At 60.6% G+C, this 111,458-nt stretch carries 116 protein-coding genes, 4 tRNA genes and 1 pseudogene (2 of these 121 only partly in view); 46 read left to right on the forward strand and 75 right to left on the reverse strand.

Going from position 1 to position 111,458, the window contains the following annotated elements; all coding sequences use genetic code 11:
- From moaA to BRA49_RS10980, 3 genes are all read left to right on the forward strand, one after another.
- A protein-coding gene (moaA, locus tag BRA49_RS10970; protein ID WP_292386072.1) for a GTP 3',8-cyclase MoaA crosses the window boundary here: on the forward strand, window positions 1–71 show its end. It extends 808 nt beyond the left edge of the window; 71 of the gene's 879 nt are visible here — the last part of the coding sequence; the start codon falls outside the window, past its left edge; the stop codon is at window positions 69–71.
- Between the two features lie 527 nt (window positions 72–598).
- Window positions 599–1,108: a hypothetical protein gene (locus BRA49_RS10975; protein WP_292386073.1), complete on the forward strand. Its 510-nt coding sequence runs from the start codon at window positions 599–601 to the stop codon at window positions 1,106–1,108.
- An 11-nt stretch (window positions 1,109–1,119) separates the two neighbouring features.
- Entirely contained in the window at window positions 1,120–2,289 is a 1,170-nt protein-coding gene (locus BRA49_RS10980; protein ID WP_292386074.1) for a M20 family metallopeptidase, read from the forward strand.
- 55 nt (window positions 2,290–2,344) lie between these two features.
- On the opposite strand, the gene BRA49_RS10985 is transcribed toward BRA49_RS10980, so the two are convergent.
- Window positions 2,345–3,691, reverse strand: coding sequence for a hypothetical protein (locus tag BRA49_RS10985; RefSeq protein WP_292386076.1), 1,347 nt, complete (start codon window positions 3,689–3,691; stop codon window positions 2,345–2,347).
- 360 nt (window positions 3,692–4,051) lie between these two features.
- Between BRA49_RS10985 and BRA49_RS10990 the strand changes: the two genes are divergently transcribed.
- On the forward strand, window positions 4,052–5,053 hold the full coding sequence (locus BRA49_RS10990; RefSeq protein WP_292386079.1) for a lysylphosphatidylglycerol synthase transmembrane domain-containing protein: 1,002 nt from the start codon (window positions 4,052–4,054) through the stop codon (window positions 5,051–5,053).
- Between the two features lie 37 nt (window positions 5,054–5,090).
- On the opposite strand, the gene BRA49_RS10995 is transcribed toward BRA49_RS10990, so the two are convergent.
- Window positions 5,091–5,798 (reverse strand): class I SAM-dependent methyltransferase, encoded by a 708-nt coding sequence (locus BRA49_RS10995; RefSeq protein WP_292386081.1) that lies wholly within the window; start codon window positions 5,796–5,798, stop codon window positions 5,091–5,093.
- Between the two features lie 13 nt (window positions 5,799–5,811).
- On the reverse strand, window positions 5,812–6,546 hold the full coding sequence (locus BRA49_RS11000) for a glycosyltransferase (protein WP_292386082.1): 735 nt from the start codon (window positions 6,544–6,546) through the stop codon (window positions 5,812–5,814).
- 141 nt (window positions 6,547–6,687) lie between these two features.
- Here BRA49_RS11000 and BRA49_RS11005 point away from each other — a divergent pair.
- Window positions 6,688–7,455, forward strand: a pseudogene (locus tag BRA49_RS11005) (UDP-N-acetyl glucosamine 2-epimerase).
- Here the strand turns inward: BRA49_RS11005 and BRA49_RS11010 are convergent.
- Both BRA49_RS11010 and BRA49_RS11015 read right to left on the reverse strand, forming a co-directional pair.
- The gene (locus tag BRA49_RS11010) at window positions 7,434–8,549 is read right to left on the reverse strand and encodes a glycosyltransferase (protein ID WP_292386084.1); all 1,116 of its coding nucleotides are present in this window, start codon (window positions 8,547–8,549) and stop codon (window positions 7,434–7,436) included. The pseudogene BRA49_RS11005 and the gene BRA49_RS11010 sit on opposite strands and share 22 nt — an antisense overlap.
- 31 nt (window positions 8,550–8,580) lie before the next feature.
- Window positions 8,581–10,104 (reverse strand): glycosyltransferase family 39 protein, encoded by a 1,524-nt coding sequence (locus tag BRA49_RS11015; protein ID WP_292386086.1) that lies wholly within the window; start codon window positions 10,102–10,104, stop codon window positions 8,581–8,583.
- A 278-nt stretch (window positions 10,105–10,382) separates the two neighbouring features.
- On the opposite strand from BRA49_RS11015, the gene BRA49_RS11020 reads away from it, so the two are divergent.
- Window positions 10,383–11,027 (forward strand): hypothetical protein, encoded by a 645-nt coding sequence (locus BRA49_RS11020; protein ID WP_292386088.1) that lies wholly within the window; start codon window positions 10,383–10,385, stop codon window positions 11,025–11,027.
- 183 nt (window positions 11,028–11,210) lie between these two features.
- Window positions 11,211–11,282: transfer RNA gene (locus BRA49_RS11025), tRNA-Arg, on the forward strand.
- 174 nt (window positions 11,283–11,456) lie between these two features.
- Here the strand turns inward: BRA49_RS11025 and BRA49_RS11030 are convergent.
- Window positions 11,457–12,593, reverse strand: a complete 1,137-nt coding sequence (locus BRA49_RS11030) for a PAS domain-containing protein (RefSeq protein ID WP_292386090.1) — start codon at window positions 12,591–12,593, stop codon at window positions 11,457–11,459.
- Complete coding sequence (gene ercA, locus BRA49_RS11035; RefSeq protein WP_292386091.1) at window positions 12,583–13,731, reverse strand: alcohol dehydrogenase-like regulatory protein ErcA; 1,149 nt, start codon at window positions 13,729–13,731, stop codon at window positions 12,583–12,585. Before ercA ends, BRA49_RS11030 begins: the two co-directional genes overlap by 11 nt.
- 294 nt (window positions 13,732–14,025) lie before the next feature.
- Here ercA and BRA49_RS11040 point away from each other — a divergent pair, with 294 nt between their 5' ends.
- A complete protein-coding gene (locus tag BRA49_RS11040) occupies window positions 14,026–14,499 on the forward strand; it encodes a nuclear transport factor 2 family protein (RefSeq protein ID WP_292386093.1) in 474 nt (157 codons plus the stop codon).
- 144 nt (window positions 14,500–14,643) lie between these two features.
- Here the strand turns inward: BRA49_RS11040 and BRA49_RS11045 are convergent, their stop codons facing one another.
- Window positions 14,644–15,927 (reverse strand): STAS domain-containing protein, encoded by a 1,284-nt coding sequence (locus BRA49_RS11045; protein WP_292386095.1) that lies wholly within the window; start codon window positions 15,925–15,927, stop codon window positions 14,644–14,646.
- Window positions 15,928–16,083: 156 nt separating this feature from the next.
- Window positions 16,084–16,168, reverse strand: a tRNA-Leu gene (locus tag BRA49_RS11050).
- Between the two features lie 180 nt (window positions 16,169–16,348).
- On the opposite strand from BRA49_RS11050, the gene BRA49_RS11055 reads away from it, so the two are divergent.
- The gene (locus BRA49_RS11055) at window positions 16,349–16,852 is read left to right on the forward strand and encodes a regulator of amino acid metabolism, contains ACT domain protein (RefSeq protein WP_292386098.1); all 504 of its coding nucleotides are present in this window, start codon (window positions 16,349–16,351) and stop codon (window positions 16,850–16,852) included.
- Here BRA49_RS11055 and BRA49_RS11060 read toward each other — a convergent pair.
- From BRA49_RS11060 to BRA49_RS11080, 5 genes are all read right to left on the reverse strand, one after another.
- The gene (locus tag BRA49_RS11060) at window positions 16,845–17,330 is read right to left on the reverse strand and encodes an HD domain-containing protein (RefSeq protein ID WP_292386099.1); all 486 of its coding nucleotides are present in this window, start codon (window positions 17,328–17,330) and stop codon (window positions 16,845–16,847) included. The genes BRA49_RS11055 and BRA49_RS11060 overlap by 8 nt on opposite strands.
- The gene (locus BRA49_RS11065; RefSeq protein WP_292386101.1) at window positions 17,323–17,844 is read right to left on the reverse strand and encodes a transcription factor; all 522 of its coding nucleotides are present in this window, start codon (window positions 17,842–17,844) and stop codon (window positions 17,323–17,325) included. Before BRA49_RS11065 ends, BRA49_RS11060 begins: the two co-directional genes overlap by 8 nt.
- A 125-nt stretch (window positions 17,845–17,969) precedes the next feature.
- Entirely contained in the window at window positions 17,970–19,046 is a 1,077-nt protein-coding gene (locus tag BRA49_RS11070; protein ID WP_292386102.1) for an ATP-grasp domain-containing protein, read from the reverse strand.
- Entirely contained in the window at window positions 19,043–19,567 is a 525-nt protein-coding gene (locus BRA49_RS11075; RefSeq protein ID WP_292386103.1) for a tRNA (cytidine(56)-2'-O)-methyltransferase, read from the reverse strand. Before BRA49_RS11075 ends, BRA49_RS11070 begins: the two co-directional genes overlap by 4 nt.
- 1 nt (window position 19,568) lies before the next feature.
- Window positions 19,569–19,850 carry a MarR family transcriptional regulator gene (locus BRA49_RS11080; RefSeq protein WP_292386104.1) on the reverse strand — a complete coding sequence of 94 codons (282 nt, stop codon included), beginning with the start codon at window positions 19,848–19,850 and terminating at the stop codon, window positions 19,569–19,571.
- A 133-nt stretch (window positions 19,851–19,983) separates the two neighbouring features.
- On the opposite strand from BRA49_RS11080, the gene BRA49_RS11085 reads away from it, so the two are divergent.
- On the forward strand, window positions 19,984–20,376 hold the full coding sequence (locus tag BRA49_RS11085) for a hypothetical protein (protein WP_292386105.1): 393 nt from the start codon (window positions 19,984–19,986) through the stop codon (window positions 20,374–20,376).
- Here the strand turns inward: BRA49_RS11085 and BRA49_RS11090 are convergent.
- The 4 genes from BRA49_RS11090 to BRA49_RS11105 all read right to left on the reverse strand — a co-directional run bounded on the left by BRA49_RS11090 (window position 20,373) and on the right by BRA49_RS11105 (window position 24,426).
- On the reverse strand, window positions 20,373–21,089 hold the full coding sequence (locus BRA49_RS11090; RefSeq protein WP_292558939.1) for a UPF0280 family protein: 717 nt from the start codon (window positions 21,087–21,089) through the stop codon (window positions 20,373–20,375). The genes BRA49_RS11085 and BRA49_RS11090 overlap by 4 nt on opposite strands.
- Window positions 21,086–21,484, reverse strand: a complete 399-nt coding sequence (locus BRA49_RS11095; RefSeq protein WP_292386108.1) for a 4Fe-4S binding protein — start codon at window positions 21,482–21,484, stop codon at window positions 21,086–21,088. Before BRA49_RS11095 ends, BRA49_RS11090 begins: the two co-directional genes overlap by 4 nt.
- Window positions 21,481–22,989: a homocysteine biosynthesis protein gene (locus BRA49_RS11100; protein ID WP_292386109.1), complete on the reverse strand. Its 1,509-nt coding sequence runs from the start codon at window positions 22,987–22,989 to the stop codon at window positions 21,481–21,483. Before BRA49_RS11100 ends, BRA49_RS11095 begins: the two co-directional genes overlap by 4 nt.
- Window positions 22,990–23,124: 135 nt before the next feature.
- Window positions 23,125–24,426, reverse strand: coding sequence for a PEGA domain-containing protein (locus tag BRA49_RS11105; RefSeq protein ID WP_292386110.1), 1,302 nt, complete (start codon window positions 24,424–24,426; stop codon window positions 23,125–23,127).
- A 250-nt stretch (window positions 24,427–24,676) separates the two neighbouring features.
- On the opposite strand from BRA49_RS11105, the gene BRA49_RS11110 reads away from it, so the two are divergent.
- From BRA49_RS11110 to BRA49_RS11130, 5 genes are all read left to right on the forward strand, one after another.
- Complete coding sequence (locus tag BRA49_RS11110) at window positions 24,677–25,399, forward strand: Nif3-like dinuclear metal center hexameric protein (protein ID WP_292386111.1); 723 nt, start codon at window positions 24,677–24,679, stop codon at window positions 25,397–25,399.
- Entirely contained in the window at window positions 25,396–25,713 is a 318-nt protein-coding gene (locus BRA49_RS11115) for an SWIM zinc finger family protein (protein ID WP_292386112.1), read from the forward strand. The genes BRA49_RS11110 and BRA49_RS11115 overlap by 4 nt, the downstream gene beginning before the upstream one ends.
- A gap of 62 nt (window positions 25,714–25,775) precedes the next feature.
- Window positions 25,776–28,520, forward strand: coding sequence for an alanine--tRNA ligase (gene alaS / locus BRA49_RS11120; protein ID WP_292386113.1), 2,745 nt, complete (start codon window positions 25,776–25,778; stop codon window positions 28,518–28,520).
- Window positions 28,513–29,130 carry an ArsR/SmtB family transcription factor gene (locus BRA49_RS11125; protein ID WP_292386114.1) on the forward strand — a complete coding sequence of 206 codons (618 nt, stop codon included), beginning with the start codon at window positions 28,513–28,515 and terminating at the stop codon, window positions 29,128–29,130. The genes alaS and BRA49_RS11125 overlap by 8 nt, the downstream gene beginning before the upstream one ends.
- A 706-nt stretch (window positions 29,131–29,836) precedes the next feature.
- Window positions 29,837–30,796: a nucleoside recognition protein gene (locus tag BRA49_RS11130; protein WP_292386115.1), complete on the forward strand. Its 960-nt coding sequence runs from the start codon at window positions 29,837–29,839 to the stop codon at window positions 30,794–30,796.
- Between the two features lie 14 nt (window positions 30,797–30,810).
- Here the strand turns inward: BRA49_RS11130 and BRA49_RS11135 are convergent, their stop codons facing one another.
- Window positions 30,811–31,308, reverse strand: coding sequence for a DUF5946 family protein (locus BRA49_RS11135; RefSeq protein ID WP_292386116.1), 498 nt, complete (start codon window positions 31,306–31,308; stop codon window positions 30,811–30,813).
- Between the two features lie 112 nt (window positions 31,309–31,420).
- On the opposite strand from BRA49_RS11135, the gene BRA49_RS11140 reads away from it, so the two are divergent.
- From BRA49_RS11140 to BRA49_RS11170, 7 genes are all read left to right on the forward strand, one after another.
- Window positions 31,421–31,912, forward strand: coding sequence for an SRPBCC family protein (locus BRA49_RS11140; RefSeq protein WP_292386117.1), 492 nt, complete (start codon window positions 31,421–31,423; stop codon window positions 31,910–31,912).
- Window positions 31,913–31,997: 85 nt separating this feature from the next.
- On the forward strand, window positions 31,998–32,978 hold the full coding sequence (locus BRA49_RS11145; RefSeq protein WP_292386118.1) for an alpha/beta fold hydrolase: 981 nt from the start codon (window positions 31,998–32,000) through the stop codon (window positions 32,976–32,978).
- 2 nt (window positions 32,979–32,980) lie between these two features.
- On the forward strand, window positions 32,981–33,802 hold the full coding sequence (locus BRA49_RS11150) for an alpha/beta fold hydrolase (RefSeq protein ID WP_292386119.1): 822 nt from the start codon (window positions 32,981–32,983) through the stop codon (window positions 33,800–33,802).
- Window positions 33,799–34,599 carry a CPBP family intramembrane glutamic endopeptidase gene (locus BRA49_RS11155; protein WP_292386121.1) on the forward strand — a complete coding sequence of 267 codons (801 nt, stop codon included), beginning with the start codon at window positions 33,799–33,801 and terminating at the stop codon, window positions 34,597–34,599. The genes BRA49_RS11150 and BRA49_RS11155 overlap by 4 nt, the downstream gene beginning before the upstream one ends.
- Before the next feature lie 46 nt (window positions 34,600–34,645).
- The gene (locus BRA49_RS11160; protein WP_292386122.1) at window positions 34,646–35,065 is read left to right on the forward strand and encodes a MarR family winged helix-turn-helix transcriptional regulator; all 420 of its coding nucleotides are present in this window, start codon (window positions 34,646–34,648) and stop codon (window positions 35,063–35,065) included.
- A gap of 87 nt (window positions 35,066–35,152) precedes the next feature.
- Entirely contained in the window at window positions 35,153–37,504 is a 2,352-nt protein-coding gene (lon, locus tag BRA49_RS11165; protein ID WP_348531963.1) for an endopeptidase La, read from the forward strand.
- Window positions 37,505–37,624: 120 nt separating this feature from the next.
- On the forward strand, window positions 37,625–38,077 hold the full coding sequence (locus BRA49_RS11170) for a DUF1579 family protein (RefSeq protein WP_292386126.1): 453 nt from the start codon (window positions 37,625–37,627) through the stop codon (window positions 38,075–38,077).
- Between the two features lie 59 nt (window positions 38,078–38,136).
- On the opposite strand, the gene BRA49_RS11175 is transcribed toward BRA49_RS11170, so the two are convergent.
- Window positions 38,137–38,973 (reverse strand): SDR family oxidoreductase, encoded by an 837-nt coding sequence (locus BRA49_RS11175; RefSeq protein WP_292386128.1) that lies wholly within the window; start codon window positions 38,971–38,973, stop codon window positions 38,137–38,139.
- An 11-nt stretch (window positions 38,974–38,984) separates the two neighbouring features.
- Window positions 38,985–39,779, reverse strand: coding sequence for an acetoacetate decarboxylase family protein (locus BRA49_RS11180; RefSeq protein ID WP_292386131.1), 795 nt, complete (start codon window positions 39,777–39,779; stop codon window positions 38,985–38,987).
- Between the two features lie 523 nt (window positions 39,780–40,302).
- On the opposite strand from BRA49_RS11180, the gene BRA49_RS11185 reads away from it, so the two are divergent.
- From BRA49_RS11185 to BRA49_RS11195, 3 genes are all read left to right on the forward strand, one after another.
- A complete protein-coding gene (locus tag BRA49_RS11185) occupies window positions 40,303–40,953 on the forward strand; it encodes a hypothetical protein (RefSeq protein ID WP_292386132.1) in 651 nt (216 codons plus the stop codon).
- Complete coding sequence (locus tag BRA49_RS11190; RefSeq protein WP_292386134.1) at window positions 40,950–41,567, forward strand: hypothetical protein; 618 nt, start codon at window positions 40,950–40,952, stop codon at window positions 41,565–41,567. Before BRA49_RS11185 ends, BRA49_RS11190 begins: the two co-directional genes overlap by 4 nt.
- A 190-nt stretch (window positions 41,568–41,757) precedes the next feature.
- Window positions 41,758–42,045 carry a VOC family protein gene (locus tag BRA49_RS11195; RefSeq protein WP_292386136.1) on the forward strand — a complete coding sequence of 96 codons (288 nt, stop codon included), beginning with the start codon at window positions 41,758–41,760 and terminating at the stop codon, window positions 42,043–42,045.
- A gap of 23 nt (window positions 42,046–42,068) precedes the next feature.
- Here BRA49_RS11195 and BRA49_RS11200 read toward each other — a convergent pair whose 3' ends face one another.
- The 4 genes from BRA49_RS11200 to BRA49_RS11215 form a co-directional block, all read right to left on the reverse strand.
- A complete protein-coding gene (locus BRA49_RS11200) occupies window positions 42,069–43,304 on the reverse strand; it encodes a PQQ-dependent sugar dehydrogenase (protein ID WP_292386138.1) in 1,236 nt (411 codons plus the stop codon).
- 104 nt (window positions 43,305–43,408) lie between these two features.
- On the reverse strand, window positions 43,409–43,651 hold the full coding sequence (locus tag BRA49_RS11205; RefSeq protein ID WP_292386140.1) for a hypothetical protein: 243 nt from the start codon (window positions 43,649–43,651) through the stop codon (window positions 43,409–43,411).
- A 243-nt stretch (window positions 43,652–43,894) separates the two neighbouring features.
- Complete coding sequence (locus BRA49_RS11210) at window positions 43,895–45,268, reverse strand: hypothetical protein (RefSeq protein ID WP_292386142.1); 1,374 nt, start codon at window positions 45,266–45,268, stop codon at window positions 43,895–43,897.
- A gap of 248 nt (window positions 45,269–45,516) precedes the next feature.
- On the reverse strand, window positions 45,517–46,107 hold the full coding sequence (locus BRA49_RS11215; protein WP_292386144.1) for a class I SAM-dependent methyltransferase: 591 nt from the start codon (window positions 46,105–46,107) through the stop codon (window positions 45,517–45,519).
- Window positions 46,108–46,683: 576 nt separating this feature from the next.
- On the opposite strand from BRA49_RS11215, the gene BRA49_RS11220 reads away from it, so the two are divergent.
- The gene (locus tag BRA49_RS11220) at window positions 46,684–46,977 is read left to right on the forward strand and encodes a hypothetical protein (RefSeq protein WP_292386147.1); all 294 of its coding nucleotides are present in this window, start codon (window positions 46,684–46,686) and stop codon (window positions 46,975–46,977) included.
- Between the two features lie 277 nt (window positions 46,978–47,254).
- On the opposite strand, the gene BRA49_RS11225 is transcribed toward BRA49_RS11220, so the two are convergent.
- A complete protein-coding gene (locus tag BRA49_RS11225) occupies window positions 47,255–48,160 on the reverse strand; it encodes a 4Fe-4S binding protein (protein WP_292386149.1) in 906 nt (301 codons plus the stop codon).
- A gap of 242 nt (window positions 48,161–48,402) precedes the next feature.
- Entirely contained in the window at window positions 48,403–48,795 is a 393-nt protein-coding gene (locus BRA49_RS11230) for a VOC family protein (protein WP_292386151.1), read from the reverse strand.
- Between the two features lie 201 nt (window positions 48,796–48,996).
- Here BRA49_RS11230 and BRA49_RS11235 point away from each other — a divergent pair, with 201 nt between their 5' ends.
- A complete protein-coding gene (locus BRA49_RS11235; RefSeq protein WP_292386153.1) occupies window positions 48,997–49,158 on the forward strand; it encodes a hypothetical protein in 162 nt (53 codons plus the stop codon).
- A gap of 37 nt (window positions 49,159–49,195) precedes the next feature.
- On the opposite strand, the gene BRA49_RS11240 is transcribed toward BRA49_RS11235, so the two are convergent.
- Genes BRA49_RS11240 through nudC form a run of 4 tightly spaced genes read right to left on the reverse strand, consistent with a single transcriptional unit; the run spans window position 49,196 to window position 52,237 of the window.
- Window positions 49,196–49,921, reverse strand: a complete 726-nt coding sequence (locus BRA49_RS11240; RefSeq protein ID WP_292386155.1) for a TetR/AcrR family transcriptional regulator — start codon at window positions 49,919–49,921, stop codon at window positions 49,196–49,198.
- A 59-nt stretch (window positions 49,922–49,980) separates the two neighbouring features.
- Window positions 49,981–50,781 carry an EFR1 family ferrodoxin gene (locus BRA49_RS11245; protein WP_292386158.1) on the reverse strand — a complete coding sequence of 267 codons (801 nt, stop codon included), beginning with the start codon at window positions 50,779–50,781 and terminating at the stop codon, window positions 49,981–49,983.
- Window positions 50,778–51,380, reverse strand: coding sequence for a flavodoxin family protein (locus BRA49_RS11250; protein WP_292386161.1), 603 nt, complete (start codon window positions 51,378–51,380; stop codon window positions 50,778–50,780). Before BRA49_RS11250 ends, BRA49_RS11245 begins: the two co-directional genes overlap by 4 nt.
- Before the next feature lie 14 nt (window positions 51,381–51,394).
- Complete coding sequence (nudC, locus tag BRA49_RS11255; protein WP_292386165.1) at window positions 51,395–52,237, reverse strand: NAD(+) diphosphatase; 843 nt, start codon at window positions 52,235–52,237, stop codon at window positions 51,395–51,397.
- A 700-nt stretch (window positions 52,238–52,937) separates the two neighbouring features.
- Between nudC and BRA49_RS11260 the strand changes: the two genes are divergently transcribed.
- On the forward strand, window positions 52,938–53,336 hold the full coding sequence (locus tag BRA49_RS11260) for a DUF3795 domain-containing protein (RefSeq protein ID WP_292386167.1): 399 nt from the start codon (window positions 52,938–52,940) through the stop codon (window positions 53,334–53,336).
- Between the two features lie 93 nt (window positions 53,337–53,429).
- Here BRA49_RS11260 and BRA49_RS11265 read toward each other — a convergent pair whose 3' ends face one another.
- Genes BRA49_RS11265 through BRA49_RS11285 form a run of 5 tightly spaced genes read right to left on the reverse strand, consistent with a single transcriptional unit; the run spans window position 53,430 to window position 55,299 of the window.
- Window positions 53,430–54,080: a B3/B4 domain-containing protein gene (locus BRA49_RS11265; RefSeq protein WP_292386170.1), complete on the reverse strand. Its 651-nt coding sequence runs from the start codon at window positions 54,078–54,080 to the stop codon at window positions 53,430–53,432.
- A 21-nt stretch (window positions 54,081–54,101) separates the two neighbouring features.
- Window positions 54,102–54,320, reverse strand: a complete 219-nt coding sequence (locus BRA49_RS11270) for a type II toxin-antitoxin system PemK/MazF family toxin (RefSeq protein WP_292386172.1) — start codon at window positions 54,318–54,320, stop codon at window positions 54,102–54,104.
- A gap of 5 nt (window positions 54,321–54,325) precedes the next feature.
- The gene (locus BRA49_RS11275; protein WP_292386174.1) at window positions 54,326–54,436 is read right to left on the reverse strand and encodes a type II toxin-antitoxin system PemK/MazF family toxin; all 111 of its coding nucleotides are present in this window, start codon (window positions 54,434–54,436) and stop codon (window positions 54,326–54,328) included.
- Window position 54,437: 1 nt separating this feature from the next.
- Window positions 54,438–54,968, reverse strand: a complete 531-nt coding sequence (locus BRA49_RS11280; RefSeq protein WP_292386175.1) for a hypothetical protein — start codon at window positions 54,966–54,968, stop codon at window positions 54,438–54,440.
- The gene (locus BRA49_RS11285) at window positions 54,958–55,299 is read right to left on the reverse strand and encodes a transcriptional regulator (protein ID WP_292386176.1); all 342 of its coding nucleotides are present in this window, start codon (window positions 55,297–55,299) and stop codon (window positions 54,958–54,960) included. The genes BRA49_RS11280 and BRA49_RS11285 overlap by 11 nt, the downstream gene beginning before the upstream one ends.
- Window positions 55,300–55,407: 108 nt before the next feature.
- Between BRA49_RS11285 and BRA49_RS11290 the strand changes: the two genes are divergently transcribed.
- The 4 genes from BRA49_RS11290 (at window position 55,408) to BRA49_RS11305 (ending at window position 57,088) form a co-directional block, all read left to right on the forward strand.
- Window positions 55,408–55,644, forward strand: coding sequence for a type II toxin-antitoxin system HicB family antitoxin (locus BRA49_RS11290; protein WP_292386177.1), 237 nt, complete (start codon window positions 55,408–55,410; stop codon window positions 55,642–55,644).
- Window positions 55,645–55,722: 78 nt separating this feature from the next.
- Window positions 55,723–56,040 (forward strand): nucleotidyltransferase family protein, encoded by a 318-nt coding sequence (locus BRA49_RS11295; protein ID WP_292386179.1) that lies wholly within the window; start codon window positions 55,723–55,725, stop codon window positions 56,038–56,040.
- Window positions 56,037–56,408 (forward strand): DUF86 domain-containing protein, encoded by a 372-nt coding sequence (locus tag BRA49_RS11300; RefSeq protein WP_292386181.1) that lies wholly within the window; start codon window positions 56,037–56,039, stop codon window positions 56,406–56,408. The genes BRA49_RS11295 and BRA49_RS11300 overlap by 4 nt, the downstream gene beginning before the upstream one ends.
- A 542-nt stretch (window positions 56,409–56,950) precedes the next feature.
- A complete protein-coding gene (locus BRA49_RS11305; RefSeq protein ID WP_292386276.1) occupies window positions 56,951–57,088 on the forward strand; it encodes a type II toxin-antitoxin system HicB family antitoxin in 138 nt (45 codons plus the stop codon).
- Between the two features lie 54 nt (window positions 57,089–57,142).
- On the opposite strand, the gene BRA49_RS11310 is transcribed toward BRA49_RS11305, so the two are convergent.
- Both BRA49_RS11310 and BRA49_RS11315 read right to left on the reverse strand, forming a co-directional pair.
- Complete coding sequence (locus BRA49_RS11310; protein ID WP_292386183.1) at window positions 57,143–57,367, reverse strand: type II toxin-antitoxin system HicA family toxin; 225 nt, start codon at window positions 57,365–57,367, stop codon at window positions 57,143–57,145.
- Window positions 57,364–57,597, reverse strand: coding sequence for a type II toxin-antitoxin system HicB family antitoxin (locus BRA49_RS11315; protein WP_292386185.1), 234 nt, complete (start codon window positions 57,595–57,597; stop codon window positions 57,364–57,366). Before BRA49_RS11315 ends, BRA49_RS11310 begins: the two co-directional genes overlap by 4 nt.
- Window positions 57,598–57,771: 174 nt before the next feature.
- On the opposite strand from BRA49_RS11315, the gene BRA49_RS11320 reads away from it, so the two are divergent.
- The 4 genes from BRA49_RS11320 to BRA49_RS11335 all read left to right on the forward strand — a co-directional run bounded on the left by BRA49_RS11320 (window position 57,772) and on the right by BRA49_RS11335 (window position 61,833).
- Window positions 57,772–57,969 (forward strand): hypothetical protein, encoded by a 198-nt coding sequence (locus BRA49_RS11320; protein WP_292386187.1) that lies wholly within the window; start codon window positions 57,772–57,774, stop codon window positions 57,967–57,969.
- Window positions 57,954–58,289, forward strand: a complete 336-nt coding sequence (locus tag BRA49_RS11325) for a type II toxin-antitoxin system PemK/MazF family toxin (protein ID WP_292386189.1) — start codon at window positions 57,954–57,956, stop codon at window positions 58,287–58,289. Before BRA49_RS11320 ends, BRA49_RS11325 begins: the two co-directional genes overlap by 16 nt.
- 113 nt (window positions 58,290–58,402) lie before the next feature.
- The gene (locus tag BRA49_RS11330; RefSeq protein WP_292386192.1) at window positions 58,403–58,873 is read left to right on the forward strand and encodes an AAA family ATPase; all 471 of its coding nucleotides are present in this window, start codon (window positions 58,403–58,405) and stop codon (window positions 58,871–58,873) included.
- Between the two features lie 2,198 nt (window positions 58,874–61,071).
- Complete coding sequence (locus BRA49_RS11335) at window positions 61,072–61,833, forward strand: transglutaminase-like domain-containing protein (RefSeq protein WP_292386194.1); 762 nt, start codon at window positions 61,072–61,074, stop codon at window positions 61,831–61,833.
- 250 nt (window positions 61,834–62,083) lie between these two features.
- Here the strand turns inward: BRA49_RS11335 and BRA49_RS11340 are convergent, their stop codons facing one another.
- From BRA49_RS11340 to BRA49_RS11380, 9 genes are all read right to left on the reverse strand, one after another.
- Window positions 62,084–62,431 (reverse strand): hypothetical protein, encoded by a 348-nt coding sequence (locus BRA49_RS11340; RefSeq protein WP_292386196.1) that lies wholly within the window; start codon window positions 62,429–62,431, stop codon window positions 62,084–62,086.
- A gap of 920 nt (window positions 62,432–63,351) precedes the next feature.
- Entirely contained in the window at window positions 63,352–63,606 is a 255-nt protein-coding gene (locus BRA49_RS11345; RefSeq protein WP_292386197.1) for a hypothetical protein, read from the reverse strand.
- Between the two features lie 305 nt (window positions 63,607–63,911).
- Window positions 63,912–64,124, reverse strand: a complete 213-nt coding sequence (locus tag BRA49_RS11350; RefSeq protein WP_349680910.1) for a hypothetical protein — start codon at window positions 64,122–64,124, stop codon at window positions 63,912–63,914.
- Between the two features lie 55 nt (window positions 64,125–64,179).
- Complete coding sequence (locus BRA49_RS11355; protein ID WP_292386199.1) at window positions 64,180–64,407, reverse strand: hypothetical protein; 228 nt, start codon at window positions 64,405–64,407, stop codon at window positions 64,180–64,182.
- A 194-nt stretch (window positions 64,408–64,601) separates the two neighbouring features.
- Window positions 64,602–64,730, reverse strand: coding sequence for a hypothetical protein (locus BRA49_RS11360; RefSeq protein WP_292386200.1), 129 nt, complete (start codon window positions 64,728–64,730; stop codon window positions 64,602–64,604).
- A 301-nt stretch (window positions 64,731–65,031) separates the two neighbouring features.
- The gene (locus BRA49_RS11365; protein ID WP_292386202.1) at window positions 65,032–66,033 is read right to left on the reverse strand and encodes a hypothetical protein; all 1,002 of its coding nucleotides are present in this window, start codon (window positions 66,031–66,033) and stop codon (window positions 65,032–65,034) included.
- A 175-nt stretch (window positions 66,034–66,208) separates the two neighbouring features.
- Window positions 66,209–67,318: a hypothetical protein gene (locus BRA49_RS11370; RefSeq protein WP_292386203.1), complete on the reverse strand. Its 1,110-nt coding sequence runs from the start codon at window positions 67,316–67,318 to the stop codon at window positions 66,209–66,211.
- A gap of 105 nt (window positions 67,319–67,423) precedes the next feature.
- Window positions 67,424–67,495, reverse strand: a tRNA-Ala gene (locus BRA49_RS11375).
- A gap of 58 nt (window positions 67,496–67,553) precedes the next feature.
- Window positions 67,554–68,678: a nicotinate phosphoribosyltransferase gene (locus BRA49_RS11380; RefSeq protein ID WP_292386204.1), complete on the reverse strand. Its 1,125-nt coding sequence runs from the start codon at window positions 68,676–68,678 to the stop codon at window positions 67,554–67,556.
- Between the two features lie 134 nt (window positions 68,679–68,812).
- On the opposite strand from BRA49_RS11380, the gene BRA49_RS11385 reads away from it, so the two are divergent.
- Both BRA49_RS11385 and BRA49_RS11390 read left to right on the forward strand, forming a co-directional pair.
- Complete coding sequence (locus BRA49_RS11385) at window positions 68,813–69,484, forward strand: MTAP family purine nucleoside phosphorylase (protein WP_292386205.1); 672 nt, start codon at window positions 68,813–68,815, stop codon at window positions 69,482–69,484.
- Complete coding sequence (locus BRA49_RS11390; RefSeq protein WP_292386206.1) at window positions 69,481–70,797, forward strand: amidohydrolase; 1,317 nt, start codon at window positions 69,481–69,483, stop codon at window positions 70,795–70,797. The genes BRA49_RS11385 and BRA49_RS11390 overlap by 4 nt, the downstream gene beginning before the upstream one ends.
- Before the next feature lie 8 nt (window positions 70,798–70,805).
- Here BRA49_RS11390 and BRA49_RS11395 read toward each other — a convergent pair whose 3' ends face one another.
- From BRA49_RS11395 to BRA49_RS11405, 3 genes are all read right to left on the reverse strand, one after another.
- Window positions 70,806–72,065 (reverse strand): protease inhibitor I42 family protein, encoded by a 1,260-nt coding sequence (locus BRA49_RS11395; RefSeq protein WP_292386207.1) that lies wholly within the window; start codon window positions 72,063–72,065, stop codon window positions 70,806–70,808.
- Between the two features lie 147 nt (window positions 72,066–72,212).
- Window positions 72,213–73,064: a 4Fe-4S ferredoxin gene (locus BRA49_RS11400; RefSeq protein ID WP_292386208.1), complete on the reverse strand. Its 852-nt coding sequence runs from the start codon at window positions 73,062–73,064 to the stop codon at window positions 72,213–72,215.
- A 42-nt stretch (window positions 73,065–73,106) separates the two neighbouring features.
- Window positions 73,107–74,807, reverse strand: coding sequence for an AMP-binding protein (locus BRA49_RS11405; protein ID WP_292386209.1), 1,701 nt, complete (start codon window positions 74,805–74,807; stop codon window positions 73,107–73,109).
- A 92-nt stretch (window positions 74,808–74,899) separates the two neighbouring features.
- Between BRA49_RS11405 and BRA49_RS11410 the strand changes: the two genes are divergently transcribed.
- Window positions 74,900–75,052 (forward strand) — tRNA-Trp (locus BRA49_RS11410).
- An 89-nt stretch (window positions 75,053–75,141) separates the two neighbouring features.
- Here the strand turns inward: BRA49_RS11410 and BRA49_RS11415 are convergent.
- Window positions 75,142–75,666, reverse strand: coding sequence for a DUF421 domain-containing protein (locus BRA49_RS11415; protein WP_292386211.1), 525 nt, complete (start codon window positions 75,664–75,666; stop codon window positions 75,142–75,144).
- Window positions 75,667–75,885: 219 nt separating this feature from the next.
- On the opposite strand from BRA49_RS11415, the gene BRA49_RS11420 reads away from it, so the two are divergent.
- Complete coding sequence (locus BRA49_RS11420) at window positions 75,886–77,067, forward strand: bifunctional 5,6,7,8-tetrahydromethanopterin hydro-lyase/3-hexulose-6-phosphate synthase (protein ID WP_292386277.1); 1,182 nt, start codon at window positions 75,886–75,888, stop codon at window positions 77,065–77,067.
- 327 nt (window positions 77,068–77,394) lie between these two features.
- Here BRA49_RS11420 and BRA49_RS11425 read toward each other — a convergent pair whose 3' ends face one another.
- Window positions 77,395–77,799 carry a hypothetical protein gene (locus tag BRA49_RS11425; protein WP_292386212.1) on the reverse strand — a complete coding sequence of 135 codons (405 nt, stop codon included), beginning with the start codon at window positions 77,797–77,799 and terminating at the stop codon, window positions 77,395–77,397.
- A gap of 433 nt (window positions 77,800–78,232) precedes the next feature.
- Between BRA49_RS11425 and BRA49_RS11430 the strand changes: the two genes are divergently transcribed.
- Together BRA49_RS11430 and BRA49_RS11435 are read left to right on the forward strand one after the other, a co-directional pair.
- Window positions 78,233–78,772: a PH domain-containing protein gene (locus tag BRA49_RS11430; RefSeq protein ID WP_292386213.1), complete on the forward strand. Its 540-nt coding sequence runs from the start codon at window positions 78,233–78,235 to the stop codon at window positions 78,770–78,772.
- Window positions 78,772–80,262, forward strand: a complete 1,491-nt coding sequence (locus BRA49_RS11435) for a PH domain-containing protein (protein WP_292386214.1) — start codon at window positions 78,772–78,774, stop codon at window positions 80,260–80,262. The genes BRA49_RS11430 and BRA49_RS11435 overlap by 1 nt, the downstream gene beginning before the upstream one ends.
- Window positions 80,263–80,420: 158 nt before the next feature.
- Here BRA49_RS11435 and BRA49_RS11440 read toward each other — a convergent pair whose 3' ends face one another.
- Entirely contained in the window at window positions 80,421–82,742 is a 2,322-nt protein-coding gene (locus BRA49_RS11440) for a dockerin type I repeat-containing protein (RefSeq protein ID WP_292386215.1), read from the reverse strand.
- 294 nt (window positions 82,743–83,036) lie between these two features.
- Window positions 83,037–83,549 carry a hypothetical protein gene (locus BRA49_RS11445; RefSeq protein WP_292386216.1) on the reverse strand — a complete coding sequence of 171 codons (513 nt, stop codon included), beginning with the start codon at window positions 83,547–83,549 and terminating at the stop codon, window positions 83,037–83,039.
- Between the two features lie 59 nt (window positions 83,550–83,608).
- Here BRA49_RS11445 and yaaA point away from each other — a divergent pair, with 59 nt between their 5' ends.
- The 3 genes from yaaA to BRA49_RS11460 all read left to right on the forward strand — a co-directional run bounded on the left by yaaA (window position 83,609) and on the right by BRA49_RS11460 (window position 86,931).
- Window positions 83,609–84,928, forward strand: a complete 1,320-nt coding sequence (yaaA, locus tag BRA49_RS11450; RefSeq protein WP_292386217.1) for a peroxide stress protein YaaA — start codon at window positions 83,609–83,611, stop codon at window positions 84,926–84,928.
- A 487-nt stretch (window positions 84,929–85,415) separates the two neighbouring features.
- Window positions 85,416–85,727, forward strand: coding sequence for a nucleotidyltransferase family protein (locus tag BRA49_RS11455; protein WP_292386218.1), 312 nt, complete (start codon window positions 85,416–85,418; stop codon window positions 85,725–85,727).
- A 217-nt stretch (window positions 85,728–85,944) separates the two neighbouring features.
- Window positions 85,945–86,931: an HNH endonuclease gene (locus BRA49_RS11460; protein WP_292386219.1), complete on the forward strand. Its 987-nt coding sequence runs from the start codon at window positions 85,945–85,947 to the stop codon at window positions 86,929–86,931.
- A 391-nt stretch (window positions 86,932–87,322) separates the two neighbouring features.
- Here the strand turns inward: BRA49_RS11460 and BRA49_RS11465 are convergent, their stop codons facing one another.
- Window positions 87,323–88,405, reverse strand: a complete 1,083-nt coding sequence (locus tag BRA49_RS11465) for a GHMP kinase (protein ID WP_292386220.1) — start codon at window positions 88,403–88,405, stop codon at window positions 87,323–87,325.
- A 14-nt stretch (window positions 88,406–88,419) separates the two neighbouring features.
- Window positions 88,420–88,971: a ferredoxin domain-containing protein gene (locus tag BRA49_RS11470; RefSeq protein ID WP_292386221.1), complete on the reverse strand. Its 552-nt coding sequence runs from the start codon at window positions 88,969–88,971 to the stop codon at window positions 88,420–88,422.
- 92 nt (window positions 88,972–89,063) lie between these two features.
- On the opposite strand from BRA49_RS11470, the gene msrA reads away from it, so the two are divergent.
- Window positions 89,064–89,558 (forward strand): peptide-methionine (S)-S-oxide reductase MsrA, encoded by a 495-nt coding sequence (gene msrA, locus BRA49_RS11475; RefSeq protein ID WP_292386222.1) that lies wholly within the window; start codon window positions 89,064–89,066, stop codon window positions 89,556–89,558.
- Between the two features lie 611 nt (window positions 89,559–90,169).
- Here the strand turns inward: msrA and BRA49_RS11480 are convergent.
- From BRA49_RS11480 to BRA49_RS11570, 19 genes are all read right to left on the reverse strand, one after another.
- On the reverse strand, window positions 90,170–90,595 hold the full coding sequence (locus tag BRA49_RS11480; protein ID WP_292386223.1) for a PaaI family thioesterase: 426 nt from the start codon (window positions 90,593–90,595) through the stop codon (window positions 90,170–90,172).
- A 4-nt stretch (window positions 90,596–90,599) separates the two neighbouring features.
- Window positions 90,600–91,298 (reverse strand): glycosyltransferase, encoded by a 699-nt coding sequence (locus BRA49_RS11485; RefSeq protein ID WP_292386224.1) that lies wholly within the window; start codon window positions 91,296–91,298, stop codon window positions 90,600–90,602.
- Window positions 91,295–92,272 carry a glycosyltransferase family 4 protein gene (locus BRA49_RS11490; RefSeq protein WP_292386225.1) on the reverse strand — a complete coding sequence of 326 codons (978 nt, stop codon included), beginning with the start codon at window positions 92,270–92,272 and terminating at the stop codon, window positions 91,295–91,297. Before BRA49_RS11490 ends, BRA49_RS11485 begins: the two co-directional genes overlap by 4 nt.
- On the reverse strand, window positions 92,269–93,588 hold the full coding sequence (locus BRA49_RS11495) for a protoporphyrinogen/coproporphyrinogen oxidase (RefSeq protein ID WP_292386226.1): 1,320 nt from the start codon (window positions 93,586–93,588) through the stop codon (window positions 92,269–92,271). The genes BRA49_RS11490 and BRA49_RS11495 overlap by 4 nt, the downstream gene beginning before the upstream one ends.
- Window positions 93,589–93,715: 127 nt before the next feature.
- Window positions 93,716–94,804: an epoxide hydrolase family protein gene (locus BRA49_RS11500; RefSeq protein ID WP_292386227.1), complete on the reverse strand. Its 1,089-nt coding sequence runs from the start codon at window positions 94,802–94,804 to the stop codon at window positions 93,716–93,718.
- Window positions 94,805–94,883: 79 nt separating this feature from the next.
- Window positions 94,884–96,281: an NAD(P)H-dependent oxidoreductase gene (locus BRA49_RS11505; RefSeq protein WP_292386228.1), complete on the reverse strand. Its 1,398-nt coding sequence runs from the start codon at window positions 96,279–96,281 to the stop codon at window positions 94,884–94,886.
- A gap of 164 nt (window positions 96,282–96,445) precedes the next feature.
- Complete coding sequence (locus BRA49_RS11510; RefSeq protein WP_292386229.1) at window positions 96,446–97,204, reverse strand: 4Fe-4S binding protein; 759 nt, start codon at window positions 97,202–97,204, stop codon at window positions 96,446–96,448.
- 317 nt (window positions 97,205–97,521) lie between these two features.
- Complete coding sequence (locus BRA49_RS11515) at window positions 97,522–98,181, reverse strand: DUF4332 domain-containing protein (protein ID WP_292386231.1); 660 nt, start codon at window positions 98,179–98,181, stop codon at window positions 97,522–97,524.
- A 9-nt stretch (window positions 98,182–98,190) separates the two neighbouring features.
- Window positions 98,191–99,411 (reverse strand): radical SAM/SPASM domain-containing protein, encoded by a 1,221-nt coding sequence (locus tag BRA49_RS11520; RefSeq protein WP_292386232.1) that lies wholly within the window; start codon window positions 99,409–99,411, stop codon window positions 98,191–98,193.
- Window positions 99,408–100,232, reverse strand: a complete 825-nt coding sequence (locus BRA49_RS11525) for an EFR1 family ferrodoxin (RefSeq protein ID WP_292386233.1) — start codon at window positions 100,230–100,232, stop codon at window positions 99,408–99,410. The genes BRA49_RS11520 and BRA49_RS11525 overlap by 4 nt, the downstream gene beginning before the upstream one ends.
- Window positions 100,229–101,107 carry a metalloregulator ArsR/SmtB family transcription factor gene (locus BRA49_RS11530; RefSeq protein ID WP_292386234.1) on the reverse strand — a complete coding sequence of 293 codons (879 nt, stop codon included), beginning with the start codon at window positions 101,105–101,107 and terminating at the stop codon, window positions 100,229–100,231. Before BRA49_RS11530 ends, BRA49_RS11525 begins: the two co-directional genes overlap by 4 nt.
- 119 nt (window positions 101,108–101,226) lie before the next feature.
- A complete protein-coding gene (locus tag BRA49_RS11535; RefSeq protein WP_292386236.1) occupies window positions 101,227–102,813 on the reverse strand; it encodes a sodium:solute symporter family protein in 1,587 nt (528 codons plus the stop codon).
- 331 nt (window positions 102,814–103,144) lie between these two features.
- Entirely contained in the window at window positions 103,145–104,731 is a 1,587-nt protein-coding gene (locus tag BRA49_RS11540; protein WP_292386238.1) for a sodium:solute symporter family protein, read from the reverse strand.
- A 206-nt stretch (window positions 104,732–104,937) separates the two neighbouring features.
- Entirely contained in the window at window positions 104,938–105,441 is a 504-nt protein-coding gene (gene ilvN / locus BRA49_RS11545) for an acetolactate synthase small subunit (protein WP_292386239.1), read from the reverse strand.
- Window positions 105,438–107,108: a biosynthetic-type acetolactate synthase large subunit gene (gene ilvB, locus BRA49_RS11550; RefSeq protein ID WP_292386240.1), complete on the reverse strand. Its 1,671-nt coding sequence runs from the start codon at window positions 107,106–107,108 to the stop codon at window positions 105,438–105,440. Before ilvB ends, ilvN begins: the two co-directional genes overlap by 4 nt.
- Window positions 107,080–108,591 carry a 2-isopropylmalate synthase gene (locus BRA49_RS11555; protein ID WP_292386241.1) on the reverse strand — a complete coding sequence of 504 codons (1,512 nt, stop codon included), beginning with the start codon at window positions 108,589–108,591 and terminating at the stop codon, window positions 107,080–107,082. Before BRA49_RS11555 ends, ilvB begins: the two co-directional genes overlap by 29 nt.
- Window positions 108,592–108,686: 95 nt before the next feature.
- Window positions 108,687–109,397: a DUF4013 domain-containing protein gene (locus tag BRA49_RS11560; RefSeq protein ID WP_292386242.1), complete on the reverse strand. Its 711-nt coding sequence runs from the start codon at window positions 109,395–109,397 to the stop codon at window positions 108,687–108,689.
- A 307-nt stretch (window positions 109,398–109,704) separates the two neighbouring features.
- Window positions 109,705–110,397 (reverse strand): DUF4013 domain-containing protein, encoded by a 693-nt coding sequence (locus BRA49_RS11565; protein WP_292386243.1) that lies wholly within the window; start codon window positions 110,395–110,397, stop codon window positions 109,705–109,707.
- Window positions 110,398–110,773: 376 nt separating this feature from the next.
- Window positions 110,774–111,458: the 3' portion of an IS256 family transposase gene (locus tag BRA49_RS11570; RefSeq protein ID WP_292386244.1), read on the reverse strand. Its footprint extends 443 nt past the window's final position; the window shows 685 of its 1,128 coding nt (coding positions 444–1,128); its start codon lies beyond the right edge, outside the window — the gene reads right to left on this strand; its stop codon occupies window positions 110,774–110,776.

A 111,458-nucleotide genomic window follows, 5' to 3' on the forward strand; every position in this document is an offset into this window, starting at 1 on the left:
GCAAGCATGGCAAGGAACTCGAAGACGCGTTTCGCGAGGCAGTCAGCAGGCGCAAGCCGTTCTTTACGTAACGACGATTGGCCTTGCAGGCCAATCGGAGTTTGAGAAAACGCGGAGCGTTTTCGAGGACGATGTTCGGCCGTGGCCCACAATCCCCGGCCCACCCTCCTCTCCTCCTGCCACCGGCCATCACCCCGGGAAGGCACCCATCTTTTCGCACCTGCGGTGCTCGTGCTGTTCCGGCCAATCGCCGCTTACACCTGGCGGTGTTCGAACTCCTGCCGTTCCGCCCATCGCAACTCGAAAATTGCTCCGCAATTTTCTCGTGCTCCGGACGTTCCGCCCGTCGCAACTTACACCTGACGGTGTTCGAACTCCTGCCGTTCCGCCCGTCGCAACTCGAAAATTGCTCCGCAATTTTCTCGTGCTCCGGACGTTCCGCCCGTCGCAACTTACACCTGGCGGTGTTCGAACTCTTGCCGTTCCGCCCATCGCAACTCGAAAATTGCTCCGCAATTTTCTCGTGCTCCGGACGTTCCGCCCGTCGCATCCTGCACTGAAGGAACATTTTTTGTACCACTCTCCCCAATAGGAGAGTATGCTGGAAATGAACGAATATGGCCGCGTCATGCAGAAACTGTATGGCAAATCGCTGATCCTGGAGAGCCCGAACGATTTCCATCCGGTCCTGTACTTCTACTTCACCGATGCCATCGCCCACATCGATTTTACCCTCGGCATCCTGACCTACAATATCATGTCGCCCCGGAATATCATGAGCATGGAGTACATGCGGTGGCGCGTGGACCAGGAGAAGATCGGGGAGCGGGTATACTTCCCCGACTTCGTCAACTGGCTCAAAGAGGAGCACCCGGAGAAGTTCGGCGAACTCCCGATGCTCTGGTCCGGGGTCTACGACCGCGACGATCCCGCCCAGTACCGGGCCTTCCGGATCGTGCTCAACCCCGACGACACGCAGGCGATGCCGGCCGAATACTTTTCGATGTTCATCGATGAGTTCTTCGACCCGAAGTTCATCAAACAGCTTTACAAGACCTCATCGCTTGCCCGCCTCTTCGACGAGTATGCGGCGAAGAAGGCTGCATAAGGAGATCACGCATGGATGTTGCCCGACTGACTTCATCACTCATCCGGATCCGGAGCGAGAACCCGCCGGGGAATACCGCTGACGTCGTCGCGTTCATAACGGAGTTCCTCAACTCAATCGGGGTCAAGAGCCGCGTCGTTGCGCATCCCGGCGGCCGGGAGAACCTCATCACGACCGGACCGGACCCCCGGCTCCTCCTCTGCGGCCACATCGACGTTGTCCCCTCCATTCCCGACGACTGGACGCACGACCCCCATAGCGGGGAGATTGCCGGCGGCTACGTCTGGGGGAGGGGCGCCACCGACATGAAAGGGGGTTGCGCCGCCCTTCTTGCCGCCTACCGGGATCTCGTCGAGAGCGGCGTGGAGCCGAAGGCGCAGTTCGCCTTTGTCTGCGACGAGGAGACCGGCGGGGAGCATGGTATCCGGTCGCTTCTTGCGCAGGATCTCCTCAAACCCTGCGATTGCCTGATAGCCGAGCCGACGCCGGCGATGAGCCCGGCAGTCGGCCAGAAAGGCCTCTACCGGGTCAACCTCTCCTTCCGCGGCAGGCCCGGCCACAGCTCCCTCTACCCTCTTGTCGGGAAGAGCGCCGTCATGGCGGCCTTCGACCTCATCGGTTACCTGCGGGAGGTCCACGCGCACCCGTTCCCGCCCGGCGAAGACCTGCAACCGCTTGTCGCGCAGTCCGCCCGGCTCTTTTCCGAGACATTCGGGATCGAAGGCGGGGACAACATCCTCACGCGGGTGATGTTCAATCCAGGAAGGATCGAGGGTGGCGAGAAGGCGAACATCGTGGCGGAGCAGTGCCGGATGGAACTCGACGTCCGGGTGCCGTGGGGCTGCTCCCTTGATGCCCTCCGCAGAGGCATCGCCGAACATGCCCCGGATGCCGTGATACAGGAGACAGACGTCGCCGAACCGAGCCTGACACCCCCGGACGCCCGGATCGTCCGGACGCTCTGCGCCGAGGTGGAGCGGGTCTACGGTGCCCCGGCGGTCCCGTTCCTCCAGTGGGCCGCAAGCGACGCGAAGTACCTCCGCGATAAGGGGTTCGATGTCGTGGAGTACGGGCCGGGAGAGATTCCGACGCTGCACGCGGTGGATGAGCGGGTCTCGATAGAGCAGCTCAAGAGAGCGGTGGACGTGTACCGGGGGGTCATCCGGGCGTACTCCGGGTGAAAAACAGGTTGTTCCAGTACAGGCTGCCCTGCCGGCCCCTGTGCACCTATGCTCTCTATTCTTTGTAATTGACGACCGACTGGCCATCCTGCCGGACTGCTGATATAACCTGACCGACTACCGATCTGATATCACTGCAAAGGGTGGCGTCCGACTTCACGATGAGGACGATCGACGCCAGATAAACGGCGGCATGGACAATGAAGAACGCGAGGGTGCCGTACCAGCCGGCAGTCCCGATCTCATTGATATATCCCCTGTTTACGTAAAGAATTCCCCAGGAGAGAGGAAACTCGATGTAGACCACAACCTGAAGGAGATAGAATACGATCATGTTCCTGAGCGAGCCGACCAGCAGCAGGGCGTAAAACGGGGTGAGCCAGACCAGATACTGTGGGCTGTGGAACTTGGTGCAGAAGATGACCGAGAACAGGGTGACGGCAATGAGAACAAGAAGCCTGCGTGGGCTCTCGACGCCTCTGACCCAGGAGACAAGGACCAGTGAGCCGACGATACCGATCATGAGGGGATACATGGCAAGGGAGATGATATCCTCGGTAATTGGTATGTGGAGCAGCCCATTGAGGATGCTGTACAGTGTGTACGTCACGGTATTGGCATAGACCCCGACGCCTGTGCCGGTGGCAAAAAGAAACGGTCTGTACCAGTCCTGCACCAGAAAGATCATCGGGACCAGGAGGATCACGCTGCACCCGGCGGCTACTTTCAAGAACGAGACGATCTCTGTTTTTCGCGATGTTTTAGACGCATTGAACGGGATGAGGAAAGGAGCGGCGATGATGGGGAAGACTTTCGTGAAGAAGCCCAGGATGACTGCAAGGTAACCCCTGACCGGCATGCCGTAGATCGCGGCGAATACGCCGAGAACAAAGAGGAACGTGGGGAACGAGTCGTACTTCGTCAGGATGAAATATGACGCTGCAAACGCCGTGGCATACAGGAACGCTGCCCTGAAAGCCTGTTTATCGTCGAACAGGCGCAACCCGATGAGGTACACGAGGAACAGCGTGAGGATATCGAAGAAGGCCATAAGCACCTGAAATCCGGTGACGTATGCGTTAGGATCGTTCGCGATCACAGTGGGAATAAGCGGTATCAGAACCGGGATCATGAACAAGAACGGGTACTCGACGGAAAAGTCGACGTAGGGAATCTGCCCGTTCAGCACGTTCGCCGCGTACCCGAAATATACCGAGATGTCAAAGAGATCGACGAACGAGTTAAAGAGCGAGACCGTAAGGAAGAGCACCATCAACTTTGTGACGATCGAGGTAATTCCGAGGAGGGAGAGATTGCGGGCCAGGGTCTGGCGATCGATGTTCGGTATTGTCAGTCCGCAGACGGAGCACGATGAAGCAGAACTTCTCTTCCCTTTCCTCATATGTCAATGTTTGTTCATACAGTATATGAGGGTGTCTCTTCGCAACAGGCCGGAAATAGACAATCTCCCGATAAACCCGAGGGAATCCTTACCAGAGGGAACCCTTGGTTTTTCCAGTCTCGGGAATGCGTTGCACCCTTTAATCCGGCCTATCTCCGGCAGTTGCCCCGGTCGTCGTGGAACTGGTTGAGGTGTTTCGATCTCTTGCCGCCGGGTCACTCCCGCATGAGCGCGGTGTTCGTCGGGCGGCACTCCAGCGCCCCTGTATTTGTTTTTCGAAGCCTGGATTCATCACGTTCTGGAACGCAATTACGATGGATCGACAGTCTTTAATCATTATCAAAAAAACACTTCCCTCAAATGTCTTCAAGACGACCCATACGACTTATAAGTGCCATCGGTATTGCCGTTTTTCTGGTGATCCTCATAAACCTCGATACTCCTGCGATCCTCGCCGCCCTGCTCTCTGTGAATATACACTACCTGATCGCAGCTCTCCTGGTCAACGGACTGATCGTCGTCATCAAAGCAAAAAAGTGGAACATCATCGTGGACTCGATCCGCCCTGGTTTCTCCCTGTGGCAGAGTGTCATCGGGTTTTTGATCGGTTTTTCCCTCTCCACCCTGACGCCGGGGAAGGTGGGCGATGCCGTCCGGTGCCTGTATGTCAAGAACGATTCATGTACGACCGGGATGGCACTTTCGACCGTTGCAATCGATCGGATAATCGATCTGGCTCTTTTATTTGCGTTCGGAATAGTCGCCCTGATCGCCTTCTCGGTCATCGTCGGCGTGGAGATCCTCTCGGGCGGGCTGCTGCTCATCCTCGTGTGCGCTATCGCCTTTGGCATCTATGCGGTCTCTCGCAAGACATACATGGAGAAGATCCTCCGGCCGTTCTTTGCCGCCCTTGTCCCGCCCCGATACCGCGACCAGTTATCAGGGTATTTCAATGACTTCTATACCGGGCTCGATACGTTTCTTGCTTCGCGCCGGCAGCTGCTGGAATGCACCGGGGTCGGGATTGCGTCATGGATACTGGCGGTGATATATGCCTCTCTTCTCGGGAGGTCCATCGGCATCGACGTGGGCTACTACATGTTCCTCGTGATCCCGATCATCAGCATGCTGGATCTCCTTCCGATCAGCATATCGGGTGTCGGAACCCGGGACGCCACGCTGCTCTACCTCTTTGGCATCGTCGGGATCGCTCCCGAGACGGCTATTGCCTTCTCGATCCTCTATCTGGTCTTTAGTTACTGGTTTGTCGCGCTCGTGGGACTGCTCTTCTGGCTCCTGTATCCCGTTCCGCTCACCGGGCTCAGTGACACCGGAGTGCCTGCGCAGCAGAGCGAGGCCTGATCTCTTCATCACGGTGCGTCGGGGTCCAGCGCCCCCATCACTCTTTGCGGCCGACAATGCCCACGGCGTAACTGTAGTACTCCCTGAGCGGGAAGTATTTCTCGAGTCTTGCGAGTTTCCGTCGAGCAGGGAACGGAAGGATCTCTCTGTCGTTCGTCGCGAGAACCGGTGTTGCCTGGAGCCCGAAGCACTGCCCGACCTCGATGCCAGCATCCTCAAGCGTGGCCCTCAGCCGTATCGGGGAGTAGTCCTCCTCGTACCCGAACTCGAACCGTTTCATCCGGTAAGCAACCTCTTTCCCGATTTTATACCAGAGGCAGAAGGTGTTCGGGACGATCACGATCACCTCTCCGCCCCTCCGGGTAACTCTCGCCATCTCGGCGACCGCTGCAACGTTTGCAGGGTGTGGAAAGTGTTCGATCACGCCCGAGTTGTAGACGAGATCACAGCTCCCGTTGCGGAGAGGTATCCGGAAGATGTCGCCCTGAAGAGGTGCGTCGCAGCTCCTTTTTGCAATCCTGAGAGCGTTTGCCGAGATATCGAGCCCGATCGTCCTGTGCCGCGGGGAGAAGATACGGAGGGTCTGTCCTGTACCGCAGCCCGCCTCGCAGACGGTTGAACCTGCCGGGAGCGCGCGCTCGATCTCTGTCATGAAGTCGAGGTATCTGATGCTGTAATCGCTCGTGATCTGTTCTTTACCCCAGATTCTGTCCCAGAGTTCTGCGTCGTGGTGCGGCTCCTGCATATCTCCATCCCTCTTACGAGCGCCACGGCTGGTGGAAATATTTCGTCCGGACAATCTTCTTCATCATGTTCAGGTTGTTGAAGATCTCCCTGCGGATGTTGATCTTCGACTCGCCGTACCGCCGCTTATGCAGTTCGACCGGGACCTCGACCACCCTGTAGCCGGAGATGAGATACTTAGAGATGATCTCGGCGTTGATCTCGAAGTTCTCACTCTCCAGGTCCAGTTTCTTCAGCGTATCAGCCTTATACAGTCTGAAGATCGGGCTTACGCAGGTGATGGGCTGGCGCAGCAGGATCCGGTACATCAAATTGACGGATTTGCTGAAGAAAAGGCGCATCGGAGTAACCTCTTCCATGAGCCCGGCCTCGAGGTAGGGAGAGCCCGAGACACATTCGGGGCGGTCGCGAGCGTATGCCGTCAGAAGCACCGGAATGTCTTCAGGCCTGAAAGTGAGGTCGGAGTCCATGGTGATGATGAGGTCGGCATCGGTCCGCGCGAATCCCGTCTTGAGCGCGGCACCCATCCCCCGGTTTTTCTCATGATTGAGTATCCGGACATCTCTGCGTCTCGCTGCAATCGCGCTGATCTTCTCAAGGGTCCGGTCTTTACTTCCGTCGTTCACAAAGATAAAGTCGAAGGTCGTATTGTACTCCTTTGCAATCATATCGACAACCGGAAAAAGGTCGAGTTCATAGCTGTCGATGTTATCCTCTTCGTTATAGAGGGGAATTATGATCGAGATCATTACAACCTTCACTCTCAGTAATCAGTGGTAATCATATTTGCATCGGCGAGTATATCATCGATCTGTTTTAATCCATCCTCATTCTACCAGGCAACCACGAAGATTACAGTCGTTCTCGGCACACGTCCGGAGATCGTCAAGATGTCTCCGGTGATCCGTTCGTGTACCGATCGGTCCATCGGCTTCTCTATCATCCATACCGGTCAGCATTACTCGTACGAGATGGACAGGGTCTTCTTCCGCGACCTCGAACTGCCCGATGCAACGTATAATCTTGAGGTCGGTTCCGGGACGCACGGGATCCAAGTGCCCGCATGCTGACCGGGCTCGATAAGCTACTCATGGAGGACCCCACGACGTCGTGCTGGGCAGGGCGATACGAACACCGTGGTTGCCGGGGCTCTTGCAGCCTCGAAACTCGATGTCCTGCCGGGTCATGTCGAGGCCGGCCTCCGGAGTTACGATCGATCGATGCCCGAGGAGATCAACCGGGTCGTCGCCGACCACCTGAGCGAACTCCTCTTTGCACCGACGGAAACTGCCGCCGCCAACCTGAGAAAGGAAGGGCGGTCCGATTCAGGGATACTGGTTACCGGCAACACCGTCGTCGATGCTGTCGTCCAAAACCTCTCGATTGCCGAGAGGGATACATCGAGCTACACTCAACTCGGCGTTGAAGCAGGTGAATACGTTCTGGTTACCGCACACCGGCAGGAGAACGTCGACAGGCGGGAGAACCTCTCGGGTATCCTGAAAGGCATCGAACTCGTGGCAGATGAGTTTGCCGTCACGGTTCTCTACCCGATCCATCCCAGAACAAAGAAGAGGATCGAGCAGTTCAGGCTCGGGGTGGTCCGTCGGGAAAGAAGATGTTCTGGGAGGTTCCCTCACAGGTTTTTCCACGTATAGTGCCGGTTCACCGCGTAGTTCCAGGCGAACGCGACGAAGATCCCGATCAGGTTCGCGACGAGGTAGTAGACCCCGGCGACATCCGCAAGGACATAGAGGACCGCCATATTGATGACGAGCCCGCCCACCGAGACCGCCTGGAACGATGCGAGCCGCTGGACCCTCCGCCCGAACCTGAGGTCTCTTGCGGATTTGAATGTCCAGACGTCGTTCCAGACGAAGTTGTTCACGATCGAGAGTTCGATCGCGATCGCGGCAGAGATGAGGTAATAGAGGCCAGCAATCTCGGTCAGGGCGTAGAGGAGCCCCATGTTGACGAAGATGCCGGAGAGCCCGACGAGCCCGAACCGGACGATCTTCGTCCACTCGTTATAGACCGGTCCGGCCCGGCGTGTGGCGGCAAAAAGGATGATCCCGGCGCACTGCCGGAGGTAGTCCACTATCGTGTCGGCCCGGAGTTTGCTCTCTCCCTCCTCGCGGTCCTTGAAGACGAACGGGATCTCGACGAACGAGCGCCACCGGCCCCTGCCGAGGACCTCCATCAGGATCTTGTAGCCCCGGGGCGCGAGCGGTGCGCCGGCGACGACCTCGCGCCGCACGGCAAAGAACCCGCTCACGGGATCGGTGACTTCAGGAAAGAGCATCCGCCCGAACGCCGTGGCACCGAGCGATATGACCCTCCGCTTGAGCGGCCACTGCTCGATATCCCCGCCCTTCATGTACCTGCTTCCGATGGCGATATCCGCACCGTCCCGCACCGCCTCATAGAACCGGGGGATGAGCTCCGGCGGGTGCGAGAAGTCGGCGTCAATGACCTGCAGGATCTCCGAGCGTGCCTCCCCGAACCCCTCGACGACCGACTGGGAGAGGCCGTGGTCTTCCTTCCGGACGATCAGCCGCACGTTCTCGCGCCGGCCGGCGATCCCCTGCACGGTCGAGATTGTGCGGTCTTTTGAGGAGTCGTCCACCACGAGAACTTCTCCGTTGATGCCGTTCTCCGAGAAGACTCCGTTCACCGCCTCGATGATCGCGGCAATATTCTCTTCCTCGTTGAATGTCGGTATGATCACTGTCAGGTCGTAACGTTCAGTCATGCTGCTCTCATGTCAGGATTGTGTATTCATATCAGGCCGACGAAAAGAGGTAGATCCCCGTATGCTGCCTCTCAAGCCCTGCGTTCTCTTCAAGCCAGTTCACCGCGTCCCCGGTGGGGTCTACGGCAAGGATGTCAACGGTCACGACGTAGAACGCACGCCGGCCGGGGTAACTGTCACGGAGTGCCTGGAGTTCCTCGCCTGTCGTCGCCCCGAGTTCCAGGGTCCGGTCGGTCGCGTTGCTGTAATAGTAGTCAAGGGGCTGTGCCATATAGGGCGGCAGGACGACGACGAGGTCTCCCTCCCCCGTCATACCGGCCAGCTCCGCAGAGAAGCCACGCCAATCGTTCTTCTGGGGGGTCGTGTAGTAGGTCGCAAGGAACGGGAGGCTGATGACCGCCGCCGCTATCACGACGAGGTAGACCGTTCTCCTGTCCCTGACGAGGGCATATAATGCAGGATACGCCGACGCAATGCCGACGAAATAGACGGGGAGGAGATAGATGAGGTAGCGCGGGACCATCGGCATCGACGACGAGAGGATAAGGCTTGCCGCCAGTGGGAGAACCATCATGAATACGAGGAGGACCGCTCCGTTCCGGTCCTCGCGCCAGGTGACGGCGACGCCGAGCAGGAAGAGGATGAGGAAGAGCACCATGACGAGGTCGCTGAACCCCGAGATCTGCTGGAGAGTCTGGTGCACGACACTGATCCCCTGCAGGCCGAAGCTCGGAGCAGACGAGGTCCGGATAAAGAAGAGGCCGACCGTTACGATGAGCAGGGGGAGGGCGACAATGATGAAGGTGACGAGCCCGAGGGCCGGGTTTTTCGCGCTCCGCAGGTCACGCCGTATCTCGCCCGCGCGGGTGACGAGGGCGTGGAGGATGAGGACGGCGACCGGCACGATGGCGTAGAAGTGCATCCAGAAGGCGACCGCGGAGAAGACCCCGAAGAGGACCCATGAGCGGACCTCGTTCGACCGGCTTGCTCGCATGTAGAAGAGCAGCGCGAGCGAGAAGAAGAAGAGCATCGGGGCGTATGCCCGGGCCTCCTGCGAGTAGAAGATGTGGAAGGGCGAGAAGGCGAGGAGGGCGGCGGCGATGAGCCCGACGTTCCTGTCCCGGAACTCCTTGCCGATGAAGTAGACGACGGGGATCGTCAGGGCGCCAAGGAGCGCGGGGAGGAGGCGGAGCACGAACTCGCTCTCCCCGAAGAGGAGCATGCCGTGTTCCAGCCAGTAGAAGAGCGGTGGGTTGAACTCGCCGCCGGCGGTGCTCTCCCATATGCCGATGAGCGACTGCCGGGCAAACGTGAGGGTCGAGGCCTCGTCGAGCCAGAGCGAGTTCCCGCCGAGGTTGTAGAACCGGAGAAGAAACCCGGCGAGTGTCAGCCCGATGAGGACCTGCAGGTACCTGCTGGTCTTAACGGATGTTACAAGCGTATCGAGGGTGAGCGTCTCCGAACGTGCCGGTGCGGGGGTCCCGGCGTCGAGATCCCCGCCGTCATCATGCGTATGCGCCCCGCGTTTTGCCTGTCTTCCCTGCTTTTTACCCATCGTTATCATCAATCATTGACCATAAGCGCTGATATACGTTACTGGATCTGTCGGAATGACACCGGAGACGTGTCAATTCCTTTTGCCGAACGGCCCCCGCAGACGACCGCCTTGTTCTTCCTCCGGGTGATTGCGCCGGGTGCCCGGAAGACAGAATTTTTGCATCCACCGGGGATCCGGGCCATAAACGCGGTTCGCATATATATTCAGGGTATAGAATATTTCTCTGAGAATCCGGGGGTAAAAGCATAAATACCCCTTTGCATAATCCCACTACGGTGACCAGGGTGTATAAACCGTTCTTTATAATTGCAGTGATGGTCCTGATCCTCGCATCCGCCGGGTGCGCAGAGTTGCCGCCCGGCGACGAATCCGGCTGGTCAGGCATCTTTTCACCGTCGAAACCGCAGGAAACGCCGGAAAGCTCGGATCCCGGCCCGGAGTACGTGACGCCGGCAACCCCGTACCCTACCGCAACGAGGAGTCTGGCCGGTCCCACGCTCAGCGGGCCGCCGGTGGTCACGCCGACGCCGGACCCCTATGTAACCATCTACAACCGGACGACGCAGTTCAACCTCACTCATACCACGGAGGCCTTCGCCTTCGACCTGACCGCGCCTCCGCTCATCATCGACTTCCGGGTCGAGCCCAAGATGATCACGCGGAAGATGCACACGACAACTGATTACGGCAAGAAAAAGGATGTGATCGTCACACAGACCTACCCGAGCGAAACGTCGTGGTTTACGGTGACCGTGAGGGATCGTGAGTCCGGCAAGATCGTGGCCGAGAACGGTTTCGGGAAACGTTTCAGTGTGGATACCCGTAAGAGGGTCTTCGTGGGCGGGCTCGGGGACTACCTGATCGAGCTCTCCGGAAACGACGTGAAGGCGCACGTGCTGATGCGCGCAGGGGGTGTGTGAACCCAACCGGTGCCGCCACATCCCCGGACAGGCCCGAATACACCGGAGATAGGTCCTTGTCCCGGCAAAATCCGGGCATCTTTCGGGTCCATCCCATCTCCCGGGGGGGCTCCGCCCTTCCGGTGAGCAATCCTTTTTTAAGGAGGACAACGTAGTAATTAGGGGAAAGACACTCATTCTCGTGTCCCGGTAGGGTAGTGGATATCCTAGAAGCCTGCGGAGCTTTTGACCCGGGTTCAAATCCCGGCCGGGGCGTCTTTTCGGGGTTACACCCCCATCCGCTTTATGATACGCGAGCCCGTCGCGCTTTGCGGGCGCCGACCGCCGGGAAGGTACTACTCTCATCAATGACGGGGCTCAATTCGCCCCGCACGAGTCGGCCCGCGAACCTGACGCTCCCGAAAAATCCGATCCGAAAAAAAACGTGTATCAGGAGTCTTCTTCCTTCGCGGCCGATGAGCGGGCGAGCGTCTCTGCAGGAGGATCCGCATCACCGCCGCGCCTCCGCAGGAAACGCCGGACGTTCGTCGACTCCATCCATCCCTGGTCGAGTTGCGTAACGATCTCGTCGATCCGGCCTGATTGATCGAGGATCTTTCTGATGAGAGGGTCATCGATCATCTCAGCATACCCCACGATCACCTGCAGCGAGTTCCGGATATGATCCCCAAGAATAGCAAACTGCTCGATATTCTTTTCAAGCTGCGCGTATGCCTCCCGTTTCATCTGGTCGGCGAGTATCCGCTCGGTAATATCCATGACGATCAGCATGATGCAGAGCGGCTGTCCGGCATCGTTCTGGACGACACTGCCTGAGACCTGAATGTGAAATGGAGACCGGTCGTTTCGCAACCCGATCGTCTCTTTCATAATCGCGTTGCTATCAAGGATATGGACCGTAATCTCTCCGCCAAAGGTGGGATCCACAAAGAATGCATCCATGTTTCTCCCTGTGATTGCTTCCCCTCGTTCGTATCCGAAGATTGAAGCAAATCCCGGGTTGGCATACATGATGGTCCCGGTGAGATCAGCTATGAGAATGCCGTTAATCGAGGACTCAAGGGCGCTCTCTTTTATTTTGAGTTCTTTCTCGGCAAAGATCCGGTTCGTGATGTCCCTCGCAATCGCTACGATGTACGGTTCGCCGTCGAAGGTGACGGACCGGACGGTGATCTCCACCGGGATCTCCACTCCCCCACGCGACAGCAGCGATGCGATGCAGGTCTGCCGGGATCCGGAGGGGTGATCGCTCTTCTTCCGGACGAGATCGACAAACCGGGCGCTCTGTTGCGGGGAGAGCAGGTCGGCAAACGGGATCGCAACCAGTTCCTCCTTTGAGTAGCCAAGATATGCCCCCGCAGATGCGTTAACGTCCGCAAGTTTTCCGGTCTCCGTACGGATCAGGAATATTGCGTCATGTGTCTGGTCGAGCAGGGCCCTGAACCGTTCGAGTTCCGCAAGCCGGCTCTGGAGTTCCGGGTAGTAACTCTTGTGCAGGGATGCCTCTCCAAGGCCGATGATCTTCTCCCGGAGCAGATCCCGGTCATCAGGAGGTTTAGAGCGCATATTCATAGATCCGTTCGATCTCTTCACAGGTGAGCCTGCGGGGGTTCGTCACCATACAGGGGTCGGTATACGCCTGCCAGGCAAGTGTGGGGATCATCTCCTTCCGGAGGCCGAATCCGGCAAGGGTCCCCGTGATCCCGAGCGACCTCCTGAACGCCGCTACCCCCTCTGCAAGAGAGGCTCGTTCGTCATCTATCGGGCCGATGATCTCTCCTATCCGGTCGTATCGATCCGGTGCCGCCTCGTAGTTGGCCGCGATCACGTGCTCGAGGAGGAGCGTGTTGCACCGCCCGTGCACAAGATCGCAGGCCCCTCCGAGGCTGTGCGCCATCGCATGCACGGCCCCCAGGCTGGCGTTCGAGAACGCGAGGCCGGCATGAAGGCTGGCAAGGAGGGTCGAGAAGCGCAGGTCCAGGTCACCGGGCTCCCGTATGGCCGCAGGCAGTGCGCTCCGGATGAGCCGTAGCGCCTCAAGGGCATGCATGTCGGTCATCGGGGAACTGGCATTGGATACATACGCCTCGACCGCATGGCAGAGGGTGTCCATCCCGGAATCCACGGTCAGTTCCACCGACATCGTCGTCAGGGGTTCGGGATCGAGCAGGGAGATGTCGGGAACGAGTATTTTAGAGATGATGGCGATCTTGCGCTTCTTCACCTCGTCCGTGATGATGGCGAACTGGGAGACGTCGGCGGAACTCCCGGCGGTCGTCGGGATGCAGATGAGCGGCGGCGCGGGAACCGGCACCCGGTCGACGCCCTCAAACGTGAGGATATCCCGCATGTTGGAACTTGCGATCCCGATTCCCTTGGCGCAGTCCATCGGGCTCCCTCCGCCGACGGCGACGATGCCGTTGCACTCTTCGGCCCGGTAGACCTCCATGCCCGACATCACCTCCCCGGCGCGGGGATTGACGGAGACGGCATCAAAGATGGTGAACGATACCCCTGCTTCGGTCAGGCTCTCGCCGACGGCATCCGCCCAGCCTGCGGCCCGGACACCCGGGTCGGTGACGAGAAGCACCTGTTTCATTCTAAAATTGCGTGCATACCGGCCCGCAAGGTGCAGCGCTCCGTATCCGCAGATAAACTCCGGAGCGACAAATTTTCTCAGGTCAAGCTGGCTTCTCGGTATCATTGTATGATGCAGACCATTCCGGGACAGAAAGCAAGACTGCTACCCACCTGTACGAAGTCGGAACCATATATACTTTGGCGATGTGTTCTGAAGGGTAGATAGATATTATGGTGTTGCCGTCGTAGAATACACGCAGATTGTCAGATTCGGTATACGCATCGGGCGCTATTTATATGGATAACAGCGAGTCCACAGGAGAGAAAACCTCTGCCGATCGGATTCTGTCCGCACATAGACCCTGCAGTCATGCAGAGTGACCGCACCTATATCAACCTGTACGGGCTGAGAGGGCGTATGGCCGAGAAGAGTCGTCCGCCACTGCCGCCGTTCACGTATGAAACAGCGGTGCAGAAGGTCCGTATGGCCGAAGATGCCTGGAACTCCCGCGATCCCGATAGGGTTTCGCTTGCCTACAGTATCGACAGCGCCTGGCGCAACAGAACGGAGTTTATCAACGGCCGTGAGGAGATCGTCGCGTTTCTGAAGCGAAAATGGGCAAAAGAGCTCGATTACAGGCTGATAAAAGAGGTCTGGGCGGTTCATGAAGCACGTATCGCCGTGCGGTTCGCATATGAATGGCACGATGATTCGGGTACCTGGTTCCGCTCCTACGGAAACGAGAACTGGGAGTTCGACGAGTCCGGCCTGATGCGCCGCCGCTACGCGAGCATCAACGATCTGCCGATCCAGGAGGGGGAGCGGAAGTATCGCTGGCCGCCGGGACGGCGTCCCGACGATCACCCGGGACTCTCCGATCTGGGGCTATAACCTTCCCGGAGTTTGGGGCAAAGATCGATTCCGGAGCCGCCGCCGGACCGCAACTCTACAGAAAGGGGTGTCGGAGCAGGTTCCGGTCATCCTTCTGTTCAGGCAACCGGTGACTCCCGCCGACCATCCCTGATGGAACCTGCCTCACTCCTCGACCGCGATCTCCGAGATATAGGCCACCGCGAGTTTCGCCCGCCGGATCCGGGTGTTATCCTTGAGGTGCCGCATATCGACGAACTCAGCCTCGTTCACGATCCGCTCGACCTGCCGGGAGAGATCGACCGAGGCATCCCACGGCACTCCCCGGAAGATGACGCCATGGTTGTGAAGCTGCAGCTGCTGCGTTTTCGGACGGTTCTGGTCGGTGAGGGCGGAGAGGCGCTCATCGTTACAGGCGGAGTAGTCTATCCCGAACCCGAAGCTGACCATCGTGTCGCCGTGATACCTCGGCTCATCGTTCTCTTCGAGCCAATCCTCTGCGTTCTCCTCAGCGTTGATGGGGAGGCCGTTCGCTGGCGATGACGCAGCGATAGGTGATCTCTTCACTCCCAGGCTGCAGACCCCATCGACAACGGCCCACATGGCAAGTGCGGCGATACCGGAGAAATCGCGCCTCTGCTCCCGGGCAAACTCGAAGATCGTGCGGTATACGTCAGAGAGCATGATGCTGCCCTCGTCTCCTGCGTCGATGGTGACGATCTCGTGAAACGGCCCGTCGAGCGCTACGTTATACCCGGAGTAGATGGAGAGTTCTCCGGTGTCCTTCACCGGTGTGAAGAAGTCGGGTGTGGCGTTTCCGTCGGTCGGCAGCCATACGACCGAGCCGTGCAGGGTGATCATCTCCCCAAGGAGCGGGAGCGTCTCCGCCACGCCCTCTCCGAGCGCGCCGATCCCGAGCGAGTAGTGGAGAGCTGAAAACGGTATTGCGCGGATGTCTCTTTCGGTCAGGCGGGCGTATAACATCTTCTCCAGGCTGCCGGTGACCCGGAGCGACGCACTCCGTGCAGAGGTCGGCTCGATGGTATAGGCCACGCCGCCCCTCGTGAACGGGGTCCGGGCCAGTTCGTTGATGACCGAGAGGCTGTCCTGCGGTTTTCTGCAGGCGAGGACGGCCTCCCCGACCGTGGGGTAGAGGGAGAATACCGGCGTCACGCCGGCCATATCGAGAACGCTTTTCGGGTACTCCTGCACCCCGGCAAGGGCCAGGACGCCGCTCCGCTCTTTCAATCGTTTCTTTACGGCAAGAAGAACCCGGATGCCCGCACTGCTCAGGTAACTTACTCCTGCAAGGTCGAAGACGACCGACCGGTCGTCGTCCTGCAGCGACGCCTGCACGGCATCGGAGAGCTCTCCCGCACCGTAGCCGTCAAGCCTTCCGCGCATCACGAACGTCAGGATGCCATCTCTTCTCTCGGTCGCTAGGTCCATATGTATCCCGGTACAGGTATCGGAACGCTCCCGGTTATTTTTACCGAACCGTCTCCGGCCTCTTCCACCGACAGAGATGCAACCGCACGTGACCGGACCCTGCTTACTCACCGTAAGCCGCAAAAACACCTACAGAGAACAGATGAAAAGATAGAATGCGAGGGAGGCGATTCGAACGCCCGAACACCTTCGTGACAAGGCCCTCAACCTTGCGCCTTTGACCTGGCTCGGCAACCCTCGCCCTGTTCTTCTCTATACAACGCACTGCAACCATAAAACATCTTGCTCTCCGGGCCCGTGCCCTTGCTGTCCCGGAGGCCGGGAGCCGCCGCCGGACCGCGATCCCGGGTACAGACCTGGACCATGGCGCACCGTGACCCGCGTCGGTGTATATTTATTTGCTCCGCTCCAATAGTTCCGTATGTGGGCCGACATCTCACGGGAGTTCGCTGATTCGCCGTCCCAGGGCCGGGTAGTCCATTTCCTGCTGGAGAACGGGTTCGGCATCAACGAAGAGGGGCGCGTCGTCTGCAACGGCATCGAGATCCCCGCAACGCATATCGGCAGGGCGATCGAGACCGACCGCAGGGTCGTCGATGCCACTGCCCGCCGCATCCTCGATAACCCCGGCCTGGCGAAGATCTTCCTCCGGATGCGCGCCGCGCCCGACCTCTCCCGGGTCGCCGAGGCCCTCGGCCTCTCGGTGATCACGCTCTACCCGAAGGACGCGCACCAGAAGGGGATCGTCGGTGCGGCGGTCGAAGTCCTCGTCGATCACGACCTCCCCATCCGCCAGATCTTCGTCACCGACCCTTACCTCGCAGAAGAGCCGAAACTCGTGATGATCGTGGACGCACCAAGGGTCCCGGCGTCGGTCTACGAACGCCTGCGTGCGCTCCCCCAGGTGCAGCGGCTGGTCATCTGAAGAGTTCCACTTCGAACGCTAGATGACAGATCCGCTCCCTCTGCCTCCTCGGGAGCGCGATTGCGTGCTGCAGCCGCTCTTCGAGCGTGATGGCGCGGGTCCCCTTCACCAGATTGTCTGCGTGGGCAACGATCTTCTCCTCAACCGTCTGGGGCATGCAGTCGCGCGGCACGAGATTGAGGAGCGAGCACTCGTCGGCCGTCAGCCCCCCACCGATGTGCCGCTCGACGATGGCGGCGATTGCCTCATCCAGATCGAACGAGCGGCACAACGCGCCGCCCACCTCCGCGTGGCGGATATCGTGCGTCACGCCCCGGCCGATGTCATGGAGGAGAGCGCCGGCCGCGACCAGGTCGCGGTCGACGGCGCTGTCGGAGGCATAGGTGAGCGCAAGGTCGCGCACCGCCCGGCAGTGGGCGACGACCCCCCCGGAGCACCCCGCGCGCCGGAGGAGGGCGATGCAATCCTCTTCACGCACTCCCGAGGCTCTCCTTGATCTTGTCGACCCTTCTTCTGAGGGCGGTGGCGATGAGTTCGTTGTCGAAGTGTTCGAGCATCGCCTCACAGTTCGGGCATTCGAAGTTCCAGTTTGCCGCATCGGTGAAGGTGTAGACGATGCTGCAGTTCCTGCACATATAAAAGTCGTTCTTCTCCTCGTAGGTGAGCCGGGTATCGAGGTGCTCGAGCACGTCCCGGATCTCTTCCTCGAGCACGTCATGGACGCGGTCCAGCCGGAGGTGCCAGAGGTAGGTGAGCCAGCCGGTCTCGGTGTTCTTCAAACGCCGGTACTCAGCGAGACGCTTCTCGTAGAGCGTGTAGAGCGTGTGACGGACGGTATTAAGGTTGACCCCGGTCATCTCGGCGAGTTCCTCGTCGCTGTGCTCCCCACCCTCGGGGAACCGCCTGATGAGTTCGATACCGTCCTCCCCGATCATGCGCAGGACATAGGCGTTGATTGCCGGATCGTTTAACAGTTCAGTGACGGATACCATGCTCAAATCTCCCCATAGCAGGATAGTCTATAATAGTTATGGTTCAGCATCGATGCGCACCATATTCTGCTCTCAATCTTTAACATCCTTTCCCGTTGAAGGGGCTGCTCGTGCGCGGCCGGCGGTCACTCCCCGAGCAGCCGCCGGACGGCCGCGGTGCTCTCCTCCAGATCCGCGGCAGCCTTCGCCTCGGTTTGCCCAACCCCATAAACGCTCACGACGGCATGCCCTTCCTCGAACTCGGTGCCGGGCCAGGGGATATCGGCGATCCGGGGCGCAAGCGGTGCGAGATCCGCATCAACCTGCATATCCCGCTCCGCAAAGAGGATTCGCCGGACTGCGACCTGCCGGGCCGCAGGCATCGCCGCCGGGATGATCCCGCGGCAGGCGTCCATGTGCATGGCAAAGACGTTCTGCCCCGTCGCCATCTCAACCGTATCCACGGTCGCCTGGAACCGGGGGTTGATCTCGATCGTCCAGGGTCTCTCCCCCGCCATGAAGTCGATCCCGACCGAGCCCACGCATCCGCTCGCGGCAGCGATCCGCTCGGCCGCTGCGATCATCTCCCCGGCAAGCGGGTGGGCGAATGGGGTGACGGAGCCGGCAAACCCGTGCGCGCTCTCGCCCTCCCCCCGCAAGATCTGCCGGTTGACCGCGACGGCCCGCGCGCGCCGGCCGTCGGCGACACAGGAGACGCTCGAGGGGATCCCGTCGACGAGTTGCTGTGCGACATACGGAACGTCCGGCCAGGCCTCCTCCCACCGGCGGAGTTCTTCGGCGGTCTTCACGACTGCGTTCCGCCACCCTCCCGCTCCCCGGCGCGGCTTGACCATCATCGGGTAGTGGTCGGCCCCGGCAAGCGGCGGGACCGGGACGTCCAGCCTCTCGAAGAACCGCTGGATCTCTAGTTTATCCAGGAATCGCTCCACTTTCGCGGGCGGCGTGCCGCAGAGCGGGATCGTCGTCCCGATCGTCTCGGCGCCCGAAGCGACGACCAGCGCGTCGACCGGGTGACGGGCGGCGAGTTCGGCGATCTTCTCCGGGAGTTCGGCGAGGTCGTCGAACCCGAGGCACTCCTCCGTGCACCAGGCAAGATCCTGGTCGCAGAAGTGGTCGACGGCGTAGACCGTGTAGCCGGCCCGGCGGGCCGACTGTGCCACGTGCCGCGTGGCGAACCCCGCAACCAGCACCCGGCCCGTCACCGCTCCACCGTCTTCTTCCCGACCTTCGTCGGCTCGATCCGGATCTTCGCGTCCGGGTACTCCCGGTTGAGTTCCTTCCCCTCGAAGAGGTGGTCGAGGAAGAGGGCGAGGCTCGATATCTCCGAGTGGGGCTGGGTGGTCACCGAGACGTTGTAGTCGGCAAGGCCGTAGATATCGCCCGGCACCTTCTCCGCCCCGACCACGACGAGCACCCGCTCCTCTCCCCGGATCTCGTCGATAACGTCGGTCATCCGGAGCCCGTACATCGTGAGGTGGGCGACCTTGCCGCCGCCGGCCTTCCAGTCCTGGATGCACCGCCGCCACTTGACGTCGTTCTCGACGAAGAACTCCCCTCCCCACCGGTCAGCCACATCCTCGATGCTCGTGATCACGCCGTGGTCGTTCGCGGCGAGGTACATCCCCTGCGCCCCGAGCGCCCGCGCCGCGAGGCCGACATGGGTCGTCACCCGCTGGTCGCGTTCGGGCCGGTGGCCTATCCTGAGTACTGCTACTTCGGGCATATCACTCGTCCCTCTTCTTCGCCCTGATGACACCGTTCTCGATGACGAACGGGAGATCTTCCGTGGTATGCCGGCACTGGCACTCGATCAGCGACTCCTGAATGGAGAGGAGACGCACCTCATCGTCGGAGCGCCGGACCAGGAGGTAGCGCTCGAGACGATCAAGCGATGCCGTGACCGCGCTCTGTTCAAAACCGGTGGCCGCTGCCAGGTCTTCGACCGTAACGCAGCCGGTTGCAGGAATCCGATGATATATGGCCCAATCCAGATCTTCCTCACGCACACCTATTCTTTTTTCCGGATAGACCGATATAGTTATTCATGCGCCGTCTGCACCGATCCGGCTCTACCCGCCGCTATCCGGGCGGATCTCAAGAAGGTGCAGGACGACAGACAGGAAGGGTGGGAACCGAACGATGGTAACTTATGCAGAACTTGCGGACCTTGCCGACGGGCTCTTCGAGGCGAGCGGCGATGACGACGAACTTCTCGCGGAGAGGCTGGATACGCTTGACGGAGAGACCCGGGCAGCCCTGCTCTCCTCCGACTTCCTCAACGCCTACCAGGTCTTCTACTACTTCTTCCGGGAGACGCCCGACGAACTCGCGATGGAGCGGCTGCAGCTCCATGCGGCATCGGACCTCGCCCGGGGGATCGTCGTCGACGAGATCGATATCTACGACCTGATCTTCACGCTCGCCGATGGAGAGCCCGTGCTCCTCCTCACCGACGGTGATACGGTGCTTGCCCGGTTCCGTGGCCCGGAAGCATACGCGGCTATGGTCAGGTACCTGGACGAGTCTCTCTAGAGCGGCGACCGACCGGCGGTGATTAACCGTTCGTCCACCTTCGCCCGCACGACCGCCGGAAGGTCCCCCCAGCGGATGACCGCGTCGTTGATGATGGCGAGGACGCCCGTAACCCCGGTCCCGGGGAGGGTGTCGAGGACGGAGGTGTCGTCTGCCCCGATCCGGTTGCAGATCGCCGTCGCCCAGGCATCCGCGACGGCGACGTCGGGGGAGAAGACCGTCACGGCGTCGGCGATGCCGAGACTGATCGACGGACCCACCGTCGCCGATGAGGTGCAGATCCCGAGGATCTCGTTCTGTGGCGGGAGCAGGAACGCGATACGCCCGCTCAAGGGTGATGCGCCTGCGTAAACGCCTATCTTCACCTCGCGGTCGCTCACCAGAGCGATATCCCCCCCGTTGTCGACGAGACCGAACGCTGCCCCGGCCTCGACCATCGCCTCAACCCCCGCCCAGGCGATGGCCCCCGCCACCGCCGCCATCGGCCCCACCCCGGCCCCTGCTGCGGCCCGGGCCATGCGCCCGACGGTCCGCCCGGGGGACGCCGGCGTATACGGTTCAAAAGTTGCCGAAAAATAGGGGTCGAGGGCGATCTGCCGCTCGACCTCCTGCCGGGCGGCCAGCATCCCGGACGTTGCCGCCGCGACCTCCTCAGGGGTCCCGGCAAGGATGGTCGCGATCGTCTGCCGGAACTCGAAGTGCTCCCGGATCATCCCTGCTGCGAGAGGGCGCCGTGCGGGCATGCCCGGATGCACTTGCCGCAGAGGACGCACCGCTCGGCGATCACCCGGAGGCGCCACTCCTCGTCGAAGGAGAAGACCTCCTGGGGGCAGACGCTGATGCAGGCCCCGCAATCAACGCACTCCGCCTCGTCGAGAGTGATGGCATTCTCCATCACGTGGACCGCGACCCCCATCTCCTCGAGGCGGCGGCGGACCAGGTCCGCGTCCCTATCGGGGACATCGATCAGCACCTCCCCTGCCATCGAGTCTATGTTCGCCTTCTCCACGTTGATGAGGACGCCGGTCTCCTTCACCACCCGGGCGATCACCGGCTCCCGTCCCGGGTCGGCTTTCCCTTTTCGGGAGAAGGAGAGCAGGAGCTTCATCGCCGCCGCCTCCCGCCGAAGAGCTTCCCGAGATCGATCGCCGAGAGAATGCCGACTACCCGGTTCGTCGCGTCAACCACCGGAAGCGCGCTGATGTTGTTCTGCTCCAGTTTCCGGGCGGCGACGTCCACCGGCTCGTCCGGGGTCGTCTTGATCACCTTCCGGGTCATGATGTCTTTGACCTGTCGCAGTTTACCGTCGTTCACCACCGCCTTCGAGACATCGTAGGTGGTGATGATCCCGACCAGCGTGCCGTTCCCGTCGAGAACCGGGAGGTGGTTCGTCTCGTCCTTGAGGAGCCGTTTTGCCGCCACCCGGATCTCCTCGTCCTCCGTGATGCTGATCACCTGCCGGTTCATGATCTCGCGGACGCGGGGGCTGACGGCCGTCTCCCGCATGGGTCTCGCACGTTTTGTCGGGTCGATCCGCCGGGTGGGAAGCGCAAGTTCCATCTTCCCCCTCTCTATCCAGTCCTTGAGTTCCGTCGCAACCGCCCGTGCCCGCCGGTAACTGGAGAGCGATGACGTCCTGACCGTCTCACCGCCGATCTCGACCGAGCCGCTCCTCAAGTCGGCGTAACTGACCTTCGCGAGCGACGGCCGGTCGCGCCGGGGCGTGCCGTAATCGATGATGTCGGTCAGGATATCCTCGTCGCGCACCGCAGTGCTCCGGACGATCCCGGTATCGAGCACCGGGATCGGGATGCCGACGCCGACATACATCGTCACGCCGTAGCCGTTCATCACTGCCGCACGCAGGAACTCCTGGCGCATCTGCTTCATGTCCCCGGTCACCATCAGCGTCCCAAAGCCGCCCCCAGCAGAGTGCTGGGTCCCCTCGCCGACGATCATTCCTTCGGCACCGGCAAGGAAGATCGAGACGCCGCTCCCGATGACCCGGAATTCGGGGTCGTTTGCGAGCGGTGAGAGGGTCCCTGCGCCGGAGTAGGAGACGTTGCCGCACCGCGGGAGGAGGGTGCCCATGTAGGTCTGGAGCGTCCGGTCGGTGGCGTTCGTCGCCGCGTTGTAGCGCTGGTAGGAGTTCCGCGGGTTGACCATGATCGCCTGGTTCATGTCCTCGAGGAGCAGCTCCGTGGTGATGCTCCGGCGCGGGTAGCAGTCGGTCCCGTGAGAGGTTGCCCGCAGCTCGACGGTGCCTCCGGCGACGAGTTCTTCGAGGACGTGGGCGCCGCCGTAGACCTGGTCCTTGGACTCGGCCTCCTGGGTTGCGCCAAGGTAGGCGTCGACCGCCGCTATTCCCGCGTATGCCTCCACGTCGTTGAGCCAGACGCGCTCCATCCGTATGGGGGGGTCGGCGTGCCCGAAGTTGAAGAAGGCACCGGAGGAGCACATTGCTCCGAACGTCCCGGTCGTGACGACGTCGACCTCCGCCAGTGCCCCTTCCTCTCCTAACTCGTCGACAATCCCCGGCATCTCGTCGGCGGTAACCACTCGTGCACTACCGTCGCGTATCCGGGCATTGATGAGGTCAAGGGACTTTTCCATGAACGTATATTCATTTGGGAATATTTATAGGTGTTGATTATTACTTTTAGTAATATTGACCTGGGATATGCAGGCATTCCGGCAGCGATCGAATCGTGCATGGCTATGCTAAAAAGAAGGGGGGGTTCTAACTCTTCAGTCCCGCCTGTGCAGGGCAACAAGAAGCCCGAGGATGCCGAGCGCCCCGACTACCGCAAAGGGCGCCATGCCTGCGCTGGGTGCCTGGGTCGGGACGGCAGAAAGCGAGGCCGAGGCGGAAGCGGTGCTTCCGGCGCCGACCTGAACGGTGGTCGCCCAGTCGCCGTAGCCGCTGAGCGCCACCCTGACGGCATGGGTGCCGGCGGCAACACCGTCGACGGTCACCGGGGTGATGCCCTTATACGCGTTGTCGATGTAGACCTCGGCGCCGGAGGGGGATGAGGTGACCGCGATGGAGCCGGTCGTCGTGGTTGACTGGCCGGGCTGGAGGGCCGCGCTGACATGGCTCGTGGTTGCACTGCTGACACCGACCGGCGTCGTGTAGTCCTGGTAGCCCGAGAGAGCGACCCTGACGGTGTGGGAACCGACCGCGACGTTCGAGATCGTGTATACTCCTGCCGAGGGGGTCTTGCCCTGGTACTTCTCGTCGAGGAAGACGTCCGCACCTGCCGGGTAGGAGACGACATCGATTGCCCCGGTGGTATCGGAGGGGACGGCCGTCAGCCGGGCGTCGACGTAGCGGGTGACGCCGGAGGTCACGGCCACGGTCGACCTCCAGTCATAGTAGCCGGCAAGATCGAGTTCGATGTTGTGGTTCTTTGCCGAGACGCTGGAGAGCGTCAGGGGCGTCCGGCCTTTGTAGACCCCGTCCATGTAGACATAGGCGCCCGAGGGGGAGGACGTGACCTTGACCGACCCGTACTGCTCGATCGCTGTCAGGGTGAACTGGACGTTCGACTGCTGGCCCGCCCTGACCGTGACGGTCGTGTGATCGGACTGGTAGCCGGACCGTTCAGCGTCAAGGGAGTAGGTGCCGGGGACGAGGTTCTGGATCGTGAGCGGCGCCACTCCGCGGTAGTTCCCGTTTAAGTAGATGGCCGAGCCTGAAGGACTTGACGTGACCCGAATCGAACCGGCGGTCTCGACCGGTTGCAGCGTCGCGTAGACGTTCACGGTATCGCCCATAGCGGGTCCGGAGGGCAGGCCGGCGGAGTACGTGCGGTAACCGCTCTTCTCAACCCGGACGGTGCTGTAGGGCGACCCGGTGGTGTAGACCGGGATATCGATCCATCCTCCGTATGTAGTACCTTGGTACTCTCCGTCGAAATATACGTCGGCACCGTCGATGTTGCAGTGGACGCGGTACCATCCTTCATCTCCTCCGATGCCTGCAGAGACGGCAGGGATGCCGGCACAGAGGAAGAGGAGCGTCATTCCGATGATAAGGGTTCTTAACATGCTCTGTCTCCGATAGATAACAGTCGAATGTCGGCTTTTTGATGGATAATTATTTCTATTTTTGTATCTCCGATTTCTGATACCATTTGATAATACCGGTCGTTTTTCTCAAGGAAAGATGCCCGATGTTACCGGAGATGAACGATCCACCCGACCCGGGTATTTTCATGCCCAGAGGTGATCTGTACTGAGGGAGGCGACCCTCGTTCTCCGGGCAACCCCGTCCACCTTTTTATCCCGCGAGATCAACATGGGGTACTGCATGGATATCCAGAGGTTCATCACCGCGATGGAGCAGGTTGCTCCCCCCGAACTGGCTGAAGACTACGATGCCGGGAAGATCGGTCTCGTCGTCGAGGGGAAGGACGAGATCGGGACCGTCTGCTGTGCGCTTGACGCCACAGAGCGCGTGGTGGAGGCCGCAGTCCGTGCCGGCGCGGATATGCTGGTCGTCCACCATACACCCCTCTGGAGCCCGATCACGGCGGTCCGGGGGCCGATGTCGCACCTGCTCCGGACCATCCTTGCCGCCCGGATGAACCTCTATGTGATGCACACAAACTTCGACCGTGCCGAGGGCGGCGTCAATGACGTCCTGGCATCAAAACTCGGTCTTTTTGCGACCGAGCGGATGACCGTCGGCCTCGTCGGCGACTGCTCCCTCGACGTGACCGAGATCGTCCGCCGCCTCCCCGGCGGGGGGATACGGGTCTACGGCGAGATCGAGACGATCCGCCGCCTGGCGCTCGTGGGCGGCGGCGGGTTTGACCCGGACCTGATCCGGGAGGCCGCCGCCCTCGGGGCGGAAGCCTTCCTCTCGGCGGAACTAAAGCACAGCGTCGCCCGTGCGTCGCCCATCCCCTGCCTCGAGGCCACCCATTACGCCCTCGAGGCCCCGGCCATGGAGGCGCTCTCCTCCCGCATGGGATGGCATTATATCCCTGACCCACCGCACGTAGTGGTAGTTCTATGAGCAGCATCTGGCAGAAGATGGAGCGGGACGGAAAGCTGACACCGGAATTTCGCGCCTGTATCGAGCATGCCTACGGGGAGCGGGGGAGAAAGGCGCTCAGAGCCGTCGATGAGAGGCGGGTGAAGCGCTATCTGGACTTCTTCATCGTGGTGGGCCACAGTGACGAGTATATCGTGGAGGAAGACTTCTGCACCTGCAACGACTTCCTCTTCCGGGGCTGCGAGTGCTGGCACATTCTTGCGGTACGCATCGCCGAGCGGACGGGATTCTACGAATCCTACGACCTCTGGTACCAGGACGTATGGAAACGTTAACGGTGTAGCGCAAACAACTATATCAGTTCCAGTCATACGTTGATCATACTGCGTGATTTTCAATGCTCGAAGAAGAATATACGCTCGATTATTTCCGATCCCAGGGATTTGTGCGGAAGATCTGCAAGAGTTGCGGGGCTGCTTTCTGGACCCGGGACCCTGAACAGGAACTCTGCGGCGACGCTCCGTGTGTGACGTATAACTTCATCGGCAACCCGGTCTTCAAACCCCATACCGTTGACGAGATGCGGGAGGCGTTCCTCTCGTTCTTTGAGCGGCACGGTCACACGCGCCTCCAGCGCTACCCCGTAGCCGCACGGTGGAGAGACGATATCTACCTCACCATAGCATCCATCGCCGACTTCCAGCCGTTCGTCACGAGCGGGGTCGTTCCCCCGCCGGCAAACCCGCTGACCATCTCCCAGCCCTGCATCCGCTTAAACGACCTTGACTCGGTAGGGAGATCCGGGCGCCACCTGACACTCTTTGAGATGATGGCCCACCACGCCTTCAACACCCCCGAGGAACAGGTCTACTGGAAGGAGGAGACGGTTGCCCTCTGCGACGAGTTCATTGCGTCGATCGGCGGCGACCTTAACCGTGTCAGTTACAAGGAGCACCCCTGGTACGGCGGCGGGAACGCCGGGGCCTCCGTCGAGGTGCTCATCGGCGGCCTTGAGGTCGCGACGCTGGTCTTCATGAACCTCGGGCGGCAGAAGACCGATCAGCCGCCCGTCGATGTGAACGGGGAGCCGTACTATCCGATGCGGCTGAAGATTGTGGATACCGGCTACGGCCTCGAGCGGTTTGTCTGGGCCTCGAAGGGTTCGCCGACGATCTACGACGCGGTCTTCCCGGAGATGGTGAGCCGCCTGATGCGCTCGTCTCACCTCGAGCACCTCCTTGACAACCCGGAGTTCACGAAGATCATGGGGCTCAGCGCCCGGTTCGCCGGGGTGATGGACATCTCCGGGACGAACCTCTACAACCTGCGGCGGAAGGTCGCCGAGGCGATCGACGTGCCTGTCGAGCGGCTCGAGCGGATCGTCGTCCCGATCGAGAAGGTCTACTCCGTCGCCGACCACACCCGCTGCCTCGCCTACATGCTCGGCGACTGCATCGTCCCCTCGAACGTCCGCGAGGGGTACCTCGCCCGGCTGGTGCTTCGCCGGACGCTCCGGATGATGAACGACCTTTCGATGGACGAAGACCTGGGGGACCTGATCGAGGCGCAGATGCAGGTCGTCGGGACCGGGAACTTCGGGCAGAGCGTCGATGTGGTCAGGGAGATCGTGGAGAGCGAGGAGGAGCGGTACGCCGCGACCCTCGAACGCGGGACCCGGATCGTCCAGAAGATTGCCCGGAACTACAAGGCGAAGAGCACCCGCGTCCCTCTCGCAGAGGTGATCACTCTCTACGACTCGCACGGCATCCCGCCTGAGATGGTGAAGGATGTCGCTGCCGCCGAGGGGGCTGTCGTGGAGGTTCCCGACAACTTCTACTCGCTGATCGCCGACATCCACTCGGAGGCGCAGAAGGCAGCGGAAGGAGAGGACCCGCTTGCTCCGTACCGCGAGCGGGCGAAGACACTCCCTCCGACGAAGAAACTCTTCTACGACCTGCCGAACGAGGTTGAGTTCGAGGCGATGGTGCTCGACTACTTCGACGGGATGGTGGTGCTGGACCAGACGCTCTTCTACCCCGAGGGAGGCGGTCAGCCGTCCGACACCGGCACCCTGGTGACGTCCGAGAGCATGGTCCGGGTGGAGGAGGCGACGAAAGTCGGGGAGGTGATCCTCCACCGGGTCACGGGAGGTCCCCTGAAGCGCGGCGAGCGGGTGAAGGGAATGGTGGACGAGGAACGCCGGCGATCGCTGATGCGCCACCACACGGCGACCCACGTCCTCCTGCACGCCGCAAAGAAGGTGCTCGGCGTCCACGTGCACCAGGCGGGCGCCCAGAAGGGGAGCGAGACCTCGCGCCTTGATGTCCGGCACTACACGCATATCACGCCCGACGAACTCAAGCGGATCGAGATCGAGGCGAACCGCCTGGTCATGGCCGATACACCGGTCTATATCCATATCGAGGAGCGGACGAAGGCCGAGCAGAAGTACGGGTTCGACCTCTACCAGGGAGGGGTGCCGCCGGGCCGGGAGATCAGGACGGTGCGGGTGGCGAGCGACGTGCAGGCGTGTGCGGGTACGCACGTCCGGACGACCGGCGAGATCGGTTTCATCCGGGTCATCGGCGTCGAGCACATCCAGGACGGCGTCGAGCGGCTGGTCTTTGCGGCCGGCATCGCCGCCGTGCATGCCGTGCAGCATATGACGGATCTCCTCCAGGCATCCTCCGATGTGCTGAGCGTCCAGCCCGAGAACCTGCCGGCGGCGGTAGCGCGCTTCTTCTCGGAATGGAAGGAGCAGAAGAAGGAGATCGAGCGGCTCCAGAAGAGCGTGGTGGACCTCCAGGCGCAGCACCTCGAGGGCGAGATGGTCGACGGGGTCCGGGTCGTCGTCAGGCAGGTGGATGCGGCCCAGAAGGAACTCGTCGATCTCGCGAGCAGCGTCTCGGCAGAGGGCGGCGTGGCGCTCTTCGTGTCGGGAAACGGAAACGTGAAGGTGGTAGCAGCCTCCGGCGTACCGATGGTGAACGCCGCCGATATCGTGAGGAAGGTATGCGGCATCCTCGGCGGGAAGGGCGGCGGTAAACCGACGCTTGCGCAGGGTGCCGGAACAGACGCCTCCCGGCTTGATGAGGCGCTGGAGCACGGACGCAGAGAGATCCTTGAAGCACTCCATGGTTGACGATGTTGTAGTTATCCAGCCGGGCGATGAGCGGGCTCAGAAGATCGCCCGGGCAATGGCGAGCCAGACGGCGAACGCGGTTATTCAGGCTTTCGGCAGCGGGCCGCTGACGTCCTCAGAGGTTGCCAGGGCGATGGCGATCCCGATCACCACCGCCTCCTACCACATCGAGAACCTCCTCGACGCCGGGATTCTTGAGGTTATGGAGACCCGCTGGAGCGAGAAAGGGCGCGAGGTGAAGGTCTACGGTCTTGCGAACCAGGTGTTCATCATCGCGCCGCCGGTGAGCGATCTGCGGTCGGTGCTCCAGAAGTACGCGACGCTCTTTGCGGTCGCCATCTTCGCGAGCCTCAGCCTTGCGACGTTTCTTCCGGTGGTCATGCCGGGGATCCAGGCCATGCCGCCCGGCCCGATGGCCTCCGGTGGAAACGGCGAAGAGGTCGTGACGCTCCGGACACCTGCCTTCGATGCCGCCGGGGGACTGCCGGTCCACGACCTGGTGATGGGGTTCTTCTTCGGGGCCTGCGCGGTGCTGCTCGCGCTCCTGGTCTACGAGGTCTACTACTGGTGGCGGACCTCCCCGCGGGCGGAAAAAGGGAGAAACGGATAAAAGAGGTCTGGTGAGGGGGTATCAGGGGATCTTTATCGTCGCCCCCTGACAGATCCGGCTCCCTGGGGTTGCCCGCTTCCTGCTTCAACCTTTGCCCCGCATTTGGGGCATCTTGTCTTCTTTGGATTGATCTCTGCACCGCAACTGTAGCACTTTGGCATGGTCTATCACCACAATATGCCTGATCGGAGTATGACACCATAAGGCTATCCCATCGGGATCCTGCCGTAAATTCCGGCGGCAGCCGGAAACCACGGAATATTGGCTTATCTACGTCGAACGCCGTTTCTCTTTCGTGAGATCCGTTTGTCTTGCATTTAAGGCAGGCCGGATGCCGGCCCTGTGACCGGGGATGGAAGGCAGGTCCTGTCCGGGGAAGAAGAGCTGAAGCACACGGCAGTTAAAAACCCGAAACACTCCTGAATTCGCCGCAGGATGCCACCACGGCATATGAATAACCTTTTTGCGATCGCGGGGGGGCGATGACGGCCGCCATCACCCTCTTCATCGGGACGTCGACGTTCTTCTGGATCATGAGGCGCCCGGGCCCGAGATCGGCAGCACAGGCCTATGGGGATTGCAGAGCCGGCCGCGCACCATTGCCGGCATCCAGAACCGTGATATGTACAGAGGGCGTATGAAACAGTGTTTCGGGACGAGCTCGCATGCCGCGCCGTGCAGGCAAAACCCCGGCGAGCCGTAGATCATGAGCAGCGCAATGGAGATCCTTTCAGCGACTCTGGTCCTCTCATCCGAGCTCCTGCTCCGGACGGTCCCGATCGTCATTATCGGCGTGCTGATCGCCGAGATCTTGATTGCTCTCCGGATCACCGAGAGGATCGCGAGCGTTGCCTACCCGGTCACGACCTTCTCCCACCTCCCCCGCGAGTGCGGAGCGAGTTTTCTCCTGGCATTCGTCTCGCCGCAGGCGGCGGACGCGATGCTTGTCGACTACTACCATAAAGGGATGATCGGGCGGGGCGAGCTCGTCGTCGCGGCGCTCATCAACTCCTTCCCGTCCGTCGTCATGCACTGGCGCTACCTGATCCCGGTTTATGTCCCGCTGCTCGGGGTCTTTGGCGTGATCTACTTTGCCATCCTGATGGCGATTGGGTTTCTCAAGACCGGGATCGTCATGATTGCCGGGCGGATGCTTCTCTCGGCGGTTCCGGCGACCCGGACGCCGGAGGAGCATTCCGGGCGGACGTTACCCCCGAAAACGGCCCTGAGAACCTCCCTCCGACCGGCCGCGAGAACCCTCCGCCGGATCCTCGGGATTATGATCCCGACGCTCGTCGTTGTGGCGTTTCTCATCGAGGCCGGGGTATTCGACGCCGTTGCGGCGCATCTGGAGGGCGCGAGCAGGCTCTTTCCCATACCGCCCGAAGGCCTCGCGATCATCGCGGCAAAGTTCGGGTCGTACATCGCCGCAGCAAGCCTTGCGTCTGGACTGCTCGCTGCCGGTGATATGGTCGGCAGGGATATTGTCGTCACGCTGCTCGTGGCGAACCTGCTGACCAGCGTCGTCACCTACCTGCGCTGGCTCGGGTCCTTTTATGTCGCGATCTTCGGGCCGAAGCAAGGCACCGAGATCATGCTCCTCTCGGTCGCGCTCCAGGACGGCCTCCTGCTGGTGACGATCTTCCTGCTGGCCTGGTTCTGGTGAATGACGACCCTGCGTCATTGGACCTTCTCCGTCGTCTCCCGCACCCACCGGTGCCGGTCCTCCCAGGCTTCCCAGACCGCCGCAGTCCAGCGCATCAGCGCCTCTTCCTTCTCCGCATCCGTCGCGGCCAGAAGGATGTCCATCACGGTCAGGTCTCCCCTGCCTTCCGGGGGTTCGAGCCGCGGCCAGTCTCTCCGCCTCCTCGCGATCTTCATATGCGCAAGCTGCACCTCGCGGCCCGTATACCCTCTTTCCACAGCGAGATAGAGCCCGATGAGCGCGAACACCGCCGTTATCGGGCGCATTCGCTCTCCAACGTGTTGCGCCGCGTAGGCGTCGACTGCGTGCTGGTGGACGAACCCGGCGTCCTGCTGCACGAGGGTCCAGCAGGTCAGGTCATAGTACGCCTCCAGGCACTCGCCCGCGGCGTTGTAACGCTCCGCAGGACCGAGGTTCCGGTCGGGGAGCTTCACCCCGCATCCGGGGCAGACAGTGAAAGCGCTACTGTTCATGAACTATGCCAGTTCTGGCGTCATCGCACTTCTTCGCATCGGTGCGTATGCAGGCGAGGAAGTTTTTTATGCAGGGGGTCCCGATCACGGAAAAATTGGAGGGAACGGCAACATGGCAGAAGCAACACTGACGGAAGAGAGAGGAAGGTTATTCATCCAGCGCATCTTCGCGGCATCGCGCGAACAGGTCTGGAGGGCGTGGACGGACCCGGAGGTGATAGCGCAGTGGTGGGGGCCGGCGGAGTTTACAGCGCCGGTCGTCAAAGTCGACCTCCGCGAGGGGGGCAGGTACCTCTTTGCCATGCGCTCGCCCGAAGGCCAGGAGGTCTGGAGCACCGGTGAGTACCGCGAGATCGTCGCGGGTGAACGGCTCGTCTTCACCGATTCGTTTGCGAACGCCCAAGGCAACGTGGTCCCGGCCTCGACCTACGGGATGAGCGGGGACTGGCCGCTGGAACTCCTGGTGACGGTGACGTTCGAGGAGCACAGCGGCGGGACGAAGATGACCCTGCGGCATGAAGGCATCCCGGCGGGCGAGCCAATCGAGCAGGTCGAGGCCGGGTGGAACGAGTCGTTCGACAGACTCGCAACCGTCCTCGGGTAGCCGGGACCTGATGCCCCGGTTCTCCCGGCCTGCAGGACCCGGCGGGAACGGGTAGCCTTATGGCTGGAGTGGAGCGTGCATCCCTATGGTTAGTCTCCTGGTCCCCCTCATCCTGCTCGGCGTCGCCGTCGTGGGGGCGGCGGTCACGATGCGCTACCGGCGCGAGATGCGTGCCGTCCGGGAGCAGATCAAAGGCCCGGGAAGCCGGGTGGTCCGGACCGGGTGCGGGCCGATCGGGTATGCCCGGTCCGGGGACGGCTACCCGGTGCTCGTCGTCCACGGCAACGCGGGCGGGTTCGACCAGGGTTTGCTGCTCGCCGGGTGGACCATCGACCAGGCGCTCCAGGTCATCGCGCCGTCAAGGTTCGGCTACCCCGGCACGCCCATGCCTTCGCGTGCGAGCGTCACCATGCAGGCGGACGCCTTCGCCTGCCTGCTTGATGCCCTCGCGATCGAGCGGGCCGCCGTCGTCGGCTACTCGGCAGGCTCCGCCTCGTCGATCCAGCTCGCCCTGCGCCACCCGGAGCGCGTCTCGGCGCTTATCCTCGTCGAACCCGTTGCGCCGGGGAAGGGGCCGGTCATGCCGAGACCCATCTTTACCGTCTTCTTCAGGAATGATTTCGTGTACTGGGCGACGGTCACCTTCTTTCGGCCGATCGTAGAAGGAGCGTGGGCCGGCGTGCCCCGAGGAAAAAGGCTCACCCCGAACGATAAGGCCGAAGTCAGGACGCTGCTTTCAAGCCTCCTCCCGGTCAGCGCCCGGGTCGACGGAAGCTCTTTTGACACTTACGTCTCAACCCCCGGCCTGCTCAACGCCTCCGGCAATGACTACCCGTTTGAGAAGATCCGGGCCCCCACGCTGGTGGTCAGCGCCGTGGACGATCCGCTGGCGCTCCACGAGAATGCACGCGCCCTTGCACGGAGGATTCCCGGCGCCCGCCTCCTCGCCGTGCCGGGGGGCGGCCACATGCTTCTTGGGCATCACGAAGAAGTCCGGCAGGGGATTACGGAGTTCCTGCACGAGAACGGCATTCCCGGCCTCTCTCCAAACGAGAAGGTGAAATGATCATGGCAACGAAGATGGAAATGCGGCCGGGCCGCTACGCGCCCGTGAACGGGCTTTCGATGTATTACGAGATCCACGGCGCCGGCAGGCCGCTGGTGCTCCTTCACGGCGCCTTCATGACGATCGAGGGGTCGTTTCAGCGGATGCTCCCCACCCTTGCAGAGACCCGGCAGGTCCTCGCCGTCGAGCAGCAGGCTCACGGCCGTACCGCCGACATCGACCGCCCGCTGACCTACGGGGGGATGGCGGCGGACACCGTCGCCCTCCTCCGGCACCTGGGGGTCAGCGAAGCCGACATCTTCGGCTACAGCATGGGGGCCGCCATCGCCCTCGAGATCGCCGTCCGGCATCCCGACGTCGTGCACAAACTCGTCCTTGCCTCGCCGAGTTACACGAGAGAAGGGTCCTACCCCGAGATGTACGAGGGGGAAGAGAACCTGAAGCCCGAAGACCTGGCCGGCACCCCGTTCGCGGAGGAGTATGCCCGGACGGCGCCGAACCCGGATGCCTGGCCCCGGCTCATCGAGAAGGTGAAGCAGCTGGACCGAGAGTTCCGGGGCTGGACGGCTGAGGAGATCCGGTCGATCCGGGCGCCGACGCTCGTCATCATAGGCGACTCCGACGTCAACCGCCCCGAACACGCGGTCGAGATCTTCCGGCTGCTCGGCGGCGGCGTGCCGGGGGATATCGTCGGGCTCCCGGCGTCCCGGCTCGCGGTCCTCCCCGGCACGACCCATATCACGCTCATCGACCGCACCGACTGGCTGCTTGCGATGATCGGGGAGTTCCTCGATGCACCCGCGCCGGAGGCGGGGGGGGCATGAACCCCGGGCGGTCGCCCCCGGCCTTCTTCCTCCTGATCTTCGTTCTCTCCCTCCCGTTCCTCCTCTTTGCCGCAACACCCCTCCCCGGCCCGCTGAACCTCCCCGTGAGCGCGTTCATGCTCGTCTGCCCGGCCCTGGCGGCCGCGATCCTGGTCCGGCGGGAGGAGGGGGCCGGCGGCGTAAGAAGACTGTTCGCCCGGGTTCTTGACTACAAAAAGATCCGGCCGGTTTGGTATCTCCCCATCATCCTCCTGATGCCCGCGATCATGCTCCTCTCCTACGGTGTGATGCTTCTTTTTGGCCTGCCGCTCCCCGCCGACCCTTTCGTCCCGTATCTCCTGATCCCGGTCTTCGTCCCCCTCTTCTTCATCGCCGCTGCGTTCGAGGAAGCGGGATGGATGGGATATGCCGCCGACCCCCTGCAGGAGCGGTGGAGCGCTCTCGTGACCGCCCTGATCCTGGGAGTGGTCTGGGCGGAGTGGCACTCCATCCCCTGGCTCCTGCTCAACACCCCCGCCTGGGCGGCGGGGCAGGCACTCTCGACAGTCGCGCTCCGGGTCGTCATCGTCTGGCTCTACAACAACACAAATGGGAGTGTCTTTGCGGCAACCCTCTTCCACGGCATGATGAACGTCGCCGAGTTCTCGTTCCCGAACCTCGGCTCCCACTACGACCCGGTCGTCACCGGGGGGATCGCGGCGGCCGTCGCCGTCGCCGTCGTGTTCCTCTGGGGGCCGGAGACGCTTGCCCGATTCCGGCATGGGCGCCTGCGTGGCCCTTGCTGCCGGCTCTCCTGACCGGAACCTTTATAGTTAGGCATACCCTAACTAATGAGCATCGACTATGGCGGCGAGAGTTGAGCACCTGTTCGAAGTCCTTGACCGCCTGATCGCCATCAGAAACGAATGTTCGAGCCAGATCTTTGCCGAGTGCGGCCTCGCGGATATAACCGTGAAGCAGATCGCGTATCTACGCACGATCGACGGCCACGCCGACGTGACCTTCAGCCGGCTCGCCGAGATCACCGGGACCTCGAAACCCACCGTCACGGAGATGGTCAACAAATTCGTCAGGATGGAATGCGTCTACCGGGAACGATGCCCCGGTGACGGCAGGATCGCCTACATCCGTCTCACCGAAAAAGGGCGGATGATAGCAGAAGCCGAACAGAACGCCCTCTCGCGAATGATCGAGAGGATGACGCAGACGCTCGACGATGCCGAGATCGACCTTCTGGTCAAGATTCTCGGGAAAGTCCGGTAATTTTTTCGCCGGCGGCATAGTTAGGGAAAGCAAAACTAATTTATTGGAGTAATCATGCACTCACCACAACCCGATATCACCGGAGAAATGATGGTCATACCGCTCTTCGAGGCCGTGGTCTACCCGAAGAGCCGGACAAAGTTCAAGGTCGGCCCCGCGACCGGGAAGATGCTGCTCGCCGCGGTGAACAGCGCCGGTTCGACCTATGCGGTCGGTCTTGCGGCCCGCGAAGGCACGGACCCCTCGGAAGCCTCGGCCGACTCGCTCTACCCGGTGGGGAGCCTGATCGAGATCGCGCACGTCCAGCCCGCGAACGACGGCTACCTCATCTTCGGCGAGGCCGTCGCGAGGGTGAAGGCCACGAGGCTGATTGAGGCCGACGGGCTCTTCTCCGCCGTCTGCGAACCCGTTCCCGACCACTTCGACCTCGACGAGGGGACCCGGGCGGAACTCCTCGCGAAGATCCGGGCGGTCATCCGCGATGTCAGCGGCCACTTCCAGGGCTCCGAGCAGTTCACCAGGCCGATTGAGAAGATGGACTCCATCGACCAGATCATGGGGTTCGTCATGCCGTTTCTCCCCGTCGACCTTGCGGAGAAGCAGGAACTCCTCGAGATCGCCTCGGTCCGCGGCCGATACACCGCGTTCCTCGACCTCCTGACCCGCGTGAAGGAGGGGATCGAGATCCGGATCGAGGTCGCGAAGAAGACCTCTGATAAGGTCGGCAAGGCGAATCGCGAGGCGATGCTCCGCGAGCAGCTCAAGGTGATCCAGGACGAGCTCAACGGCTGCGACGGCTCCTCCGGCGAAGACGGCTACCGTGAGCGGATCGAGCGCTCGACGATGCCTGAAGAGGTGCGGAAGAAGGCGCTCGCGGAGCTGAAGAAACTTGAATCCGGCGGCAGCCAGCACCACGAGAGCCAGGGGATCCGGAACTACCTCGACCTCCTGCTCGACCTCCCCTGGACGGTCGAGGAGAAGAAGATCATCGACATCAACGAGGCCCGGCAGGTGCTCGAGAGCAACCACAACGGGCTCGAGAAGGTCAAGGAGCGGATCATCCAGCACCTCGCGGTCATGAAGCTCAAGGAGGAGAAGCAGGGCTCGATCCTCCTCTTCGCCGGCCCGCCCGGCACCGGGAAGACGAGCCTCGGCAAGAGCATCGCCGACGCACTGGGGAGGAAGTACGTCCGGATCAGCCTCGGCGGCGTCAAGGACGAGGCAGAGATCCGGGGGCACCGGCGGACCTACGTCGGGTCGCTCCCCGGCAGGATCATCCAGGGGATGAAGAAGGCCGGGACGAAGAACCCGGTCTTCATCCTCGACGAGGTCGACAAACTCGCCGTCTCCTACTCCGGCGACCCGGCGAGCGCCCTCCTCGAGGTCCTCGACCCCGAGCAGAACAACACGTTCGCGGACCACTACCTGGAGGTCCCCTACGACCTCTCGGACGTGCTCTTCATCGCGACCGCAAACAGCCTCGCGACGATCCCGGCGCCCCTCCTCGACCGGATGGAGCTTATCGAGATCTCGGGCTACACGAAGAACGAGAAGTTCGCGATCGCAAAGGACCACCTGGTCCCGAACACCCTCGCGGAGCACGGCCTCGATACGGAGAAACTCCGGTTCGAGGACGAGGCCCTTACGGTGATCATCGACCGCTACACCCGCGAGGCGGGCGTCCGGGCACTCAAGAAGCAGCTCGCCCGTGCCGCACGGTACGTCTCGGCGAAGATCGTCTCAGGCGACGTCGCCCTCCCGTATATCGTGACGGCGGACCTGCTCCCGGAGGTCCTCGGGAAGGAGACGGTCCGGCAGGACGTGGTGCGGAAGGAGAACCCGCCCGGCGTCGTCACGGGCCTCGCGTGGACCCCTGTCGGCGGGGACATCCTCTTCATCGAGGGGACGTTCATGCCCGGCAAGGGCAAGCTCACCCTGACGGGCCAGCTCGGCGACGTGATGAAGGAGTCGGCGCAGATCTCCTTGAGCCTCATCCGGTCGCGGTTTGCGGCCGTTGCACCGGGCTTTGACTTCTTCGGAAGCGACATCCACATCCACGTCCCGGCGGGAGCGACCCCCAAGGACGGCCCCTCGGCGGGCGTGACGCTCTTTACAGCCCTCGCCTCCCTCATCACCGGAAGAACGGTCGACCCGACGACCGCCATGACCGGCGAGGTGACGCTCTCCGGCGCCGTCCTCCCCGTGGGCGGGATCAAGGAGAAGGTCCTTGCCGCTCACCGGGCAGGGATCCGGAAGGTCATCCTGCCGCAGGAGAACGAGAAGGACCTCGCGGACGTCCCCGAGGACGTCAGGACCGACCTCGTCTTCGTCCCGGTCCGGACCATCGAGGACGTCCTCCGCGAGGCGCTCGATGTCACGCTGCCGGGCCCGGTCATCCACTATGCGGGCGACCGGTTCGTTCCGGCGCACAACCTCTGAGCGGGGACGGACCCCCACCCCCCCCTCTCCCGGGCACTACTAAGATTGTTCACTTTTCTCCTCATACGGGACGCAAACTTATCTGGGATCGCGGCGTCAGTCGGGGGCCGGGGATACGACATGCAAGATCCGAAAGGTCTGGACCGGCTCAGAGACCGGTTCGTGGGGGAGTGGGACCTCGACGTGACCCTGCAGATGCCTGACGGCAGCACGATGACCGGCACGGGCACGGCCACGGTCCGGGAGGTGGCCGGCCGGTACGGCATCCAGAGCGACCTCAAGTATACCATCGGCGGGGAGTCCTACGAGGAGACGGACCTCTGGACCTACGACCGCGAGAAGGGGACGGTCCACATGTTCGGCGCTGGCTCCGACGGGAGCACGCACGACCATACGGGCAGGTGGAAGGACGCGGATACCCTGGAACTGCACTGGAGCGATCCGGGGGAGGCGGAAGAGACGATCACGGCCGCCTGGGAGGCCGCCGACACCCTTCGCATCCGGTCGGAGACGAGGGTGGGGGGCAAGCCCGGCCCCGTCATGGACTCGGTGGGGAGAAGGCGGAAGGGATGAAAAGGCTCCACGCGGTGCAGCCATAGGGTATTCCCCGGATGCCGGAGCAGGGCAGGGTATCAGAAATACGTCCCGCCCGTCTCGAACGCCACCCTGCGGTCGTGTGCCATCTTCTGCAACCACTCTTCGATCTCCGGCCTGTCGAGGATGTAGCCCTTCCAGAGATCGGTGTAGGGTTCTTCGGGCACGACGATGATCCCTTTGTGCTCCGCGACCCTGTCCGCGATGAGCGATGCCGCCTTATCGGCGGGATACGCGTCGTCGGGGATTCTCAGGTCGCCGCGTGCCTGTCCGTCGATCCCCTTGTTGAAGATCGGGGTCGCGATGTTCGCCGGGCAGATCGTCGAGAAGTGGAGCCCTTTCTCGGCGTATTCATACTTCAGGCACTCGGTAAGGCCGGTGACACCGTACTTCGTGAGGGAGTAGAGCGCCTGGAACGGGGGAGGGACGATGCCGGCTATCGAACTGGTGTTCACGATGTGGCCGAACCCCTGCTCGAGCATGATCGGCACGGCGGCATGGACCCCGTAGATGACGCTCCAGAGGTTGGTGTCGATGATCGTCTTCCAGTCCTCGAGGGTGGCCATCTCGAACGGGATGGTCCCCCCGACGCCTGCGTTGTTGAAGAGGATATCCAGCCTGCTCGCCTCCGCTACGACCCCTTCGATACCCTTCCGCACATCCTCCTCCTTCGTCACGTCCATGATGAGCGGGCGCACCCGGTCGCCGTAGGCAGAGAGCTCGCCTGCGGCCTTTGCAATCTTCTCCGGACTGCGTCCCGCCATGTAGACGATTGCTCCCCTCTTTGCGAGCTCCTCGCTGATCGCATATCCAATCCCTGAGTTCGCACCGGTGACGATGCAGACTTTGTCCTTATAATAGTTTAAATCAGCCATCTTCTTCTCCTTCACTCAATGACCCTGGCGCCCATGGCATGAAGGACGGCGTTTCCCTCGATCAGCGCCGCCTGGGTGATCTTCGTTACGGGCAGGGAAGCGAGGCTGTTGATGATGTAGTACTGGACCGGATTCTGCATCGGGGTCTGTTCGATCCATGTGAGGCTCCCCGTTCCGACCTGCAGAGTCTCCACCCCGATGCCCTGGGGGTAGAGGACGAACTGGCTGAGTTCTGCTCCCGGAGCCCCGACCTTTGGGATATACCTCCAGCCAAGGGTGTTCACGGACGCGAACTGCGACTTCAGCCCCTCCAGTTCCTTCCCGGTGACCGGGCCGGCGGCCTCGAAGTTCATGGTGAGGAAGGTGTTCCCCTCGTAACTGACGGACGTCGCGTAATGGGGTTTCGAGATATGCAGGTCTTCGATCTCCGCGTAAATCTTAGGGATACCGGTCTGCTCCCGCCCTCCGAGGATGGGTGCGGTCTTGTTCTCCCAGACCACCAGCGTGTAGGCGCCGTCGAGTTCGTCCTTCTTTCCGTGGAACCTGACCGGTGCCGCCACGTTGATCAGGTTATACTGGCCGCCGTGCAGCCAGTTGATCTCGGTGAATCTGTTGAACGCCACCTGCACCTCAGGCGCCAGGAGCTCGAATCCTTCCGGGATGTAGTTTTCAAGAAGGTCTCTCTCGGTCCCGTAAGTTATGGACAGAGCCGTGGTCCTCTGCGTGACCAGGGTCTCCGGGTCGAATTTGCCGCCCCCGAAGTGGATCGGCATCAGGTAGGTACAGTCGTCCTGCGGTCGGAACATAGGCTTCCCTATCTGTGCCATAACAGCTCAATGTATATAATCCTATAGATCTTTGCACCGTCAACTCGCCGGAATTTTTTGGTAAAAATGTCAGGATATAGGCCAGGAAACGGCGCCGGAGCGGTTAAGAGGCCACTGTCACGATAACGCCGGGGGGAACCTTTGAAGCGCCAGAGCGTGCCGCCCCGGCGGCATAAGGTTTCACGGAACCGTGCCGAATCCCGCCCGGAATATAAACATGACTTCCCCCGGCTCCCCGACAGTAACCCCAACACTACCTGATATAACCCCCCGGCTCCCCGCGCGCGGGGAGCGCTCGTCAAAGGGCGGAGGGCAGATCGACCGTCTCCTCCCTGCCACCGGTGTTCCGGGACGACACGGGGGTGAGATTTGCCGGCGAGGACCCGGGGAAGACAGTACCCGAACATCTAGCTATAAATAAACCCTGAACGCTAAACCAATTATTTATCCGATAGTTCGTACACGGACCCCTGCTATCGGATCCATTGAGGGAGAGATTCAATTGACGCCAGAGAGCCCACGGAATAGAAGAGCAGACTCAACGGCAGGAAAGGAGCTGGATATCTCCCTTGAGGTCGTCATCCTGCTCGTCTTCGGCGTCTTCATGCTCATCTTTGGTCTGCTTCTCTTCAGGATTCACACGGGAGAACTGCCGTACTCCCCTGACAGCACCTACGGCCTCTTCCTCGTGATCGTCGCGTTTCAGATCATCACGATGGGGAAGACCCCGTTCGGGGATCTCCGCCGCTCGTGGCCGATCATCATCATCGGGATCAGCACGGCAGTCATCGGGATGCTTGCCTGCTTCGTTCCCGGCCCGGTGAGCGCACTGGTCCGCAGCCTTGTCGGAGTACTGCTCTTTGCCGGCGGGATCGCTCTCCTTCTCCAGTTGTTCTTCTCGGCGGAGAAGGCCAGGATATGGCTGAAGGTTCCCGGAATCCTGCGGCAGCTGACGCTCGCCTGTATCCTTGTATATGTCATGTCGATAATCCTGGGCATGGTCACGCTTCTGCCCGGCATCACGACCGACCGCGAGACAGCGGTCCTCCTCATCGTCTACGGCATCAGTTTCTTCTACCTCTCCTGGTGCATCCAGAAGGTCTCCCGGGTGTACCCCCCGAGTGAGACGAAGGCTCAGGTGGGATCGCAATGACCCCGAACGATCTTTATCAAAAGGACGGCACCGGCCTGTTCCGCGAGGTCTCCCTTCCCCTCCCGGTTGCGATCGTCCTCCCGGTCGCAACCCTCCTGGTCCTTCTCGGGCTGCTGCTCTTCCCCGTAAACCAGGGGGTGCTCCCGTTCTCCCCGGACGGTCAGCTCGGCCTGTTGCTCGTCATCATGGCCATCCAGATGCTGGCTCTCGGGGATACCCCGGTAGGCCAGTACCGGCGCTCCCGGCTGCTGATGGCCACGGGGATCGTCTTTGCCGCAATGGGTGCCGTCTCGTGCATTGTCCCGGGGCTCCTGACCGGCGTGATCCAGGTCCTCCTCGGCCTCCTGAACATCACCGGCGGAGCGGTCCTCCTGACAAAGAGACTCCTCTCGATGCTGCACGACCTCAGGAACCCCCCTACCGAGCCCGTTGCTCTTCCCCACCTCCTCAAGCAGCTGCTGGTCACCCAGACGGTGCTGAATGTCGTATCGATCACCTTCGGCATAACCATGCTCGTGCCCGGCCTCGCTCCGGGCACGGTCATCGCAGGGATCGTCGTGATCAACGGCCTCCTCCTCTTCGTGCTGGTCTCTATCCTCTTAAAGATCCAGTAGTCCGGGGCTTACGATACGCTCGTTCCCCGCCCTTCGGGCGACGTTCAGGAAGTTCTTGCCCCCGTGCGCCGGAGAGATTCGACAATTACATCTTCGTTCGGGTCCTGGGGTTCTCCCTGGTCTACCGAATGCAGGACCGAGGACACACCTTGCGCACGTCCGGCGGCTGAAGCACCAGGACATCCTGCTCGTGCCCTGCAGAGACGATAGCAGGGAGCCGGGCCGCGGCGTCACGATCACGCTCGCGTTCTCCGGCGATCCGGTTGACCGGATCGCCGAACTCAACGCCTTCGCCGCAAGGATCAGAGAGGCCGGTGCGGTCATCGAAGGCCCGGTGGACCGGCCCTGGAACACCCGCGACGTCGTGGTGAGCGACCCCGACGGCTACCGTCTGGTCTTTTCCACGCCGGACTTTGCACGGATGCGGGACTTCGAGACGGCCATGCGGGGTGTCGGGGAGGACCTTACGAAGTTTTAGACTCGCATTCAACAAAACCCGGATCAGGGTGCCGGCACGAGCCGGTAGACCCGACCGGTCTCCCCGACCGGTCCCCGTTCCTCTGCGGTCAGGACGTAGAGCTCGTGCTTCGCGTCCTCCCCGAACGCGAGAACATACGCCCCGACGGTCCGGCTCCCGGCCACCTCGACCTCGGTGAAATCCCACTGGCCGCCGGGATCTTCCGTCGCACTGAAGATGATCCCGTCCCCATCGGTCCCCGCCCGGTTCCACTCCCCGAAGACATAGCGCCCGACGAGCGCGGGAATCGCCCTCCCCCGGTAGACGTAGCCGCCGATGACGACCGCCCCGATGCCGCCGGGCTGGTTGGCGTTCGGGTACTCGATGATCGCGTCGATCAGTGGCTCGCCCCGCCGGCCGGTCCGGGGCGCGTCCGCCGGCGACTCGCGGGGGTTGCCGGGGTCGAAGGCGTGGTTGCCTTCCCTGAGGTTCCAGCCGTGGTTGCCGCCCGGGACGATGATCTTCACCGACTCCCAGAGGTACTGCCCGGCATCGGCGGCAAACAGCCGGTGCTCGCCCCCGGCGTCGAAGGCCGTGCGCCAGGGGTTGCGGAGACCGTAAGCGTAGATCTCGTCCCGGCCCTCTCTTCCGACGAACGGGTTGTCCGCCGGGATACCATAGGGTTTCTCGCCGTCAACGTCGATCCGGAGAATTTTCCCAAGCAGCGTCTCGATATCCTGCCCGTTCCCTCCCGGCGGGTGACCTCTCCCGACGTCGTTTGCGCCGCCGCCGTCACCGAGCGGGATGTAGAGGTAACCGTCGGGGCCGAAAGCGATCGAGCCGCCGTTGTGGTTGGCCTGGGGCTGGTCGACCTCCAGGATCATCCGCTCTGACCCGGGGTCCGCCCGGTTGGGCGTGGAGACGGCAAACTCCGATACCCTGCTCGTGTGGTCCCAGCCCTCCGGCGCCCCGTCCCGGAGCGGGGCGCTGTAGTAGACGAAGAACCTGCCGTTCTCCCTGAACTTCGGGTGGAACGCGAGGCCGAGGAGCCCGCGCTCGTCGTAGCCGGTGCGGAGGTCGACAACCCGGCCGGTGATATCGAGGAAGGGCTCATTAACGCCGGCGTCGATGACCCGGATGACGCCGGGGAGGTCGGCGACGAAGAGCCGTCCTGTCCCGTCGTCCGGGGATGCCAGCGCAACGGGCATGGTGAATCCTCCGGTGACGAACTCGAGGCCCACCCGTTCCGGGGCGGCGCCGGGAAGAAGAATGTCTGGCACGATCTCCTCACTCCGGGAGGATGGATCGGGTAGAGGCATTTAAAGGTACCCGGCGGTACGGATCCGCCGGGTCAGACCCTCGTGATAACGACGCATCAGGGGGATCACCCCGGCCCTCGCTCCCCCTCCATCCTCTTCGCCTTCATCTCCTTTGCCCGGCCGATGAGGTACTCGAGTTCCACAAGTTCCCCGGCGCTCCCGCAGGCGCCCCTGCTGCACGCCTCGTCGTGAAGCCTCCAGCACTCCTCTTCGATCCGTTTGAGGTCGTCCATCGTATGGAGGTGATACCTGGCGATGATATCCGCATGCTCGCGGGTGAACGCGGCGATCTCCTTCAGAAGAGCCATCCGGTCTCCCTTCGGCACCGGCGATCCTGTGCTGCACCGGTCCGCCCGGGAAGTTGTGCGGTCCATGCTACGTCCTTGCTGCCGGGAGAGTTATTCTTTCCGGAACGACCGGGAGCGGTGCCCGCGCCATGAGCAAAAAAACGATTTTTAAAGGGTTATGTGCCGGGGGCGGTGAAGGGGTTCTTCCCCTCTGCCGCACCGGGACGGGCGGTTCACCCCCCCATCCCGATAATTTCCGGAAGTCTATGACTCGTGAACGAACCCCATGTCGACGCCGACGAGCCCGACGACGGTGCCGGTCGCGTCCCTGACCGGGGCATACCCGGAGAGGATGGTGGCGGTCTCGTTGCCCCACTCATCGATGTAGAACCCGGGTTCAGCAGAGGGTTCCTCAAAGCCGGCGAGGAACGCGACGTCCTCCTCCGTGGGCACGTAGACGTCGCCTATTGCGGCCGCGTACGCGCTGCCGTAGTCTGCGTCAACGGCGTAGTCGGTGGCGTTCTCGGTCTTGCGCATGGTGTAGACATAGACGACCCCGGGGTTTGCGTCACGGAAGGTGTTGAGTTCATCGCGGATGGCGGTGAACGCCGGGGTCGTCTCGTCGCCGGGCTTGAGTGCCGCCATCGTGGTGCCGTCGATCTCTCCTGCAGCCTCCACCGCGAGAGCTTTCAGCCGCTCCTGCGTGATTGGGTTCCCTGCTTCGATGGCTGCCATCCCGACGCTGGCGCCGCTCGCGTTTGTTATCGGGGCATACCCGCAGATGAGACTGTAGATCTCAGCCGTGGGTTCCTCAAAGCCGGCAAGCAAGACGGTGTCGAGGTCCGTCAGGGTGTAGCCTTCGCCTATCGCGAGGGCGTTGTTGTCGCTGCCGTAATCCGCATCCACGACGTATTCGGTGATGTTTCCGGCTTTCCGCATCGTGTAGATGTAGAAGATCTCAGGGTTTGCGGTCCGGAAGATGTTGAGTTCATCGCGGATGGCGGTGAATGCCGGGGTACTCTCGTCGCCGGGCTTGAGCGCCGCCATAGCGTCGCCGTCAATCTTGCCTGCAACCTCCACCGCGAGGGCTTCGAGCCTCTCCTGCCCGATCGACCCGTTCGGCTCGAGGCAGACCAGCCCGACGCCGGCGCCGGCCGCGTTCCTCACCGGAGCATACCCGTACACGGCGGAGTAAACCTCAGCGAAGGGTTCTTCAAAGCCGGTGGGATACGGGTTTCCGGGTTTCACAGCGCGGTACCCGCCACCGATTGCGTATGCACCGGTGCTGCCGTAGTCTGCATCAACGATATGCTCGGTGCCGTTTTCCACCTTGCGCATCGTAGAGATGTAGACGATCTCGGGGTTTTCGTCCCGGAACGCGTTGAGCCGGTCGTGGATGGCGATGTACGCCGACGTGTTCTCGTCGCCGGGCTTGAGCGCGGCAAGAGCATCGCCGTCGATCTGCCCTGCAATCTCCGCCGCGAGGGCCTTTGCCTCGTCCAGCGTGAGCACCTTCTGCACCGGCACGATCGTGCCGGGGGTCGGTTCGGTCTCGCCGGGGGCAAATGCAATCATGACCCCTGCGGCAACGACGATCAGCGCAACAATGGCGACGATCAGGATGTTCTTGACGGTCATACCAGATTCTCCTTCAGGATTTTATTGCAGAAGTGGGCATTTAAACACTCGCAAATGTATCGCGGTTGGATGTGGCGCTATGGTAATTTCAGCGCCTTTGTGGCGGAATACCGGGGGTAACAGTGGGGATGTTTGAGATACGTATTCAGGCCAAATCGTCGCACTCAGGCTGACGTGCTCCGGGATTTCAGGGATAGCGCCGACGATGAGAGGATTGGAGGCGGCGTGCCCCGGCAGAATTGACCCTGTCAGCCCTGCCCTATCCTTGATATCGACGAGAGCCAGGCATGGTGCCCTTCGGGCTGGACGACGTTCTCGAAGACCGCCGGCTTGATGTAGTTGATGAGCCAGCCCTCGCGGAAGGTCTCCCGGATCTCCTCCTGCGTGATCCTCCTCGGGAGCGGGTATTCGCCGGGGTTCTGGTCACTGAAGCAGAGCATGAAGTAGTTTCCGCCGGGTTCGAGAACAGCTGCGAGGCTTTTTACGAAGACGGGCCGGTCTTCGTCGGGGAGGACATGGAAGAAGCCGGAGTCGATGACGGTATCAAACGTCCGCTTAAGCCCGGCGAGGTCCAGGGCGTTCCAGACGCGGAACGGCGCCCGGAGCCCCCGTGCCGCAGCCTTCTCCTTCGCCGTCCGGATCGCAAGGGAAGCGGTGTCGACCCCGAGCACCTCGTGGCCTCTCTCTGCAAAGAAGAGGGCGTGCTCCCCCGTGCCGCATCCCACATCCAGGACGGAGCCCGTAACCTCTCCTGCCCGGGCGAGGTCGACGAACGCCTTCTGGGCCCGGCCGATGTCCCAGGGCGGCGTGCTCCGGTAGACCGAATCGAAGATATCCATGTGGTATAATGGATCCCGGAGTAACTTAACCCGTTGGAAACGGATGGACAAAGAGATCCGGGTCTTATCCCTCCCCCTCTTCCCTATGGCTGCTAAAATCTGCTTTATTCGGACGACATCCTGCACCTTCTCGTCGAAAAGCCCCACGGGGAGGTAGAGCGGGAAAGGCCGGACCGGTCTGGGCCGGAATGCTGCAAGATGCGTAACGTAGTGGAACGTCTTTTTCAGCGGGACCAGGGCGTTCGGGAAGAGCGGATCGCCGGCTGATCGGAGCAGTCCTGGCCGGCACCAGGGAGCAGCATACGGAGACCCGGCGCGCACAGTGTTTTTAGGGGAGGTGAACCGCTGGTTCGACATGGGGGTGCAGTACCGGGGGAGGGAGTGCCCGGGGCACGACGCTATGCTGCAATATGCCCATAAGCCGCCGTAGAGACTCTTGCGTGCCCCGGGATCCAGTATATTGAACCATCCGGTTCAATGATCCGACTCGCACCATGGTAGGTGCTTATGCCATACCCATGTCAATCAGGGTACAGCGGTGCCGGGCAGATCCGGTAACCGCAGGGGGGAAGCAACATGACCAAGCGAACGATTGCCCTCGGGCTTGGAGCCGTTCTTCTGGTTCTGCTTGCGTTTGCCATACCGGCGAGCGCTGCGGCTCTGTGGTCCGGAGGAGCCGGCAATGCAAACGAAGACTGCCCCGGCTGCCAGTATGCCTGCAACGGTATCTGCAGCGGAGACCTTGACCAGACCCGCGATCAACTCCGCGATGGGTCCTGCACGACGACCCCTGTAGCGACAGGTGACGGCGATCAGACCCGTGACCAGCTCAGGCTGCAGGACGGAACCGGCGAGAACTGCAGGAAGTAGGAATCTCATCCAGCAGCCACCACAGTGGAAGGATGCCCCGCATTCTTCCCGTTTCTTCTGTTCGTTTGCTCCGGAGACCAATCGCTGCTTCCATTCGAGAGAAAAACACGCTTTCGACCGAAGACTGGGCCGTTACAACAATAGTAGACCCTGTGGCGTGCCTGTTCCGGATGCCGGGCGACAGGCACCGGCGCAGATGGTCGAGACTCTGCCGGCCCGGATGTTACGCCCCTCTCCCCGATCTCACGAGCCGGGAAGGCACAGGAGCGCTTGAAACTCATCGCCGGTATCCGGGCCCGGAAAGAGATCGTCCGGAGCGTCCCGGGCGCAAGAGGTGCCCCGGAGGGCACCGGAACGGTGACGATACTCTTTTGCCGGTGCTGCCGCTTGCGCCGGCAGACGTCACGGGAGTCCCCGATAGGTCGGGGCGGGAATTCTCCTCCTCGGCCCCTCCCGGAAATGCCGGGCACGCGGTGACGCAGAGGCTGCACCGGATCGTTGCAATCCTGGCGACCGCCGGCGCAAGCGGGGCTATCCTTCTGAGCAGCACCTGCCGCCGGATCAGCCACTTCACGACCGGGACTGCTCCGGGCGGGACCCAGGTGCGCACGGTCCGGCACCGAAACGCATCGACGCCGTCCGGTCCCACCGCTCCGTTCGGGCACGCCCGGGTACAGGCTCCGCACCCCGTGCAGAGCGGAGCGCCGCTCGGTCCGGCTCTCTTTCCTGTCTTCTGACCCGGGGACGCGGTCACGACACCGCCGAGGAGCAGCCGCGAACCGAAGCGGGGATTGAGGAGGTGGGTGTTCTTCCCGATCTCTCCAAGCCCCCCGGCCGCTGCAATCTGCTTCATGCGGACGACGCCCTGGACCTTCCCGTCGACAAGCCGCACGGGGAGATAGAGCGGGACGGGCCGGGCCGGGATCTGCTCCGCCTCGAGGCAGCCGGCGAGCCGTAGGGCAGCGTTGTCGAGACGCTCTGCAATCCGAAGCATCTCGCGGGTCTTCTCCCTTTGCGGCAGCCGGTATACCGGGACCGGGACTTCCTTTCCGAAGACGATCACGGACCGGGCGGCCGGGAGGAACTGCAGCACCGCTGTCCTGTCCGCGTCGCTGAGCGCCTCGATGCCGACCGAGCAGTAGACGTCGACTCCCTCATCCTCAAAGAACGTTGCAAGATCCATCCCGGCGCTCCCTGGAGTATATGGATGCCTGCAGGGGTATCAACCTTGTGAGCGGAAGTTCGTTTGAACGCCGTCAATCAGGCTCTGGTTCATGCTCCACGGCCGACTCCTGGGTAGGAAGGCGGGAGGAGGAGAAACCTGCTCCCGTGGGGCAAAGCCGCATCGCACCGCTTGTGGATCGGCGTGCTCGCGGGCGGTATCCAGAGTTTCACCCGCTCCGGGGATGCCTCCAACGAAAGAGGTCATTCAGGCGTCGTCTGAATCTGGATGAGATTGCCGCAGGTGTCGTCGAAGACTGCTATGGTCACCCGGTCGAGAACTTCCGTCGGCTCCATCGTGAACTTCACACCCAGCCCTTTCAGTCTCCCGTACTCCGCACGGGTGTCTTCAACACCAAAGGACGCGGCGGGGATACCCTGTTCATAGATTCCTTTCTGGTATGCCCGCGCTACGGGATTGGCGTTCGGCTCAAGCAGAAGTTCGGTCCCGCCTTGATCGTCGGGGGAGACGACGGTAAGCCACCGGTACTCTCCGGCAGAAACATCGCTTTTCTTCACAAAGCCCAACACATCGGTGTAGAATCTCAGAGCCCTGTCCTGATCGTCCACAAATATGCTGGTCAGTATGATCTTCATAACCGTCCATACCCGGAGAACTATATGTACGTTTGGCAACTGATCAGCCCGAATCAGGACGAAGTTCTCATGCCCAGACGATCAGCGCACCGGCAGCGGTCGAAGCGCCGGGTCTCACCGTCAGGCGCGGCGCCATACCCGACCGGGGTTGGGCCGGGGAGATGCGATACCGTCAAATCCTGGGGGCTCTCAAGAGAGTGTATGAGCGAATCGGCCCGGAAGGTTCTCCGCTGCCCGGTATGCCGGAGCACCGAGATCTCCTGGGATGCCCGTGGCCTGTACGCGACGCTCTATCACTGTAAGCAGTGCGGGTATCAGGGAGCGTTCATCCTCGAATGTGACGAGGATGCCGATAGCGTCTGAGTGAAAGCGTGCCGGTCGGCCGGGTGAAAGGCTAACATTAAGGTTGCCTCCTCTTTTCCTTCTTGAGTGCCGGAGGTCCGGTCAACAAGAATCCGGATGATTCAAAGTCCCTGAGGTCCGTGCTGTGGGTTCTCCCGTCGGGAGCGATGGCCGGCGTGATGAACCGGAAGAACTCGCTCGCGAACTGCTCGTAGCTGAACCCTTCCGCCTCAATCACCAGCTTCCACCTGTTCTCCAGGGAGAGGATGCCCATGAAGGATATCATAAGGTACATCGAGGTCAGGAACGGATCGAGGTCGGGTCGGATCGTCCCGTCATCGATCCCCTCCCGAATCGCATCCGCCAGGATCCGGCGGCAGGTGCCGTAGCCTTTCCCGATCTCTGCAGCATAAGGGTTCTCCCTCGAGAACCGTTCGGACCCGTAGAAGTGGATGAGCCGAAGATAGTCCGGGTATTCCTGCGAGAACCGGTAATACGCCTGGCCCATCAGGACCACTTTGACGATGCCGGGAACCTCTCTTTCCATGCACTCGGTGTATCTCTCCGTGAGGATCCGGACACCGCGGAGGACGATCGTCGCGAAGAGGGCCTCCTTATTCTTGAAGTAGAGGTAGATGGTGGCCTTGTTCAGTTCGACCTCGTGGGCGATATCGTCCATGGAGACGTCTTCGTAACTCCGGGCAAAGAAGAGACGCTCGGCTGCATCGATGATCTCGGCTTTTCGCTGCTCTTTCTCCCGTCGTCTTCTCTCGGCGATTCCCATACTTCCGCTTCACCAGATCCCTTTCCTGGAACTCCCCATCTGCCGGGAGGAATATTCCGTCACAGGAAGTACTCGGGCTCCTTGCGCTCCCGATACAACGTGCTCAACCGCACCGAAGCGTCCCAGACCAGGCCGGACTTCATCGTTCTCGCGTGCGCGGGACAGCGTTTGATGCAGGCACAGCACGTGATGCACTTCTCCGGGTCGGTCGAGTAACCCTCGTCCGGATCGATCGCGCCCGTGGGGCACTCCTCCGCACAGGTCCCGCACCGGGTGCACGCATCGCTGACCGCGATGAAGTCCACCGTCCAGAGCGTCGGGTCTCCCCGGTAGGGGCAGCAGCCGGGTATCGCTACGTCAGGGATCCGGTCGACTGATGGAATGGCCTCGAGTTTCTCCCGTATCTTTCGCCCGAACGTCTCTGCCAGGTGCAGGTCGGCTGCATCCGGGCGGCCTTCTGCCGTCGGCGTCCCGGCGCTGGAGAACGAGTGTTCCCCGATGAATGCTCCCCCGGCGATCGCCCTACACCCACGCTGAACCAGCATATCGTTTAACTCGATGAGTGCATCGTCATACACCCGGTTGCCATAGACGACGACACTTACCGCAGGCGTATCATGGGCCCTGATCGCCTGCAGCCAGTCCATCAAGAGGGCCGGCACCCTTCCCATGTACACGGGGACTGTAACGATGAGGAGTTCATTTGCCGACGTCTCCAGCGGCTTAATTCTTGCCTGCGGCGTGGTGATGTCGATGAGTTCCACCATGTTGTGGTTGATTCCCCGTGCGATACCCTGGATGACCGTCTTTGATCTTCCCGTGGGCGAGAAACAGACCAGTTTCAGCGAATCTATCTTCATATGGTCTCCTCCGGTTGATCCGCGGACGCGATCGTCTTCAGCAGCCAGGCCATGTTCTTTCCGGCTTCTTTTGCCCTTGCTATCCCTTCTTCGTCTCTCCGGACGTCCCCGATATCCCGGCCGATGCCGATCACCGGGGCTCCCGTGACCGTCATCCCGCTGTAGAGCATGAAATGCAGCAGGGTATCGACGGTATGGTTTGCCCCGGATCTCCGCACCGCTGCCGCGGCGATTGCCGCCTTGCGCCGGAAGGGCCCGTCGTTTGCCCTGGCTACCACGCCTGCCCGGTCGATCAGGGCTTTCATCTCGGACGTGACGTCGAGGAAGTAGACCGGGGAGCCGAGGATGATCCCGTCGGCCTCGACCATCTTCTCGATACAGTCGTTCACGATGTCGTCGTCAACGACACACCGCAGATCCTTGTTCTCGAAGCATCTCCGGCAATCGGTGCATCCCCGGATCATCTGCCCGCCGACCTGGACAAGGTCCGTCTCGATGCCTTCGTTCTCAAGTTCGTCGAGGATACGCCGGATCAGGATGGACGTGTTGCCGTCTCTCCGGGGGCTGCCATTGAATGCAACGACGTTCAGTCTCTTCATCGCTTTCACCGCCTTCATTCCTGTTCCGGACCCTGCGACGCTACCCAGTCGTCGATGAGCGCACGGGTCAGGCTGAGTCTCGGAGGAAGAGCCGGGAGATGGTCGCGGTCAACCCATACGGCGCTCTCGACCTCAACACCGTCCGGGACAATTTCTCCTCCGTCGTACTCGGCGACGAACCCGATCATGAGTGAATCGGGGAACGGCCACGGTTCGCTTGCACGATACCGGACATTCTTGATCGCGATCCCCGCTTCTTCGCGGACTTCGCGGCGCACGGCATCCTCGATCGTCTCGCCGGGCTCGACAAAACCGGCAACGAGGCTGTACCTGCCGGGTGGCGCCCTGACTCCCCGGACCATGAGGATGGCGTCGTTCTTTCTTACCAGCACGATGATCGCCGGGGAGAGCCGGGGATAGACGATCCGGTGGCAGGACGGGCAGACTCTGGCCCGCTCGGTCCGTGCAGGTTCTGTTGGTGTGCCGCACCTCCCGCAGAACCGGGTGTTCCTGTCGTAATCGATGATCTGAACCGCAAGCCCGGCAACGGCAAGTTCCTCGTCCGGGATGAGGCCGGCAAGTTCGCGTACGCCGGAATGTGCCAGCCCGTCGGGCAGGGGCAGGTCGCCGGGGACCTCGACGGCATAACAGGCAACCGGTCCCCGGTGGCCGAGATATTGGGCATCCCTCTTCAGCCCTTCCGGGCATACTCCCTCAAAGATAGTCGGCGCGCTGCCGTTCCTGACGCAGACTCCCCCGTCGCGGACAAACACCAGGCATGCGTCGTCCGGGAGCCGGTCCGGTTCCGGGTACTGCCTGTGCAGGCAGTTGACTGCAAATGTTGCTTTATGCTCCATGATAGCCCCCGATTCCCGTGACTCCGAGTTTTTCCCTTCTATACACGTTCCCACGGGATTTCTCTCCGTTGAGTCTCTATCTGATCCATCCCTCCCCCAACCGGGAGGCGTATCTCCAGGCTGCCCGAAGGTAGTCTCACCAATAGTACATCCCTTGATTATATTATAACTGCCGGTTAGTTAGTAACTGTTAGTTATGATATTTAAATATTGGAGTACGGCGGAGCATGCACACAACTCATGTCGCGTCCGGGTGAAGGCGGGGAGAGGGCCCCGGCAGGAAAGGCCTCGCCCGGGTGGGCCCCCTGCGCCCTCAAACCGGCGAGACGTTCCGAAGATGACTGTCTCCGATGAGAATCGCTTGAGAGACGCTGCTATCCGGGCTGGGTTCCAGCGGCAACTCGGAGCACCGGGTCTCACCGTCAAGCGCTGCGTCATACGGGATGCGACGTACATCGCCGCCGGTCCGGGACGCACCTCCTGCGGGCACGTCCCGGGAAGAACCGGCACGGATACGGCGGCACCCGGGCAAAAAGGCCTCGACGCCCTGGGTGTGCGGGAACGATCATCCTCGGGCGGGTCATCGGTCGAGGTCTCCGATGAAGGAGGATACGTGCGGTGCTTGGTGGTCACCTCCGTTTCGTCCTGAGGCGGACCCAAAAGAGAACGTTCTTGCCCTGCCGCGATCATACGGGAGATCATGACCCCCCTCTCTCCCGGCCTGATCGCCCCCTGCGGAATGAACTGCGGGCTCTGCATCGGCTATCTCCGGGAGAAGAACCGTTGTCCCGGCTGCCGGACGGAGGATGCCGGCAGACTGCCCCGGTACTGCGCCGGATGCAGGATCAGGACCTGCGAAGACCGCACGGGAGACTACTGCTACGACTGCGCCGGATATCCCTGCCCGCGGCTGAGACGCCTTGATAAGCGCTACACGACAAAGTACCGGATGAGCATGCTGGAGAACCTCCGCGATATCCGGGAGCGGGGCGTCGCGGCGTTCGTCGAGCAGGAGGAGGTCCGCTGGAGATGCCCGCAGTGCGGTTCGATCCTCTCCGTTCACCGGGATCGCTGCCCGCGCTGCGGCCGGGCGTGGTGAGGGGGGAGCACCGCCCGCGCTATTCTCCAGGTCGACCTCCGGTCGCTTCCCCCGGCCATCCCGGTTGCCGGGCAATAGACGGTGGTCGAAGATTCACCGGGTGCCCAAAGCGTATTCCTGCAGGTATGCAACAGCCAGTTCGTATGCCGAATGCACCTTCTCTCTCTCAACCCCCGGCACGCCGCATGCCACAATGTGTACCGTCTTTGTGGCGAGGGTAATCTTTGTTGCATCCGAGTCCCGGTACGGGTAGACGGCGACGATCTCGTCGTCATCTGTCAGGATGACCTGGTTCTTATGGAGCATGACGGGTGCTGCCATCCCGATGCCGAGGAACTCTTCGCCCTCTTCTGCAAACTGCATAGAGAGGTCCCCGGCCAGGGTATCGGCATCAAACGCGGCGATGGGTATGCCTGTGCGAATCGAGGCCAGGTTATAGGCGTCCACCGCGGTGTTGATCGCCGGGAGCATCTTTTTGGCCAGGATCCTTCTCACCAGCGCTTCCGAGGCGGGCCGCGTTTTGGTCGGATCGACGCCCACCTTCCAGAAGAAGTCCCTGTACGCCCTGAAGAGAGGTTCATCTTTGATCCTCTCCAGCGTATATCGTTCTCTTATTGACTGGACGGTCTCGTCTCTCAGGGCTTCCAGGCGCGGGCTCTTCTCCTGAATCGAGAGCGGTCCGACATCACCCTCCGCAACCGAGAGACCGGGGAAGGCGGCAAGAATCTCCTTATGCATCTTCATAGTTCGTACCGTTCCTGCCTGCTATCCCAGCGAGAGCAGGTCTTTCAGAATGACGTTTATCGCCTCCATATCCTCGGCCGCGCACTCTCCGATCTTCCTGACGAAACGGTCCTGCGAGAGAGCAACAATCTGGAAGACCAGCGCAGCACTGTCGGAGGAGAGCCCGTTCTCCGCACTCTTCTCGATGCCATGGATGTGCGGGAATGAAAAAGCCGCCGGGGTCGTCGTCAGCGGGACCACGATGGTTATACCCCCGTAGGCGACGCGAGGATCACGGCGGGCCGAAGCCCGCTCTGCTCGTGCCCCCGTGCGTCGGTGAGATCGACGAACCAGATATCGCCCCTGCTCCGGCGCATCCTAATGCCTCATCGACCGGATACTGGCCCGCTGCCACTCCTCTAACTCGGCGTCGAGCGCCGCCTTCTCCTCATCGGTGGGGACGAAGAGGTACTGCTTCGCCCGGTTGACACCCTTGACGATCTGCTCGCTCGAATAGAAGGACTTCATCCTCCTGACAGTCCGGTACGCCTGCTGTGGCGGTTGGTGCATCTCGTAGGCCAGATACCCGTAGGTCGCCCCGATCTCAAGCAGGGACGGGCTTTTGTCGAAGAGAGCAGTGAGTTCGGCAACCGAATCCGCCTCGGCGGGGGAGAGTGTGCTCGCCGTCTCGCACCGGGAAAACTCGTCGGCGTGCTGGTAATACTCCCGTGCAAGGTCCGGCGAGTAGGGTCCCCGGACGTAGAGGCGAAACGGATACGCGAACTCGATGCCCTTCAGTTTCAGCAGGTAGACGAGCTTCTGGGCGATGAGCCGGTGCTCGAAGAGGTCTTTGTCCATCCGGAACCCCGCCTCCCGGAAGCAGGCAATGACTTTGCTTCTATCGTCCACAGTGATCACCTGCGCAGCCCAGGAGTTTGCAGAGCCAGCCCCGGACACGCTGCCACTCGGCGAGCCCTTCCGGGGTGATGGCGTAGAGGTCGAGTTCCTTCTCCTCAAGCGTCACCTTCTCGGAGCGGAGGTATCCCATCTCGACGAGCTTCTTGAGGTTTGCGTAGAGCACGCCGTCGCTCAGGTTCAGCCCGGCTTTGAGCTGCCGTGCGGTGGCCCCGTCCTCGCCGAGCTCGGAGAGCGCCCAGAGTATCTCCAGGCGCACCCGGGAGATGAGGGCGCTGTTCACGTCCTCGGACTCTTCCACGATTGCTATCAGATCGTCAGGCATAGGCAACTTTCAACTTTGAGTAGATGTTGGAGTCCGGGGTGATAAAGGGTTCGGGCGGTGCTCCTTAAGTGTCAACGGGCCCCGTGTTCTTACAGGGGACCCGATGCGATGAAACCTGCTAGCTACCGCATTCTCCTCCGGAAGGAGCCGGAGGGCGGGTACACCGTCACCGTGCCGGCCCTCGCCCGTGCTCGCGTCACGCTCAGGGGGACCATCGATGAGGCGGTAGCGATGGCACGGGAGGCCCTCGAGGTCTATATCGAGAGCCTGCGGGAGAGGGGGAAGAGATTCCGACCGAAGAAGGGTGGCCTGGAACACAGGCTCACCGTCGAAGTCCCGGGATGAACGCCCGGGCCGGACCCCGTGAACCGGCGTACCCCGGGATACCTATACTAGAGAGGAAGACGCATATCCCGATCAGGAATGGATACCGTCACCCGCGAGGCCGGCGGGGAGTGTGCGAGGATCATCGGCATTCTCCGAAGGAACAAGGCGCACCTGGAGGAGACCTACCACGTCGGATCCATCGGCATCTTCGGCTCGTGCCGGCGTGGCGAGGAGCACGAGGGAAGCGACGTGGACATCCTGGTCGAGTTCTCCGAGGTGCCGGGGATCTTCGGGTATCTCAGGCTTGAGCGGCACCTGTCCGAGATCCTCGGTAGACCGGTGGATCTTGTCGAAAGGAGCGCGCTCAAGCCCCGTATCGGCCGCCGCATCTTAAAAGAGGTTATCTACGTATGACGGCCCCGCGTAGCACGCTCGACTACCTGGACGATATCCTTGATGCCGTCGAGAAGATCGAGATCTTCACCCGGGGCATGTCGTATGAGGAGTTCTCCGAGGACGACAAGACCGTCTACGCGGTCACGCGGGCGCTGGAAGTGATCGGCGAGGCGGCGAAGTGTATTCCCCGATCGGTCAGGGAGAACTATCCCGGAAACCCCTGGACCGAGATGGCCGGTATGCGCGACAAACTGATCCACGCCTACTTCGGGATCAACAGGGCGATCATCTGGAGGACGATCCATGATGATCTCCCCCCTCTCAGATCCGCGATGCAGGCCCTCCGCGATGACCTGACCGCGAGCGGGTCTCCGTTGGATCCGTGAGCAGCTCGCCCTCACGGTCGGGATCCCTACGGCAACGGGGGCATCAGGGAGCGTTTATCCTGGAGCGTGAGGTGAGAGAAATGGATGACCCCTCAATGAAGGGGTTAGAGCAGGACAACTATAATCTGTCCGGAGCGCTCACATACGCATAATCTGGAGTGTCCGGCATGGGAATGCACTATATCTGTGCCGCAGAAGGCAGGAAGACCGACGTTATCGTGCCCATTGACCTCTAGGAGAGCCTGACCGCCGGAAAACCTGCAGACAGACCTGTCGGGGTTGCCGAGCCCGCGAGATACCGGGGGATATATCGGGACCTGGATCTCGACCTGGAGGCTGAGGTCCGGAATCTGCGGGACGAGTGGGACCGGACATGAAACGGTACCTGCTCGATACAAACATTCTCATCTACGACCTCGCAGATGCCGTTCCGCGGTGAGTGATTCGGGCGAGGTGGTACACGCACGGAGACCTCTTAGATCCTCGGGGAGTGTATCATCATGAGCAGGGACGTGATGCGATGAAAACCTGTCAGTTACCGTATCCTCCTCCGGAAGGAGCCGGAAGGCGGATATACCGTCACCGTGCCGGCCCTCCCCGGTTGCGTCACGTCCGGAGAGACCGTCGACGAGGCGATAGCGATGGCACGGGAGGCTGTCGAGATCCTGCAGGCAGAGTAACCTCCTGCCGCTACTTTCTACCGGGAACCGGCAGGAGAACGAACGGGCAACAGACTACAGGAGTGCCCGGAACTCGTCGACAGTGATCCCGGCCTGAAAAAGAATCGTCTGAAGAGTCCTGGGCGCAAGGGTCTGTTTGGGATGCACGGGAACAGTGACGATGACGTCACGCTGCGCGTGATAGAGGTAGTGATGGCTTTCCCGGGTGCCGACCACCTCGAACCCGGCTTTCCTGAGAGCACCGACCACCTTTGCACCGGTGGTTCTCGGAAGTTTCATGTCCCGGCGTTGCTCGTGTTCAAGGGAACGGAGACCTCAACCGGGATTGGTTTGCCGAGTTTCCTGGCCACCTCGACGTATCCTGCGATCGCCTCCTCGATATGCGCCAGCGCCTCTTCCCAGGTAGACCCCTCGCTGACACATCCCGGAAGGGACGGTACCGTTACGGTATACCCTCCATCCTCATTTTGTTCCATAAGAACCGTATAACGGAGACGAGTTTCCGACACGCGATCCCTCCTGTGGAGGATTGTCCACGAGACTATATAGGGGTTATGGCGGTGATTCTGCAGTAGGTACGGCTCGCAGAGGGGCATGGATCACCCCGATAAATGACCTTTCTTCAGACAGAGATATGTAGATTGAAGCACCAGAGGATCATAGACCGCAGAGGTGAGGCTGCCATGACTCAGGTAAAAGAGGAGATCATCAGCGAGCTCGATGACCTGCCGCCCCGGACATACGGTGAGGTGCTCGATTTCATCCGGTTCCTCAAGTCCCGGCGCAGGAAGGCCGCCCCCGACACCGCGCTCGCGAGCGAGCCCGTGCTCCGGAAAGATTGGCTCCGGCCCGAGGAGGACGAGGCGTGGAGCGATTTGTAAAGGGAGATGTTATCGTTGTGCCGTTTCCCTTCTCGGATCTGTCGACGGTGAAGCGGCGGCCGGCCCTTGTCGTTGCGGCGCCCGGAGGAGACGATGTAATTCTCTGCCAGATCACGAGTCAGCAGGTCCGGGATCGCTACGCCGTCGGTATTACCGACCTCGACTTTGCAGAGGGAACACTCCACAAACCGAGCAATATCCGGCCGAACCGGCTGTTTTCTGCCAGTGTCGACCTGATTCTTTATCGAGCTGGACGTCTCAACGACCTGGCCGTCATGTCGGTCACCGATCGGATCATTGAGATCTTGCAGGCAGGTTAACTTCTTGCCCCTACTTTCCGCCGGGAACCTGCAGATACGGCCTTCGTGTCCCCCTTCACTCCCAACCCGCGCACGGCTCCTCGTTATCTACTACCTCTTCTCCAGTCTCTTTTATGACACATTCCTCTCTTCTCCGTAGCGACCAGACCCTCTTCAGGGACCCGGACATCTTCGAGCTCACGTTCGTCCCCGAGCACCTCCACCACCGTGACGCCCAGATCAGGGAACTCGCCTTCCTCATCAGCCCCACGCTCCGGGGCGGGAGCGCCCTCTCTGCCATCCTCCGCGGGCCACCGGGGACCGGGAAGACCACCACCGTCCGCCGGATCTTTTCCATGATCCGGGAGGAGACCCGGCAGGTCGTCCCGGCCCACATCAACTGCCGCCACGACCATACACCGCTCACGGTCTACCGGAGCATCACCAACAGCGGCTATCAGCCTCTCACCGGCGTTGCGGCGACGACCACGCTCAAGGAACTCAAGGCTCTGTCGACCTCGGCATTCTGGAGCGGAGAGCACCGTCGAGGAAGAAGACGCAGTACATCCTGCACGAGGAACGACCATGATGCCGGGTGTGGATAGCAGCACGGAGTTTTGGCAGATCGGGCACCGCCCCTGCTCCGGATCAACGCGGGTGCCCTGCCGGGTGCGGGTAACGTGTGGATACAGGGATATGGTAGCGCACCGGGCGATGAACCCCCACTCTGGCAGGATCGAGTATGAGATCCGCGGCAGCCCTGGTGCTCCCGGTGTTGCCGGAAAGGGTCCAGGCCAGCCCGTGGTCGTTTCAGACTGCCCGGATGCACGGCGCCCTATTCCGGCCTGCCGGAGAAGTGCCCGGCGATCAGCCTCTACGACACCGCGGTGACGGAGGGCGGGTGCGGGACCACGGTCTGTTGCCGGGAGCAGTACTTCACGTTCGACAACGAGGTCTACCGGGCCTGGGGTGGGGGCCTCCGTCTGGCTGGACGAAGACCCTGACAATGGCAGCAATGGCAGCATGTTTCAGCAGAATGGCAGCAACTGCTGCCAACAAGAGAACGGCAGGAGCGAGAAGAGTTCCGGGAAAGACGTTCAGGATCCTGATATAGATCGATCTATGTACGTACATGTACAGCAGAATAAGAGAACGGAGAGCATGGATAGCAGGACTCCCGGTGATAGCCGGGGTGCGTGTGTTTTCCGCACTGCTGCCAATGATCTGGAGGATGCCTCTAATAGTGCCGGAAATCTGGATTCTGGCTCAAATACTGATGCATTGATTGGCAGCACCTGCTGCCAACGTGCTGCCACTGTGCTGCCAGCGTTGCCACCGATCAACCCCACTGAGTACATCCCCCCTCCCCGGCCGCAAAAGACGAGCCCGGGCCTGCATCTGCAACCGGCAGGCCGACGTCGCGGGTGTTGCGGGGCCGGCGGAGGGGTCTACCTCTGTTACGATTGCCTCAAGAAGGCGAAGCGGCCGGCGAAGGTGTAGCCCCTGCCGAGGGTCCTCGATCACCGAGCGTTTGCCCGGGTGAAGGTGGAGATCGGCCGGTGCGAGGGTGTTATGCCCGGCTGGTGCTGGAGTGGAATTGGGGGGAGGGGGTGAGGTGAACGACTTCCCCGAATCAGAATTACCCTATTGCCTCCCGCATTATCGGCGATACAATGGAGGCAGGTCTGATTCGACTGCAGGACCCGGAAACTCGATCCAATAGATCCAGAAGGTATGTCCCGTACTGGGCATGAGATATGTAATCCGCATGTACGGATCGTTCCGCTCCCGATCTGGAAAAATCAATTTTTAGGGGAATTCCTGGAAATGCGTCAATGATAGTTAGTTTTGGGTATGTAACGGGTATGTAATCCACAATGATCCCGGCATGTACATCATGGTTCATAGAGCCGGGCCTTCCCTCTTCGTAAAACTCCGGACCGAGCACTGTATCGTCCTATCTCCTCGGATATCGCTTTGCTGGGTATGTAACCGGCATGTAATCGGGAGTGCGGGGCTCCGGGGAAACCACCCGATCGGCCGGCGCGAGGTCTGCGGGGGGGGAAGAGGGCGGTGTACCGGTCCCGGGAGGCGCAGGCGGGGGTGTGTGAGGAACGACTGTCCGTAGGGTGCGATGGCCTGAAGGGCCGGAGCATGAGCACCGAAGGTGCGGAGCAGGAGTTCGAGCACCATTAGGTGCAAAGTGCGACGGTTCGCAGAATCGGAGCATGAGCACCGTCAGGTGGGAGGTGCGAGCAAGAGCGAGCATGAGAAGCCATCAGGCTTCGAAGGTGTTATTCCGGCTGGTGCGGGAGTGGAATAGGGGGAGGGGGTGCGATAAGGGTTGCACACGCTGAACCAGGTTTATCCAGTGATATGAAAACACTTAAGGAGTTTGGAAAAAAATACGCTCGTAAGTGAGTGATATGGGAAAACAATTTCATATAGTTCCCTCAATAATCCATTCTGACACCCATATTGTATCTCCAAGCGTCAGGGCCCAAAAATCCTTTTTATCAATCATATCGTCGGCGAAAAAGCAGGCTACTGTAGAGCCCATATACGGCAATAAATTTGCATTTCAACCTGGAATCTTGGGTAAGTGAAAGAATGAATGGAATAGGTAGGATTCTGTGTCGGATTGGCCTTCATAAGTGGGGGAGAGCACATGGCTACAGCCAATTTTCTTCAAACGTTGTCGACATGAAGCAGAGGTGTCTCCGATGCGGCAAGGTGAAGAGATGGGTCGAACCTAAGAAAAACCGTAGATGGTGAACAACACCTGAAACTCGCTATAGCGCGTATGACAGAGAACGAAGATCTGCAGGTAGAACCCCGAGTCATCTACTATACCCTTGATGGGATAGGGTATAAAATTCGGATAGATGTTTATCGGAAAATCAAAACGTATTTTGCAGGCAAGGGATACTACGATAGGCCAGAATCATACCAGGACTATCTTTATGATTCTGTACAGCGTCGACACCTCGATGACCTCATTTTCCAGATCATGCAGGGAGCGGATAGCATCGATGGGATGGCGAGGATTGCGATCAACATTGTTCAGCGTATTCCCTATGACCACGACAAAGTGAGGTATGATCTCCGATATAATCCGGACTGTCCCATCCGATTTCCATACGAAGTCATTTATGACAACAAAGGGATTTGCTCTGAGAAGTCTCTATTACTAGCATTTCTCCTTAAGGAATTGGGATTAGGAGTTGCATTGTTCCGTTTCGATGAGGAGAACCACATGACTGTTGGGATTAAATGCCCTCCCGAATATGGCTACCATGACACTGAATACGCTTTTGTTGAGACAACGGGAGTAAACCTAGTCACCGATGACCAAATGTACTACGTAAGTTCCAAGGAGTATGGATTTCCTTTCATCCAGCTTAAGTCCATTCCAAAGTTAATCCCCATCTGTGGTGGGGCGTCATTTGATAGCGTACACCAGGAGTGGTTTGATACAAGAGATTTACATAGTTACCAGAAAAATCCCGGCAGTTATTTCCACATCACCCGATATATTGAGATTGCACGAAGATATGGACTTTGAAATCTAGTCATTCATGGTCCCATTGATCGAGTGTGGAAGACCATTGCACCATTGTAGTGCTTATAGTTGATTTCAGTGTTGAGTTTGGTGAATCTGCTATGATGGTGGAGTGAAGTGGTGAATCTGAGCGACAATGGAGTTCTAAGTAAACTACTATCCGTTGTAGTTGGGGTTATACTTGCGTACAAAAGTCCGAAAAGGAATAATATTCGACCACTTCATTTCTGAGCGATATAGTTGAAATTGCCGTTTAATCACAGTTGCGTTGGTAGTTCCAGGGATAATCATATCTTGCTAGGAGGTTATTTTGCATTATCACTGCATTTTCTTTTGAAACTTTCCTCTGGAACCGGTAGTATAGAGATTTTCCCAAACGTAGCTCATTGTCAATTAAATTACCCAAATGAGAACTATCTCGCGCATAGGTTGAGATCCTTGCTCTTAAATTGCCTGTTTCACCAACATACATTATCTCATGTTTTCTGCCTCTCATCGTTTTAACCCCTAGTTCGTAGCACGCTGGCCCCTCCCATTGGGGAGTGTTTTCAGGAAGGTATTCACTCTCATCTGCAACTCTCACCCACTGCGTCCATCCCATACATTCTGAAAAGAAAAATTTAAAATATTTAAACGTTGTTAAAAGGTGATTGGTAGTATGGTAAATTATAGGTGTAATAGGTGTTTTGATACTGGGTTGCTTGTCTGTGGCGTCTGTGAAGGAAAAGGGAAAGATATACTCGGTTTTGTCTGCAGAAACTGTAACGGTTCAGGCCATACAACCCAGCCGTGTGGTTGTGGGGCGGGAAAACGCCCTTCAAGAAAACCGCGAAGATGATAGATTGACACTCTAATAGCACTTCTGTATCCGCTGAAAACTGCTCCTAGTCATTTTCTTTCGAATTTCTTCAAATCCAATTCAATACTTACTCAACTGTGGTATCTTTCGATAGTGCAACCCTACCTTGGAGTGTAAGCATATTATTTTGAGTGCATATGCACCACTTGACGGTTACAGCAAAGACGAGGAGTACGGCGAAAAACCGAATGTCGGCATATTCGGAAGCGTCTCCCCAGAATTCCCCCGGAAATTTACGACTACATGAAAAACCGCGTCGGCAACGCCAGCAAATCCCTTGACACGTTAATCTGATATGCTACTTCCGGAACTCAGTCCGCTATGTTTATTCCTCCGCAAACAAGATCGGCCAACCCAGACCCGAACCCGTACCCCCGCCCACCCCTAGGTAACGCCCCCGGACACCCCCCAAAACCCCCGCGAACGACATCGACACCTCTTTCCCGCCCCGGACCAGAACATTCAGGTAATGAGTGCAGAAGAGCGCTGGAGCTCCCGGCTCACTTCATATTCGCCAGGATCGGGGGGACGATCCCCGGGGCCTACTTGCAAAGCCGGGATACCGTCACCGAGCCGGCCATTCCGGGTCTGTCACCAACGGGGAGAGAGCAGTGAAAAGGCGCCGGCACGAAAGACCTCGCCCCCAAACAAACCCACAACCCCTAACCCCCCACCCCCAGCTCCTCCGACCCCGTGATCGCCCGGACAATCCCGGCAACGACCGCCCGCTCCTCCGGCTGCAGCCTCGTGTAATACAGCCTCGTATCCTTCGCCTCGACGATCGCCACGGCATCCGCGACCGGCTTCAGGAACCCCTCCCACCCGGCCCCCCCGGAGAGAACGATCTCGCGAACGGCGCTCCCGACCGCGGAGACCTCCCCTGCCCCGGCGAGCCGCTTCAGGAACCCGGCCGTCATCCTCCGTGCCGCTGCCGGGTCCAGGCGGTCTCGCGTTCGCGGTCGACGAAATCGTCGCCTGTTGCGGGGCCTCCTATGGGCAGCATGTACGACACCTGACAGATCCGGTGTATAACAAGTCTGTTACCTAACAAATCCGTTATTATCCGGGCAGGGGCCGGCATCATCTCAATGCCGGTATATACAGCGGCACCCGGACAGGAGACCGGAAGAATGACAACGGACCGCGACAGCAGGTAATCCCGGGAGCGGAGGGGATCGTTCTTCAGGAGAGGTGCCGGAACAGTTGGTAACATGAAAGGAGGTCAGAACCATCCGTACCGTTTATGCGCCTGCTCGATTGACATCACGGCAAGAACATGGACTTCCAGCTCCTGCTCATGGATGCGATAGAATGCCGTGAATGTCCGGCTGATGTGAAGTCGATAGGTGTCCTCACGCCCGTGCACGTACAGGCGCTCCTTGTCGCTTCCGCTGCCGGGGAACGGGTCTTCCTGAAGAGTTTTCAGCTTCTCCATGACGATCCGCCGGCTCTTTTCGCTGAGGCTCCGGATACTCTCAAGGGCCCTGCGGTTAATCAGTATCCGGAACGTCAAAGTCCAGCTCCACGAAATCCCCATCGGCCTCGATACGGTCCATATCCTCGATGAACCGGCGCTTCTTCTCCTGCTCCACCATCTGTGAGAGGAGGTCGTCGAAGGTCTGGCCGGGGTGCTTCAGCTCGGAGATCGCCGCCCAGACCCCTTCCGAAACGGGGATTCTTTTCGTTGCAGCCATGATAGTATTGTAAACTTTCGTCATATTTACAATGTTGGCACCGGGGTGAGTGGGTGGGTCCTGGACACCTGGGATGTGAGTCTACAATCCGGGGAAGGGGCGATAGGTCTTCCGCTTTTTCTCCATTCCTGGAGTTCTAAGAAATATCCTTTACTCAAAAGAGTGTGGATCTTAGGTTCTAGATGGTTTTTGAGAATGATAGGACGTTTTTCAGGTGCTTACTTCTTACATCTGCCGGACTTTGTGGCTGTGTTGTTCGGGTTGAGCTGATTTGCCCTGTTGTCTACTGCAGCCTTGTGTGAGGCGTTGTTGGGGTTCTTAACATCCGCACGCTGATTCTTTGCCATACAACCTGCTTGTTTCGATTCTACATATGCTTTCTTGTCGATCCAAAAACGGACGGTAGCGCTATGGGATACTGCACGGATACCCTTTATCACAAGGAATGCACTATCACGAGCAGGGGTGCACTATGATGAGATGCCTGAATTCCTGAATTCTCCTCTTGGAGAGAGCCGGAAGGCAGGTATACCGTCACCGTGCCGGCCCTCGCCCGGCTGTATGAGGCGATAACAATGGCACGGGAGGCCGTCGAGGTCTATATCGAGAGCCTGAAAGAGAGTGTTGAGAAAATTCCCATGATGTTTATCAGACGCCTGATCCATCTCTTTCAGTAGAGGTATCGTCTCTTTCGAAAAATTCAGACAGCGTGGACTGATCCCTCATAGCACTCGTCCGGTAGTCCTCAAGTGCGAGTCGCTCCCCCTCCGCACCGGCTTTCTCGTCGACCCATCGCTCAATAAATTTTGCCTCGATATTCTCAAGAACGGCACGGAGTCTGGATCCCCGGCAGTTGAGCCGGATAGCATCGGCATCGACTTCATCGAACAGCTGATACTTCTGCCCGTATTCGAGGACAGTTCGTAACTTCTCCGTCACCATCCGTGCCTTCCGATCGTCTGAAACGCCCAGCGAGATGTTAGCCATCAGGGTCGAGAGCACCGCGCTCTTCTGGATGAGCTTCGGATCTTCGATACCGTCATCGAACAGGTTCTTTCGGTAGCACTCCCCGATGATTGCCAGCTGGATGAGCCGGTAGGGGTTCGTCGAATAACAGTAGGGGAGTTCATACTGCTGGTGGAGGTCCTGATCGCCGAAACCCGCCTGCAGCATCTCGTTTAACGCTGAATTCTCATGCGAGCATTCGAGGAGAAGTTGTATCAGTTGAGACCGCGGGGCGTAAACCCAGACTTTTATCCGGTCGATGTCGTATTTGGGATGCGGCTTCTGGCCCTGTGCCTTCATGGACTCGATGATCTTTATCTTGTCCTTCTCGTTGATGCAGAGCACGTACTCGAACCGGTCCGGATCGAGCTCGATGTCTATGGTCTCTGAAAGATAGTCCGTCTTTTCAAGGACCATATCCCGGGCTAATCCGACCTCTTTTAACGTCTTTTTTACGTCGGTGATCGAGGATTTGCACTCGATGAAGATCGCACGGTTTTCGCCTTCGTTGTAGAGGAAGAGATCGAAGTTGTGATTTCCCTTCTTTGCGGAGCCGAACTCGATCAGGGGCTCTGCAAAATAAAATTCGTATCCGGATCTCTGTGAAAGGTCGGTCTGTGCGAAAGATTTTGCGCACTGCTTCACGAGAGTGTGGTGCTTTTTGTCGTCCTCAAGAGCATCACCGATCCGCTCTCGTGCCGACGGTATGGAGTATGTTTTATATTTGTCCTTTAATTTATCCAGTTCCTCGCGGACTTCAGGTGGAGAACGCTTGTAGAACGCCTGAAAGTCTTCCTGCTCACGAGGAATATGGATGGTATCACCCTACGGTCGCCATATGGTCGATATTCTCGACCACAAACTCGAAAAACCTCATGGATGTTCCGATGTCTATTTTCTCGACCGGATAGACGTCGATCTTCCTACCGGTCGTCGAGATGTCCAGAAGAGAACCCGTGTGCTCGTCGATCAACCGGGCGGAGAAGAACATCGAGCCCGGCAGCAGCACCTGCTCAAGTACGGTAAAATTCCACTCCTCGCTGCACATCGCCTTGCAGAAGCGGGAGACGTCATCGTAGTGCATCTCCACCGGCACATCGATTGACCAGGGGATCTGAATGGCATTCGAGAATTGCCTGCGGGACCCGACCTTGCTGATGGAGTATCCCGACTCCCCGATTGCCTCTCTCACGTTTTCAAGCCGTGAAACGACTTCTTCGATTATCTTGAAGATGCCGGCGAAGTGTCCGTGACGCAGTGTTATGATCCCCTTATTGTCGATGCGGAACGCGATGCCGTTCGGGAGCTGGACCTCAAGAATCTTTGGTAGCACACCGTAGTAGAATTCCATCTCCTCAAGCGTGTGTTTTCCGTCGTTCCCCCTATACTGGATGCCTCTCTTGACATGAGGCCTGAACTCGGAGTGAATATCGGTGTTAGGGCCCCTCCTCGCGGAGAAATAGGTTATGATCATGTCCGGGTATTCCCGGGCGAGGTTATCTTTGATCTCCTTCATCACCTTGGGGGCTATCCAGAGATTCGATATCTCCTTTGTACGGTTGATATAAGTGAAGAGGATGTCAGGTATCTCGTTGGTTTTCTTTGCATCCGTGATGAAGAGCGGGACGTTGTTCCTGTCGTCGAAGAACGTGTAAATGTAAATCCGTTTATCCTGGGACTCCTTTGAGAGAAGGAGCAGTTTTCCTGCCCTCTTATCGATGGAGAAATGGAAGTTTTTGAGACTCTCGATGAACTGGTCGATATTCTGGAACATCGATAGCGTTGCAACTATGTGGAGGTTACTGTTGACCTGGTCGTCTCCTCGCTCGCATTCAAGGTACTGGATCAGCTCCTGAATGTCGTCAAAGTCTCTATCATCACTGATGAGCGAAGGGAGGTTCAGAGTATCACGTCCCTGGTTAATTTCCATTAAGTTCCAGGTAGATTTAGATGTTTCTTATTCGGATCTAATACCGGCGGAGCGTGAAAGGTATCTTGAAAATTGCTGTATATCAAGTCAATCCGGAAAACAGTATGGACCGAGCGGGAATTGAACCCGCGGCCTCTTCCATGCCAAGGAAGCGATCTACCCCTGATCTATCGGCCCCTATTACCCTACAATGTTGATCGTGATCACATAATAAGGATTGGGGCAGGCCGCTCCCCTATCCCTCGCGAATGAGGCTCGAAAGCCGGGAGAGCACCCGCTCCCGCGCATCATCCATCTTCGGGCGCGCGACCACCACGCCGCCCTCGATGTAGCGGGAGAGGAGTGGGACCCCGCCCTCCGGCGCGGGAGCGGCGAGGGGCAGCGTGACCCGCCGGCCGGCCATCTCATAGACCTGCTTTGCGCCGCTCCGCTTCCCCCGCTTCGCGTAGGGCCTTCCTTCTATCTCCACGATGTCCATCGCAAAGTCGATCACCGGCGCGTTCGCGATAGCCCCCCCGACCCCGAAGGCATCCGCGATGTCGCGGTAGGCCGCGACGTCCTCGCGCGACAATCCCCCGGAGAGGAAGATCTTCACGTTTGAATAGCCGTGAACGTCGAGCTCCCAGCGCACCTCTTCGACGATCGCCCGCATATCCCCCCGCCGCGACCGCGGCGTGTCCAGCCGGACGGCCGTCGCCCCGCATGCCGCCGCCCTGACCGCCTCTACCTTCTCGTCGTAGAAGGTGTCCGTGAGCATGATCCGCGGCACCTCCGGGCCCGCTCCCTGCGCAAACGCCCGCCAGGCGTCCTCCTGCCGCGGGTAGCACATCACGAAGGCGTGCGGCATCGTCCCGGCAAGCGGGATCCCCTCCGGCGCACAGGTGCTGCTCGCCCCGTCCACCCCGCCGATCCAGGCCGCCCGCTCGATCATCGCCGCGATCGCCGGGTGCTGCCGGCGCGACCCGAAGGAGTAGACCGGCCGGCCCTGCGCCGCGAGCCGGATGTGGGCCGCCGCCGACGCCACCCCCGACGCGTGGCAGAGGAAACCGAGAATCGCCGTCTCGTAGACCGCGAAGTCCCGGTAGCGCCCCGAGACCCGGAGGACCGGCTCGTTCTTCGCGAAGATGGCCCCCTCCGGCATCGCGTCCACGTCCACCGGCACCCCCTCCAGGAGCTCGACGACATCGGAGAGACCGCACAGGACCCCCCACGAGTCCGGGAGCGCCGCCGCCGTCACCTCCATCGTGACGTGCGGGTTGACCCCGTCCTGTGCCATGACGTCCCTGACCCGGCGGAAGTAGATGTCCGTGCACCGCCCATCCCGGATAGCGTCCTCGCCGACCAGCAGAAACCTGCCCATGCCAGATCCGGTCGTCGCCGGAGACGTAAACCCTTCCGGAGCGTGTCGCGGATAGATGGCATTTTCTCATCAGACGTCGACCCGATAGACTGAATGTCACACGGACAGGCGTATGCCCCGGCGGGGTGGATCTAGTGCTCGGGATCATCGGGGGCACGAGCCTCCTCTATGCCGACCTGCCGCCGCTCCGGATGCGGACCGTCGCCACCCCCTACGGGAAGGCGGAGGTCCGTGTCGGGGATTTCGCGCTCCTCATGCGTCACCAGCACAACCTCCCCCCGCACCGGATCAACTACCGGGCGTGCCTCGCGGCGCTCGCCATCCTCGGCGTGGACACGGTCGTCGCCTTCGGCTCCACCGGCTCCCTCCGGCCGGCAATCCGGCCGGGCTCGATCGTCATCCCGACGGATTACCTGAGCATCACCGATATCCCCTCCATCCACGAATGCACCATCGGCCACATCTGCCCCCGGTTGGACGCGGACCTCATCCGCACCCTCGGCGAACTCGTCTCCGATGCCCTGACGGGCGGGGTCTACGCCCAGACCCGGGGGCCGCGGCTCGAGACCGCCGCCGAGGTCAAGGCGCTTGCGAAGGTCGCGGATATCGTTGGGATGACCGTCGCAAGCGAGGCGACGCTCGCCATGGAGCTCGATATGCGGTTTGCCGCCGTCTGCACCGTGGACAACTACGCAAACGGCCTCGGGGAGGAAGCCCTGACCTTTGAGCAGGTGCTTGCAACCTCGCGGAAAAACGCCCGGAGGATGGAGAGCATTCTTGAGATAATCGTGGAGAACTGTGCATGAACGAATCAGACGACATCTTTACCGCCCGGGGATCGGTCCTGATCGCCGGCGCTATCATCGACGGATCGACCGTGGACATCGCGATCGACGAGACCGGCATGATCGCGGGGATCGGAAAGGACGCGAAGAAGACCATCGACGCCGATATCGTCATAGACGGCTCCGACCGGCTTGCTGTCCCGGGTCTCGTCAACACCCACACCCACGCCGCGATGACCCTTCTCCGCGGCTACGCGGACGATATGATCCTGCAGGACTGGCTCTCGCAGAAGATCTGGCCGCTTGAAGCCCATCTCACCGGGGACGACGTCTACGCCGGGACGAGACTCGCGTGCCTGGAGATGATCAAGAGCGGGACCGTCGCGTTCAACGACATGTACTTCTTCATGGACCGGGCCGCAGAGGCGGCCGACGAGATGGGGATGCGGGCGACGCTCGCCTACGGGTTCATCGACCTTTCCATCCCCGAGAAGCGCGAGGCTGAGATCAAGGCGACGGAAACCCTCGTCCGCCACATACAATCGCTCAACAACCCGCGGATCCGGGCGGCCGTCGGTCCCCACTCCGTCTACACCGTCTCCCCCGAAGGCCTCTCCTGGTGCGCCGAATATGCAAAAGATCAGGATATCGGCATCCACGTCCACCTCTCCGAGACCGAGAAAGAGGTCGTCGACTGCGTCGCCCAGTTCGGCAAACGCCCCGCGGCGCTCCTCGACGGGTGCGGATGCCTCACCCCCCGGACGGTCGCGGCACACTGCTGCTGGCTTGACGAGGCCGAGTGCCGGCTCCTCGGCCAGCGGGGCGTATCGGCCTCCCACAACCCGGCAAGCAACATGAAGCTCGCCGTCAACCGGGCGATGCCCTACCACTGGCTGAAAGCTTCCGGGGCGAACGTCTGCCTCGGCACCGACGGCTGCTCCTCGAACAACAACCTCGACATGCTTGAGGAGATGAAGTTCGCCGCCCTGCTCCAGAAGTTCGCCTGGAACTCGCCGACCCTTCTGCCCGCGGGCGAGGCCGTCACGATGGCAAGCGCGGCAGGCGCCCGGGCGCTCGGCACCGGCCCCGGCACCCTGACCGTGGGGGCGCCGGCCGATATCGTCCTCGTCGACGCCCGTGCGGTCTGCAACACCCCCCTCTACCACGCCGGCTCAAACCTGGTCTACGCCTGCAACGGCGACGCGGTCATGACCGTCCTCTGCCAGGGAAGGGTCCTGATGCACGAGCGGACGGTGCCGGGCGAGGAGGCGATCCTCGAGGGCGCCGCCGCCGCGGCGCGGTCGCTCGTCGGGCGCGCCGAAGAGGCCTCCTGACCCTTTTTTCACCCGGACGGCACGTCCAGCAGGTCCGCCACCGCCGTTATGGTCAGGTCGAACCGGTCCTCCGTCCCGGTCACGTTCTCCCAGGGCCGCCGGTAGACGGCCGAGAAGATGAAGGTCCCCGGCTGTTCGGGCACGAGCGTCCAGGTGCGGGTGCCGCCGGCGCCGACCACCCCTTCCGGCGTTGCGTTCGGCCGGTAGCGGTCGTCGGCGACGGTGAGCCCCGGTGAAGCCGTGGCGTTCCAGGAGTAGCCGGTGGACGGGTTCTCCGCAAGGCTGATCGCGACCTCGCTCTCCACCGGGACGGTGACGTTCTCTCCGTTCTGCTCGATGCCGAAGTCGTACGGGGTCCCGGCCGCATCTTCGAGCGTGAGGAGGAAGACGTTCCACTCCCCCGACCGGTTATCCGTCCAGACGATCCGGCTGCCCGAGACGTGCGGGAGGGACTGCCACGCGTCGTCACCGGTGACCTGCCGGGTCTCGCCGGCGGCAAGGTCGAAGAGGTAGATGTCGTCGGTGTCCCGGCCCGTGAAACTCTGCCAGACAATCAGGTCGCCGGAGATATCGGGAGAGGATGCCACCCCTGACGGGCCGCCGGGGATCCGCTCCTCCTCACCGGTGGCAAGATTGTGGACGACGAGCGAGCCGGAGCCGTCGCGGAACTCCGCCCAGACGATCCGGTCGCCGGCGACCGCGGGGAAGCCCTGCCGGACGCTGCCGTTCCCGAGCGGCACGGGTTCTCCCGCATCCCGGCTGACAAAGACGGTGAAGTTGTCCACCCAGACGATCGTCCCGCCCGATACGTCGGGGGAGACGACCAGGGGGTCGCCCTGCACCGGCCCGGACGAGATGCTGGCGACGCTGCTGTCCGTCAGGTTCATGGCCCGGATGCCGGCCTCCCTGTCGAGCCAGACGACCCGGTCGCCGTCGATCCCCGGGACGGCTCCGGCGGCGATCCGGACCTCTGTGCCGGCCGCGGTGTCATAGAGCCGGACCTCAGGCGCTCCCGACCGGTTATCCTCCCAGACGATACGGTCCCCGGAGATATCCGGCCAGAGCGGGACGGCGGTCCCGTTGGTGATCCGTGTCTCCGTCGCGGCGGGGATATCGTAGAGGTAGACATCGCTCCCGCCGTGCCGCTCGTCGACCCAGGCGATCCGGTCGCCGTCGATGGCGGCGAGGCCCTGGCCGCTCCCGTCCGGTGTCACCTGGACCGGCTCCCCGACCTCTGCCCCGCTCACGCCGACCAGCAGCATGGCCATACAGATACATCCGACATATAAGGATCCATGGTTCACGGGTTTTCCTCCCGGAGGGAAATGGGACATAGTATAAAAATAGTTTTATTTAAATCTACATATGCGATGCCCGGGTGGAGTCCGTCTGCGGCCGCGAGGCGGAACAACCTTCTATCGTGGCCGCCGCGACTCGCAGGGCACGCGGGTCTGGCAGAGGCCGCAGCTCGCGGCCGGGATGCCGATATCCCCCTCGACGAAGGGCATCATCGTCTCCCGGATGTACGCGAAGCACCGCTCCTTCTCGTGCCCCTCCGCCGAGATCGCGCCTGCGGGGCAGCGGCGGATGCAGGCGTCGCACCCCTGTTCGGAGAAGGAGAGGCAGTACTCAGTCCGGCTCTTGTACGGCCGCGGCGTTGTGGGAAGGTCTATCGCGGCCACGACCGATCCGAACCGCACCGCCTTGCCCCGCTCCGTGATCAGGCCGTCGCAGAGGCCGAAGGTGCCGAGGGCTGAAGCGTAGGCGGCGTGCCGCTCCGACCAGCGCGAGGCGATGCCGAACCGCTCCGAGGTCTCCCGCCCATAAGCCGGGAGCCTGACCGGGGCGACGGCCGGGTATCCGGCATCGACGAGCACCCGGACGAGACGGTCGCGGACACGGTCGTTCACCGCCTCCCCGTAGTGGCGCGCAAGGCTCCAGCGCCGCGAGGGAAGAGTCGTGCACGCACGGTGGTCGCGCCGTGTCGCGGCGGTCTGCGGCAGCGCCCAGACGACGACGGCGAGATCGGACGCCGCGACGTCTATCTCCGGAAACCCGGTACGGAGCGCCTCAAGGGGCGTCCAGTGAAACGGTCCGATCGTCTCCTGAAACTCGGCATACAGCGGATCGTCGCTGCGGGAGACGCCGATGAGGGGGCTGTCCCAGACGGGCTCCGCGCAATCCGGGCCGAGCCGGTTTACGTCCGGGTCGGTGAGGATTGAACGGATCTCCTCGAAGATCTCCCGGACGCCGAACGAGTCGTGCATGATAAGAAGACGTCGTGCGCGATAAAAAAAAGGTGGGAGGGATTACGCCGTCTCGATCTTCGACTCATCCTCAAGCCCGAGTTCCTCGATCGCCATCTCGCGCATCTTGAACTTCATGATCTTCCCCGAGACCGTCATCGGGAAGTCGTCGACGAACTTGACGTAGCGCGGGATCTTGAAGTGCGCGATCCGACCGCGGCAGAACTCTTTGACCTCCTCCTCGGTGAGGGGCGAGCCGTTCTCCAGCTTGATCCAGGCCATCAGCTCCTCGCCGTACTTCTGGTCCGGCACCCCGATCACGTAGGCATCAGCGACCAGGGGGTGGTTGTGGAGGAACTCCTCGATCTCACGCGGGTAGATGTTCTCCCCGCCGCGGATCACCATATCCTTCAGGCGCCCGACGATCTTGAGGTAATCCTCCTCGTCCATCGTCCCCAGGTCGCCGGTGTGGTTCCAGCCGTGCTCGTCGATCGTCGCCCGCGTGGCGTTGGGGTTGTTGTAGTAGCACCGCATCACGCAGTAGCCCCGGGCGCAGATCTCGCCGGTCTCTCCCCGGGGGACGATCTTCTTCGTGTGCGGGTCGACGATCTTGATCTCGGTGTGGGGGAAGGGCTTGCCGATGGTCGAGACCCGCCGCTCCAGGGGGTCGGCGGTCGTCGTCATCGTCACGCCGGGCGAGGTCTCCGTCTGCCCGTAGACGATCACGATCTCGGACATGTTCATCTTCTTGTTGACCTCCCGCATCACCTCGGTCGGGCAGGGCGACCCGGCCATGATCCCGGTGCGGAGCGTATCAAGCCGGTACTTCGGGAAGTCAGGATGGGAGAGTTCGGCAATGAACATCGTCGGCACCCCATGGAGCGCCGTGCACTTCTCGTCCTGGACGGCGCGCAAGACCGCTTCGGCGCTGAAGACCGGTGCCGGCAGGACCATCGCAGCGCCGTGGGTGACGCTCGCCATGTTCGAGAGGACCATCCCGAAACAGTGGTAGAACGGCACCGGGATGCAGAGCCGGTCCTTATGGGTGAACTTCATCCCCTCGCCGATGATGAAGCCGTTATTTAAGATGTTGTGGTGGGTCAGGACGACGCCCTTCGGGAACCCGGTGGTCCCGCTGGTATACTGGATGTTGACCGCGTCGTCGAAGTCGAGCGACGCCTCCCGCTCCCGGAGTTCGTCGGGGCTGATGAGTGCGGCTTTCGCGAGGAGGTCGTCCCAGGTGTACATCCCGTTGTAGGGAATGTCGCCGAGGAAGACGACGTTCTTCAAGAACGGGAACTTGTCGCTGTTGATCCGGCCCGGCTTCGCCTCGAACGCCTCCGGGCAGGACTCGTAGAACATCCCGACGTAGTCGGAGGTCTTGAACCGCCCCTGGATGAGGAGGGTCTGGACCTCGGACTGCTTCATGGCGTACTCGAACTCGTAGGTCCTGTAAGCCGGGTTGATGTTCACCATGATGGCGCCGATCTTTGCAGTGGCAAACTGGGTGAGCACCCATTCCGCGTAGTTCAGCGCCCATATGGCGACCCGGTCCCCACGCTCCACGTCGAGTGCCATGAGGGCGCGCGCCAGGGTGTTGACACGCTCAAGAAACTCCGCGTAGGTCCACCGGATCTCCTGGTGGACGGAGACGAGTGCGTCGCTATCTGGATGCGCCGTTGCGATTCGGTTCAGCATTTCACCGATGGTGATGCCGAGCAGGGGTATTTGCGAGTTCCCACACGCGTAACTGCCCTCGACCATTCTATATAAATGGGTGCCGGTATCGATATATGATTTCTGGTTTTTTCCGGCGTAACCCTTATACTGCATGGCGTCGACGGTATAGAGGATATGGGGTCGTGGCCTAGTCCGGAATGGCGACGGGCTCCAGCGGTCTTTGCACGTGATGAACAATGGGTCTCCTGATGAACGGATGATGACCCGTTGGAGCACTGATGCATGTCGGAGAGACCCGTCGATCGTGAGTTCAAATCTCACCGACCCCACATTCTTATGATCTTTTGCCGATACCGCAGGGTATTTTCTTCGTGATATCTCAGGTTAAGACCAGGAGGTCCCCGGCAGCCGTCACCGTTCATTCCGTCTTCTTCTCCTCCTCGGCGGCCGCTGCCCGGCGTCGGTCGGTCTCGCGGTAGGTGAGCGCCGATATGTCGCCGTCGCTCTCGATGTAGGCGATCCGGACCTCTTCGATACCGCCGATACCCCGTGCCCTGAGCCGCTCGACGAGGTCGTCATACGTCATCAGCTCCCGCCGGAGACTTTTTTCGATGACTTTCCCGTCCTCGATCACCTTCAGGGCTCCCGGCGAGACGATATTGCGGATCCGCTGGCTCTTGTACTGGCCGATGGAGACGAGAACGCTCAGGAGAAGAAGCGTCGAGGCGCTGACGAGCCCCGCAAGGAGAGAGTCGTCGCCTGCGGTGAGCGCCTCCGCGATGCTCTCGGATATGATCAGCAGGAGGATGAGGTCGAACGGCGTCAGCTGCCCGAACTCGTGCCTGCCGATGAGCCGCATGGCGAGCAGGAGGAAGAAGTAGATCACGGCCGCCCGGAAGACGAGCTCGAAGAGCGGTGTCTGGAGGACAAAGAGGTCCGACATGCTCGGCGTGAGAGCACAGGGATGGATTATACCTTTCGTCACCCGCAGATGCTCACTCCCGGGCAGGGGGCGCACCAGCCCGCCCTTCTCCAGAACGTTCCGCCCTTCTATTCTCGCCTCCTCGCAAAATGCCCGCTTACCGGGCGGGATCGGGAGGGGAACCGGGAGGTCTTTAATAGCTGTCTCACCAATATTCCTGCACTATCTGAGGGCATCCACATGTATCTCATCGGTGAAGCACTGGTTGGAGATGGCGCAGAACTTGCGCACATCGATCTGTTAATAGGAAACAAAGAGGGCGCCGTAGGGCAGGCGTTCGCGAACTCGATCTCGCAGCTCTCGAGGGGACACACGCCGCTCCTTGCGGTCATCAGGCCGAACCTGCCGACGAAGCCCTCGACGCTCGTCATCCCGAAGGTCACCTTAAAGAAGGGGTACCAGGTGAACCAGATGTTCGGGCCCGTCCAGGCCGCGGTGGCGAAGGCCGTCGCGGACTCAGTCGAGGAGGGCGTCTTTGAGGGGATCGACATCGAGGACACCGTCATCATGGCAAGTGTCTACCTCGACACCGCCGCGGAGGACTACAACAAGATCTACCGGTTCAACTACGGCGCGGTGAAACTCGCGCTCCGCCGGGCCCTCGACCGGTTCCCCGACGTCGAGACGCTCCTGCACGAGAAGGACCGGGCCGCCCACGCGGTCATGGGCTTCAAGGTCCAGCGCCTCTGGGACCCGCCCTACCTCCAGGTCGCTATGGACCTCGTGGACAAGAACCACATGAGGAGAGTCCTCGAGTCGCTGCCGCAGAACGACCACCTGATCATTGAGGCGGGCACGCCCCTGATCAAGAAGTTCGGGCTCTCGATCATATCCGAGATCCGCGAGATCCGGCCGAACGCGTTCATCGTGGCGGACTTAAAGACCCTCGACACGGGCAACCTTGAGGCCCGGATGACCGCCGACGCCGGCGCCGACGCCGTCGTCATCTCCGGCCTTGCCCCCCTCTCGACGATCGAGAAGGCGATCGAGGACACCCGGAAGACCGGGATCTACACGGTCGTCGATATGCTCAACGTCGAGGACCCCCGCGCCGTCGTCGAGCAGCTCAAGGTGAAGCCGGACGTCGTGGAACTCCACCGCGGCATCGACGTCGAGGAGACCACCCACGCCTGGGGCGACATCCCGGCGATCAAGAAGGCCGGCGGCGAGCGACTCCTGGTCGCAACGGCCGGCGGCATCCGGCAGGGCGTCGTGAAGGACGCGCTCAAGGCGGGCGCGGACATCCTGGTCGTCGGCCGGGCGATCACCGCGAGCAAGAACATCCAGCACGCGGCCGAAGAGTTCCTCGAGGAACTGAGCACCGAAGAGATCGACCAGTTCAGGATTATGACCGACTTTTAGGCGGTCATTACAACAATATACTCTCAACCCTATTTTCGTGTATGAACCATTTTGCCCTTGTCGTCTGACTACTCCCCGAACTATATCCGGCAGCTCATCCACCAGCTGCGGGATATCACGGTCTGGCTCAACGACGTTCAACCTCCCGGACCTCCAGTGGGAGTTTGTCCGGGGGTGGACGGACGCGAGGTTGATACAGGCCGCGCGAACCTGGAGAGGGGCAGGACGGCTCTCAACCGTCTTTCTGAACCTCAGCGCATTGGCAGGCGGCAGAAAAAATGATTCGTGCTTAAAATAACATCTTTTTCTTACTCATCCGTCTCTAGATCATATGGAGGACCCGATTGTTACATCAGACAGTTCGACGTAAGCGATATACACAGGGTACGCTGTGTCGATGAACTCTCGTTCATCCCAATCGGTATCTTCGTCCAGCAGATATCCCCATGAACCGTCATCGTGCTTAAAAATAACAGCCGTCTCATACATGTCTGTTCCTGGATCATATGAGAGAACCAGCCAGCAAGGGCCGTCGTCTGTTGGAGCATCATCGATGATATCCCCTGCTCGGTATTTCGGTGCATTTGCCGATGATGGGTCTGAAACTGCAGTGGGCTGTTGCACCGTCGGCTGGGGGGTTTCAGAGGCACTAACGGTATCGCTATTGAGAGTGCACCCACAGACCAACAGAAAGCCAACTAACAGCGCTAGTAATATGACAACTGGTTTCATACCATGAAAATCGTGTGCATGTTTATTTAAATATAACTTAATTGCACAGCGCACGCCCTCTTTGCTCTGGTAAAAATATCACTTTTTAAGAGCGTACGTCCTACAGGGATCGATCTGCAGCGGCGCCGGACCCTCGACACCATCGGGCGGCACGCGCGGGGCTGTGGCCCTCTCCGTGAGCGTGGGTGTGCTGGTGGTCGCGTCTAGGTGTGGGTGCTACTGTGGTTTGCCCGACACCGATGAAGACGACCCGGCACGCAAGTGGGCCACCGTCGGCGAGGTTCTAATGACCGAAAATCTACAGAGTAGTTCCGCATCATGACCGACTTCTCAGTCAGTCGAGACCTTTTTCCGGCAAAAATTGCCCGGCGGCGCGGAGACCGAAGCCGTCCCGAAGAATAAGTTAATGTGAACAAAACGGCAACGAATAACCATGTTCTCTCCCGGAGCGGGCACGGACGGGTATCGGCGGCTGAACCGGAAGTGCCTCCTCTCGATGTACTTCGGCCACGCCATCTCCTACGCGATCCTCCTCGGGGCGTTCGTCCTCGTCGAGATCTATGCGCAGGGGTTCCTCGGCCCCAACTACGATCTCGTCCGGTACGCCTTCATCGCGGTCCTCGCCATCGTCCTGGCCTACATGATAGTCTCCCCGCCGGTCTTCTACGCCCGCTACCGCTACCGGATCACCGAAGACCGGATCGACGTGCGCTGCGGGATCCTCTTCATCCGCCACATCCTGGTGCCGATCGAGCGGGTGCACCAGGTGGAGGTCTCCCGGGGCCCGATCAACAGCATGCTCGGCCTCGCCGACGTCACGATAACCACCGCCGGCGGCGTGGCGACGCTCAACTACCTCGAAGCCGAAGAGGCGGAGAAGGTGGCCGAACTGCTGGACAGTCTGGTCGGAAGGATGCTCAAGGAGCGCGTGCCGGGGCCGGGGGTGCCGGCAACGGAGCCCACGGGTGACTGATGCAGGGGACTGAGATGATCGCGCCCGGCGAGAGGGTGAGGTGCCACCCGAGCGTCATCGTCGAGAACTCGCTCTCCGTCGTAGTCCTCGTCGCGCTCCTCGTTACGCGGTTTGAGACGACGGCAGTGGCGGGCGTGCTTGCGGCCGCCGTCGTCGCGCTGTTGCTCTTCAACTACCGGCAGTGGAAGCTAACGACCATCCGGTTCGGCGAGACTGAGATCGTGGTGGAGAGGGACACCCTCTTCAAGATGAAGAAGACCCTCCCCTACGCGAAGATCGCGGCGGTCAACGTGAACCGGGGTATCGTAAATCGGCTCTTCGGGACATCGAAGTTGCAGATCAACATCAACTCGGGCAGCAGCGCGACGGTCCCGGAGGCGGTCCTGACGTTCCGCGAGGATACGGCGGACGAACTGCGGTCGGCGATCCTGGAACGCCTCCACGATGGGGAGGTCGTGCCGGACGAGGACGAGCCGGCGGAGTCCCTCGTCTCGTTCTCCCCGGCGGACGTGGTCGTCCACGGCCTCTTCAGCGTCCCGACGTACCAGACCACCTTCGGCTCGGTCTTTCTCGCCTACTCGATTGTTGAACTCTACACCTCTGCGGGTGCGGGATTCAGGGGGGACGGCAGAGCGCTCGTCTCGCTGCTGATCTTCGTCGCCCTCCAGGTAGCGCCGGCGGTCTCGCTCATCTTCCGCTACTACAACTACCGGGTCTACCGCCGGGGGGAGACGATCTACCTCCAGCACGGCTTCTTCAGAACCTACAAAACATCATTTGACGTCTCACGGGTCAACGCCGTCCGCGTCAAGAGCACGCTTGCGGCCCGGCTCCTGCACCGGTCGTGGATCGAGGCCGAGGTGGTGGGGCTCGCGTCCGGGACCGGGGAGAGTCTCCGCCCCGTCCTCTGCCTCTTAAAGGACGACGCGACGCAGCAGAGGCTCCTCCGCGAGCTGGTGCCGGAGTTCGTCTACGATCGGAACCCGGAGCGGCAGCCGGAAGGGGCGAGGAGCATGCTCCTTATCCGAGCCGCGGCGGCCTCTCTCGCGCTCGCTCTGGCGATGGCCTACCCGTCGCTCCGGGTTTACCACGAGGCCGCGGATCTCGCCGGGACCGCCGGCACGGTCCTCCCCTGGGTGCTGCCGCTCGCCACGCTCCTCGGGGTCCTCGCGATCTTCTACGCGACGCGGGTCTCCTGCCGGATCACGGAGTTCGACGCCGGCAAGGACCTCTTTACGTTTGTGAACGGCGCTGTGGACCGCGAGACCGTGGTGATGAACTACGACAAGGTCCAGACGGTCCAGGTCGAGCGGGGCCCGGTCGCCGGGTTTTTTGGTGTGGCCCGGGCGAGGGTGTATCTCCTCTCCTCGACCGGCGGTGCAAGCATCTCGTCGGGGTATTTTTCCGGGAGCCGGCTCGGCGTCATAGGCGAGACCGTGATGGAGCGGATCGCGAGCGGGGAGTATGATTGGCAGAAGAATAGTGTCTGAGCGGGGTGAGGGGATTCCCTAATGCAACCGGCTTCTTGACAACCCAGAGCCAGCCATCACCAAGCGTGATGCTGTGATTGCCGGGGATGATGCAGTGTCTCTCCGACCTCATTCATGGTCGCCCTGTAAATCGCCTGCCTGAAGTATCTTTAGTTTCTTCACAGTGCCTGGATCTTTCCGACAAAGTAATAGGCAATTTTCGCGGCATCACCGATATCAACCGCACCGTTACCATTGAAATCAGCAGCAGGATCCGCCGCCACCTTCCCGACGACCATGTAGGCTACCTTCGAGACATCACCGATGTCCAAGACGCCATTTCCATTAAAATCAACCATTACAACTGCAAAAGTCAAGGCTGGCCAGTAGTCCGATACTTCTTGATTTTCATTTTCTACCTGAATTCCGCTCCATGTGTAGTTCCCCGGCGGCGCATACGGAGAGATGGTGTAACTTCTCTGGTAACTCCAGTTTTGCGGGGAGATCTCGGTGAAGCGTGCTCCATATCCACCTCCAAAGATGTTACCCTTGGGGCCATCCAGCCGAGAGCTTAACCAGTTTACAGGAGATACCGAGTTTGCAGTCACATTGAGTGTTACGATCCCGCCGCCGACGAATTTATACGGGTCAAGTTCCGCTGACGTAATAACAGGAATGTCGTTATTACACTGATTGTATACTTGGAAGGTTAGTGGGATCCAGGTTTGTGAAGATTCCTGATTTTGGTTCTCCACCTGGATCCCGCTCCACGTATAGTTTCCAGACGGTGCATATGGTGAGATTGAATAACTTTCCTGGTAACTCCAGTTGCCTGAAGAAATCTCAGTGAAATGGATTCCATACCCCCCTCCAAAGATGCTGCCTTTGGGGCCATCCAACCGAGAGCTCAGCCAGCTCACCGGGGATTTTGAGCGCGCAGTCACATTGAGTACTACTGTCCCGCCATCGTGGAACTCATACTGGTTTAGTTCGGCAGATACTATTACGGGGATGTCGTTGTCAAACGTGTTTTGGACACTAAACGTCATAGCCGACCAATAGTCCGATGCCTCTTGATTCTCGTTTTCTACTTGGATCCCACTCCATGTGTAGTTCCCCGATGGGGCATATGGGGAGAGGGTGTAACTTCTCTGGTAATTCCAGTTGTGCGGGGAGATTTCGGTGAAACGAGCCCCGCTTCCGCCTCCAAAGATGTTGCCCTTGGGGCCGTCCAGTCGAGAACTCAGCCAGTTTACAGGAGATACCGAATATGCAGTTACATTGAGTATCACAGTTCCCCCATCCGCAAATTCTTCTTGATTTAGGGTGGCCGAGATAATTACAGGTTTATCGGTACCCGGACCCGGAGGTGGCGTTGGTGTTGCAGTTGGGGTCACTACTGTCAACGTCGGCGTAGGCGTTATTTCGCCGTTCTCGCGGTTATCAACACAAACAGTAATTGTTTCCGGCCAGTAATCCGACAGTTGGTCTATCTCATCCATGACACGGATGTTTGAAAACCTATACTCTCCGGAAGGAGCTAACGGCGATACGACATACCGAACATGACCGGTCCAGTTGGTTCCTGATTGGATGATGTCATGGAATCCACTCCCCCAAGCGCCCATAGGGGTGGATCTCGAGTAGAACCCTTGCGTCACCCTGGCATCAGCGGTTCCCGAAATGGTAATGTGAACCTCACCACCATTGATAATCGTCTCATTTCCAACAACAACCGATTTAATGACCGGCCTTCCTACCGTCTGAGAATTGTTTACAGTAACAGTGACTATTTCCGGCCAGTAATCTGACTGTTGCTCTATTTCATCCATGACACGGATGTTTGAAAACTTATACTCTCCAGACGGAGCCTGTGGCGATATGGTATATCGGATATGGCCAGTCCAGTTTGTCCCTGATTGGATAATATCATGGAACCCACATCCCCAAGCACCCGTGGGGTTGGATCGCGAGTAGAACCCTTGCGTCACCCTGGCATCAGCGGTTCCCAATACGGTAATTTCAATCTCACCGCCGTCAATGATTGTACCATTATTAACGGTGACAGATGCGACGACTGGCTTCCCTACCGACTGAGAGTTATTTACGATAACAACAACTGTTTCTGGCCAGTTATCTGACTGTTGCTCTATCTCGTCCATGACACGGATATTTGAAAACTTATACTCTCCAGACGGGGCCTGTGGCGATACGGTATATCGAATATGACCAGTCCAGTTGGTTCCTGATTGGATGATGTCATGGAACCCACATCCCCAAGCACCCATGGGGTTGGATCGCGAGTAGAACCCTTGCGTCACCCTGGCATCAGCGGTACCTGAGACAGTGATGTGAATCTCGCCACCATCGGTGATCGTATCATTCTCTATGACCACCGAGGTGATTATAGGTTTTTCTACAGCAGAAACGGGAATAACCACAAAAAAGAGAACCAAAAGCAAAAGCAACACTTTGGAGCTTACCAATCGCAGAACCATCATACCTATCCGACAATTGAGTGATTGTTCACTACTGCAGGTTAAGTTTTTGCATTGTCAGCGTTGAGGGAAACGGCTTTTTCGAAAGATTGATTTCGCTGACATCTGATTTTGCCGGGAAGAGCAAAAATAATCGAGAAATACCCCGACTCTTCAGTTGTGCGTGAGCCCGGAATACTTATTCACTGTGCTGGTGATGTGCTTCGTGTTCTGTGAGTGCAGAGTGCTCCCGAATTGAGGGGTAAGGTGTGAAATCAACTTCCGCATGAGGAGGTATATCGTACATCAGGAGAATCATCAGTGTACCTTGGTGATACCGGCGATCAGAAACTGCAAGGATGGATACTCATCAACAACGGGGATAGGCCCCACCATCGACCACTGGGAGGGATCGAAGAGGCGTCCAATGAGTGTCGTGATTTGCCGAGGTGAATACTCTTGAAACGTAGTGAATGTAATCACCTGCCCGACGGAAGCATCCCGAGCGAGAAGAGAACGTAGTCGTTCGATCTGTTCGGGATATCGGTCTTTTTTATTAGCGTCCTGCCCCGAAACGAACGATTTTAACTCTATAAGTGTTCGGCCCCCTTCACCGGAGCAGACAAGGTCGGCTTTGTAACGGGTGCCGGGATAGGTATAATCAGGGGAAACGGTTTTGTAATCAATCCCCAGTTCCACGAGGATCGGAACCAGTTCGACACGAAACCAGGATTCAAAAGAAGCCTGCGTTGTGCAGAGAAACCGGGCGGAGGTACAGGTGCTGACGTGTTTCGAGATGCCCTGCGCCAAGGTATTGAGATCAAGAGTCATAAGCGAAGATCAATTCACCCGCCTTTAAATATAACGAAACTGATTGTTGACTGATCGCGATGGAGCCGTCACCAATTGAGTATAAGCCCACGAGCCCGGTTCTCTTTCTGGGGATCTGCTCGTTGAATAAATCACCCCTATCTAACGACGAGCCGTACCAGAAGGAGCAATCGATCGCAGCTTGGCTCAAAGATCCCCAGAAAGAGAACCTTCTGTATCAGACAAGGAAAGCGTCTTTCGAACTCATATTCCAGGGAGATCTTGAGAATTACGGAATTCCACTCGCAAAACATCCCCTGAACAGGGATCTCCGCCGGGGGGCGGACTTCAACGGTACGGCTCGCGCTAAGTATCTGCCTGCAATCGACCGATATACCGGAAGGTTCTACGGTGGAAAGGGTAATGATGGAAGGATCTATGATCTCAAGACGAGTCTGAACGGATCTTCACACCATCTTTTGATCATCTCGGGGCTCTATGGCCTGCTCCGCCCCCAAGAACAGATTCAACTCTATGAATCGCCTCTTGAGGACCTCCCGGAAATTCAAGCGATCTGGAAAGAAGGCAATAGGCTCACCAGACTCCTTTCCGCTTATATTAAAGCGCGCGGAGTACGCTTGGTCGTGGATATGACCGGACAGCGGGCATATCATGAGATGATTGATTGGCCGGCGATTTATGCATTACCGGGGGTGCGGGTGCTCCATGCAATGGCGAATATCGGTCCTGGGGAGGATCAGATCAAGACATTCGGAGCAGCACTCTGTGACCCGCTTTTACGTATGCCAGCATCGGAGTTACTTACGCTTCCGGACTCATGGGAGCTCGAAGCGCATCATCTGATGCTTCGAAGCATCCCGTCACCACCGAAAGGGGAGGACTGGCCACGTGAACCGAGTGAACTCGAAATGGTACTCGCAGATATGCGACAGGGGCTGGAGATGTTCTCAAAGAATGTGGAGGAGGACTATGAGAGATTATTCGGCCACGATAAGGCACGGGTACTTATTGAAGAGGTTCGACAACATAAATCACCTTGGAACGTGGCGATCAACTCTAACCTCATCAAGGATATTAACCAGTTCAATGATCCCAATGTGAAAAAGAGTCTCTTTGCCGATCTGGTCTCATTAATAACGACATTTCCGATTTCTAGAAAGGGAAAAGACATCACAGAACTCCGAAACGGGCGATTTGGAGATTATCTTGGGTGGCGCATTCGGATCAATAAATATCGACTCATATTCTTCACCAATGAAGGTGGCCGCCAGCTCTATCTTCACAGTTTTGATAAAAAGCACGAAGATGAGGAAACATATGATTTATCAAAACTTGCTGCAAGGAAGATACGTGCATTTTTCCTTCGTATTGAGGAATAACTGAAATGATATCCATTTTTGCCACTGCTCAGACTCGATGTTGGCATCCCGGAGTGCCGCCACGGTGCTGTGGATCTCAACGCCACGGTGAGCGCAATGTTAATACCCACAAACCGTAGTGGTCGGACCGGGAATGAGACTCATACAAATTGTGGGCGTGCTCATCGGCGCCTTTATTGCATCTCTTGGTCTGCTCTGGTTTCTCCAGGGCATGGCAATTATCCAGATGCGTCCGATACTCTGTGTCGCGAATTGCGAACCTATCGTGGGCGGATCCCCGTTATGGGCAGCAGCCGGGGTGGTTGCTTTCGTTGTCGGGGTTGTTGTCGCTCTTTTCGGTGCGAGGCGCAGCGGGACATAATCGAACCCCCGGCGACTTCCCTCCAGCGACTGCGGCGCCCGCTACCGGGCTTGTGTCGAAGCCGGGGGCGGTCTATCCGAAAGGGATAATGCATTCCCTGTGGTATGACTCTCATGGAGGAGTCCGGTGCACCCCATTATCCGCGAGAAGATCCCTGAGATTGCCCGCATCGCGGCACGTCACCGCGTGAAACGGCTCGGGGTCTTCGGCTCGGCGACGGGCGACTGGTTCGACCCGGCATCGAGCGACATCGACTTCGTTGTCGAGTTCGAGCCGATGGTCCCGGTGGAACATGCACGGGCTTACTTTAGCCTCGCCGAGGACCTGGCCCGGGCCTTCGGCCGCGAGGTCGATCTCGTTGAATTGTCTGCGGTGCGAAACCCGTTCTTCCGCCGGGCGGTGGAGGAGACCTGCAGGGAAGTCTATGCCGTCGCGTGAGGCGCAGATGTTCCTCCAGGATATTGTTGTGTCAGGTCCAGTGGCCTCATTTTATGCAGTTCCTTGGGGTGCTGGGACTATTCTAAGGCGAGAAGCACATCGTCAAATTGGGGAGAGCATGGTTTGTTAAGTTCCAAGATCATCTCCAAATAATGCTGATTTATATAACAATTTTTAATACGGGTCTGTGTCAATTGAGCGTTGTGGAGAGACTTCTATGACGCATTCCAATATCGCTAAAATCGAAGAGACTATATTGTCACTTTTGCCCGATGAAGATTACAGAAGGGCTTGTTTGTCCTTATTCGTTGAATCGCTCCTTGAAGCTAACTCATATGGGCGTAATAAATGGGGTGTATACTGTTATAGTGAAGGTGTTCGACTCTTGGTCGGCAGCCTGATCGTCTGCACCGTCCACAAAAACGGGTTATGGTTGTCTCTTGACAAACAGTTATTGAATGAGATGAAGGATAAACAGGATATATTAGAAGAATGCAAAGCATGGCACTGGGACAATGGCGATTGGTCTGAGTATAAGAAAATTCCATCAAAAAATGGCTATTATATTCCGTCCAGTAGGGATCTGGATATCTGGCCACTTTTACGCGATTTACACTTTGAGTACATAAAAAAAGCTGCAAATAAATACGACCTGTTGAGGATTGACAGCCAGAAAAAGCATAGTCCTGAATTGTTAGTTTATTTGAGTAATGAGCTTGACCAAAGTATTCCTCGTCCAGATTACGGCGATAAGCCTGAAAACAATGCCTTGAAAGATTTTGAAGAGTGTAAAGACACCTATGAAGATCTGCCTAAGACACAACGTGAATCAATAATACTGAGCCGCATTGGTCAGGGAGCATTCCGTTCAGGTCTGGTAAATTATTGGGGAACATGTGCCGTCACAGGGTGTAGTTTAACCAGGTTATTAAGGGCATCTCATATCAAGCCCTGGAGAGATTCGGATAATGCAGAACGCCTGGACATCTACAATGGTTTATTACTTATTCCCAACTTAGACAGTGCTTTCGATCTAGGATATATCAGTTTTGATAATGAAGGAAAAATAATCATTAGTGATAAATTAAGTGAAAATGACCGGAATGAACTTGGTATTCACCCGGGTATGAACTTAAGAAATATAGAGAAGAACCACGTTAGGTATTTAAACTATCATAGGCGGGAAATATTCAGAGATACTTAAATGAGGTCTTAGATCCCCCGTAATTTTTGGGACCTGCTTGCGGATTTAAGCCATTAATAATCTCCCTCACGTCCACACTACAAGTTGCCTAAAAGCCTCTGCCGGGAGCGGACTACTCACTCGAAATTCTTCGAGTTTCTTCATCTCCTGCCAGTTGCCCTCTCAGATGCTCCTGTTGCCGATAGGAACAATGAAGTCTCTCGCGAAGAGCGCGAAAAGAGCGTGTTAACAACCCAGGTTGCCTTCGCGTAAGGTGGTAATCTGGGATGATTTTGGGAAGGGTGATTCGCACAGCCCCCGGTTATTACTTCGATTCAATGGAAGTCAATGATATAATCTCTGATAGGGAGTTCTACAGAGCCAGAAGATTGTGATGTAGGGGTCCCGGCCCTCACGCCCTCTCTTCCACCCGGATCTTCAGCCCCTCGTTGTCGACCTTCGTGGCGATCGCGACCCGGAGGCCGGCCTTTGCCAGGATCGCCGCCACTTCCTCCTCCGGCCGGCCGGTGATGACCGCGATGGACGGGCCGACCGAACTCATGCCGACGAACTCGAGGCCGGCGTCCCGGAGCGCCGCCATGTAGCGGTAGATCTCGAAGCCGTGGTGCTCCACCTCGGCCCGCTTCGAGCCGCGGAACTCGATCTCCCAGATGACGTCGCCGATCTTCTCGAGATCCCCGCGCTCCAGTGCCGGGATGAGGTCCATCAGGATGAGGTAGGACTTCAGCTCGCGGTCGCGGTAGTCCAGGGTCCGGGCCTTGTTCATCAGCAGGTCGAACTCCTTCTCCCCCGCCGACGAGACATCGGAGGTCGGGATGGCGATGTAGACCCGCTTGCCCTCGGCAAACGCGTGCCGGTAGACGAGGGTCAGCTCGTCCCCCATCACCGCCATCCCGCCGTGGGTGCTCGCGGCGGGGCCGACACCGGTCTCGAACCCGAACGCGACGTTCCCGGCATCCGTCTCCTCGACGAAGTTGCTGCCGAGGAGGAGGCGGAGCTGGTCGCTCGTTAGCGGCGAGCCCACGGCGGTGTTGAGGGCGTTTGCGACCGCAATCAGGATGGTGCTCGTGGACCCGAGCCCGACGTGCTCGTACATGTGGTCGCGTGCAGAGATCTTAAAACCGCCCTCATAACCGACAACCTGCCGGAAGGCCTCCACGAAGTGGCGGAGGATCGGTTCGCGGGAGTAGTCGATCTCGATGCCTGAGGCCGTGCACGTGACCTCGGCGGTGCAGTAGACACCGATGGCAAACCCGATCCCGCCTCCCCCGGGGTGGTCCGGGGAGAACCGGTTCATGTCGAGCACGGTGAGATGAATCCTCGCCGGGGCGCGGACAACGACGGTGCCGGCAACCGGCGCGAGCGGGTAGTCCTTCTGGAGGCCGCACGGTCGGATATGCTCGCCGGGGGAGAAGGAGGTGAACTCGTACTCGACGAGGTCTAAGTCCCCTCCGCGGATCTTCATAATGGGCATGATGTCACTTCGTTTCAGCGTGTGCGGTCAAAGAAGATATCCTTTCCAGCAGCCCGGAGCGGGATGCCGTAGGCGACGCCGCATCCATCCAGCCACCCGAGCGAGAGCGCGCCGACGCCGACCGAGTACATGACCCGGTTGTCGACGTTGTGGATGCTCGCAGTCTTTACCGCGGAGCCGACCGCGATCCCGAGATCGGCCATCCGGACGGCGCAGTTCGGGCCCCCAAACGGCGTGGTCCGCACCCCTCCCTCGCGCTGTGCATCAAGCATCTCTGCACAGGTGGAATAGCCGCACGCGCCGCAGTCGAGGCCCACGGCATCGTTTAAGAGCGATCCGATGAGGAAACAGGCGTCGCTTGCCGCGACGTTAGCCGCGTCACGGAGAAAGAACCCCAGGTTATGCCGCTCGCCGAACCTCCGCATCGCCTCCGCGAGGACCGTCTTCCCTTCGCCGGTGACGATCCTCGTCCGGATGACGTCGGTGCCCCGGGCTTTCGGGGCGGTGCGCGCCGAGAGAGCCATTAACTTCGCGACGGTCTCCACGGCGTCTGATTCGATACCCATGAGAGTACGTGGCACCGGCCCAAGATAAGAGTATGCCCGGCCGGAGGCAGCGATACATTTTTCCGGGAACCCCGCCGAAGAGCCGGGTTGTCATGGCAACGGAGAAGAATCTCGAGTCGGCCACATTCGGCGCAGGATGTTTCTGGGGCGTCGAGGAGACGTTCCGGCACGTGCCGGGTGTCGTGGATACGGCGGTGGGGTTCATGGGGGGCACCACCGCAAACCCATCCTACGAGGGCGTCTGCACCGGGAGGACCGGGCACGCAGAGGTCGTGCAGGTGACCTACGACCCCGGCGTGGTCTCGTACCGGGCGCTCCTCGACGTCTTCTGGAACGCCCACGACCCGACCACCCCGAACCGGCAGGGCCCCGATATCGGGGCGCAGTACCGGTCGGTGATCTTCTACCACACCCCGGAGCAGGAGAAAGAGGCACGGGCGTCGAAGGAGGAGGCGGACCGCTCGGGCAGGTTCCGGCGCCCCATCGTCACCGCGATCGAACCCGCGGGGACGTTCTGGCGGGCCGAGGAGTACCACCAGCAGTTCTTCGCGAAGCGCGGCGGCGGGCAGTGCCGGACGCTGTGGTAGGAGGACGGGCTCTCCCACGCCTCACTCCGGGGGCGCACACCCCGGACAATCCCGTGTACGGCTTCCCAGTGGACATCGCCATTGGGGGAGGGGCCGACGGGGAGGGGGGAGCATCCCCCCTCCCCTGTCTCTACCCTGTAAGGCTATGCCTGTGCCCCCCACCCCGCCCGGCCTCCGGCCTCCTCCCCCGGCCCCAAGGGGCGGGGGCAGTACGTGGCGATATCCCCACGAAATCCGTGCATCGAGGTAAGCGATCTCCTAGGAATGATAGGTGACTAGCCGAAGGGTAGGAGCAGGAGAAGATCGAAGGTGCGACGTTCCGGCAGCAATGTTTAGAAAAATGGGCTTTGTTGAAACCCTCTTCCGGAGGGTGAATAATCTCCAGATACACCTATCTCCCGACGCACGCGAAGGCGCGAAGAACGCGAAGTCTGAATGAGTATTAACTGTCTCCCTTCGCGACTTCGCGGCTTCGCGTGAGACCCGCATCGTCCATCCCTATCGGCGACCGAGCGTTATCCAGAGGTTGTGGAAGCATTTCAACAGGGCCGAAAAATGCACTCATGGCCGGATGCAGGGCAGGCACCGCTAAATCGGCACCAACCCCCCCTTCACTCTTTCTGCGCCGGAACCCCGGTCTTGAACCCGACGCCCTCGAACGAGGCGACCATCCGGTCGCCCGAGTAGACCTCGACGGCATAGAGCGAGGTCCTCTCCGTCTCAGAGACCTTGCGGGCGACCGCTTCGAGCGTCTCTCCTGCAGGCACGGAGAGGTACTGGACATACGCCGAGAGCCCTATCTGGTCCTCCCCGCCAAGGTTCCCGGCGATACCGAAGGCGTGGTCCGCGAGGGCGAAGATCGCGCCCCCGTGGGTCGTGCCGTGACCGTTCTCCATCCCCGCAGTCGGCATGGAGACCCGGACGCGATCGTCCTCGATCGCCGTCACCCTCATCCCGAGGCGGCGTGCAAACGGGCAGGCATCGGACCGGCGCACCACATCGCCATAGGCTTCCGGGATGGAACCGGTCTGCTTCATGGAACTATTTATACTCCCGCTGCGTGTAGGTGGCGTTGCCGGCCTCGCCGCCGCGCAGAACGATATACAGCCATTCCGATATCGACTTGAGCGTCCCGAACTGCTGGTAGCGCCGCATCGAGAACCCGACTTTCAGGCCCGGGTCGAGGTAGACCTTCCCGAGTTTCCGCATCCTCTGGGCTATCTCGAGGTCGTCCCCGGCATCGATGCAGCGATACATCCCCGCCCGGGCGAACGCCTCCCGGTCGAAGGCCGTGTTGCACCCGAGCGTGAAGTAGATCGTCCGGGTGTGGTAGCCCAGGCGCGAGAAGGTGTTTGCGCCGAGGAGCGAGAGGTGGTTCCGGATGCCCCCCTCGATCGGGTAGACCGTGCCGTAGAGCTGCACGATCTTCTTCTCCGCAAAGTTCCTCCCGATCCGCTCCACCCAGTCATGGGGGAGGATACAGTCGGCGTCCGTCGTCGCGACGATATCGCCGCTGGCCGCCATCGCCCCGTCGTTTCGCGCCCCGCCCACCCGCTTGCTCGTCTGGACAAAGACCCTGTCCGCGAGCGGCTCGGCCAGTTCCCGGGTCCGGTCCTTTGAGTTCCCGTCGACGACGATGATCTCGTAGGAATCCCTCGGCACCGTCTGGTCGGCAAGAGACTGCAGGCAGCGCTCGATATTCTGCTCCTCGTTATAGGTCGGAACGACCACGGAGATCATCCCTCGATCAACTCCCGGTATAGTTGTTGATGTCGTTTTGCTATAAGCGTGATGTCGTATCTCTCCGTCGAAGCACGAGCCCTCGCGGCGCAGCGCTTCAGGGCCGCGTCGTCGGCGAGGAGGCCCTGCGCCTCATCGACCTCCCGGAAGAAGAGGACCGAGTCCCCGAAGATCTCCTGGAACTCGAAGATGTCCCGGGCGATCACCGGGAGGCCCGCCGAGAGGGCTTCGACGATCACGAGGCCGAAGGTCTCCGCGTGCGAGGGCATGAAGAAGATGTCCGCCCCGCTGTATGCCCGGGATATATCTTCGATGACGCCGGTGAAGATGACGTTCTTGTGGGACTGGGTCTTGAGCATCTGGATCTTCGCGTAGTCCTTCGAGAACGTCCCGTAGGGGAACCCGCCCACCCAGACCCAGGTCATCTCCGGGTGCAGGTCGGCAAGCGCCAGGAAATCGTAGATCCCCTTCCGGGGTGTCTGCTGGCCGACGGAGAGGACCACTCTCTGGCCGTGGTCGATCCCGTACTCGTCGCGGAACTCCTTTCGCTTCTTCTTGTCCCGCTTGAAGTACGCCCGGTCGATGCCGTTCGGAATGAGAGTCTTCGGGACATCGGGGACGAGCTGGTCGGTCTCCCGGTGGCAGGGTTCCGATATCGTGATGATGTGGTCGAACTGCCGGTAGATCTTCGGGTATACCGTATTTATCCTCTTTGAGAAGGCGACATTCCCTTCGTTCAACCGGGGGGTCGAGTGGGCGGTCAGGACTTTTACGCCCTCGGTGAACTTCAGGTGGTACATCGCCCAGGGCCCGAAGGTGTGGTAGTGGGTCAGGTCGAAGTCACCGTGATACAGGTTGCGGGAGACCTCCATACCGGGGAGCAGGGCGAGGTGGTTATGCAGCGTCCGTGCCGCCGTTGCGCACCCGATGTAGCGCAGGAAGCGGAAGTCCTCGACGAATATGTTGACCTTCATCCATTTGTCCCCACGAAGTCGATCGCGCTCCTGATGCAGCCGTCCATGTTGAGGTACTCGAACTGCGAGAACCGCCCGACAAGGTCGATCCCCCGCTCCCGGCAGAACTCACGAACGATCGCGACGTTCGTGAGATACCCGGTATCGTAGACGACGTAGGCAAACTTCTGCCGCGCGACGCCGGTGTAGACGACGTTTTCCCGTGAAGGGATGATCCCGGCCGCGATGAGAGAGCCCACAGTATGCTCGATCACCGCATCGTCCGTCATCTGTGATACCGTGTCGCCGTCGTTGTAGGTGATCTCGGCGAGGATCGAGGAGTGACCGGCCGGGGCGACCGCCGTGCTGTAGTTCGAGGGGAACGATATCCGGTTGAAGAGCCCGGTCGCCGGGTCGGGGACGTAGAGCCACGATATATCGGGGACGTCACCGGAGAGACCGATGAAGACCGAACAGAGCGAGTTGTAGCGGAGGGCGTCGCAGGCCGCCTGCACCCCGGCCGGGACGTCGGCAAGGCAGGGGAGCAGGTTCTGGAGCGGGATCGTCGATATCAGCCGTTCGGCATGGACGGTCTTTCTGCCGTCGCTGACGGCAAACCCCCCGCTCTCCTCGCGGATGGAGCGGACCGCAAAGTTGGTCCGGACGGCGGGGAGGACCGGTTCGGCAATCGCATGGACCAGGGCCTCGATACCGCCTGTCACCGGGTAGGAGAAGACCGCCTGGTGGACGTAGCCCTCGGTCTCGATACCCACGGCCGACCGGATGATATCCTCGACCGGCGGCCGGGGGATGCGCCCCTCCACCCAGTGGTGCGACATCCGTCTGGCCGGAAAGTTCCAGATCTTTTCGTTGTAGGGGAGCATGTAGGACTCGGCGATCCCCCGGCCGAAGGTGTAATTAATCCATTCGGCAAAGTTTTCCGGCGGGGGGACCTCGCCCTTCTCGACGGCGATGAGGTTCTTGACGAACTCGTTGATGCAGAAGAAGCGGTCTTCGTCAGGGAGTTGATAGAGGCCGTTCTCGAAGGGGTATTTGACGTAGCGACCTTTATAGAGGATCTTCGTGTTCCGCTTCCGACGATCGGCGTTCCCGCCGAGGACCGAGAGCATGAAGGAGAGGACTTCGGTGTCGCGGGAGAAGATGATGTGCGAGCCCCCGAGATCAAACGTGAACCCAGCATCCGTGATCGATCGGCAGAGCCCTCCGATCGTCGTATCCCGTTCGAGTACGGTCACGTCCTCGCCCTGTTCGTGGAGCAGGCGGGCCAGCGTAATCCCGGTAAGACCGCCACCCAGTACCGCCGATTTCACATTCATACTGTTTACTGCCGATGCCATATATGGTTGACCATCCGGTTCCCGGAGATTGCTGCAAAATGGAGTAGAAAGGCGGTGAAATCAGACCGGGAACGCGGGGTGCGACACCGCCGCCCGGCAGGGGTTCCTAAAGATTGCGCAGTTCCCCGACGAACGCCCGCAGGTCCTCCGCGTAGAGTTCGGGCTCCTCCCAGGCCGCGAAGTGCCCGCCGCGAGATAGGTCGGTGAAGCGCACGAGGTTCACTCTGCGCTCCGCCCATTCACGGGGCAGCGGAGCGTCCCGGGGAGGGTGGGCGACGGCCGCCGGAACCGGGGTGCGCTCCCAGGGACCGGAGGCCGTGTGCGTATCGAGGTAGTACCTGCGGACGGACGAGCCGATCGTCTCCGTCACCCAGTAGATCATGATGTTCGTGAGCAGGTCGTCGCGGCCGATGCGCGCTTCAATCTCCTCGCCGGTCGTGTCCGAGGCCATGAAACTCATGATCCAGGCCGCGAGGCCCGCGGGCGAGTCGGCAAGTCCGTAGGCGAGGCTCTGCGGTTTGGTCGACTGGATGATATTGAAGGCGCCTTCGCTCATCCACCACCCCTGGATGAACTCTGCGAACGCGACCTCGGGCTCCGTGAGGGACGCGAAGTCCGTCGACGGGTCCGGGTAGCCGACGTCGGTCAGGTGGATGCCGATGAGCGCCTCTGTATGCCGTTCCGCAAGTGACCGGGCGATCAGTGTCCCGGCATCGCCGCCGGCCGCGATGAACTTCTCGTAGCCGAGCAGATCCGTCATCAGTTCGGCGAAGATGTCGGCGGCTTCATCAGTGGTCATGGCCTTCCGGTCGGAGAACCCGTGGCCGGGGATGGACGGGACGACCACGTCGAAGGAGCCGGCGAGCAGCGGGATGACGCGGTGATAGCGGTAAAACGAGTCGGGCCAGCCGTGGAGGAGGAGGAGCGGCACCGGGTCCGGTCCCTTCCCGCGCTCGTGGACGAAGTGGATTCCCGTCCCGTTGATCTCGGCGCGGAACTGGCGATACCGGTTCAACTCCGCTTCGCGGGCCCGCCAGTCGTAGGAGTGCCGCCAGTAACGGACGAGGTCTTTCATGTAGGAGAGGGCGGTGCCGTACTCCCACCCGGCGCCGTCGTCGGGCCAGCGGGTGTCGGCGAGCCGCCGGCGCAGGTCCTCAAGGACTGTCTCCGGAACGGAGATGGTGAAGGGTTCCATGCTCCGGGTGGACGGCCTGTCTCCGGTTATATATTTCGCGTGGGGGCTGCATCAATTGACCGGGCGGCTCAGCGGAGCTCTATCGTCTTTTCCTCCTCTCTGCCAGGACCCTGCTCGTTTCTATCGACTTCTGCAGGGGCTGGATCATATAGGCGGGCATACTCTTCACCACCTCCCGCCTGACGGAGGGGATGCTCATTGCAAGAGAGGTCACCCGGGTGCCGATCCGCTGCAGGTAGTTCCAGGTGGGGAAGTCGTAGAGCCCGTGCTGCCGATAATACCGGTCGTCCGCCTTGAAGGTCGCCCGCATCCCTCCCCAGATCTCGTCCCGGAAGATCTTATGGCCGCCCACAGCCGGGAAGGTGGCCGGTGCGATATACCCCCGGCCCGCGAGCCTCACGGAACGTTCGGCCAGGGCCTGCAGGGCGGCATCGATCTCGCCCGGGTCCGGCTCGTTGGTCACGATCCCCGCAAGGTTGGCTTTTTCCGTCATCACCAGGCTCGTGAGAACCTCCCGGAGGGTTGCAAGATGGCCGAGCGGGCCTTCCACGAGGTATGCGACCTGTTTTCCCTTAAACGCCGGCACATGGCCGCTAAAGAAACTCCGGTCGATGAACCGCTTCCAGGCTGCCGAGAAGAAGCGGTCGCGGACGGTCCCGGCCATGACCAGAATATCCGCGGCAACGACATACCGCCTCCAGAATGCCATAAATCCGTCGTCGTAGATGCAGGTGTTCTCCAAGGCGCATCGGCAGCACCCCAGGCAGCCACCGTTCATCATGGCGTCCCGGATGTGGGCAACCTGGACGGAACCTGCGTAGCACGCCGTGAGGTGCCGAACCATCGCCTCAAGGTCGGAGCCGGGTTCCGCGTCGTGCAGGATGACCACCCGTTTCCCGCGGGTGTCCACCGCGGCCGGCGGGGTCTCCGGAACGTAGGAGGAAGAGAGCGCGGGCAGCGATGGAAATTCCCTCAGAACCGGCCGCCGTTCTTCTATCGCCTCCAGGAAATCGGAGAAGAACAGGACGAGCTGCTCCTGGAACGCCTCCTTCTCGAGATCCTGCATGTGGGCCGAGCAAGAACCGGCATACCGCATCCCGAGGTCGTCGCAGACCCCGTGCAGGTAGGCGTGGGCGGTGTGATCGAAGAAGTGGATGGAGGTGGTGAGGCTGGCGGCATACTTCCCCGAGAACGTCTCCGCCGCGTTCCGGGTGCCTATCAGTTCGATGAAACGCTTGAGCTGCGCCGGGACGAGCATGCAGTAGACCGGGGTCGCCCAGAGCACGCCGTCAGACTCCTTCACCGCGGCGAGCAGCCTGTTCCATACCTCTTCCTGCCGCTCGATCGTCTTAATCTCCTGCCCCACATGCGCCACGGAGAAGGTATGCTCCGGAAATGCCTGCTCAAGGAACCGGACGTACTGGAGGGTGACGCTCTTCTCTCCCTTGGGGCTCCCGGAAATGACACGGATCTGCATGATTTCGCACGCTCGCGTATTATATACGGATCTAAATCAGGCGGAGGGATATATCTTGCGGAAGGACGGTCCTGCCGGCGATCCGGAATTTCTCGCAGGGCATTTCGCCAACCGGGTAGCGGCGAGTTAATGCGGCTTTTTTGGTGCGGCAGGGGGCTTCACGCTCACTTTCCCCTCCACGTGTACCCGACGGCACCCTCCGGGCAGGCGTCGACGCACTCGCCGCAGAGGATGCACTCGGTGCTCTCCATCTTCCCGTCCCGGACCATGCCGTGGACATCGAGGCCCATCGGGCAGGCGTTTGTGCACCTCTCACAGCCGATGCAGCGGCCGGCGTCGGCCGCAAGGCGGAGCGCCGGCCAGCCGACGGCGTTCCTGATCTTCCGGCCGGCGATCATCAGTGCGGCGGTCGGGCAGAGGACGCGGCAGAAGCCGCGCCGGCCCAGGAGGTATGCGGCAGCGAAGAGCGCGAGGAAGATGACTCCGACGATCACCAGGGTCTTGGACGACGTGATCGAGACGCCGTTCACCGTGCCGTAGAAGGGATCGACTGCACGGATTCCGCCGGCACCGATGAAGAGGTACGCGAGCAGTGAAAGCCAGAGGACCGTGACGCCGTACTTGACCCGGTCGCGCCGGCCGTCCACCCTGTGCTTCATGACGGGCGAGCAGATCTCCTGCCATGCTCCCATCGGGCAGAGCCAGCCGCACCAGAAGCGGGAGACCCCGAGCGAGAGGACGGCGAGTGCGGCAAAGACGAGCAGGCTGCCGGTGGCGATGCCTTCGGCCGCCCCCATCAGGATGACGATGGGCGAGATATAAAAGAGCGTGACCGGGAGGAGGAGGAACGAGACGACGAGGATCGCCTTCCGGATTGTCTGGCGCGACAGTCTCGGTTGTTGCGACGGGGTTTCGTGTGCCATAATAATACCTTTGCATCAAGGTGACGGTTGTGCGGTCTTCTCACCCGCCGGATCGCCGTGCCGGAATCATCCGTTATGGAATCTTCCCTCCCGGAGGCCGTGAGTATCCGCACGGGGAAATACTCCCGGTTCGATCGGAGGATGCAATAATACTTATACATGGTGATTTCATCTCTGCCGGGCAGGCTGTTGCAGGAATGAGCCATTGTTACGGCTCCGATTCCTTGTTACCCTCTATAGGGGGGGTTGTCCATCTTCGGAGCATGGGGTGAGCCGGATCCCGAACCGGTAAACCGCAACATCGCGACCCTGCTGAGTTACGAAACATACGATGCCGCTTTCACCAGCCGCCTGACGTCTCGAAGGCCGATCGTTCCTTTGAAGTACTTATGCTCCCTGTTGACCCGATCGAGATCGCTGCATAATCTCTCAGGATCTGCACCTGAAATCGCTTCCGGATCCGTATACCCCGCAGAGACCAGCATCCTGGCTACAATGGGACTTACCCACTGGATTCTTGTGAGACCGGCCAGCACATAGAGAGCATCGATGACGTCGGCATCGACGCCGAGAGCGACCGCAACCTCCTCTCGCTTCCCGGAGGAGGCCAGAGTTTCGTAGAGTAAAACAGTATTCTTCAACCCCAAGCCCTCCAGTTTTTCGAGGTCGGTCTTCTGGAACCAATCAAAAGCGCCTGCGGGGTATGGTTTTGGGAAATAACCCTCAACTTCCCGGCGCAGCAACGTTAGATACGCCGCATCGATCCCGGTCTCCCCTGAAAGAGCCGGTATGTTCTTTGGGTTTTTCAAACTCTTTCGCAGGTCCGCGAGAGTCGCGAAACCATGCGACTTCAGTCTCAAGAATGTTCCGTCAATCTCTTCCAGCAGAGACCGGCGGCTTGGAACCAGATCGGTCTCCTGAATCCTCGTTTGCAGGTCGTCAAGACTCACTCTTTCAGCATCGATGTAGTACGGCATCCGGTTACCTCACTCCCCCATAGCATCGTCGTGCTCCGCCGTTACGGCGACAATCCCCTTCTCCGGACCGCCTGCCGCGGCGTGTCCTCCGGGCATCCCGGCCGGAGCCTCCTCCCGGCCGATCAGCGCCTCCACCCATGCCCGGTTCGCCCATAGGGCACAACCGCCCTCCGACTCCGTGAGCGCCTCCGGTGTCTCGCGGAGCCGGTTGAGCAGTCTCGAACGGAGGGCTTCCCGAAGCGGCACGGCCGCAAGGTTCACGTCCGAGTAGGGGGCCGCGGGGCAGGGCTCGAGGTCACCCGAGGGGCTGACGTGGACGAACCCCCGGCCCGCGGCGAGGCACCCGCCGTAGGCGTCCTCGTCGCCGGGGAAGCCGATGAAGAGCGCCGGGAACTGCCGGTTGTGGCTTGCAAGGACCGCCTGGAGTTCCGTCCTCTGTTCGGGGGCGAGGACGAGATCCTCCGTCCCGGGCGCCATCGGCACGTACTCGACGTAGGTGAAGACCCGGACACCGGCCAGGAGCATCTGCCGGACGAAGGCTTCGTCGGTGACGTCCGCAAAGTTCTCCCGCGTCGTGGTCAGGGAGCAGCCGAAGAAGACGTTGCGGTCTTTTAAGCAGGCGGTTGCCGAAAGGAGCCGGTCATAGACCCCGTCGCCCCGCCGCCGGTCGGTATGCTCGCGGGAGCCCTCGAAGCTGATGACCGGCACCACGTTCCGGCATCCCGCGAGCAGATCGGCAACCGCACCATCGATCAGGAGGCCGTTCGTGAAGACCGCAAAGAGCACCTGCGGATGGGCCCGTACGAGGCAGAAGATCTCCTCCATCCGGACGAGCGGCTCGCCGCCGGCGAGGACGACGATGGAGACGCCGAGCCCTGTCGCCTCGTCGACGACCGATGCAAGGACCTCCGGTTCCATCTCGGCTCTGTGGTTCCCGCCCCGCCCGTGCATGTAGCAGCCCGCGCACGCGAGGTTGCATCGCGCGGTGACGCTCACGATCATCACCGGCGGGACGAGGAGCCCCTCCTGTTCGTGCCGCTTCCGCGCTGCTGCCGCTCGTTTCTGGTGGCGGAGGATGGCGGCGCCGGGGATGGCGAGGGCCGGCTCCGCGGCGATGATCCTGACCGCCTGGCCGAGGGTCTCGCGGATCGTGGCATCGAACGTCTCCCGGTAGCGGTTGTCGCCTGCCGCGGGTGCTGCCTCTCCTCTGGTAGGGTACCCGGCGATCATGGAGCGCCTGCCCTTTCCGGGGTTCTCTGTTCCCGCTGGTTCTCCATATCCTCAATCTCCAGGTCCGGGTGCCGGTAGCGCTGCCTCTTCTCGGTGCGGCTGCCGGCCTGGATCGCCTCCGCCGGGCAGAGGTGGATGCACCCGCAGCAGAGTTCGCAGCGGTGGTTCCAGACGGGCCTCCCGCCGACTATATCGATGTTGCCCGCCGGGCAGACGGCGGCGCAGGTGCCGCACGACGTGCACGCTTCGCTGACCGTGAACTTGCGGTCATTCTCGTGGACATGGGAGAGGAACCGGGGGTACATGAGGGCCCTAACGATTCGCGCAACCGGCGAGTTCGGGAGGTTCACCCTCTCTGCCTGTCCGATCCGGCCCGCGATGCGATCGAGTTCCGTGTCCGCCGCATCAAGCAGCTGGTCCCGCTTCTCCCCTGCGGGCGACGCGTACATCAGGATGTAGTTGCCCGGCATGCTCACGGCGAACCCGGCATCGAGCCCCTTTCCGGCCTTCTCCCTGAGGATGCCGTCGAGCTGCCGGAGGGCCGCGGCACCCCCGCCGCCCCCGTGCGTGACGACCGAGAAGACGTAGTCCGCCGCGGTGAGGTCGAGGCGCTCCGCAAACGATGCCGCCATCGCCGGGAGCCCGGAGAAGTAGACCGGGCAGACAAGCCCGACCCGGTTCGCCCCAGGGGCGACGGGTCCCGGGGTATCTGCAAACGATGCAACAGGGACGATATCGCAGTCCCCGAGGGCCCCGGCGATCTTCTTTGCGGCTGCAAGGGAGTTGCCGGTCCCGGTAAAATAGTAGATGATGGTCTTCATGATATCAGATCCTCGACCGGAAGCGGGTACGCCCCGACGATCCGCTCGATGAGGTCGTTCTCCGCCGTCCGGGCCGCCATCTCCTCCTGTGTCAGGCTGACCGCCGCCGCGACCTCTATCCCCCGTGCGGCGAGCGCCGCTTCGAGGAGCGGGAGGGCTTCACCGGGCTGGCCGCAGTTCGTGCAGAAGATCACGGCCCGCTTCCCCTCGCAGCCCGAGAGCGCCCTGACGGCGGCGTTGATGGCCGGTGCGGGTTTCCAGGCCCAGACCGGCGTCCCGATGACGAGAAGGTCGTAGCGGGAGACGTCGATCCGGTCGGGGAGGATCGGGTCGCAGACCCCTCGCCGGGCGTGCAGGACCCCGGTCGTGTATGCCGTGAAGGCCGAGTACTCGGTCAGGGTCTTCACCTCGACGAGGTCGCACCCGCAGGCGTTCCGGATCCGTTCCGCGACGCCCCGGGTCACGCCGGTATACGAGTAGAAGACGACGCAGGCGTTCAGCGACGTCTGCTGCGTCGTCTCCCGGACGAGTTCGCGGTCGCACCGGTCCATGACGGCCGCCGACATCTGGTCGAAGTGCTCCCGGAACTCCAGCAGCCGGTCGCGGTTGAACGAAAAGTAGACCCGGAACCCCTCCCGCCGGGACGTCACGAACCCCTCGCTCTTCAGCGTTTTCAGGTGCTGCGAGGCGGCCGGCTGTGAGATGCCGAGGATCCCGGCAAGGTCGGAGACGCCCAGTGTCCCGGTCGTGTCCGTTGCGAGCAGGTGGATGATCCGGAGCCTGTTCGGGTCGCCGAGGGCTTTGAAGGCGCCGGCCATCCCGGGGACAATCTTACAGAGGCCGGTGCAGGGGTCGCACTTATTACAGTCGTCCATGTGAATTGTATAAGTGTATGCTTATACAGATATAGACCTTGCGGGCGGACGATCCGGAGCTGCGCAGGAGAGGCGATGAGGAAGCGACGCTAAAAAAATATTCGGGGAGCGCTCCTCCATCACTGCTGACGAGGGGAGTCCTGGTCGACCCGCCAGGCATCTCCCGGGCTGGTCTTCCGTGAAGGCTGGCCGGGCGACTGGATGAACCAGCCGGTCCGGGTATTGTCGAGTATCTCCGCGGAGTTTTTGGCGGTCATGAGGCTCGCGACGACCATCGCGACGGCCGAGAGGACGAGGGCGTAGAGGCTGAAGTGCACCGGAAGCGAGCCCACGAACTTGGAGTAGTAGCCGAAGATGCCGGCGGCGACGAGCCCGACCGCCATGCTCGCGATCGCTCCCTCGCCCGTGGCGCCCCGCCAGTAGAGCCCCGCGAGCAGCGGGACCGCGAACGTCGCGAGCATCACCCCGATCCCCATCCAGATCAGCCAGGCGAGCATCTCCGGGGGGTTGATGGCAAGGAGGAGCGTGCCGCCGGCACCGAGGATGATGGTGACCTTCGAGACCAGGAGCACCTCTCTATCGGTCGCGGAAGGCCGGAGGATGTTCTTGTAGACGTCCCACGCAAACGAAGTGCCGACGGTGAGCATGAGCCGGTCGGTCGTGGACATCACCGCCGCAAGGACGATCACCGCAAAAAGCGCCCAGAGCGCCACGTTCGGCATCGCGTTCTCGACGCCGACGATGAAGGCGAAGTCCTGCGCATTCACCGCATCCGGGAGGACGATCGTCCCCTCCTCGACGAGCGACCGCACGGCAAACCCGGTGAACTTCACGAGAAACATCACGACCGCATAGATCAGGAACGCGACGAGCGGCGCCCACTTGAAGTAACGGGCCTCCTTTGCGGCCAGGACGTTGTTGATGACGTGCGGTGCGCAGGCAAGCCCGACCATCAGGAGGATCCCGAACGAGACGAGGAACTCCGGCGTCGCGTAGGCGTAGGAGGCGTAGGCCGGACTCGGGAACCAGGGTTCGACGAAGTTCGGGTCGATCCCGGCGATCACCGTGTTGATGTGATCCAGCCCGCCGGCGCTCATGATGACGGGCGGCGCCATCAGGAGCACGCCCAGGATCAGGATGCCGCCCTGGAAGAGGGTCGTCCAGGATACGGCGTAGAGCCCCCCGACGACCGTGTAAGCGGTGATGATGACCCCGGCGATGAGGAGCGCCTGCCAGTGCGGGATGTTAAAGAGCCAGACGAGGACGATGCTGATCGCGGCATACTGCCCGACGAGGTAGATCAGCGAGACGACGATGCCCGCGATGGCCGAAAGACCCCGGAGCGCCCGCGGGCTCTCGAACCGTTCGGCGAGGTAATCCTGGATGGTCAGGTAACCCCGCGTCTTGCCGATGGCGTTCAGCTTCACCCCGAAGAAGATGATACAGAACGAGGCAGCGAGCGGGACGAAGATCTGCTCCCAGATGCCCGGCCAGCCCGACGTGTATCCAAAGCCGCTGACGCCGAGGAGGGTCATCCCGCTGCAGATCGAGCAGACGATCAGGATCGTGAAGACCCAGAATCCAAGCGATCTCCCGGCGAGGATGTAGTCCTCGGTGTTCTTGATCTTCTTTGAGGCCCAGCTCCCGATGCCGATGAGCACGACAAAGTAGAGAACGATCAGCGCGAGCGTGATGAGGTCCGCCATTCAAGCGGCCTCCTTAAACCGGAGTCCCCAGAGGGCGAGCAGCACGACGACCAGAGCGACAGTCCCGCCCACGATGGCTCCCGTATGGAAAGGTAGCGCGATGAACATGCTGTGTCACTATGTGACATGCCAGCATATAACACGATCGGTCGGGACGGCCTCCCCGTCCCGATGAAAGGTCCGGCACAGGAGATCGAGAGAAAGGTATTTTGAAGTATTCACGGCCTTTGTCCCACGAAGGAGAGAAATTTCACGTGCGGGCGGGCACCATGGTGCCGTCGCGGCCGTGAAGAAAAAAGATTGGCGCCCGGAGGCCGGGAGCGCTCCCCCATCACTGCCGGCGGGGCGAGTCCCGGTCGACCCGCCAGGCATCTCCCGGGCTGGTCTTTCGTGACGGCTGACCGGGCGACTGGATGAACCAGCCGGTCCGGGTGTTGTTGAGTGCGGTCTCCGAGTTCCGGGTGGAGAGAAGGCTCACGACGATGATGGTGAGAACCGAGCAGACGAGCGCATAGATGCTGAAGTGCATCGGGAGCGGCGCCACGAACTGGTGCCAGTAGCCGAAGGCGGCGGACGCGACGAGCCCGACCACCATGCTCGCGATCGCTCCCTTTCCTGTAGCGCCGCGCCAGTAGAGCCCGGCGAGCAGCGGGACCGCGAACGTCGCGAGCATCACCCCGATCCCCATCCAGATCAGCCAGGCGAGCATCGGCGGCGGGTTGACGGCAAGGAGGAGCGTGCCGCCGGCGCCGAGGATGATGGTGACCTTCGAGACCAGGAGCACCTCTCTGTCGGTCGCGGAAGGCCGGAGGATGTTCTTGTAGACGTCCCACGCAAACGAAGTGCCGACGGTGAGCATGAGCCGGTCGGTCGTGGACATCACCGCCGCAAGGACGATCACCGCAAAAAGTGCCCAGAGCGCCACGTTCGGCATCGCGTGCTCGACGCCGGCGATGAAGGCGAAGTCCTGGGCGTTCACGGCGTCGGGAAGGACAAGCGTCCCCTCCTCGACGAGCGACCGCACGGCAAACCCGGTGAACTTCACGAGAAACATCACGACCGCGTAGATCAGGAACGCGACGAGCGGCGCCCACTTGAAGTAACGGGCCTCCTTCACCGCCAGGACGTTGCTGACGACATGCGGTGCGCAGGCGAGGCCGACTATCAGGAGGATCCCGAACGAGACGAGGAACTCCGGTGTCGTGTAGGCGTAGGGTGCGTAGGCCGGGCTCGGGAACCAGGGTTCGACGAAGTTCGGGTCGATCCCGGCAAGCACGGTATTGATGTGGGCCAGGCCGCCGGCGCTGGCGATGACCGACGGGGCCATCAGGAGGACGCCGAAGATCAGGATGCCGCCCTGGAAGAGGCCCGTCCAGGATACGGCGTAGAGTCCCCCGACGACCGTGTAGGCGGTGATGATGACCCCGGAGATGAGGAGCGCCTGCCAGTGGGGGATAGCAAAGAGCCAGACGAGGACGATGCTGATCGCGGCATACTGCCCGACGAGGTAGATCAGCGAGACGACGATGCCTGAGACCGCGGCGAGCGCCCGGACCTCCCGCGGGCTCTCGAACCGGTCCGCGAGGTAGTCCTGGATGGTCATGTAGCCCCGCTCCCTGCCGAGGGTGTGGAGTTTCACCCCAAAGAAGATGATACAGAACGAGGCTGCGAGCGGCACGAAGATCTGCTCCCAGATACCCGGCCAGCCTGAGGTGTATCCGAAGCCGCTGACGCCGAGGAGGCTCATGCCGCTACAGATGGAGCAGACGATCAGGATCGTAAAGACCCAGAACCCGAGCGACCTCCCGGCGACGATATAGTCCTCGGTGTTCTTGATCTTCTTTGAGGCCCAGCTCCCGATGCCGATGAGCACGACAAAGTAGAGAACGATCACGGCGAGCGTCGCCAGGTCCGCCATTCAAGCGGCCTCCCTGAAATGGAGCCCCCAGAGGGCAAGCAATACGATGACGACGAGAGCCGCACCGCCCAAGATGAGTCCTGTATGGAAAGGTAATCCGAAGAACATGCTGTATCAATATTTGGCACGTTCTGTGATAACGGGATCGCCGGGGAGACAGAGATCTCGCCCGGTGGCAGGACGGGCGCATCGCACCCGAAAGAAAGTTATTTGGAACTCTTCACGGTCTTTGCCCCCCGGAGGAGGGCAATCTTTCCCGTGCGGACGAACTCCTTGATGCCGTACTGGCGCAGGAGTTTCTCCATCGCGTCGATCTTTGACGTGTCCCCGGTGACCTGGAGCACCAGGGTCTTTGCACCGACGTCCACGACCTGAGCACGGAAGATATCCGCGATCTGCAGGACCTCGGCGCGGGAGGTGCCCGGTTCGGCGGCCACCTTGATGAGGGCGAGCTCGCGCTCCACGCTCTCCCGCTCCGTCAGGTCCGAGACCTTGATGACGTCGATGAGCTTGTTGGTCTGCTTCATCACCTGCTCGACGACGCCGTCGTCGCCGTTCACGACGATCGTGATCCGGCTCATGTTCGGCTCCTCGCAGGTCCCGACGGCGAGGCTCTCGATGTTGAACCCCCGCCGCGAGAACATGCCGGCGACCCGGCTCAAGACGCCGGCCCGGTTCTCCACGAGGACGCTCAACGTATGCGGCTTCATTGCCTCACCCCGATCATCTCGTTGATCGCGGCCCCCGCCGGGACCATCGGGAAGACGTTCTCTTCCCGCTCGACCCGGAAGTCGAGGACGAACGGCCCGTCGGTCGCAAGAGCGGTCTCGATCGCCTCCCTGACACCGTCCTTCGCGTCGACCCGGATCCCGTCGACCCCGTAGGCGTTCGCGATCTTCACGAAGTCCACCGGCGGGAGCTCCGTGTAGGAGTAGCGGCGGTCGTAGAAGAGTTCCTGCCACTGGCGGACCATGCCGAGATACATGTTGTTTAAGATCACGACCTTGACGGGGATATCGTACTGCGCCACCGTTCCGAGCTCCTGGATGTTCATCTGGAAACTCCCGTCGCCGGCGACGTCGACGACCGGGACGTCCGGGCAGGCGTAGTGGGCGCCGATGGCCGCCGGGAACCCGTAGCCCATCGTGCCGAGGCCGCCGGAGGTGATCCAGGTCCGGGGTTTTGTGAAACGGTAATAGAGCGCGGTCCACATCTGGTTCTGGCCGACCTCGCTCGTGATGATCCCCTCTCCCTTCAAGACGTCGGAGAGCTCGCGGATGACATACTGCGGGCGGAGGTGGTCGTCGTCGCGGAACCGGAGCGGGTACTGCGCCTTCCAGGCATTGATCCGGGAGACCCAGTTCGCCGTGTCGCCGCGCTTCTGCATCCGCCTGAGGAGGGCCTGGAGCACCGCCTTCACGTCGCCGACGATCGGGACGTCGACTTTCTTGTTCTTCCCGATCTCCGCCGGGTCGATGTCAATGTGGATGACCGTGGCGTTCGGCGCGAAGGTCTCGATCTTCCCCGTCACCCGGTCATCGAACCGGGCGCCAATGGCAAGCAGGAGGTCGCATTCCGTCACCGCGTAGTTCGCGGACTGGGTGCCGTGCATCCCGAGCATGCCGAGGTTCAGCGGGTGATCGCCCGGGACGGCGCCAAGCCCCATCAGGGTCGTCGTCACCGGGACGGCGGCGGTCTCTGCAAACTCCAGGAGTTCTGCCGAGGCCCCCGAGAGGACCACCCCGCCGCCGGCGTAGATGAGCGGCCGCTCTGCCCCGGTGATCAGATCGAGCGCCTTATCGATCTGGCGGACGTGCCCCTGGTAGGTGGGCTGGTAGCCCCGGAGGGAGACCGCCTCCGGGACGGGGTTACTCTTCGCCACGCTCGTGGTGACGTCTTTGGGGAGGTCGACCAGCACCGGACCGGGCCGGCCGGTCCGGGCGACGTAGAACGCCTCCTGGACGACGCGGTCGAGATCGGCGACGTCTTTGACCAGGTAGTTGTGCTTCGTCACCGGCATCGTGATCCCGGTGATGTCCGACTCCTGGAAGGCGTCGTTCCCGAGGAGGGCGGTCGGTACCTGGCCGGTGAGCGCCACGATGGGGATGGAGTCCATGTAGGCCGTCGCGATCCCCGTGACCAGGTTGCACGCACCGGGGCCGGAGGTGGCAAGGCATACCCCTACGCGGCCGCTCGCGCGCGCGTAGCCGTCGGCCGCGTGCGCCGCTGCCTGCTCATGCCTTACCAGTATATGCCGAACCGACGAATCGTAGAGTTCATCGTAGATCGGCAACACCACGCCGCCGGGGTAGCCGAATATGGTATCTACCCCTTCACGCTGCAGCGCTTCAATCAGAGTCCTGGCTCCGGTCTTCATGCTCTTCCCTGAGTAGTCTGTTCATCCCGACGATAACTGCTTCGACGCTGGCCATGATGATGTCGGTCCTCGCCCCTCGCGATGTCACGGTCTTTCCGTCCTTGCTGAGTTTCACCGATACGTCAACGACGGCGTCGGTGCCGCCGGTTATCGCATCGACGCTGTATTCATCGAGTCGTACGCTCCCGACGTCCGCGACCGATCTCTGGAGCGCGCGGATCGCCGCGTCCACCGGCCCGGTCCCGACTGCGGCACCGGTGATCTCGTCGCCGTTGACAAGCATCGTCACCGAGGCGGTCGGCATCGCGTTGCTCCCCGAGACGATGGTGAACTGGCGGAGTTCGAGGCAGGGCGTGAACTCGATTGCCATCACGGTATCGGCGATCGCCATGATATCGGCGTCGGTTATCCGCATCCCGGTGTCCCCCACCTGCTTGATCCGGGCGACGATCTCGGCGAGTTGCGCCGCATCGGGGGCATACCCCATGTCGTGGAGGGCGGCCTCGACCGCCGTCGACCCGGAGTGTTTGCCGAGGACGATCCGGCGCTTCCGTCCCACCCGTTCCGGCTGGAGCGGTTCGTAGGTGCTCGCATCTCGCATCACCCCGTGGGCGTGGATGCCGCTTTCGTGGGTGAAGGCCATCTCGCCGACGATCGGCTTGTTGGTCGCAAGCGGCACCCCGGTCAGCCGGGCGACGTGGGTCGAGAGGGGGTAGAGTTCCTCGGTCCGGATCCCGGTTTTAACCCCATAGAGGACCTCGAGCGCCATCACGAGTTCCTCTAGCCCGGTGTTCCCCGCCCGCTCGCCGAGGCCGTTGACCGTGACGTGGGCAGAGGAGGCCCCGGCACGGAGGGCGGCGACGGTGTTTGCGAGCGCGAACCCCAGGTCGTCGTGGCAGTGGATCGAGAGCGGGGCAACGAGGAGCGGCGGTATGATCGCGGCCGCCCGCTCGGGCGTGAGGAGCCCGACGGTGTCGCAGAAACAGAGCCGGTCGGCTCCCCGCTCCACCCCTTCCCGGAAGACCTCCGCGAGGAACGCCTGGTCGGCGCGGGACGCATCTTCTCCTGAGAGTTCGACGATGAGGCCACACTCCTTCGCGTACTCGACGGCGCTCCAGGCCATCTGAGAGACCTGCTCGCGGGTCTTTCGAAGCTTCGTGCTGATGTGGAGGTCGCTCACCGGGACGACGAGGTGGACGGAGTCGGCGCCGGCGTCGGCGGCAAGGTCGATGTCCCCGGGAAGAGCCCGGACGTAGGTGCAGCACTCGGCGGCAAGCCCGGCGTCGGCGATGATGCGGATGGACTCGCGCTCTCCTACGGAAGCGGCCGCGGACCCGGCTTCGATGACGTGGACCCCGAGGTCGGAAAGATGCGTTGCAATCTCAAGTTTCTCGGCCGGCGTCAGGCAGACACCCGGTGTCTGTTCGCCGTCCCGTAACGTGGTGTCAAAAAAGCGAATCGGTTCACCGAATAAAACAATCACACATAGTGCAATTCACCGTCAGAGAATTGGCGGCGGCGCTACTTAAATGTTGGGCATTCGGGGATTCTGGTGCAGGATAAAAAAAGAGGGGGGATTTACGCCGGCGCCGGGGCGCTCTCGTAGACGAGGGCGATGTAGCGGGAGGCGAAGATGACGAACGCCGGCGAGAGGAGGAAGAGGAGGAGCAGGAAGAGAGGGCCGACGATCGGGACGAGCATAAGGGCGAACAGCACGACGAGCATGAGGATGAACTCCGCGATCGCGATCACGATACCCATGACGAGGAGGGCGATGAAGACGTTCAGCCATCCGATCCTGCCAATATGAGTGAGAAGGGTGCGGATCCTGAAGGCCTCGCCCATTCTCCCCGTCCGGGCGAACCGGACCATCGCAAACGTCGAGAGGATCCCGATGATGATGGCGGCGACGATGAAGATGACGAAGATCGCAAGGGCTGCAAAGGCGGCCAGTTCCGGGCTCAGAAGCGATTCGGGGCCTGATCCCGCCGGGGTTACCGTCGATGAGACCGGGATGAAGTACATCGCAACGGGCAGGAGCGTGAGGATCATGAGCGGGATCGAGTAGATGATCGTGATGACGATCAGTTTGATACCGTCGATAAAGAGCCCGATCCAGTCTTCGAGCTCAGGAGCGGGCTTTGCGCCGCTCATGACCCGCACCGTGTAGCCGTAGATAAGCGGGAATATGATTGTGCTGATGAGCAGGAGAAGCCAGCGGACCCACCTGCCCCAGATGGCGTCCTTTGCATATTCAAAGGAGTCGCCGAGTAATCGCATTAAGTCCATGAGTATCACCGCATTGTTCGGATGTAGGATCGTGCGTTTGGGAAGATAAACGCGTTGTTTTGTTTGCGGAAGGAGGATTTGTCACTTGCGGATGAATACCGTCGGGGGGTGTTGAGTGTTCACCGAAAGGCGCTCCATCTGAATTCAGGATGTGGGTGCTATCCTGTTGTGCTTGAGATCCGGCAGTGGAAACTTTCGGATTCCCACTCTGTATCCTCAATTTAGAACATCTGAGAGAGTTGACGCAGCAGGTGGGGAAGACAGCTGACCTTGGCGTGAGGAGCGGCTTCAAAAAAAGGAAGACGGTTCAGGCAGGTGCTGCTGCGCTGTCATAGATGAGGGTGTAGTATCTCGTCACAAATACCGCTACAACTGGACCGATGAGGATCGCCACGACGATAGCCAGAATAAGTGCTAGGAGCCAACCGATAACGGGGATCAGCGCAAGGATGAAAACAGCAATGGCTACAACGATTGTATAAACAATAGTAGCCAGAACAGAAACAATCCACAGTATGATCAACGCGAGGATATAGCTCAGCCATCCGATCTTTCCAATGTGAGCGACGATGGCACTGATATTGAATGCCTCCCCGAAACTGTCAGTCCTTGCGAAGCGTATCAGGGCCATCAAAGCGATGAGCGAGAAAATGAAAGCGACAATTAGCCCTATGAGCAGACCGACCAGTGCTCCAGCACCCGGACTCTCCAGTGCTCCACCCATTAAAACGCCTGCACCACCAAAGACCATGAGTACTATCAAGGGTATGATGCTGTAGACGAGACCTACAATAAAGAGTTTAATGCCGTTGATGAACATCTCAATCCAGTTTTCAAGGGGTGGCAGCTGAGATTCGCCTCTATAAATCTTCCACTGATATCCTCCCCAGAGGGGGAAAATAATCATACTAATGAACAGCAATAACCATTTGCCCCAGTTCCCCCACAGACCATTTACGGTGTAGTCGAGGGAATTGCCGAGCATAGATCCGTATTTCACAATCAATCACCTTTAGTATATGAGATTTTGAGTAATCATATTAAAATTTTTTGAACATGAAGGGTGAAAGATATGCCTGTTACTTGAAAAGGAATGCTAATTTTAAGTATGTTCGTTTATTGAAGGTCTTATTTATGATCCCGCATAAGGAGCCAATCGGAAACAGATCTTCTGGCCACAACTCGATTTTTAAAGAAGCTTAAGTGGCCTTGGGGGCACTCAACCACATGCACTCGGTGTTCCGGTGACGGACCATAAAAGGGAATATGACAACCACCCCTTCTGGTCTTCCATGTTCACTTGCTACAGGGAAAACCGAACTGTGGTAACGTCTCAGATCTTCTGTAATTTGCCTGAGCCCTGTCTCCTTGCTTGATCATTCCTTCTCCATCGTCAAATACCTTCTGCCGGTAACCCACTCCTCGTTGATGTCCATCAGGATGGATCCGACCAGCCGGAGAAGGGATTCCTCGTTCGGGAACACGCCTACAACCTTGGTTCTCCGTTTCAGTTCCCTATTGACCCGCTCCACCATGTTCGTCGTTCTGAGCCGTTTCCTGTGCGGTTTTGGGAATGCCGTGTAACTCATAAGCCCGGGGAGGAATCGCTCGATGGTGTTGGCTGCTTTCCGGTACCCCCCGGCATTCAGGTCATCAGCGAGATCCTGGAGTCTCTGCTCACTCCCATACGCCTCCTTCAGCCCCTCTACAACCTCTTTCTGGTGTTTCCGGGGAATATTCCTCAAGACGGCCCGGGTACAATGAACCTGACACATCTGCCAGGATGCACCGAGGAAGGCGGCTTCAGCCGCCTTCTGGATGCCGATATGCCCGTCCGAGACGACCAGTTGAACCCCGGTAAGTCCCCGTGTTTTGAGGTTCTCGAACAGTCCCGACCAGAATTCTTCGTTCTCACAATCCGTGACTCTCGCGCCCAAGATCTCCCGGTAGCCGTCGTCCCGGACGCCGGCGACCACCAGGACCGCTTTGGTGACGTATCGTGCTCCGTCCCGGATTTTGTAGTAGGAAGCATCCACGAAGAGATACGGGATAGCCTGTTCG

The sequence above is a fragment of the Methanoculleus sp. UBA430 genome (genome assembly GCF_002506585.1).
In the GTDB taxonomy this organism is placed as follows: domain Archaea; phylum Halobacteriota; class Methanomicrobia; order Methanomicrobiales; family Methanoculleaceae; genus Methanoculleus.

Bases quoted from the DNA above. Each gene is read 5' to 3' on its own strand.
- BRA49_RS10975 (WP_292386073.1), top strand. From the start codon at position 599: ATGCTGGAAATGAACGAATATGGCCGCGTCATGCAGAAACTGTATGGC.
- BRA49_RS10980 (WP_292386074.1), top strand. From the start codon at position 1,120: ATGGATGTTGCCCGACTGACTTCATCACTCATCCGGATCCGGAGCGAG.
- BRA49_RS10985 (WP_292386076.1), bottom strand. From the start codon at position 3,691: ATGAGGAAAGGGAAGAGAAGTTCTGCTTCATCGTGCTCCGTCTGCGGA.
- BRA49_RS10990 (WP_292386079.1), top strand. From the start codon at position 4,052: ATGTCTTCAAGACGACCCATACGACTTATAAGTGCCATCGGTATTGCC.
- BRA49_RS10995 (WP_292386081.1), bottom strand. From the start codon at position 5,798: ATGCAGGAGCCGCACCACGACGCAGAACTCTGGGACAGAATCTGGGGT.
- BRA49_RS11000 (WP_292386082.1), bottom strand. From the start codon at position 6,546: ATGATCTCGATCATAATTCCCCTCTATAACGAAGAGGATAACATCGAC.
- BRA49_RS11010 (WP_292386084.1), bottom strand. From the start codon at position 8,549: ATGACTGAACGTTACGACCTGACAGTGATCATACCGACATTCAACGAG.
- BRA49_RS11015 (WP_292386086.1), bottom strand. From the start codon at position 10,104: ATGGGTAAAAAGCAGGGAAGACAGGCAAAACGCGGGGCGCATACGCAT.
- BRA49_RS11030 (WP_292386090.1), bottom strand. From the start codon at position 12,593: ATGCGCTCTAAACCTCCTGATGACCGGGATCTGCTCCGGGAGAAGATC.
- ercA (WP_292386091.1), bottom strand. From the start codon at position 13,731: ATGATACCGAGAAGCCAGCTTGACCTGAGAAAATTTGTCGCTCCGGAG.
- BRA49_RS11040 (WP_292386093.1), top strand. From the start codon at position 14,026: ATGGCCGAGAAGAGTCGTCCGCCACTGCCGCCGTTCACGTATGAAACA.
- BRA49_RS11045 (WP_292386095.1), bottom strand. From the start codon at position 15,927: ATGGACCTAGCGACCGAGAGAAGAGATGGCATCCTGACGTTCGTGATG.
- BRA49_RS11055 (WP_292386098.1), top strand. From the start codon at position 16,349: ATGTGGGCCGACATCTCACGGGAGTTCGCTGATTCGCCGTCCCAGGGC.
- BRA49_RS11065 (WP_292386101.1), bottom strand. From the start codon at position 17,844: ATGGTATCCGTCACTGAACTGTTAAACGATCCGGCAATCAACGCCTAT.
- BRA49_RS11075 (WP_292386103.1), bottom strand. From the start codon at position 19,567: ATGCCCGAAGTAGCAGTACTCAGGATAGGCCACCGGCCCGAACGCGAC.
- BRA49_RS11085 (WP_292386105.1), top strand. From the start codon at position 19,984: ATGGTAACTTATGCAGAACTTGCGGACCTTGCCGACGGGCTCTTCGAG.
- BRA49_RS11090 (WP_292558939.1), bottom strand. From the start codon at position 21,089: ATGATCCGGGAGCACTTCGAGTTCCGGCAGACGATCGCGACCATCCTT.
- BRA49_RS11095 (WP_292386108.1), bottom strand. From the start codon at position 21,484: ATGAAGCTCCTGCTCTCCTTCTCCCGAAAAGGGAAAGCCGACCCGGGA.
- BRA49_RS11100 (WP_292386109.1), bottom strand. From the start codon at position 22,989: ATGGAAAAGTCCCTTGACCTCATCAATGCCCGGATACGCGACGGTAGT.
- BRA49_RS11105 (WP_292386110.1), bottom strand. From the start codon at position 24,426: ATGTTAAGAACCCTTATCATCGGAATGACGCTCCTCTTCCTCTGTGCC.
- BRA49_RS11110 (WP_292386111.1), top strand. From the start codon at position 24,677: ATGGGGTACTGCATGGATATCCAGAGGTTCATCACCGCGATGGAGCAG.
- BRA49_RS11115 (WP_292386112.1), top strand. From the start codon at position 25,396: ATGAGCAGCATCTGGCAGAAGATGGAGCGGGACGGAAAGCTGACACCG.
- alaS (WP_292386113.1), top strand. From the start codon at position 25,776: ATGCTCGAAGAAGAATATACGCTCGATTATTTCCGATCCCAGGGATTT.
- BRA49_RS11125 (WP_292386114.1), top strand. From the start codon at position 28,513: ATGGTTGACGATGTTGTAGTTATCCAGCCGGGCGATGAGCGGGCTCAG.
- BRA49_RS11130 (WP_292386115.1), top strand. From the start codon at position 29,837: ATGAGCAGCGCAATGGAGATCCTTTCAGCGACTCTGGTCCTCTCATCC.
- BRA49_RS11135 (WP_292386116.1), bottom strand. From the start codon at position 31,308: ATGAACAGTAGCGCTTTCACTGTCTGCCCCGGATGCGGGGTGAAGCTC.
- BRA49_RS11140 (WP_292386117.1), top strand. From the start codon at position 31,421: ATGGCAGAAGCAACACTGACGGAAGAGAGAGGAAGGTTATTCATCCAG.
- BRA49_RS11145 (WP_292386118.1), top strand. From the start codon at position 31,998: ATGGTTAGTCTCCTGGTCCCCCTCATCCTGCTCGGCGTCGCCGTCGTG.
- BRA49_RS11150 (WP_292386119.1), top strand. From the start codon at position 32,981: ATGGCAACGAAGATGGAAATGCGGCCGGGCCGCTACGCGCCCGTGAAC.
- BRA49_RS11155 (WP_292386121.1), top strand. From the start codon at position 33,799: ATGAACCCCGGGCGGTCGCCCCCGGCCTTCTTCCTCCTGATCTTCGTT.
- BRA49_RS11160 (WP_292386122.1), top strand. From the start codon at position 34,646: ATGGCGGCGAGAGTTGAGCACCTGTTCGAAGTCCTTGACCGCCTGATC.
- lon (WP_348531963.1), top strand. From the start codon at position 35,153: ATGATGGTCATACCGCTCTTCGAGGCCGTGGTCTACCCGAAGAGCCGG.
- BRA49_RS11170 (WP_292386126.1), top strand. From the start codon at position 37,625: ATGCAAGATCCGAAAGGTCTGGACCGGCTCAGAGACCGGTTCGTGGGG.
- BRA49_RS11175 (WP_292386128.1), bottom strand. From the start codon at position 38,973: ATGGCTGATTTAAACTATTATAAGGACAAAGTCTGCATCGTCACCGGT.
- BRA49_RS11180 (WP_292386131.1), bottom strand. From the start codon at position 39,779: ATGTTCCGACCGCAGGACGACTGTACCTACCTGATGCCGATCCACTTC.
- BRA49_RS11190 (WP_292386134.1), top strand. From the start codon at position 40,950: ATGACCCCGAACGATCTTTATCAAAAGGACGGCACCGGCCTGTTCCGC.
- BRA49_RS11205 (WP_292386140.1), bottom strand. From the start codon at position 43,651: ATGGCTCTTCTGAAGGAGATCGCCGCGTTCACCCGCGAGCATGCGGAT.
- BRA49_RS11210 (WP_292386142.1), bottom strand. From the start codon at position 45,268: ATGACCGTCAAGAACATCCTGATCGTCGCCATTGTTGCGCTGATCGTC.
- BRA49_RS11215 (WP_292386144.1), bottom strand. From the start codon at position 46,107: ATGGATATCTTCGATTCGGTCTACCGGAGCACGCCGCCCTGGGACATC.
- BRA49_RS11220 (WP_292386147.1), top strand. From the start codon at position 46,684: ATGACCAAGCGAACGATTGCCCTCGGGCTTGGAGCCGTTCTTCTGGTT.
- BRA49_RS11225 (WP_292386149.1), bottom strand. From the start codon at position 48,160: ATGGATCTTGCAACGTTCTTTGAGGATGAGGGAGTCGACGTCTACTGC.
- BRA49_RS11230 (WP_292386151.1), bottom strand. From the start codon at position 48,795: ATGAAGATCATACTGACCAGCATATTTGTGGACGATCAGGACAGGGCT.
- BRA49_RS11235 (WP_292386153.1), top strand. From the start codon at position 48,997: ATGAGCGAATCGGCCCGGAAGGTTCTCCGCTGCCCGGTATGCCGGAGC.
- BRA49_RS11240 (WP_292386155.1), bottom strand. From the start codon at position 49,921: ATGGGAATCGCCGAGAGAAGACGACGGGAGAAAGAGCAGCGAAAAGCC.
- BRA49_RS11245 (WP_292386158.1), bottom strand. From the start codon at position 50,781: ATGAAGATAGATTCGCTGAAACTGGTCTGTTTCTCGCCCACGGGAAGA.
- BRA49_RS11250 (WP_292386161.1), bottom strand. From the start codon at position 51,380: ATGAAGAGACTGAACGTCGTTGCATTCAATGGCAGCCCCCGGAGAGAC.
- nudC (WP_292386165.1), bottom strand. From the start codon at position 52,237: ATGGAGCATAAAGCAACATTTGCAGTCAACTGCCTGCACAGGCAGTAC.
- BRA49_RS11260 (WP_292386167.1), top strand. From the start codon at position 52,938: ATGACCCCCCTCTCTCCCGGCCTGATCGCCCCCTGCGGAATGAACTGC.
- BRA49_RS11265 (WP_292386170.1), bottom strand. From the start codon at position 54,080: ATGAAGATGCATAAGGAGATTCTTGCCGCCTTCCCCGGTCTCTCGGTT.
- BRA49_RS11275 (WP_292386174.1), bottom strand. From the start codon at position 54,436: ATGCGCCGGAGCAGGGGCGATATCTGGTTCGTCGATCTCACCGACGCA.
- BRA49_RS11285 (WP_292386176.1), bottom strand. From the start codon at position 55,299: ATGCCTGACGATCTGATAGCAATCGTGGAAGAGTCCGAGGACGTGAAC.
- BRA49_RS11290 (WP_292386177.1), top strand. From the start codon at position 55,408: ATGAAACCTGCTAGCTACCGCATTCTCCTCCGGAAGGAGCCGGAGGGC.
- BRA49_RS11295 (WP_292386179.1), top strand. From the start codon at position 55,723: ATGGATACCGTCACCCGCGAGGCCGGCGGGGAGTGTGCGAGGATCATC.
- BRA49_RS11300 (WP_292386181.1), top strand. From the start codon at position 56,037: ATGACGGCCCCGCGTAGCACGCTCGACTACCTGGACGATATCCTTGAT.
- BRA49_RS11310 (WP_292386183.1), bottom strand. From the start codon at position 57,367: ATGAAACTTCCGAGAACCACCGGTGCAAAGGTGGTCGGTGCTCTCAGG.
- BRA49_RS11320 (WP_292386187.1), top strand. From the start codon at position 57,772: ATGACTCAGGTAAAAGAGGAGATCATCAGCGAGCTCGATGACCTGCCG.
- BRA49_RS11330 (WP_292386192.1), top strand. From the start codon at position 58,403: ATGACACATTCCTCTCTTCTCCGTAGCGACCAGACCCTCTTCAGGGAC.
- BRA49_RS11335 (WP_292386194.1), top strand. From the start codon at position 61,072: ATGACAGAGAACGAAGATCTGCAGGTAGAACCCCGAGTCATCTACTAT.
- BRA49_RS11340 (WP_292386196.1), bottom strand. From the start codon at position 62,431: ATGGGATGGACGCAGTGGGTGAGAGTTGCAGATGAGAGTGAATACCTT.
- BRA49_RS11345 (WP_292386197.1), bottom strand. From the start codon at position 63,606: ATGACGGCCGGGTTCCTGAAGCGGCTCGCCGGGGCAGGGGAGGTCTCC.
- BRA49_RS11350 (WP_349680910.1), bottom strand. From the start codon at position 64,124: ATGGAGAAGCTGAAAACTCTTCAGGAAGACCCGTTCCCCGGCAGCGGA.
- BRA49_RS11355 (WP_292386199.1), bottom strand. From the start codon at position 64,407: ATGACGAAAGTTTACAATACTATCATGGCTGCAACGAAAAGAATCCCC.
- BRA49_RS11360 (WP_292386200.1), bottom strand. From the start codon at position 64,730: ATGGCAAAGAATCAGCGTGCGGATGTTAAGAACCCCAACAACGCCTCA.
- BRA49_RS11370 (WP_292386203.1), bottom strand. From the start codon at position 67,318: ATGGAAATTAACCAGGGACGTGATACTCTGAACCTCCCTTCGCTCATC.
- BRA49_RS11380 (WP_292386204.1), bottom strand. From the start codon at position 68,678: ATGGGCAGGTTTCTGCTGGTCGGCGAGGACGCTATCCGGGATGGGCGG.
- BRA49_RS11390 (WP_292386206.1), top strand. From the start codon at position 69,481: ATGAACGAATCAGACGACATCTTTACCGCCCGGGGATCGGTCCTGATC.
- BRA49_RS11395 (WP_292386207.1), bottom strand. From the start codon at position 72,065: ATGGCCATGCTGCTGGTCGGCGTGAGCGGGGCAGAGGTCGGGGAGCCG.
- BRA49_RS11400 (WP_292386208.1), bottom strand. From the start codon at position 73,064: ATGCACGACTCGTTCGGCGTCCGGGAGATCTTCGAGGAGATCCGTTCA.
- BRA49_RS11405 (WP_292386209.1), bottom strand. From the start codon at position 74,807: ATGGTCGAGGGCAGTTACGCGTGTGGGAACTCGCAAATACCCCTGCTC.
- BRA49_RS11415 (WP_292386211.1), bottom strand. From the start codon at position 75,666: ATGTCGGACCTCTTTGTCCTCCAGACACCGCTCTTCGAGCTCGTCTTC.
- BRA49_RS11420 (WP_292386277.1), top strand. From the start codon at position 75,886: ATGTATCTCATCGGTGAAGCACTGGTTGGAGATGGCGCAGAACTTGCG.
- BRA49_RS11425 (WP_292386212.1), bottom strand. From the start codon at position 77,799: ATGAAACCAGTTGTCATATTACTAGCGCTGTTAGTTGGCTTTCTGTTG.
- BRA49_RS11430 (WP_292386213.1), top strand. From the start codon at position 78,233: ATGTTCTCTCCCGGAGCGGGCACGGACGGGTATCGGCGGCTGAACCGG.
- BRA49_RS11435 (WP_292386214.1), top strand. From the start codon at position 78,772: ATGCAGGGGACTGAGATGATCGCGCCCGGCGAGAGGGTGAGGTGCCAC.
- BRA49_RS11440 (WP_292386215.1), bottom strand. From the start codon at position 82,742: ATGATGGTTCTGCGATTGGTAAGCTCCAAAGTGTTGCTTTTGCTTTTG.
- BRA49_RS11445 (WP_292386216.1), bottom strand. From the start codon at position 83,549: ATGACTCTTGATCTCAATACCTTGGCGCAGGGCATCTCGAAACACGTC.
- yaaA (WP_292386217.1), top strand. From the start codon at position 83,609: ATGGAGCCGTCACCAATTGAGTATAAGCCCACGAGCCCGGTTCTCTTT.
- BRA49_RS11460 (WP_292386219.1), top strand. From the start codon at position 85,945: ATGACGCATTCCAATATCGCTAAAATCGAAGAGACTATATTGTCACTT.
- BRA49_RS11465 (WP_292386220.1), bottom strand. From the start codon at position 88,405: ATGCCCATTATGAAGATCCGCGGAGGGGACTTAGACCTCGTCGAGTAC.
- BRA49_RS11470 (WP_292386221.1), bottom strand. From the start codon at position 88,971: ATGGGTATCGAATCAGACGCCGTGGAGACCGTCGCGAAGTTAATGGCT.
- msrA (WP_292386222.1), top strand. From the start codon at position 89,064: ATGGCAACGGAGAAGAATCTCGAGTCGGCCACATTCGGCGCAGGATGT.
- BRA49_RS11480 (WP_292386223.1), bottom strand. From the start codon at position 90,595: ATGAAGCAGACCGGTTCCATCCCGGAAGCCTATGGCGATGTGGTGCGC.
- BRA49_RS11485 (WP_292386224.1), bottom strand. From the start codon at position 91,298: ATGATCTCCGTGGTCGTTCCGACCTATAACGAGGAGCAGAATATCGAG.
- BRA49_RS11490 (WP_292386225.1), bottom strand. From the start codon at position 92,272: ATGAAGGTCAACATATTCGTCGAGGACTTCCGCTTCCTGCGCTACATC.
- BRA49_RS11495 (WP_292386226.1), bottom strand. From the start codon at position 93,588: ATGAATGTGAAATCGGCGGTACTGGGTGGCGGTCTTACCGGGATTACG.
- BRA49_RS11500 (WP_292386227.1), bottom strand. From the start codon at position 94,804: ATGGAACCCTTCACCATCTCCGTTCCGGAGACAGTCCTTGAGGACCTG.
- BRA49_RS11505 (WP_292386228.1), bottom strand. From the start codon at position 96,281: ATGCAGATCCGTGTCATTTCCGGGAGCCCCAAGGGAGAGAAGAGCGTC.
- BRA49_RS11510 (WP_292386229.1), bottom strand. From the start codon at position 97,204: ATGGCACACGAAACCCCGTCGCAACAACCGAGACTGTCGCGCCAGACA.
- BRA49_RS11515 (WP_292386231.1), bottom strand. From the start codon at position 98,181: ATGCCGTACTACATCGATGCTGAAAGAGTGAGTCTTGACGACCTGCAA.
- BRA49_RS11520 (WP_292386232.1), bottom strand. From the start codon at position 99,411: ATGATCGCCGGGTACCCTACCAGAGGAGAGGCAGCACCCGCGGCAGGC.
- BRA49_RS11525 (WP_292386233.1), bottom strand. From the start codon at position 100,232: ATGAAGACCATCATCTACTATTTTACCGGGACCGGCAACTCCCTTGCA.
- BRA49_RS11530 (WP_292386234.1), bottom strand. From the start codon at position 101,107: ATGGACGACTGTAATAAGTGCGACCCCTGCACCGGCCTCTGTAAGATT.
- BRA49_RS11535 (WP_292386236.1), bottom strand. From the start codon at position 102,813: ATGGCGGACCTCATCACGCTCGCGCTGATCGTTCTCTACTTTGTCGTG.
- BRA49_RS11540 (WP_292386238.1), bottom strand. From the start codon at position 104,731: ATGGCGGACCTGGCGACGCTCGCCGTGATCGTTCTCTACTTTGTCGTG.
- ilvN (WP_292386239.1), bottom strand. From the start codon at position 105,441: ATGAAGCCGCATACGTTGAGCGTCCTCGTGGAGAACCGGGCCGGCGTC.
- ilvB (WP_292386240.1), bottom strand. From the start codon at position 107,108: ATGAAGACCGGAGCCAGGACTCTGATTGAAGCGCTGCAGCGTGAAGGG.
- BRA49_RS11560 (WP_292386242.1), bottom strand. From the start codon at position 109,397: ATGGACTTAATGCGATTACTCGGCGACTCCTTTGAATATGCAAAGGAC.